At 72.1% G+C, this 112,697-nt stretch carries 110 protein-coding genes (1 of these 110 running past the window's edge); 45 read left to right on the forward strand and 65 right to left on the reverse strand.

Annotated features, from left to right (window positions below):
* Positions 1-146: 146 nt before the first annotated feature.
* Both ACH35V_RS34680 and ACH35V_RS34685 read right to left on the reverse strand, forming a co-directional pair.
* The gene (locus tag ACH35V_RS34680; RefSeq protein ID WP_395979093.1) at positions 147-1,319 is read right to left on the reverse strand and encodes an acyl-CoA dehydrogenase family protein; all 1,173 of its coding nucleotides are present in this window, start codon (positions 1,317-1,319) and stop codon (positions 147-149) included.
* Positions 1,319-2,425 carry an acyl-CoA dehydrogenase family protein gene (locus ACH35V_RS34685; RefSeq protein ID WP_395979094.1) on the reverse strand — a complete coding sequence of 369 codons (1,107 nt, stop codon included), beginning with the start codon at positions 2,423-2,425 and terminating at the stop codon, positions 1,319-1,321. Before ACH35V_RS34685 ends, ACH35V_RS34680 begins: the two co-directional genes overlap by 1 nt.
* A 172-nt stretch (positions 2,426-2,597) precedes the next feature.
* Between ACH35V_RS34685 and ACH35V_RS34690 the strand changes: the two genes are divergently transcribed.
* The 3 genes from ACH35V_RS34690 to ACH35V_RS34700 all read left to right on the forward strand — a co-directional run bounded on the left by ACH35V_RS34690 (position 2,598) and on the right by ACH35V_RS34700 (position 5,235).
* Positions 2,598-3,245 carry a TetR family transcriptional regulator gene (locus tag ACH35V_RS34690; RefSeq protein WP_395979095.1) on the forward strand — a complete coding sequence of 216 codons (648 nt, stop codon included), beginning with the start codon at positions 2,598-2,600 and terminating at the stop codon, positions 3,243-3,245.
* A gap of 139 nt (positions 3,246-3,384) precedes the next feature.
* Positions 3,385-4,824 carry a S1 family peptidase gene (locus ACH35V_RS34695; RefSeq protein WP_395979096.1) on the forward strand — a complete coding sequence of 480 codons (1,440 nt, stop codon included), beginning with the start codon at positions 3,385-3,387 and terminating at the stop codon, positions 4,822-4,824.
* Positions 4,825-5,001: 177 nt separating this feature from the next.
* The gene (locus ACH35V_RS34700) at positions 5,002-5,235 is read left to right on the forward strand and encodes a DUF397 domain-containing protein (protein ID WP_207934073.1); all 234 of its coding nucleotides are present in this window, start codon (positions 5,002-5,004) and stop codon (positions 5,233-5,235) included.
* Positions 5,236-5,289: 54 nt separating this feature from the next.
* Here ACH35V_RS34700 and alc read toward each other — a convergent pair whose 3' ends face one another.
* Genes alc through uraD form a run of 9 tightly spaced genes read right to left on the reverse strand, consistent with a single transcriptional unit; the run spans position 5,290 to position 14,314 of the window.
* Positions 5,290-6,309, reverse strand: coding sequence for an allantoicase (gene alc / locus ACH35V_RS34705; protein WP_395979097.1), 1,020 nt, complete (start codon positions 6,307-6,309; stop codon positions 5,290-5,292).
* Positions 6,306-7,598 (reverse strand): allantoinase AllB, encoded by a 1,293-nt coding sequence (gene allB, locus ACH35V_RS34710; RefSeq protein WP_395979098.1) that lies wholly within the window; start codon positions 7,596-7,598, stop codon positions 6,306-6,308. Before allB ends, alc begins: the two co-directional genes overlap by 4 nt.
* A gap of 1 nt (position 7,599) precedes the next feature.
* Positions 7,600-9,909, reverse strand: a complete 2,310-nt coding sequence (locus ACH35V_RS34715; RefSeq protein ID WP_395979099.1) for a molybdopterin cofactor-binding domain-containing protein — start codon at positions 9,907-9,909, stop codon at positions 7,600-7,602.
* The gene (locus ACH35V_RS34720) at positions 9,909-11,252 is read right to left on the reverse strand and encodes an 8-oxoguanine deaminase (protein WP_395979100.1); all 1,344 of its coding nucleotides are present in this window, start codon (positions 11,250-11,252) and stop codon (positions 9,909-9,911) included. The genes ACH35V_RS34715 and ACH35V_RS34720 overlap by 1 nt, the downstream gene beginning before the upstream one ends.
* A complete protein-coding gene (locus ACH35V_RS34725) occupies positions 11,249-11,734 on the reverse strand; it encodes a (2Fe-2S)-binding protein (RefSeq protein ID WP_395979101.1) in 486 nt (161 codons plus the stop codon). Before ACH35V_RS34725 ends, ACH35V_RS34720 begins: the two co-directional genes overlap by 4 nt.
* Positions 11,734-12,612 carry an FAD binding domain-containing protein gene (locus tag ACH35V_RS34730; RefSeq protein WP_395979102.1) on the reverse strand — a complete coding sequence of 293 codons (879 nt, stop codon included), beginning with the start codon at positions 12,610-12,612 and terminating at the stop codon, positions 11,734-11,736. The genes ACH35V_RS34725 and ACH35V_RS34730 overlap by 1 nt, the downstream gene beginning before the upstream one ends.
* 13 nt (positions 12,613-12,625) lie before the next feature.
* Complete coding sequence (gene pucL, locus ACH35V_RS34735; RefSeq protein ID WP_395979103.1) at positions 12,626-13,513, reverse strand: factor-independent urate hydroxylase; 888 nt, start codon at positions 13,511-13,513, stop codon at positions 12,626-12,628.
* Positions 13,514-13,517: 4 nt separating this feature from the next.
* Positions 13,518-13,865, reverse strand: a complete 348-nt coding sequence (gene uraH / locus ACH35V_RS34740) for a hydroxyisourate hydrolase (RefSeq protein WP_395979240.1) — start codon at positions 13,863-13,865, stop codon at positions 13,518-13,520.
* Complete coding sequence (gene uraD, locus ACH35V_RS34745) at positions 13,859-14,314, reverse strand: 2-oxo-4-hydroxy-4-carboxy-5-ureidoimidazoline decarboxylase (protein ID WP_395979104.1); 456 nt, start codon at positions 14,312-14,314, stop codon at positions 13,859-13,861. The genes uraH and uraD overlap by 7 nt, the downstream gene beginning before the upstream one ends.
* A gap of 111 nt (positions 14,315-14,425) precedes the next feature.
* Here uraD and ACH35V_RS34750 point away from each other — a divergent pair, with 111 nt between their 5' ends.
* Both ACH35V_RS34750 and ACH35V_RS34755 read left to right on the forward strand, forming a co-directional pair.
* Positions 14,426-15,949: a PucR family transcriptional regulator gene (locus tag ACH35V_RS34750; protein ID WP_395979105.1), complete on the forward strand. Its 1,524-nt coding sequence runs from the start codon at positions 14,426-14,428 to the stop codon at positions 15,947-15,949.
* Between the two features lie 15 nt (positions 15,950-15,964).
* Entirely contained in the window at positions 15,965-16,369 is a 405-nt protein-coding gene (locus ACH35V_RS34755; protein WP_395979106.1) for a hypothetical protein, read from the forward strand.
* Positions 16,370-16,381: 12 nt separating this feature from the next.
* Here the strand turns inward: ACH35V_RS34755 and ACH35V_RS34760 are convergent, their stop codons facing one another.
* The 8 genes from ACH35V_RS34760 to ACH35V_RS34795 form a co-directional block, all read right to left on the reverse strand.
* Complete coding sequence (locus tag ACH35V_RS34760) at positions 16,382-17,242, reverse strand: alpha/beta fold hydrolase (protein ID WP_395979107.1); 861 nt, start codon at positions 17,240-17,242, stop codon at positions 16,382-16,384.
* A gap of 30 nt (positions 17,243-17,272) precedes the next feature.
* Positions 17,273-17,998 carry a Clp protease N-terminal domain-containing protein gene (locus tag ACH35V_RS34765; RefSeq protein ID WP_395979108.1) on the reverse strand — a complete coding sequence of 242 codons (726 nt, stop codon included), beginning with the start codon at positions 17,996-17,998 and terminating at the stop codon, positions 17,273-17,275.
* A 50-nt stretch (positions 17,999-18,048) separates the two neighbouring features.
* Positions 18,049-18,966 carry an NAD-dependent epimerase/dehydratase family protein gene (locus ACH35V_RS34770; protein ID WP_395979109.1) on the reverse strand — a complete coding sequence of 306 codons (918 nt, stop codon included), beginning with the start codon at positions 18,964-18,966 and terminating at the stop codon, positions 18,049-18,051.
* Positions 18,963-20,480 (reverse strand): class I adenylate-forming enzyme family protein, encoded by a 1,518-nt coding sequence (locus ACH35V_RS34775; RefSeq protein WP_395979110.1) that lies wholly within the window; start codon positions 20,478-20,480, stop codon positions 18,963-18,965. The genes ACH35V_RS34770 and ACH35V_RS34775 overlap by 4 nt, the downstream gene beginning before the upstream one ends.
* Entirely contained in the window at positions 20,477-21,646 is a 1,170-nt protein-coding gene (locus ACH35V_RS34780; RefSeq protein WP_395979111.1) for a cytochrome P450, read from the reverse strand. Before ACH35V_RS34780 ends, ACH35V_RS34775 begins: the two co-directional genes overlap by 4 nt.
* A complete protein-coding gene (locus ACH35V_RS34785) occupies positions 21,643-22,395 on the reverse strand; it encodes a glycosyltransferase family 2 protein (protein ID WP_395979112.1) in 753 nt (250 codons plus the stop codon). Before ACH35V_RS34785 ends, ACH35V_RS34780 begins: the two co-directional genes overlap by 4 nt.
* A gap of 2 nt (positions 22,396-22,397) precedes the next feature.
* Complete coding sequence (locus ACH35V_RS34790; protein WP_395979113.1) at positions 22,398-23,399, reverse strand: 3-oxoacyl-ACP synthase III family protein; 1,002 nt, start codon at positions 23,397-23,399, stop codon at positions 22,398-22,400.
* A 157-nt stretch (positions 23,400-23,556) separates the two neighbouring features.
* On the reverse strand, positions 23,557-23,940 hold the full coding sequence (locus ACH35V_RS34795) for a hypothetical protein (protein ID WP_395979114.1): 384 nt from the start codon (positions 23,938-23,940) through the stop codon (positions 23,557-23,559).
* A gap of 207 nt (positions 23,941-24,147) precedes the next feature.
* On the opposite strand from ACH35V_RS34795, the gene ACH35V_RS34800 reads away from it, so the two are divergent.
* The 6 genes from ACH35V_RS34800 (at position 24,148) to ACH35V_RS34825 (ending at position 31,168) form a co-directional block, all read left to right on the forward strand.
* A complete protein-coding gene (locus ACH35V_RS34800) occupies positions 24,148-25,308 on the forward strand; it encodes a steroid 3-ketoacyl-CoA thiolase (protein ID WP_395979115.1) in 1,161 nt (386 codons plus the stop codon).
* Positions 25,309-25,338: 30 nt separating this feature from the next.
* Entirely contained in the window at positions 25,339-26,328 is a 990-nt protein-coding gene (locus ACH35V_RS34805) for an MBL fold metallo-hydrolase (protein ID WP_395979116.1), read from the forward strand.
* 181 nt (positions 26,329-26,509) lie between these two features.
* On the forward strand, positions 26,510-27,766 hold the full coding sequence (locus ACH35V_RS34810; protein ID WP_395979117.1) for a cytochrome P450: 1,257 nt from the start codon (positions 26,510-26,512) through the stop codon (positions 27,764-27,766).
* Between the two features lie 203 nt (positions 27,767-27,969).
* The gene (locus ACH35V_RS34815; RefSeq protein WP_395979118.1) at positions 27,970-29,250 is read left to right on the forward strand and encodes a glycosyltransferase family 4 protein; all 1,281 of its coding nucleotides are present in this window, start codon (positions 27,970-27,972) and stop codon (positions 29,248-29,250) included.
* A gap of 57 nt (positions 29,251-29,307) precedes the next feature.
* Positions 29,308-30,066 carry a class I SAM-dependent methyltransferase gene (locus ACH35V_RS34820; RefSeq protein ID WP_395979241.1) on the forward strand — a complete coding sequence of 253 codons (759 nt, stop codon included), beginning with the start codon at positions 29,308-29,310 and terminating at the stop codon, positions 30,064-30,066.
* The gene (locus ACH35V_RS34825; RefSeq protein ID WP_395979119.1) at positions 30,056-31,168 is read left to right on the forward strand and encodes a prenyltransferase; all 1,113 of its coding nucleotides are present in this window, start codon (positions 30,056-30,058) and stop codon (positions 31,166-31,168) included. Before ACH35V_RS34820 ends, ACH35V_RS34825 begins: the two co-directional genes overlap by 11 nt.
* On the opposite strand, the gene ACH35V_RS34830 is transcribed toward ACH35V_RS34825, so the two are convergent.
* Positions 31,149-31,859: a class I SAM-dependent methyltransferase gene (locus ACH35V_RS34830; RefSeq protein WP_395979120.1), complete on the reverse strand. Its 711-nt coding sequence runs from the start codon at positions 31,857-31,859 to the stop codon at positions 31,149-31,151. The two genes, ACH35V_RS34825 and ACH35V_RS34830, sit on opposite strands and share 20 nt — an antisense overlap.
* Before the next feature lie 125 nt (positions 31,860-31,984).
* Between ACH35V_RS34830 and ACH35V_RS34835 the strand changes: the two genes are divergently transcribed.
* The 3 genes from ACH35V_RS34835 to ACH35V_RS34845 all read left to right on the forward strand — a co-directional run bounded on the left by ACH35V_RS34835 (position 31,985) and on the right by ACH35V_RS34845 (position 33,624).
* On the forward strand, positions 31,985-32,176 hold the full coding sequence (locus tag ACH35V_RS34835) for a ferredoxin (RefSeq protein WP_395979121.1): 192 nt from the start codon (positions 31,985-31,987) through the stop codon (positions 32,174-32,176).
* Between the two features lie 64 nt (positions 32,177-32,240).
* Positions 32,241-33,326 carry an alcohol dehydrogenase catalytic domain-containing protein gene (locus tag ACH35V_RS34840; RefSeq protein WP_395979122.1) on the forward strand — a complete coding sequence of 362 codons (1,086 nt, stop codon included), beginning with the start codon at positions 32,241-32,243 and terminating at the stop codon, positions 33,324-33,326.
* Between the two features lie 112 nt (positions 33,327-33,438).
* Entirely contained in the window at positions 33,439-33,624 is a 186-nt protein-coding gene (locus ACH35V_RS34845) for a hypothetical protein (RefSeq protein ID WP_395979123.1), read from the forward strand.
* A gap of 250 nt (positions 33,625-33,874) precedes the next feature.
* Here the strand turns inward: ACH35V_RS34845 and ACH35V_RS34850 are convergent, their stop codons facing one another.
* Together ACH35V_RS34850 and ACH35V_RS34855 are read right to left on the reverse strand one after the other, a co-directional pair.
* Entirely contained in the window at positions 33,875-36,379 is a 2,505-nt protein-coding gene (locus ACH35V_RS34850; RefSeq protein ID WP_395979124.1) for a hypothetical protein, read from the reverse strand.
* Positions 36,380-36,490: 111 nt separating this feature from the next.
* A complete protein-coding gene (locus ACH35V_RS34855; RefSeq protein WP_395979125.1) occupies positions 36,491-37,057 on the reverse strand; it encodes a DUF1707 domain-containing protein in 567 nt (188 codons plus the stop codon).
* 171 nt (positions 37,058-37,228) lie between these two features.
* Here ACH35V_RS34855 and ACH35V_RS34860 point away from each other — a divergent pair, with 171 nt between their 5' ends.
* From ACH35V_RS34860 to ACH35V_RS34870, 3 genes are all read left to right on the forward strand, one after another.
* Positions 37,229-37,813, forward strand: a complete 585-nt coding sequence (locus ACH35V_RS34860) for a Uma2 family endonuclease (RefSeq protein ID WP_395979126.1) — start codon at positions 37,229-37,231, stop codon at positions 37,811-37,813.
* A gap of 67 nt (positions 37,814-37,880) precedes the next feature.
* Positions 37,881-38,828 carry an NADP-dependent oxidoreductase gene (locus ACH35V_RS34865; RefSeq protein WP_395979127.1) on the forward strand — a complete coding sequence of 316 codons (948 nt, stop codon included), beginning with the start codon at positions 37,881-37,883 and terminating at the stop codon, positions 38,826-38,828.
* 10 nt (positions 38,829-38,838) lie between these two features.
* Entirely contained in the window at positions 38,839-39,546 is a 708-nt protein-coding gene (locus tag ACH35V_RS34870; protein ID WP_395979128.1) for a cupin domain-containing protein, read from the forward strand.
* Positions 39,547-39,599: 53 nt separating this feature from the next.
* On the opposite strand, the gene ACH35V_RS34875 is transcribed toward ACH35V_RS34870, so the two are convergent.
* The 11 genes from ACH35V_RS34875 to ACH35V_RS34925 all read right to left on the reverse strand — a co-directional run bounded on the left by ACH35V_RS34875 (position 39,600) and on the right by ACH35V_RS34925 (position 51,474).
* Entirely contained in the window at positions 39,600-40,622 is a 1,023-nt protein-coding gene (locus ACH35V_RS34875) for a sugar phosphate isomerase/epimerase family protein (RefSeq protein ID WP_395979129.1), read from the reverse strand.
* Between the two features lies 1 nt (position 40,623).
* Positions 40,624-41,766, reverse strand: a complete 1,143-nt coding sequence (locus ACH35V_RS34880; protein ID WP_395979130.1) for a Gfo/Idh/MocA family protein — start codon at positions 41,764-41,766, stop codon at positions 40,624-40,626.
* Positions 41,767-41,837: 71 nt separating this feature from the next.
* A complete protein-coding gene (locus ACH35V_RS34885) occupies positions 41,838-42,896 on the reverse strand; it encodes an ABC transporter substrate-binding protein (RefSeq protein ID WP_395979131.1) in 1,059 nt (352 codons plus the stop codon).
* Positions 42,897-42,952: 56 nt separating this feature from the next.
* Positions 42,953-43,969: an ABC transporter permease gene (locus ACH35V_RS34890; RefSeq protein ID WP_395979132.1), complete on the reverse strand. Its 1,017-nt coding sequence runs from the start codon at positions 43,967-43,969 to the stop codon at positions 42,953-42,955.
* Positions 43,966-45,507, reverse strand: a complete 1,542-nt coding sequence (locus ACH35V_RS34895; protein WP_395979133.1) for a sugar ABC transporter ATP-binding protein — start codon at positions 45,505-45,507, stop codon at positions 43,966-43,968. Before ACH35V_RS34895 ends, ACH35V_RS34890 begins: the two co-directional genes overlap by 4 nt.
* A 55-nt stretch (positions 45,508-45,562) precedes the next feature.
* Positions 45,563-46,768: an ROK family protein gene (locus tag ACH35V_RS34900; protein ID WP_395979134.1), complete on the reverse strand. Its 1,206-nt coding sequence runs from the start codon at positions 46,766-46,768 to the stop codon at positions 45,563-45,565.
* A 201-nt stretch (positions 46,769-46,969) separates the two neighbouring features.
* Entirely contained in the window at positions 46,970-47,578 is a 609-nt protein-coding gene (locus ACH35V_RS34905; RefSeq protein ID WP_395979135.1) for a GTP-binding protein, read from the reverse strand.
* Complete coding sequence (locus tag ACH35V_RS34910; protein ID WP_395979136.1) at positions 47,559-47,948, reverse strand: DUF742 domain-containing protein; 390 nt, start codon at positions 47,946-47,948, stop codon at positions 47,559-47,561. The genes ACH35V_RS34905 and ACH35V_RS34910 overlap by 20 nt, the downstream gene beginning before the upstream one ends.
* A 3-nt stretch (positions 47,949-47,951) precedes the next feature.
* On the reverse strand, positions 47,952-48,398 hold the full coding sequence (locus tag ACH35V_RS34915) for a roadblock/LC7 domain-containing protein (protein WP_395979137.1): 447 nt from the start codon (positions 48,396-48,398) through the stop codon (positions 47,952-47,954).
* The gene (locus ACH35V_RS34920) at positions 48,395-50,902 is read right to left on the reverse strand and encodes a nitrate- and nitrite sensing domain-containing protein (RefSeq protein WP_395979242.1); all 2,508 of its coding nucleotides are present in this window, start codon (positions 50,900-50,902) and stop codon (positions 48,395-48,397) included. The genes ACH35V_RS34915 and ACH35V_RS34920 overlap by 4 nt, the downstream gene beginning before the upstream one ends.
* Before the next feature lie 143 nt (positions 50,903-51,045).
* Positions 51,046-51,474, reverse strand: coding sequence for a roadblock/LC7 domain-containing protein (locus tag ACH35V_RS34925; RefSeq protein ID WP_395979138.1), 429 nt, complete (start codon positions 51,472-51,474; stop codon positions 51,046-51,048).
* Between the two features lie 360 nt (positions 51,475-51,834).
* On the opposite strand from ACH35V_RS34925, the gene ACH35V_RS34930 reads away from it, so the two are divergent.
* A complete protein-coding gene (locus tag ACH35V_RS34930) occupies positions 51,835-52,677 on the forward strand; it encodes a sirohydrochlorin chelatase (protein ID WP_395979139.1) in 843 nt (280 codons plus the stop codon).
* Between the two features lie 181 nt (positions 52,678-52,858).
* Here ACH35V_RS34930 and ACH35V_RS34935 read toward each other — a convergent pair whose 3' ends face one another.
* Positions 52,859-53,656: an enoyl-CoA hydratase/isomerase family protein gene (locus ACH35V_RS34935; protein ID WP_395979140.1), complete on the reverse strand. Its 798-nt coding sequence runs from the start codon at positions 53,654-53,656 to the stop codon at positions 52,859-52,861.
* A 4-nt stretch (positions 53,657-53,660) separates the two neighbouring features.
* Positions 53,661-54,563 (reverse strand): SDR family oxidoreductase, encoded by a 903-nt coding sequence (locus tag ACH35V_RS34940; protein WP_395979141.1) that lies wholly within the window; start codon positions 54,561-54,563, stop codon positions 53,661-53,663.
* 241 nt (positions 54,564-54,804) lie between these two features.
* Here ACH35V_RS34940 and ACH35V_RS34945 point away from each other — a divergent pair, with 241 nt between their 5' ends.
* From ACH35V_RS34945 to ACH35V_RS34975, 7 genes are all read left to right on the forward strand, one after another.
* Positions 54,805-55,872 carry a dihydrodipicolinate reductase gene (locus ACH35V_RS34945; protein WP_395979142.1) on the forward strand — a complete coding sequence of 356 codons (1,068 nt, stop codon included), beginning with the start codon at positions 54,805-54,807 and terminating at the stop codon, positions 55,870-55,872.
* 26 nt (positions 55,873-55,898) lie between these two features.
* A complete protein-coding gene (locus tag ACH35V_RS34950) occupies positions 55,899-56,807 on the forward strand; it encodes a glutathione S-transferase family protein (RefSeq protein ID WP_395979143.1) in 909 nt (302 codons plus the stop codon).
* Positions 56,808-56,868: 61 nt separating this feature from the next.
* The gene (locus ACH35V_RS34955; protein WP_131963430.1) at positions 56,869-57,540 is read left to right on the forward strand and encodes an AIM24 family protein; all 672 of its coding nucleotides are present in this window, start codon (positions 56,869-56,871) and stop codon (positions 57,538-57,540) included.
* Between the two features lie 108 nt (positions 57,541-57,648).
* Complete coding sequence (locus ACH35V_RS34960) at positions 57,649-61,359, forward strand: multifunctional oxoglutarate decarboxylase/oxoglutarate dehydrogenase thiamine pyrophosphate-binding subunit/dihydrolipoyllysine-residue succinyltransferase subunit (RefSeq protein WP_395979144.1); 3,711 nt, start codon at positions 57,649-57,651, stop codon at positions 61,357-61,359.
* Positions 61,360-61,456: 97 nt separating this feature from the next.
* Complete coding sequence (locus tag ACH35V_RS34965; protein ID WP_395979145.1) at positions 61,457-61,636, forward strand: DUF6104 family protein; 180 nt, start codon at positions 61,457-61,459, stop codon at positions 61,634-61,636.
* 107 nt (positions 61,637-61,743) lie between these two features.
* Positions 61,744-62,565: a DUF4097 family beta strand repeat-containing protein gene (locus ACH35V_RS34970; RefSeq protein WP_395979146.1), complete on the forward strand. Its 822-nt coding sequence runs from the start codon at positions 61,744-61,746 to the stop codon at positions 62,563-62,565.
* Between the two features lie 7 nt (positions 62,566-62,572).
* On the forward strand, positions 62,573-63,304 hold the full coding sequence (locus ACH35V_RS34975; protein ID WP_395979147.1) for a helix-turn-helix transcriptional regulator: 732 nt from the start codon (positions 62,573-62,575) through the stop codon (positions 63,302-63,304).
* A 3-nt stretch (positions 63,305-63,307) separates the two neighbouring features.
* Here the strand turns inward: ACH35V_RS34975 and ACH35V_RS34980 are convergent, their stop codons facing one another.
* The 4 genes from ACH35V_RS34980 to ACH35V_RS34995 form a co-directional block, all read right to left on the reverse strand.
* The gene (locus tag ACH35V_RS34980; RefSeq protein WP_395979148.1) at positions 63,308-64,276 is read right to left on the reverse strand and encodes a zinc-binding dehydrogenase; all 969 of its coding nucleotides are present in this window, start codon (positions 64,274-64,276) and stop codon (positions 63,308-63,310) included.
* Positions 64,277-64,385: 109 nt separating this feature from the next.
* Positions 64,386-65,168 (reverse strand): amino acid ABC transporter ATP-binding protein, encoded by a 783-nt coding sequence (locus ACH35V_RS34985; protein ID WP_395979149.1) that lies wholly within the window; start codon positions 65,166-65,168, stop codon positions 64,386-64,388.
* Complete coding sequence (locus ACH35V_RS34990) at positions 65,165-66,133, reverse strand: amino acid ABC transporter permease (protein WP_395979150.1); 969 nt, start codon at positions 66,131-66,133, stop codon at positions 65,165-65,167. The genes ACH35V_RS34985 and ACH35V_RS34990 overlap by 4 nt, the downstream gene beginning before the upstream one ends.
* Before the next feature lie 3 nt (positions 66,134-66,136).
* Positions 66,137-67,000 (reverse strand): ABC transporter substrate-binding protein, encoded by an 864-nt coding sequence (locus ACH35V_RS34995; protein WP_395979151.1) that lies wholly within the window; start codon positions 66,998-67,000, stop codon positions 66,137-66,139.
* Between the two features lie 402 nt (positions 67,001-67,402).
* Between ACH35V_RS34995 and ACH35V_RS35000 the strand changes: the two genes are divergently transcribed.
* Positions 67,403-68,593: an NADP-dependent malic enzyme gene (locus ACH35V_RS35000; RefSeq protein WP_395979152.1), complete on the forward strand. Its 1,191-nt coding sequence runs from the start codon at positions 67,403-67,405 to the stop codon at positions 68,591-68,593.
* A gap of 12 nt (positions 68,594-68,605) precedes the next feature.
* Here the strand turns inward: ACH35V_RS35000 and sodX are convergent, their stop codons facing one another.
* Positions 68,606-69,079, reverse strand: a complete 474-nt coding sequence (gene sodX / locus ACH35V_RS35005) for a nickel-type superoxide dismutase maturation protease (protein WP_395979153.1) — start codon at positions 69,077-69,079, stop codon at positions 68,606-68,608.
* Between the two features lie 188 nt (positions 69,080-69,267).
* Here sodX and sodN point away from each other — a divergent pair, with 188 nt between their 5' ends.
* Complete coding sequence (gene sodN / locus ACH35V_RS35010; protein ID WP_395979154.1) at positions 69,268-69,669, forward strand: superoxide dismutase, Ni; 402 nt, start codon at positions 69,268-69,270, stop codon at positions 69,667-69,669.
* A gap of 180 nt (positions 69,670-69,849) precedes the next feature.
* Positions 69,850-70,176 carry a hypothetical protein gene (locus ACH35V_RS35015; RefSeq protein ID WP_395979155.1) on the forward strand — a complete coding sequence of 109 codons (327 nt, stop codon included), beginning with the start codon at positions 69,850-69,852 and terminating at the stop codon, positions 70,174-70,176.
* Here the strand turns inward: ACH35V_RS35015 and ACH35V_RS35020 are convergent.
* Positions 70,131-70,643, reverse strand: a complete 513-nt coding sequence (locus tag ACH35V_RS35020) for a GNAT family N-acetyltransferase (RefSeq protein ID WP_395979156.1) — start codon at positions 70,641-70,643, stop codon at positions 70,131-70,133. The two genes, ACH35V_RS35015 and ACH35V_RS35020, sit on opposite strands and share 46 nt — an antisense overlap.
* 201 nt (positions 70,644-70,844) lie before the next feature.
* On the opposite strand from ACH35V_RS35020, the gene ACH35V_RS35025 reads away from it, so the two are divergent.
* Entirely contained in the window at positions 70,845-71,273 is a 429-nt protein-coding gene (locus ACH35V_RS35025) for an anti-sigma factor (RefSeq protein ID WP_131963416.1), read from the forward strand.
* Positions 71,270-72,082, forward strand: a complete 813-nt coding sequence (locus ACH35V_RS35030; protein ID WP_395979157.1) for an RNA polymerase sigma factor SigF — start codon at positions 71,270-71,272, stop codon at positions 72,080-72,082. The genes ACH35V_RS35025 and ACH35V_RS35030 overlap by 4 nt, the downstream gene beginning before the upstream one ends.
* Positions 72,083-72,104: 22 nt before the next feature.
* Here ACH35V_RS35030 and ACH35V_RS35035 read toward each other — a convergent pair whose 3' ends face one another.
* On the reverse strand, positions 72,105-72,617 hold the full coding sequence (locus ACH35V_RS35035) for a hypothetical protein (protein ID WP_395979158.1): 513 nt from the start codon (positions 72,615-72,617) through the stop codon (positions 72,105-72,107).
* A 130-nt stretch (positions 72,618-72,747) separates the two neighbouring features.
* On the opposite strand from ACH35V_RS35035, the gene ACH35V_RS35040 reads away from it, so the two are divergent.
* Together ACH35V_RS35040 and ACH35V_RS35045 are read left to right on the forward strand one after the other, a co-directional pair.
* On the forward strand, positions 72,748-73,680 hold the full coding sequence (locus ACH35V_RS35040; protein ID WP_395979243.1) for a diacylglycerol/lipid kinase family protein: 933 nt from the start codon (positions 72,748-72,750) through the stop codon (positions 73,678-73,680).
* 292 nt (positions 73,681-73,972) lie between these two features.
* Positions 73,973-74,227: a WhiB family transcriptional regulator gene (locus ACH35V_RS35045; RefSeq protein WP_131963414.1), complete on the forward strand. Its 255-nt coding sequence runs from the start codon at positions 73,973-73,975 to the stop codon at positions 74,225-74,227.
* 44 nt (positions 74,228-74,271) lie between these two features.
* Here the strand turns inward: ACH35V_RS35045 and ACH35V_RS35050 are convergent, their stop codons facing one another.
* Positions 74,272-75,930, reverse strand: coding sequence for a histidine kinase N-terminal domain-containing protein (locus ACH35V_RS35050; RefSeq protein WP_395979159.1), 1,659 nt, complete (start codon positions 75,928-75,930; stop codon positions 74,272-74,274).
* A gap of 76 nt (positions 75,931-76,006) precedes the next feature.
* On the opposite strand from ACH35V_RS35050, the gene ACH35V_RS35055 reads away from it, so the two are divergent.
* The 4 genes from ACH35V_RS35055 (at position 76,007) to ACH35V_RS35070 (ending at position 79,092) form a co-directional block, all read left to right on the forward strand.
* Positions 76,007-77,179, forward strand: a complete 1,173-nt coding sequence (locus ACH35V_RS35055; protein WP_395979160.1) for an 8-amino-7-oxononanoate synthase — start codon at positions 76,007-76,009, stop codon at positions 77,177-77,179.
* Between the two features lie 36 nt (positions 77,180-77,215).
* A complete protein-coding gene (locus ACH35V_RS35060) occupies positions 77,216-78,019 on the forward strand; it encodes a GntR family transcriptional regulator (protein ID WP_230421355.1) in 804 nt (267 codons plus the stop codon).
* A gap of 156 nt (positions 78,020-78,175) precedes the next feature.
* Positions 78,176-78,808 (forward strand): Uma2 family endonuclease, encoded by a 633-nt coding sequence (locus tag ACH35V_RS35065; RefSeq protein WP_395979161.1) that lies wholly within the window; start codon positions 78,176-78,178, stop codon positions 78,806-78,808.
* Positions 78,809-78,834: 26 nt separating this feature from the next.
* Entirely contained in the window at positions 78,835-79,092 is a 258-nt protein-coding gene (locus ACH35V_RS35070) for a hypothetical protein (RefSeq protein WP_395979162.1), read from the forward strand.
* Positions 79,093-79,128: 36 nt separating this feature from the next.
* Here the strand turns inward: ACH35V_RS35070 and bioB are convergent, their stop codons facing one another.
* The 3 genes from bioB to ACH35V_RS35085 all read right to left on the reverse strand — a co-directional run bounded on the left by bioB (position 79,129) and on the right by ACH35V_RS35085 (position 81,182).
* Positions 79,129-80,124 (reverse strand): biotin synthase BioB, encoded by a 996-nt coding sequence (bioB, locus tag ACH35V_RS35075; protein ID WP_395979163.1) that lies wholly within the window; start codon positions 80,122-80,124, stop codon positions 79,129-79,131.
* A gap of 3 nt (positions 80,125-80,127) precedes the next feature.
* Positions 80,128-80,853 (reverse strand): dethiobiotin synthase, encoded by a 726-nt coding sequence (bioD, locus tag ACH35V_RS35080; RefSeq protein ID WP_395979164.1) that lies wholly within the window; start codon positions 80,851-80,853, stop codon positions 80,128-80,130.
* A 125-nt stretch (positions 80,854-80,978) separates the two neighbouring features.
* The gene (locus ACH35V_RS35085; protein WP_395979165.1) at positions 80,979-81,182 is read right to left on the reverse strand and encodes a hypothetical protein; all 204 of its coding nucleotides are present in this window, start codon (positions 81,180-81,182) and stop codon (positions 80,979-80,981) included.
* On the opposite strand from ACH35V_RS35085, the gene ACH35V_RS35090 reads away from it, so the two are divergent.
* On the forward strand, positions 81,157-81,768 hold the full coding sequence (locus ACH35V_RS35090; RefSeq protein ID WP_395979166.1) for a hypothetical protein: 612 nt from the start codon (positions 81,157-81,159) through the stop codon (positions 81,766-81,768). The two genes, ACH35V_RS35085 and ACH35V_RS35090, sit on opposite strands and share 26 nt — an antisense overlap.
* A 57-nt stretch (positions 81,769-81,825) precedes the next feature.
* Positions 81,826-82,320, forward strand: coding sequence for a GNAT family N-acetyltransferase (locus ACH35V_RS35095; protein WP_395979167.1), 495 nt, complete (start codon positions 81,826-81,828; stop codon positions 82,318-82,320).
* Here ACH35V_RS35095 and ACH35V_RS35100 read toward each other — a convergent pair.
* The 7 genes from ACH35V_RS35100 to ACH35V_RS35130 form a co-directional block, all read right to left on the reverse strand.
* On the reverse strand, positions 82,317-82,511 hold the full coding sequence (locus ACH35V_RS35100; protein ID WP_395979168.1) for a hypothetical protein: 195 nt from the start codon (positions 82,509-82,511) through the stop codon (positions 82,317-82,319). The two genes, ACH35V_RS35095 and ACH35V_RS35100, sit on opposite strands and share 4 nt — an antisense overlap.
* An 11-nt stretch (positions 82,512-82,522) precedes the next feature.
* A complete protein-coding gene (locus ACH35V_RS35105) occupies positions 82,523-83,863 on the reverse strand; it encodes an acetyl/propionyl/methylcrotonyl-CoA carboxylase subunit alpha (protein ID WP_395979169.1) in 1,341 nt (446 codons plus the stop codon).
* Between the two features lie 182 nt (positions 83,864-84,045).
* The gene (fusA, locus tag ACH35V_RS35110; protein WP_395979170.1) at positions 84,046-86,070 is read right to left on the reverse strand and encodes an elongation factor G; all 2,025 of its coding nucleotides are present in this window, start codon (positions 86,068-86,070) and stop codon (positions 84,046-84,048) included.
* Between the two features lie 128 nt (positions 86,071-86,198).
* The gene (locus tag ACH35V_RS35115) at positions 86,199-87,152 is read right to left on the reverse strand and encodes a catechol 2,3-dioxygenase (protein WP_395979171.1); all 954 of its coding nucleotides are present in this window, start codon (positions 87,150-87,152) and stop codon (positions 86,199-86,201) included.
* Entirely contained in the window at positions 87,149-88,201 is a 1,053-nt protein-coding gene (locus tag ACH35V_RS35120) for a 4-oxalomesaconate tautomerase (RefSeq protein WP_395979172.1), read from the reverse strand. The genes ACH35V_RS35115 and ACH35V_RS35120 overlap by 4 nt, the downstream gene beginning before the upstream one ends.
* Positions 88,198-88,887, reverse strand: coding sequence for a 4-carboxy-4-hydroxy-2-oxoadipate aldolase/oxaloacetate decarboxylase (locus ACH35V_RS35125; protein ID WP_395979173.1), 690 nt, complete (start codon positions 88,885-88,887; stop codon positions 88,198-88,200). The genes ACH35V_RS35120 and ACH35V_RS35125 overlap by 4 nt, the downstream gene beginning before the upstream one ends.
* A complete protein-coding gene (locus ACH35V_RS35130) occupies positions 88,884-89,624 on the reverse strand; it encodes a PIG-L deacetylase family protein (protein ID WP_395979174.1) in 741 nt (246 codons plus the stop codon). The genes ACH35V_RS35125 and ACH35V_RS35130 overlap by 4 nt, the downstream gene beginning before the upstream one ends.
* Positions 89,625-89,785: 161 nt before the next feature.
* On the opposite strand from ACH35V_RS35130, the gene ACH35V_RS35135 reads away from it, so the two are divergent.
* Positions 89,786-90,676, forward strand: coding sequence for an alpha/beta fold hydrolase (locus ACH35V_RS35135; protein ID WP_395979175.1), 891 nt, complete (start codon positions 89,786-89,788; stop codon positions 90,674-90,676).
* A gap of 25 nt (positions 90,677-90,701) precedes the next feature.
* On the opposite strand, the gene fxsT is transcribed toward ACH35V_RS35135, so the two are convergent.
* The 4 genes from fxsT to ACH35V_RS35155 form a co-directional block, all read right to left on the reverse strand.
* The gene (gene fxsT / locus ACH35V_RS35140) at positions 90,702-94,679 is read right to left on the reverse strand and encodes an FxSxx-COOH system tetratricopeptide repeat protein (protein WP_395979176.1); all 3,978 of its coding nucleotides are present in this window, start codon (positions 94,677-94,679) and stop codon (positions 90,702-90,704) included.
* A gap of 17 nt (positions 94,680-94,696) precedes the next feature.
* The gene (locus ACH35V_RS35145; RefSeq protein ID WP_395979177.1) at positions 94,697-95,893 is read right to left on the reverse strand and encodes a TIR-like protein FxsC; all 1,197 of its coding nucleotides are present in this window, start codon (positions 95,891-95,893) and stop codon (positions 94,697-94,699) included.
* Between the two features lie 74 nt (positions 95,894-95,967).
* Positions 95,968-98,277 (reverse strand): FxsB family cyclophane-forming radical SAM/SPASM peptide maturase, encoded by a 2,310-nt coding sequence (locus ACH35V_RS35150; protein ID WP_395979178.1) that lies wholly within the window; start codon positions 98,275-98,277, stop codon positions 95,968-95,970.
* Between the two features lie 18 nt (positions 98,278-98,295).
* Positions 98,296-98,475 (reverse strand): hypothetical protein, encoded by a 180-nt coding sequence (locus ACH35V_RS35155; RefSeq protein WP_131963395.1) that lies wholly within the window; start codon positions 98,473-98,475, stop codon positions 98,296-98,298.
* Positions 98,476-98,828: 353 nt separating this feature from the next.
* On the opposite strand from ACH35V_RS35155, the gene ACH35V_RS35160 reads away from it, so the two are divergent.
* Positions 98,829-99,707: a DUF4231 domain-containing protein gene (locus tag ACH35V_RS35160; protein WP_395979179.1), complete on the forward strand. Its 879-nt coding sequence runs from the start codon at positions 98,829-98,831 to the stop codon at positions 99,705-99,707.
* A 39-nt stretch (positions 99,708-99,746) separates the two neighbouring features.
* Positions 99,747-100,238, forward strand: coding sequence for a hypothetical protein (locus ACH35V_RS35165; RefSeq protein ID WP_395979180.1), 492 nt, complete (start codon positions 99,747-99,749; stop codon positions 100,236-100,238).
* Here ACH35V_RS35165 and ACH35V_RS35170 read toward each other — a convergent pair whose 3' ends face one another.
* The 6 genes from ACH35V_RS35170 to ACH35V_RS35195 all read right to left on the reverse strand — a co-directional run bounded on the left by ACH35V_RS35170 (position 100,239) and on the right by ACH35V_RS35195 (position 106,761).
* Positions 100,239-101,048: a VOC family protein gene (locus ACH35V_RS35170; protein WP_395979181.1), complete on the reverse strand. Its 810-nt coding sequence runs from the start codon at positions 101,046-101,048 to the stop codon at positions 100,239-100,241.
* A 64-nt stretch (positions 101,049-101,112) separates the two neighbouring features.
* Positions 101,113-101,667, reverse strand: coding sequence for a hypothetical protein (locus ACH35V_RS35175; RefSeq protein WP_395979182.1), 555 nt, complete (start codon positions 101,665-101,667; stop codon positions 101,113-101,115).
* Positions 101,668-101,709: 42 nt separating this feature from the next.
* Positions 101,710-102,693 carry a DUF5954 family protein gene (locus ACH35V_RS35180; protein WP_395979183.1) on the reverse strand — a complete coding sequence of 328 codons (984 nt, stop codon included), beginning with the start codon at positions 102,691-102,693 and terminating at the stop codon, positions 101,710-101,712.
* 58 nt (positions 102,694-102,751) lie between these two features.
* A complete protein-coding gene (locus ACH35V_RS35185; RefSeq protein WP_395979184.1) occupies positions 102,752-103,975 on the reverse strand; it encodes an alpha/beta hydrolase-fold protein in 1,224 nt (407 codons plus the stop codon).
* 112 nt (positions 103,976-104,087) lie between these two features.
* Positions 104,088-105,632 carry an FAD-binding oxidoreductase gene (locus ACH35V_RS35190; RefSeq protein ID WP_395979185.1) on the reverse strand — a complete coding sequence of 515 codons (1,545 nt, stop codon included), beginning with the start codon at positions 105,630-105,632 and terminating at the stop codon, positions 104,088-104,090.
* Positions 105,633-105,792: 160 nt separating this feature from the next.
* On the reverse strand, positions 105,793-106,761 hold the full coding sequence (locus ACH35V_RS35195) for a TIGR03557 family F420-dependent LLM class oxidoreductase (RefSeq protein ID WP_395979186.1): 969 nt from the start codon (positions 106,759-106,761) through the stop codon (positions 105,793-105,795).
* Positions 106,762-107,060: 299 nt separating this feature from the next.
* On the opposite strand from ACH35V_RS35195, the gene ACH35V_RS35200 reads away from it, so the two are divergent.
* From ACH35V_RS35200 to ACH35V_RS35210, 3 genes are all read left to right on the forward strand, one after another.
* A complete protein-coding gene (locus ACH35V_RS35200) occupies positions 107,061-107,363 on the forward strand; it encodes a hypothetical protein (RefSeq protein WP_395979187.1) in 303 nt (100 codons plus the stop codon).
* 99 nt (positions 107,364-107,462) lie between these two features.
* Positions 107,463-107,717, forward strand: a complete 255-nt coding sequence (locus ACH35V_RS35205) for a hypothetical protein (RefSeq protein WP_395979188.1) — start codon at positions 107,463-107,465, stop codon at positions 107,715-107,717.
* Entirely contained in the window at positions 107,717-109,063 is a 1,347-nt protein-coding gene (locus ACH35V_RS35210; RefSeq protein WP_395979189.1) for a hypothetical protein, read from the forward strand. Before ACH35V_RS35205 ends, ACH35V_RS35210 begins: the two co-directional genes overlap by 1 nt.
* Here ACH35V_RS35210 and ACH35V_RS35215 read toward each other — a convergent pair whose 3' ends face one another.
* Positions 109,064-110,260, reverse strand: coding sequence for a PP2C family protein-serine/threonine phosphatase (locus ACH35V_RS35215; protein ID WP_395979190.1), 1,197 nt, complete (start codon positions 110,258-110,260; stop codon positions 109,064-109,066).
* 105 nt (positions 110,261-110,365) lie between these two features.
* Positions 110,366-112,192 carry a serine/threonine-protein kinase gene (locus ACH35V_RS35220; RefSeq protein WP_395979191.1) on the reverse strand — a complete coding sequence of 609 codons (1,827 nt, stop codon included), beginning with the start codon at positions 112,190-112,192 and terminating at the stop codon, positions 110,366-110,368.
* A 305-nt stretch (positions 112,193-112,497) separates the two neighbouring features.
* Between ACH35V_RS35220 and ACH35V_RS35225 the strand changes: the two genes are divergently transcribed.
* A protein-coding gene (locus ACH35V_RS35225; RefSeq protein ID WP_395979192.1) for an arpA protein crosses the window boundary here: on the forward strand, positions 112,498-112,697 show its 5' portion. Its footprint extends 664 nt past the window's final position; the window shows 200 of its 864 coding nt (coding positions 1-200); its start codon is at positions 112,498-112,500; the stop codon falls past the right edge of the window.

The raw sequence follows: 112,697 nt of genomic DNA on the forward strand, positions 1-112,697 counted from the left end.
GTGCACCGAAGAAGGCCGGTGCACCGAAGAAGGCCGGTGCACCGAAGAAGGCCGGTGCACCGAAGAAGGCCGGTGCACCGAAGAAGGCCGGTGCACCGAAGAAGGCCGGTGCACCGAAGAAGGCCGGTGCACCGAAGAAGGCCGGGTCAGCGCGGGGCGCGGGGCAGTCCTAGGCCGATCATCGCGATCAGCTCGCGCTGGATCTCGTTGACGCCGCCGCCGAACGTCAGCACCAGTGCGCCCTTCGCGAGCCGGTCGGTGGCCTCGACGAACTCCGCGGTCTCCGGGTCGCCGGGGTCGCCGTAGCGGGCGAGGACGTCGCCGACGATCCGGCCGACCTCCTGCACCCGCTCGGAGGCGTAGATCTTGGTGGCGGACGCGTCCGGGGCGCCGAGCCAGCCGAGGTCTTGATTCGCGGCGACCTGCCAGTTGAGCAGCTCGTTGACGCGCAGGTACGCGTAGACCCTCGCGACCGCGCGGCGGACGGCGGGCGTCTCGATCAGCGGCCGCCCGTCCGGCCCAGCGGTGGCGCGGGCCCAGCGCTCGAACCGGACGTGGACGTGCCCGATGTTCCCGGCCGGGCCGAGCGTGACCCGCTCGTGGTTGAGCTGGTTGACGATGAGGTCCCAGCCCTTGTTCTCCTCGCCGATCAGCATGTCCGCCGGGACGCGGACGTCCTGGAAGTACGTCGAGTTGGTGTGGTGGCGGCCGTCCATCGTGATGATCGGCGTCCAGGAGAAGCCGGGGTCGGCGCAGTCGACGATGAGCATCGAGATGCCCTTGTGCTTCTTCGCGTCCGGGTCGGTGCGGGCGGCGAGCCACACGTAGTCGGCGGTGTGCGCGGCGGACGTGAAGATCTTCTGGCCGTTGACGACGTAGTGGCCGCCGTCCCGGACGGCGGTGGTGCGCAGCGCGGCGAGGTCGGTGCCCGCGCCCGGCTCGCTGTAGCCGACCGCGAAGTGGCACTCCCCGGCGAGGATGCGCGGGATGAAGAACTCCTTCTGCGCGTCCGTCCCGTACTGCAGGATCGTCGGCGCGACGGAGTTCAGCGTGATGAGCGGGTAGGTGACCTCGGCGCGGGCGATCTCGGTGGCGAAGATCGTCTGCTCGACCGGGCCGTAGCCGCGGCCGCCGTACTCCTTCGGCAGCGCGACGCCGAGCATCCCGTCGCGGCCGAGGCGGCGGCAGTGCTCCAGGAAGGCGGCGCCGAACGGGTCGTCGAGGATGGCGGCGCGCTGCTCCTCGTCCAGGCAGTTCTCGAAGTACTCGCGCAGTTCGGCGCGGAGCTTCTTCTGCTCGTCGGTCAGGTCGATGAACATCACGCCTCCTGCGGGAGAAGCTCGCCGAGCGCGTCGAGGCTGTCGTCCGCGCCGCCGAGCAGGTGCGCGTACTGCTTGCCCCAGGCGAAGTAGCGGTGCAGCGGGTACGTGACGTCCAGGCCGATGCCGCCGTGCAGGTGCTGGCACGTGTAGAGCGCCTCCACGACGGGGCCGCAGGCGTTGTACGCGGCGACGGCGAGGACCTCGTCGGTGTCGGCGGCGCCTTCGGCGAGCCGCCACACGCCCGCCCAGACGGCCACGTCCAGCGCGCGCTTGGCGATGTAGACGTCGCCGATCTGCATGGTGACGGCCTGGAACTGCGCGAGGACGCGGTCGAACTGCTCGCGCGTCTTGACGTACTCCTTGGTCAGCTCCAGCGCACCCTCGATGACACCGGACGCGACCGCCACCGCTCCGGCGACGGCCGTGCGGCGCAGGGTGTCCCAGGCGGCGCCGTCGGCGGTTCCGCCGAGCAGGGCGTCCGGCCCGACCCGGACGCCGTCGAGCGCGACGCGCGACAGCGGCTCGGTGGTCGCCGACGGCTGCCGCGTGATCGTCACGGCGGCCGGCTCCACGAGGAAGACGCCTGTCCCGTCACCCTCGACCTGGGCGGGGATAAGGATGCGTGATGCCTCCCGCGCGTACGGCACGAACGTTTTCACACCGTTGAGGACGAATCCGCCACCGTCCCGCCGCGCCGTCGCCGCGATCGCACCGGGCGGGCCGACCTCGCGGTACGCGCCCGTCAGGACGGTTTCCCCTTCGGCCAGCGGGCCGAGCAGGGCGCGTTGCACGGCGGTGCCGTGCCGTCCGATCGGGACGGCCGCCAGCGCGAGCGACGCGTACACCGGGACGGGCGCGACCCTTGCGCCGACCTCCCGCAGGAGGACGGCGAGCCCGACCGGCCCGAGTCCCGCGCCGCCGGAGTCCTCCGGCAGGACGGCCCCGAGCAGTCCGGCCTGGGCGAGGGCGTTCCAGGTCGCGGCGTCGTACGGGGAGCCGCTCCGCTCGGACGCCTCCAGCCGCTCCCGCGCCGCCTCGCGGGCGAGCAGGCCGGCCGCGAGCCCCTGGAGCTCCCGCCGGGTCTCATCGAGGTTGAAGTCCACCCATCCGCTCCCTTCCGCACAACGCGAAAGTAGAACAGATTCTAGTCTGTGTCCAGGGCGCGGCATCAGGCCACACAACCGCGGTCGGCCGATTTGATAACACGTTCTTGTGCGGGCTGTATCCTTGGGGGACGCGCCGGGCGACCGACCGACCGCAGAGAAGGGATCGACCGTGACCGCAGAGCCGACAGTGACCGGGGACGAGACCCGGGGGCAGGCGGCCGGTTCCGCACGGCAGCCGGGCGTGCGCTCCCGGAGCCAGCACCAGCGGCGCAAGCGTATCGTCCAGGCGGCCGCGGCGCTGGCGTCGCGCGGCGGCATCGAGGCGATGCAGATGCGCACCGTCTCCGAGCGGGCCGGGGTCGCGCTCGGCACCCTCTACCGGTACTTCCCGTCCAAGATGGACCTGGTCGTCGCCGTCGTCGGCGAGGAGCTCGACCTCCTCGAAGGCAGCATCGAGCGGCGCCCGCCGCGCGCCGGGGACCCGCCGCAGCGCGCGGTCGAGGTGCTGATGCGCGCCACCCGCGGGCTGATGCGCGAGCCCGAGCTGGCGGAGGCGCTGATCCGCTCGCTGCTGCTGTCGGACGTCAAGACCGACTTCGGCGAGCGGATGACCGGGCTGCTCCTGCGCGCCGCGTCCGGCTCCCCCGAGACCGCGCCCGGCGACGTCCCCGCCGACGACCCGCGCCGCCTCGTCGCCCGCGCGCTCGCCGGCATCTGGACGATGGAGATGATCGAGATGCTGCGCGGCAACGCCACCGCCGAGGAGATCCAGGCCCGGCTGGAGATCTCCGCCGCGCGCCTGCTCATCGACGCCTGAGGACGCCTTCGACTCTTATCGAATCAACATTGAAATACCACTTGGAAGCGATTTATTGCTGCGGGTTATACGCCGCCTTACAGTCCCGGCATTGGGCGCCCACCTCTCCCAACCCCCACCCCCACACAGGAGAGTTCACATGGCCCGCAAACACCTGCTGCTGGGCATCACGGTCGGGACCTGCCTTGCCGCAGCACTGGCGACCCCAGCGCTCGCGGACACGGCATCCCCGGCCACGCAGGCACAGACCGCGGCAAAGACGCCGCGGCCCATCGGTCCCGTAGGCAAGACCGCCGCCATTCAGAAGAACCTCCGGATGTCCCTCGGATCCGAGTTCGGAGGGGCCTGGGTGAAGAACGGCTCCCAGGTCGTCGTCGCCACCACCGACGCCTCGACCGCCGCCGCGATCACGGCGGCCGGCGCCAAGCCGAAGGTGGTGAAGTACAGCGAGCGGCAGCTCGGCGGCGAGCTGGCGAAGCTGAACGAGCACTCCCGGTCGGCGGCGAAGTCCGTGACGTCGTGGTACGTCGACGCCGAGACCAACACCGTCGTCGTCAACGCGTCCAGCACGTCCGCCGCGAAGCGCTTCGTGAAGGCCAGCGGCGTGAACGCGTCGGCCGTCCGCATCGTCCACTCGACGGCGAAGCCCCGCCTCGCCTACGACATCATCGGCGGCGAGCGGTACTGGACGACCCAGTACGGCTGCTCCGTCGCGTTCGCCGTCACCGGCGGGTTCCTCACCGCCGGGCACTGCGGCGACACCGGGGAGACGACGGAAGGGGCCAACCGGGTCGCGCTGGGCACGTTCGGCGGCTCCTCGTTCCCCAGCGACGACTACGCGTGGGTCGACACCAACAGCCAGTGGACGCCCACTCCCAAGGTCAACAAGTACGACGGCACCTACGAGACGATCCTCGGCGCGACCGAGGCCCCCGTCGGCACCCAGGTGTGCCGGTCGGGCGGCACGACCAACACGCGGATCTGGTGCGGCCCCATCCAGCAGCGGAACGCGACCGTCAACTACCCCGAGGGCACCGTCACGGGCCTGATCCGCGCGAACGTCTGCGCCGACCCGGGCGACTCCGGCGGCGCGCTGTTCACCCAGACGGGCGGGCAGGCGCAGGGCATCACGTCCGGGACCTCGGGCAGCTGCAACAACGGCCAGGACAGCAGCGACCAGACCTGGTTCCAGCCCGTCGCCGAGGTCCTGCAGATCCTCGCGCAGGACGGCCGTGAGCTCGTCACCGAGGACGGCGGTCCCGGCCCCGGCACCTGCGACGGCCACGAGACCCGCGTGACGGACTCGCTGACGTCCGGCGCCAGCGACTACCAGCCGAGCGGCAACTACACCACGACGACGACCGGCGCGCACACCGCGTGCCTCGACGGTCCCGACGGCGTCGACTTCGACGTCTACCTGCAGAAGCTGAACGGGACCACCTGGCAGACCGTCGCGCACTCGATCAGCCCGACGCCCGACGAGAGCATCAACTACAACGGCGCCGCGGGCACCTACCGGTACCGCGTCCACGCCTACAGCGGAAACGGCGACTACACGTTCGCCTTCAGCAAGCCGTAATACGCCATAGCTGGGCACGAGAACTTCCCCGGCCGCCTCTCCCCTTTTGGGCGGCCGGGGATGCTTTTCATGTGCCGTCCACCCCTTCCCCAGTAGCCTGGGCGTCGAAAAGCGCCCGGCCCGAGCCCGGCCGGCGCCGGGACGAACCGGCCGGATCCAGGATGAGAAGGTGTGCCAGTGACCGAGCAGGAACCGATCCTCAGCGACGGGGTCATCATCGAGTTCGTCGATGGCAAGGACGTCCCCGTCCAGCACAAGGACTTCGGTGAGCGGGCCGTCGTCATGCGCGACGCGAAGAACCCGGAGGGCCCGATCCTCTACTTCACCGAGGCCGAGTGGGACGCCTTCATCGCGGGCGTCAAGGACGGCGAGTTCGACGACCTCCTGGAAGACCCCACCGAGGCTTCCTGACCAGGATGAGCATGCCCCCGGCGACGCGTCGCCGGGGGCATGCTCATGCGCGGATCACCGGGGGCGGGTGAGCGCGTCCCAGCGGGCGACGAGGTCCCGCTCGGCATCGGGGGCGATGTCTCCGAGGAGGCGGAGCCGGGCGACGCCGCCGTCCGGGAAGATGTCGAGCCGGACGCTGGTGACCTCGGGCGACGAGAGCCGGAAGCGGTGCCGGGTGTCGGGCCGCAGGGGCGTGCGGGGGACGAGGATCCAGGAGGACGCCTTGTTGTCGGGAGGACGGCGGTCGTCGAAGCCGAACAGCGCGAACTCGGCGGGGGCGTTGAACTTGAGGTTCGTCGTGTCGATCTCGGCGAGCCGGATGACGCCCGGGGCGGCGAGGTGGATCAGGGCCCAGTCGTGGCCGCCGTCGCGCCGCCGGGCCGTCTCCCAGCCCTCCGCCTGATTGCGGGCCAGTCCCGGATGCAGCATGTTGTCCGGCGACGAGTAGAACATGTCGGAGCATTCGACCACGCGGGCGCCGTTCTCCAGGGCGGCGAGGTCGACGGTCAGCCCGGTCAGGAACTCGGGATTCGGGACGACATGGCCGTGGACGCGGAGCCGCGCGATCCCGCCGTCCGGGAACATCGCGAGCCGGACATGGGTGAACACGCGTCCGGTCTCGGCGGCGGCGAACTCGTGGACGGTGTCGCCTTCCAACGGGCTCCTGGGGACGATCTCGACCCAGTCGGCGTCCAGCAGTTCGGCGGGCGACGGGTGGCCGTCCGCGAAGCAGGCCTCGACGGAGGCGTGCGGCGGGAAGTTGCCCTTGAACCAGGCGGTGTCGACGACGACGCCGATGATCCTGCCCGGCAGGCCGAGACGGATCAGCGCCCAGTCGTGGCCGCCGCCGCGCCGCCGGGCCGTCTCCCAGCCGTCGTACTCCTGCCCCTTCGGGCCGAACGTCTCCGGCCGGAAGGCGGGCGCCCACGGGTTGAGGAGGTTCTCCTTCGCCGCGAACGACTCGTCGCTCGCGGCGATCACCGAGCCCCCGAGGGTGCGGACGGCCAGGTCGGGCAGCGAGCTGAAATCGGTCATGGCGCTTCCGGTCGGCTGAGCAGGCGTCCTGTGAACGCGCCACCCGACGTCGGAACGCCGCGGAGCCAGGTGGACTGGACGACCCCGGCCAGCGTACGGCCCTCGTAGGGGGTGACGGGGTGGCGGTGGTGGAGGGCGGCGGGATCGACGGTGAAGGTCTCGTCCGCGGCGAACGCGACGAGGTCGGCGTCGTTCCCCACGACGATCCCGCCCTTGCCAGGGACGCCCGCTAGCGCCGCCGGGCCCTCGGACATCCAGCGGACGACATCGTGCAGGCTGTGGCCGCGTGCGCGTGCCGCCGTCCAGACGGCGGGCAGCCCTAGCTGGAGGGACGAGATCCCGCCCCACGCCGTGGCAAAGTCACCGCGCTTCAACTCCGGCGCGCAGGGTGAATGGTCGGTGACGACGCAGGACATGACGCCCGAGGCCAGGCCCTGCCAGAGCAGTTCGCGGTTGGCGGCGTCCCTGATGGGCGGGCAGCACTTGTGCGCCGGGCTGCGGGCGTCGTCCGCGCAGAAGGCGAGGTAGTGCGGGCAGGTCTCGGCGGTGACGGGCAGCCCGTCCGCCTGGGCCTTCGCGAGGACGTCCAGGCAGTCGGCGGCGGACAGGTGCAGGATGTGCGCGCGGACGCCCGTCTCCTCCGCCAGCCGGACGACCCGCTCCACCGCGAGACGCTCGGCGGACGCCGGACGGGACGCCAGAAACTCCGCGTACCCGCCACCGGACGGCGCCGTCAGCGACGCCGGATCCTCAGCGTGGACGATGACCAGCCCGCCGAACGAGGCGATCTCCCGGAACGCCGCCCGCATCTCCTCGAACCCGAGCGGCGGGAACTCCGGGACGCCGGAATCGGACGTGAAGCACTTGAAGCCGAAGACGCCGAGGTCGTGCAGCGGGCGCAGCGAGGCGAGGTTGCCGGGGACCGCGCCGCCCCAGAACCCGACGTCCACCGCGCACGCGCCCTCCGCCGCCTCGCGTTTCGCCGCCAGCGCGGCCGGGTCGACGGTCGGCGGGAGCGCGTTGAGCGGCATGTCGACCAGCGCGGTGACGCCGCCCGACGCGGCGGCGCGGGTCGCGGTCGCGAAGCCCTCCCATTCGGTGCGGCCCGGCTCGTTGACGTGCACATGGGTGTCGACCAGGCCGGGCAGCAGCGCGACGTCGCCCAGATCGACACCGGTGCCGGGGTAGGGGGTGATCGCGGTGATGCGGCCGTCGCGGACGGACACGGCGGCGGGACGCTCGCCGTCCGGCAGGACCGCCCGGCGGGAACTGATCACGAGGTCGTCCACGTCAGTCCCCCTGGACGATGTGCTCCGGCCGGACGGGCACGCGCGCCAGCGCCCGGCCCGTGGCGGCGCGGATCGCGGCGACGATCGCGGGCGTGGACGACAGCGTCGGCGGCTCGCCCGCCCCGCGCAGCCCGTACGGGGCCTCCGGGTCGGGGTTCTCCAGGATGTCGAGCCGCATCGGCGGCATGTCGAGGATCGTGGGGATCAGGTAGTCGGTGAAGGACGGGTTCCGGACGACGCCGTCCGACACGACGATCTCCTCCATCACCGCCAGCCCGAGGCCCTGCGCGGACCCGCCGTGGATCTGCCCCTCCACGCCCGTCCGGTTGATGATCTTGCCGACGTCCTGGACGGCGGCCAGCTCGACCACCTTGACGAGCCCGAGGTCGACGTCCACGTCCACGACGGCGCGGTGGACGCACAGGGCGAGCTGCGTGTGGCTGCGTCCCTGCCCGGTGACCGGGTCCATCGCGGTGGTGGGCCGGTGCCGGTACTCACGGGTCTCCTCGATGACGGCGTCGCCGAGGACGTCCTCGACCGTGCCGAGCACGCCGTCCGCCCGCGAGACGATCTTCCCGCCGACCACGGCGAGGTCGGCGCGGCCGAACCGCCGGGAGGCGAGGGCGAGGAGTCCGGCGCGGACCGCCTCGCACGCCGCCTTGACCGCGCCGCCCGACATGTACGACTGGCGGGACGCGCTGGACGAGCCCGCGTCGCCCACCCGGTTGTCGGCGGGCGCGATCGTGACCCTCTGGACGCCCAGCTCCGTCCGCGCGATCTGCGCCTGGATCGTGACGAGGCCCTGCCCGACCTCCGCCGCCGCGGTGTGCACGAGCGCGGTCGCCTCGCCGCCGATGACCTCCAGCCGGACGCGGGCCGTGGAGTAGTCGTCGAAGCCCTCCGAGAAGCAGATGTTCTTGATGCCGACGCCGTACCCGACGCCCCGCACGACGCCCTCGCCGTGCGTCGTCTGCGACACCCCGCCCGGCAGGTTCCGCAGGTCGGACGGGTCGAGCGGCGGTGGCGGCGGCATCGCGTCCAGCCGGGTCAGCATGTCCGCGAGCGGCGCCGGGGACTCGATGACCTGCCCGGTCGCGAGCTTCGAGCCCCGCGAGACGGCGTTGCGGCGGCGGATCTCGACCGGGCCGAGCCCGCAGGCCGCGCCGAGCCTGTCCATCATCGACTCGTAGGCGAAGCACGCCTGGACGGCCCCGAACCCCCGCATCGCGCCGCACGGCGGGTTGTTCGTGTAGACGCCGTACGCGTCGATCCTGATGTTGGGGACCTCGTACGGGCCGACGCCGAGGGACGCCGCGTTCCCGACGACGTTCTTCGTGGACGAGGTGTACGCGCCGCCGTCCAGGACGATCTCGACGTCGGCGTAGAGGAGGCGTCCGTCCGCCGTGGCGCCGTACTCGTACCGCATCAGCGCGGGATGCCGGTGGACGTGCCCGAAGAACGACTCGTACCGGTTGTACGACATCTTCACCGGCTTGCCGGTGTGCAGCGCCAGCATCGCGGCGTGGATCTGCATCGACAGGTCCTCGCGTCCGCCGAACGCGCCGCCCACTCCCGCGAGCGTCATGTGGACCTGCTCGTCGGCGAGGCCGAGGCACGGCGCGATCTGCTTGAGGTCGTTGTGGATCCACTGCGTCGACACGTAAAGGTCGACGCCGCCGTCATCGGACGGGATCGCCAGCCCGGACTCCGGCCCGAGGAACGCCTGGTCCTGGATCCCGACCTCGTACTCGCCCGCGACGACGATTTCGGCCCGGGTCTTGGCCGCGTCCACGTCGCCCACGCGGACGGGCTGGTGCCGGGTGATGCCGCCGAGATCCTGGACCTTCAGGCCCTCCGGGTCGGCGACCACGGCGCGCGGATCGGTGATCGGCTCCAGGACCTCGTAGCCGACGACGATCTTCTCCAGCGCGCGCCGGGCCGTCTCGGGATGGTCGGCGGCCACCAGCGCGACCGGCTCGCCCTGATGCCTGACCTGGTCGATCGCCAGGACGGGCTGGTCCTCGGTGTGGTCGATGCCGAACATCTTCCGGCCGGGAACGTCCTCGTGGGTGAGGACGGCGCGGACGCCGGCCAGCGCCAGCGCCGGGCCGACGTCGATCGACCTGATCAGCGCCCGGGGATGCGGGCTGCGGAGCGTCGCGCCCCACAGCATCCCGTCCATCCACAGGTCGGACGCGTACGCGAACTCGCCGGCGACCTTGAGCGTCCCGTCCGGGCGGAGCGGGCTCTCCCCCACGCCGCCCAGTCCGGGGGCCGCCACCTGCCCCGGGCTCTTCACTGGAGAAGCCATCAGAGCACCTCCTCCGCGAGGTTCATCAGGCGGCGGTGGGCGGCGGCGCCGCGGCGTGCGGCCTCGTCCTGCGGGACGGTGACGAGCGTGTCGTCGTCCACGACCGTCCGGCCGCCGACGAGGAGTCGCCGAAGTGGCGGCGTCGGCCCGAAGGCGAACGCGACGACCGGGTCGTCGACGGCGGCGTGGAAGCCGTCCATCCGCCACAGCGCGATGTCGGCGAGCTTGCCCGGTTCGAGGGAGCCGAGCTCGTCGTCGCGGCCGAGGCAGCGGGCCCCGCCGAGCGTCGCCATCTCCAGCGCCTGCCGGGCGGACAGCGCGGTCGGCCCGTAGCGGGCGCGCTGCAGGTAGATCGCCTGGCGCAGCTCCCCGGCGAGCGGGACGAGTTCCGCCGACGCCGGCCCGTCCACGCCCAGGCCGACCGCCGCGCCCTCCGCGAGGAGGTGCGACACGCGGGCGATCCCGGCGCCGAGGCGGGCGTTGGAGCTGGGGCAGTGCGCCGTGCCGGTGCGGGTCTCGGCGAGCCGCTTGACGTCGGCGTCGTGCAGGTGGACGCAGTGCGCGAGCCACACGTCCGGCCCGAGCCAGCCGATGGATTCCATGTATTCGGCCGGGGTCATGCCGAACTGCTCCGTCGTGTGCTCCTCTTCGTCCAGCGTCTCCGCCAGGTGGGTGTGGAGCCTCACGCCCTTGGCGCGCGCCAGTTCCGCCGATCTCAGCATCAGCTCTTTGGTGACGCTGAACGGCGAGCACGGCGCGACGGCCACGCGCAGCATGGAGCCGGGCGACGGATCGTGGTACCGGTCGATCGCGGCCTCGGTCTCGGCGAGGATCGTGTCGATGTCCTCGACCACCTCGTCCGGCGGCAGGCCGCCCTGCGACTCGCCCCGGTCCATCGAGCCCCGGCACGGGTGGAACCGGACCCCGATCTCCCGCGCCGCCTCGACCTCCGCGGCGAACAGGTCGCCGCGTCCCTTCGGGAACAGGTAGTGGTGGTCGGTGGACGTGGTGCAGCCCGACTTGGCGAGCCAGCCGAGGCCGGCGCTCGCCGCACCGGCCACGACCTCGGCGTCCATCTTCGACCACGGGCGGTAGAGCGTCGTCAGCCACTCGAACAGGGTGCTGTCGACGGCCAGGCCCTGGCTCGCCCACTGGTAGAGGTGGTGGTGCGTGTTGATCAGCCCGGGGGTGGCGAGGCATCCGGCGCCGTCGATGCGTTCACCGTCACGCTGGGGTGCTCTGCCGGGGCCGACGGACGTGATGCGGTCGCCGTCGATGACGATGTGGCCGTTCGCGTACTCGTCGCCGGAGACGGCGACGACGTGGGCGTTCTCGATGATCATCGCGCGGCCGCCTTCCGCTCCGCCGCCAGGCGCACCGCGTCCAGGATCTTCTCGTAGCCGGTGCAGCGGCACAGGTTGCCCGCGAGGGCCTCGCGGATCTCCGCGTCGGCCGGCGCGGGGTTCCGCTCGATCAGGTCGTGCGCCTGGACGATCAGCCCCGGCGTGCAGAACCCGCACTGGACGGCCCCCGTCTCCAGGAACGCCTCCTGGACGGGGTCGAGCCGCTCGTCGCCCGGCGGCCCCTCCGCCAGGCCCTCGACCGTGCGGACGTCCCGTCCTTCCGCCTGACCGGCCGCGACCAGGCACGCGCAGGCCGGAACGCCGTCGAGATAGACGGTACAGGAGCCGCATTCGCCCTGTTCACAGGCATTCTTGGAGCCCGGCAGGCCCATCCGCTCGCGCAGCATGTAGAGCAGGCTCTCGCCCTCCCACACGTCGTCCACGACCTCGTCCGAGGCGTTGACCGTGAGGTTCACGCGCATCAGGAGGCCTCCTTCCCCGTGATCGCGGCCGTGTGGTCGTTCCAGGCCCAGGCCAGGGTGCGGCGGGCCAGCACCGACAGGGCGTGCCTGCGGTAGTCGCCCGTCCCGCGGACGTCGTCGATCGGCGACGCCGCTTCGGCGACCAGCTCCCCGAACCGCCGCGCCGCCGATTCCCGGAGCGGGCCACGGCCGTCCCAGTCCAGTTCGTGCGAGATGAATTCTTCGGCGGCCGGGGCGCGGCGCGGTGTCGGCGCGGCGGAGCCGAGGCCGGTGCCGACGCGGCGCTCCGCCGGATGCAGCGCGATCGCGAACGAGCACACGGCGATCACCATCGCGTTGCGAGTGCCGATCTTGGCGAAGTACTGCGGGCCGGACGCGGGCGCCGTCCAGAACGCGCGGATCAGCTCGTCCGGTTCGAGGGCGTTGCGCTTCACGCCGGTGAAGAACTCCGCGACCGGGATCATCCGGACGCCGCGCGCCGCCGACTCCGCCTCGATCACCGCGCCGGCGGCCAGCAGCGGCGGATGGCCGTCCCCGGCGGGCGACGCCGCGCCGAGGTTGCCGCCGACCGTGCCGCGGTTGCGGATCTGCGGCGAGCCCACCGTCCGGGACGCCTGCGCCAGGCCCGGCAGACTCGCGCCCAGTTCTTCGATCAGGCGGGTATATGGGACGGCTGCGCCCACGCGGAGGCGTCCGTCCGCCATGTCCCACTCGGTGAGCTCGCGGATCGTCGTCAGGTCGAGCAGCGCCTCCGGCCTCCGCTCATCGAAGTTGATCTCGACCATGACGTCGGTGCCGCCCTGGAGGGGCAGCGCGCCCGGCAGTTCGGCCTTCGTGTCGAGCGCTTCTCTCCACGTCGCCGGTCGCAGGAATTCCATTGCTCTCAGTTCCCTATTCCCAGGCGGACGCCGCGGGCGGCGCGTCGTCGGTGAGGACGGTGCCCTCGATCAGCCCGTACGGACGATCCGCCGCGAAGTACACCTCGTTGTCGTTGTCCATTCCGAACGGCTCCAGATCGACCAGGAAATGATGCTTGTTGGGCATCGACAGCCGTATCTCGCAAAGCTCGTCTCGTTCGTCCAATACCCGGCGGCCCATCTGGAACAGCGTCTGCTGGAGCGAGAGGCTGTGCGTTTCGGCGAACGCGTGCAGCAGGTGGTGGCGGGCCGTGCGGTAGGAGTCGTCCCAGTCGCCGGTTCCGGTGTTGCGGTGGCGCCATCGGGCGGTGACGGCGGTCGCGAGGACGCGGTCGCCGGTCGGGGCGAGCGTCGTGTACTCGTCCTGGATGAACCCGTGGAATTCGCTGCCGGTCGAGTTCAGGACGACCAGGTCTTGAAGCCCGGAGACGACCGACTCGGCGGCGCCGTCGCCGTCGCTGTGGACCAGCGCCGTCCGGATCTCACCGCCGTTCCGGACGAACGAATGCCCGCCCGTGATGCGATCCCAGGAATACTCGTCGATCTCCACGCGGGCGTGGGTGATCGTCGGCTGGGAGTCCACGAAATGGCGGGCGAGCAGGAGCCCGAAGTCCTCGATCGTCTCGATGCCGTGCTTCTTGGCGAACGCGAACACGGTGTTCTTCTGGCTGTCCGTCGGCAGCACGGCCGCGTTGTCGCCGGTCAGGTGCGCGTCGGCCATCGCACCGGAGAGGGAGACGCTGACGTTCACGTCCTTGATCCGGTGCCGCCCGCCAGATCCGCCCGGCGCGCCGGAGCGCGTGACGCGGACGACGCGCGTTTCCGCCTTCCCGTAGCGGTTGGGGCCCAGCACGATGCCCATGTCGCTAGCTCCCTCGGTAGGTCGAGTACGCGAACGGGCTGATCAGTAGCGGGACGTGCAGATGCCGCCCGGGGTCGGTGATCGTGAACGCCACGGCGACCTCGGGATAGAAGTCCGACAGGCCGGACGTGTCGAACACCAGGCGGTACGTCCCGGCGCTGAGTTCCGTGCCCCACTCCTTGATCCGGCCGTCGCCGTCGGTGCGGGCCGCGGCGAGCGTCGTCCAGCCGCCGCCCGTGCCGCTGCCGCCCGCGTCGCCGCTGTCCGCGTCGCGCCGCTCCAGCCGGACGGTCATCCCCGCCGCCGGCAGCCCCTTCGCCGCGTCCAGCACGTGCGTCGAAAGACTCACGATCTCCGCTCCCCCGCCAGCCTGGTCAGACGAAGATCCACGATCTTCGCGAGTTCCCTCCGGACGACGGCCCGCTCGGCCTCGACGCCGTTGCCCAGGCGATCCCGGAGGTCGCCGAGCATGCCCGCGGCGGTGCGTCCCGTCGCGCAGATCAGGAACACGTGGCCGAAGCGGTCCTCATAGGCTCGGTTCCCCTCGATGAGGGCGGCACGCACGTCCGACGCCGCGTCGTCCATGCCCGACTGCTCGGCCCGCGACCAGCCGTCCACGCGGTCCCCGATGCGGGGGTGTGCGGCGAGGGCCTCCTCCACGTCGGGCCATTCGAGATCGTCCAGCGCGGCGGCCCCGGCCTCGCGCAGTTCGGTCAGGTCGCGGCAGCGCCGTCCGGCGACCGCCTTCACCCAGCGGTGGGACGCGCAGCACGCGAACAGGTCCGCTTCCGTGAACAGCACCCGCGCCTCCCTCGTTGCATGCAGTACACACACCCGCCCGCGCGCCGGTCGAGAGACAGGACGTCCTAACTGTGCTGCTCTCCGGCCCCGACCCTTTGTAGGTTGCTACATGTGAAGCTGCGCACCCTGCTCGCCATGCCCGAACTGCGGCTTGAAGTCGTCATCGGGGATGACGCCGGGCTGGACCGGCCGATCCGCTGGGTCGTCACCACCGACCTCCTCTACCCCGGCCGCTACCTGCGCGGACGGGAACTGGTCCTCACCGGCCTCGTCTGGCGGTCGGGTCCCGCGGACTCCGAGACCTTCGTGCGCGCCCTCGCCGACGCCGGGGTGTCGGGCATCGCGGCGGGGGAATTCGCCCTCGGCACCATTCCGGACGATCTCGTCGACGCCTGCCGCAGGCACCGGCTCCCGCTGTTCAAGGTCCCGGAGGACGTGGCGTTCGCGACGGTCACCGAGGAGGTCGTCCGGCACCTGTCCGGGGCCCGCGCCGCCGATCTGACCGCCGTCCTGGACCGGCACCGCCGCCTCGTCGAGGGCACCGGGCTCGGCGCCGTCCTCGACCTGGTCGGCCGTGACCTCGGCATGCGCTGCCACGTTCTCACCGCCACCGGGCGGCTCGTCGCCGGTCCGCGGCTGTCCGAGGCCGACGCCGCCGCGCTGGCCGGGGCCTTTCTCCGCGCACCGCGCCTCCCGGAGTACGCGGCCGGTCTCGACGCGTCGATCTTCCCGGTGGGCGAAGGCGCCATGTGCCGCGCGGCCGACTGGTTCATCGCGTGCGAGGGCGACTTCGCCGACTGGCCCGCGGAGCGCCGCGCCCTCACGGGCGAACTGGCCGCCATCGTCGCCCTTGAGCGGGCTCGGCTGGACGACCGGCTCAGCGCCGAGGGCCGCCGCGCCCAGGAGATCGTGACCGCCCTCGCCACGGGCGGCGACCTCGGAAATGCGGGTGAACAGGAGCGATCAGGCTTGGCCGCCGGTGTCCCGGTGGTCGCGGTCGCCGCCTCGGGACGGGACGGACGGGACGGACGGGACGGGCCGGACGCGGGCGAGCTGCGCACCGTCCTCGCCGAGATCCTTCCGGGTGTGCGGCCGGTGGTCGGCCTGGTGGACGACGAGGTCATCGGCCTGATCCCGTCGCCGACCCGTGACGATGTCGCCGGTGCCGTCGAAGACGCGCTCATCGCGCTGGCTCCGGGCTTTGCGGGCGGCGGTGTCGCGGTGGGAGTCAGCGACACGGCCGAGGCGCCGGATCTGCGCGGCATCGTCGAGGAGGCCCGCCAAGCGCGGCGGCTCGCGACCACTCGTTCTTCTCCTGTGTGCGTCGTCCGGCATGACGAACTCGCCACTCATGTTCTGCTGCTGGCCAGCGTTCCCGATGACGTCCGGGAGATGTTCAGAGTGCGTCTCCTGGATCCGCTGCACGCCTATGACGAGGCGCATGGCGCTGATCTCGTCCGGACGTTGGAGGCATTCCTGCGATACTCCGGGTCTTGGACGCGCGCCGCCGAGGAGCTCCATTTGCATGTCAATTCGGTGCGCTACCGCATTCAGCGCGTCCAGGATCTGACCGGTCGCGACCTGACACGCCTTGAGGATCAGGTCGACTTCTTCCTCGCCCTTCGACTCGGATAGCTGCGGACGGCATCAATGACTCACGAAGACGGCCGTCCGTCCGGACGGTGGAGCGCGGCGATCGACGCCCTCGCCGCAAGCCTCGCCGCCCACCTCGGCCAGCGGGTGACCGTGGTGAACGCGTCCGAGATCGAAGACGGCTTCGCCTGCCTCATCCGAGGCCCAGCGCCGTCTGGGCCGACCTTCCAAATGGCGTGGGAGGGGGTGCTCGGCATGCAGGTCGTCGAAGGAAAGCCGGACGTCGGCGTGTCCCTGTTCCTCTACAGCCGGGGTCGCCGCCTGCGGCTGGACGACCAGCCCGGCAGCTACTTGGAAATCGTCTACGAGGGCCCCTTCGACGGCTCGGGAACCTGGCGCGACCTGGGCTGGCTCCAGGACGACTTCGGCGAGTTCGACGCCCACGACCACTACGGCGGCTGACCGCCCACGGGCTCAGGACGTGTGGCGAAGAATGGCCGGGACGACTTTGTCCCACGTTCGCCGTGGCAGTTCATTGCCCATCCCGGGGACGGCCAGCAGTTCAGCGCCGGGAATTTCGGCCGCCAGCGCCTCGCCATTGCCGAGCGGGAAGAACGCGTCGTCCTCGCCGTGGATCACGAGGGTCGGCGCGGAGATGTCGCCCAGTCGTTCCCGCCAGCGGGGCTTGCTGTCGAGGGCGGCGAAGACGGTCGCCATCTGGTTGGCGCGGTGTGCTTTGCCCGGGTCGGGTGCGGCGGGCGTCCGGTCGTAGATGCGTTCGATGCCCTCGCGCGCCTCGTCCTCATCGAAGGACGCCCCGGACAGATGGCGGGCGCTCTCGACCATGAAGGCGACCACGGAGGCGCGGTCCGTCCAGTCGACCTCGGGCGGGTTCATGAAGTGGGCCATCAGCTCGGGCGCGTGCTCGGGCAGGTCGGCGTCGTTCGGGCCGGGCGCGGTGGATCTGGTGGCGATGAGCGTGAGCGTGGTGACGCGGGCGGGGTCGTCCAAGGCGAGGAGCTGCGCGATCCAGCCGCCGACGCCGAAGCCCACGACGTGCGCGGACGGCAGGTCGTGGGCGTCGAGCACTCCGGCGGCGTCCGCGACCAGGTCGCGCAGCGTGTAGCCGGGGGCCTCGGGGTCGGCGGTCGTGGACCGGCCCGTGTCGCGCAGGTCGTAGCGCACGACGAACCTCCGCAGCGCGGCGACGCGTCCGCAGAGGTCGTCGGGCCAGGTGAGCATCGTGTTGCCGATCAGCAGGACGGGCGCGTCACCCTGATCGCCGAACGTCTCGGCGCACAGTTCCACCCCGTTGGCCTTGATGAGCTTCTCCATAACGGGTTGGACTGCCCGGGCGTCCGAAACTCATCCCTGCTGGGCCATGGCATTCAGGGCCTCGGTGATGTTCGCCTCGGCGGCGGCCTTGTCGATGCCGAGATCGGAGAGGACGCCTGATCCGTCCTCGAACTCCAGGAGGGCGAGGAGCATGTGCTCGGTGCCGATGTAGTTGTGGCCGAGGCGGAGGGCCTCGCGGAACGTCAGCTCCAGGGCCTTCTTCGCGTCCGCGTCGTACGGGATGAGGTCGGGGACGTCGTCGGCTTCGGGCGGGAGCGCGGCGGTGGCGGCCTGCCGGACGTCGTCGAGCAGGACGCCCTGCGCGAGGATCGCCTTGGCGGCGAGCGCGTTCGGCTCGGACAGCAGCCCGAGCACGATGTGCACGGGCCGGATCTGGTCGTTGCCCGCCGCCTTGGCCTCGTTCATCGACGCCATGACGACGTCGCGGGCCCGCGCGGTGAACCGGGAGAAGCCCTGGGACGGGTCGAGGTCGGCGGCCTGCCCCTTCGGCACGAAGCGCTTCTGCGCCGCCTGCTTGCTGACGCCCATGCTCGTGCCGATGTCCGTCCAGGACGCGCCGGAGCGCCTGGCCTGGTCGACGAAGTGGCCGATGAGATGGTCGGCGACCTCGCCGAGGTGCTCGGCGGCGACGACGGCGCTGGAGAGCTGTTCGAGGGCGTCGGTGTGGACCTTCTTGATGGCGTTGATCAGGTCGTCGAGACGGACCTGACCGGCCGGCTGCGCGGGTTCGGTCATGCGTCAACCATAGGTTGACGACCCGGCGATCGTCAACCTGTGGTTGACGGTCACCAGGAGGCGGCGCCGGTGAAGGCCGTCTCGTGCGGGTCGTAGCCGAGGGCCTCGCGCGCGGCGGTGATGTCGAGGGTCCGCTCGACGGCCAGATGGCTGATCGCGTAGCGGGTGACGCGCGGCGGCCGCGTGCTCCGGGCCAGCAGGAACGCGCCTTCGGCGACGGCGGCGAGCGGCCGTGCGGCGGCGGCCGGGACGTACACGGGCCTCGCCCGGACGCCCCGCTCGCGGAGGATCCCGCGCAGCGCGTCGTCGATCGTGACCGGGGCCGCGTCCGCGATGTTGAACACGCCCGAGGCGACGGGCCCGGTCGCGGCGAGCACGCAGGCCCGGACGAGGTTGGCGATCGAGGTCAGGCTGACGCGCTGCCGTCCCGTCCCGGCGGCCGGGAGGACCGGGCCGCGCACGGCGGCCAGCACGCGCGGCAGCAGCGTCGTGTCGCCCGGCCCGTAGACCGCGTGGGGACGCAGGATGATCGCGTCGCGGGGCACGGCCCGTTCGGCGGCGGCCTTGGACGCGCCATAGGCGTTCAGGTAGCGGCGGACCGGCGCCTCGTCCTCGGTGACCATCACGCTCGGGCGGAACGGGTCGTACACGCTGGCCGTGCTGACGTGCACGAACCTGGCGCCGGGAAAGCTCGCGAGGGCGTTGCGGGTTCCGGTGAGGTTGGCGGCGAACAGGCCGGCGGCCGGTCCCCAGTCGGCGGCGCTCCCCGCGCAGTGGATCACCGCGTCGACGCCGGGGGCGTCCGGAAGCGGGCCGCGGGCGAGATCCCATGACCGGTAGGCCGCGCCACCCAGGTCGCCGGGAACAGGACGGCGGCCGTACCCGAACGTCGTGACGCCCTCCGCCGCGAGGGCCCGGCAGACCGCGCCGCCGACGAACCCGGACGCGCCCGTCACCGCGATCTTCACTCGGTCACCAGGTCGCGGAGGCGATCGCGGAGGCGGTCGCGGTCGAGCTTGCGCGTCCGGCCGGAGCGCGGCAGCTCGTCCAGGACGACGATGCGGTCCGGGAGCGCGTCGTGATCGATGACGTCGGGGAGGCTGCGGCGGAGCCGTCCCGGCAGATCATCTGGGCCGACGACCGCCAGGACCACCTCCTCGTCCCCGGTGCCGGGGTCGGGCACGCCCACGATCGCGGCCTCCGCCACGCCGGGCAGCGCGGCGATCGACGGTTCGTACAGGCCCGGGTAGAGGTTGAACTTGCCCCGGATCAGCATGTCCTTCTTGCGTCCCATGAGGACGAGGCGGCTGTCGTCGAAGCGTGCGAGGTCGCCGGTCGGCAGTTCGGAGACGGGCTCGGCGCCGAGGTAGCCGCGGCACAGGTTCGGGCCGGACAGCAGCAGTTCGCCGTCGTCGGCCAGCCGCGCGGCGACGCCGGGCAGCGGCGCTCCGAGAAGGTCGCCGGGCTCGGTGTGGGCGAGCTTCTCCTCCGCCGACGCGATCGCCACCGGCAGGATCTCCGTCATCGCGTAGACGGACAGGACCTCGGCGGACGGCACCGCCGCGACCGCTCGCCGGAGGAGCGCGGCCGGTGCGGGCGCGGCGCCGAGCAGCACGTACCGGAGCGTCGGCGGCAGGTCCGGCGACGCGTCCAAGATCTCGGCCAGGTGGACGGGAACGCAGAACGCGTGGGTCGCCTCCCGCTCCCGCATCAGCCGGGCGGCGTCGGCGGGGGCGCAGGACAGCGGCGGCATCGACCAGCGCGCCCCGGCCGCCAGCGCCGGCAGCCCGATCATGAGCTGGTCGGTGTGGACGACGTCGCCGGGTCCGAGCGGCAACCGCGTCCGGAACAGGTCGAGCGCCGCCGCCAGCGACGCCTGGGTGTGGACGACGGCGCGCGGGTCCGACGTCGTCCCGGACGTGAAGATCACCGCGGCGGGTGCGTCCGGATCGGTGTCGGTGGCGAAGTCTGGCGCGTCTCCGTCCACCAGGCGCTGGAACGACAGCGCGCCTCGCGGCACGCCGGGCAACCGGCGGCCGACGTGGATGTGCCGCATCGGGCCCTCGCCCGGAACCTGCAAGTCCGCGAGGTTCGGCAGCAGCAGCCCGCGCCGCCGCGCATACGCCCGGACGGGACGCAGGCGGCTCCCCGCGTACAGCAGGGATTCCGCCGCTGACCAGCGCGGACGCGCCACCCTCAGCCGCGCGGTGAACATCTCGGGACCGGCGCCAGGATCGGCGAACACGACCACTCCACCGGCGGCGACCACGCCCAGCGCCAGCACGAGCGACTCCGGCGACGGCCGGACGGAGAACAGCACTCCGTCACCGGACGCCAGCCCGGCGGCGAGCAGCCCGTGGCGGACGGCCAGCACCTGCCGCCGCAGCTCCCCGTAGCCGAGTTCCGTGCCGTCCCCGGAGACGAGCGCGACGCTGCCGGGCGTCCGGGCCGCCTGGTCCAGCAGGCATCGGACGAGAGTCACCCCGTTCCCCTTCCCACGCGGACGGCGAGATGCCGATACGTCGGGATCAGGACGCCACGGGCTGCGGCGCGGCGCGTGATCGTGAGCGGCCCGGCGGCGAGGAGCGTCCGGGCGACCAGCCGGATCTGCGCCGTGGCCAGCGGATATCCGAGGCAGAAGTGCGGCCCCGCGCCGAACCACAGCCGCCGCAGCTCGGGCGGGTGCGGACGGTCGAGGTCGAACGGCCCGAGGGCGCGGCAGCAATTGTGCGTCGCGATCAGAATCCGATCCCCCGGCCGCACCGCGACACCCCCGACCGCCACCGCACGGTGGACGCTCCGCAGCATGACCGGCGTCGGAGTCGTCACCCGCATGGCCTCGTCGATGGCCCGGTCGAGCGTCGCCGGGCCGCCGGCGGCGACGCGTGCGAGCTGCCCGTGGTCGGCGAGGAGGGCGATCAGGCGCGGCAGGAGCGTCGCGACCGTCTCGGTGCCGGTCAGGAAGAACGCCCCGGCGGCTCCGCGGGCTTCGTCCTCCGACAGGCCGAGCGTCCGCATCCGTCCCATGACCGTGGACTCGTCGCCCGCCGCGTACGCCTTCGCGGCGATGTCGCCCAGCGGATCGAGCACGGCTCGGGCCCGCCGCACCTGGGACGGGGACAGTCGCCGCGTCCGCAGCGACACCATCGAGACGACGCGTTCACCCTGCTCGAACAGGTCGCGGTAATCCGTTTCGGTCCTGGTTTCCAGACCGATGACTTCGCCGATCACTGCTCCGGCAAGCACGCGGGCCGCGTCCACAAGGTCGACGGTCGCGCCGTCCTGGAGGCGGCCGGTGAGCCGCGCCAGGGGCTCCTCCAGCACCCGCGCGCACAACGCCTCGGTATAGGACGGCACGAACAGATCGGCGAGCCGCCGCCGCAGCACCCGATGCGCGTCCCCCTCCATGTTGAGCAGCACGGAAGGCCCCAGCACGGGCGTCCACAGCTCGCCCGGAGATCCGGGGCCGTCCTTCCGGAACGTCTCGCCGTCCATCAGGATCCCGCGCGCCAGCGACGCGTCGTTCACCACCACGCCGACCCCCGGCACGCGCACGATCGGCCCGCGCCGCGCCGCGGCGCGCAGCAGCGGATACGCGAACGGATGCGCCGTCACGTAGAGGCGCCGCTCCCAGTCGCGGGCCTTCACCGGACGTCCACCACGGGCGGCCGGTACCGGTGGTCGGCGTACCAGCCCAACGTTCTGACCAGGCCGTATGCCCGCAGGCGGCGCACAGACCCGTAGACGACGACGTCCTTGCGCAGCCCGTACGCGCCGCTGATGCGGCGGACGCGGTTGACGAGCGCGCGGTCCTCGTGGACGTCCTCGATGCGGGTGCGCGGGAAGCCGCCCGCCCGTTCGTACAGGTCGGCGGTGATGGCGACGTTGCAGCCCGGCATCATCACGTACGGGCCGAGGTAGAGCGGGTCCTGGTTGCCTGGTCTGAAGCGTCCGAACAGCGCGGCGAGGTCGATCACGGCGGGCAGCAGGCGGCGCTCCCAGAACTTCAGCGGGAACTCGTCGGTGCGGGGCAGCAGCGGCCCGGACACCAGCTCCAGCCCGTCGCCGAACGCGCGCTTCACCGCCGCGACCCAGCCGTGGTGCGGGAGGCAGTCGGCGTCGGTGCGGGCGACGTGCGTGGCCCCGGCGGCGATCGCGTGCCGGACGCCGGTGTCGGCGGCGGCGCCCGTGCCCTTCTCCGGTTCGTGAACGATCCGGACGTCGAACGCGCCGTTCCCGGCCGCGAACTCCTTGACGACCTGCGCCGTCCCGTCCGTGCTGCCGTTGTCGACGACGACGAGCGCGAACCCGGTGTCGGTCTGCTCGGCGAGGCGGCGCAGCGTCGCGCCGATCGAGCGTTCCTCGTCGTAGGCGGGGATGACGACCCAGAGCCTCATGGTCACAGCTCCGCGAACATGACGCCGAGGCTGACGCCGCCCGCCAGGCCGATCAGCGCGACGCGGTCGCCGGGCGCGCAGCGTCCTTCGGCGATCGCGGTGGCGAGCTGCAGCGGCAGGCTCGCGGACGCGACGTTCCCGTGCTCGGGCAGCGTCACGACAAGACGATCAACCGGAATGTCGAGGGTCGAGCGCAGCACCTCCAGGTACGGCACCGTCACCTGATGGACGGCGACGATCGCGAAGTCGTCCCAGGCCAGACCCGTCTTCTGCAGCGCGGTGGTGAAGAGTTCCGCGCCGCCCGCGACGAACGCGTCCTTGAGCCGCCGGCCGTCCCCGCTGAAATAGGTGAACTCGGGGTCGCGGGGATGCATCGAGCCGCCCGCCGGGAGCGTCCCGATCCGCCACGCCCCGGAAATGGCGGCGAAGTCGCGGTAGAAGATCCCGCCATCCGGGGCCGCCTCGACGAGCATCGCGGCGCCGCCGTCGGACAGGGTGTAACCGGCGAAAGCGTCCGCGAACTGGGCGCGGTCGCGCACCTTCCAGCGGATCGCGCGGGACGGGCTCTCGCCCGTGCAGACCAGCACCCGCTCGTGCTGCCCGGTACGGATCAGCGCGTCGGCCGTCTGCAGCGCGTTCAGGAAGCTGTTGCAGGCGTTCTTGACGTCGAAGACCGGGCAGGACGCGCCGAGCTTCGCGGCGACGATGTGCGCGGTGGCGGGCTCGATCAGGTCCTGCGACGCCGACCCGAAGATCAGCAGGTCGATCCCGGCGGGGTGCGTCCCGCGCTCGGCGAGTACGCGGCGGGCGGCGGCGACGGCAAGGTCGGACGCCTGCTCCTCGTCCGCCATGACGTGCCGGTTCCGGATGCCGGTCAGCCGCTGGACGATCGTCGGAGGCGGCCGGTACCCGCCGCTCTCGGCCGCGACGCGCGCCTCCACCTCGGCGCTGGTGACCGTCCGGCCGGGCAGGCGGGCCGCGACGGCGGTGATGCGGGCTCTCATGACCTCGGGTCCCCCGGGTGCCTCGTCTTCCGTGGAACCGCCAGCGTCGCCGGTCCCGGACGCTCCCGGACAGGGCAGCCCTACGCAACCAAGGATGAGCGTTGTACCCAGGGTCGGGATGAGTACCGCCGCTCATCCCGGTAAGCGATGCCGCCCGCTAGACCTCGGGGATCTCGGTCGGGGCGGCGGTCGTCGGCGCGGGCGCCGGGGAGTTCGGCACGGTCGGGACGACCGGCCGCACCGGCTCCTCGGTGTTCCTGGACCCGGAGTTCCACCACCAGAGCGCGAACGAGATCGCGAACAGCACGAGGATGCCCGCGAGGACCTGGAACACCGCCAGGCGATGGCTCGGCTCGCGGCGCCGCCGCCGGCGGCCGGACCGGAGGCCGCCGGAACGCCCGGCGCGGCGCGCGGCCCGCCGGTCGCGCCGCCGCTCGCGCTTGCCCGGCGAGCGGGCCCGCTCGCTCGCGGACGGCTCGGTGAACGTTGCGCTCCTGACGAAGTTCTCGTCGAACACGGGCTCGTCGAAGTCTGCGGCCATGAGGATCTCCGGCGCGGGGGGCGGCGGTCGGCTCCCAGGCTAGTCGACGCCCGCGCGGACCCGTCCCGCCGCCCGAGGCCGCCCGGAGCCGCCCGGGACCGTCCGCGACCGTCCCGGCCGGGATCCTGATAGCCGGGACCCGGACACACGGCCGAAATCTAGAACCCGTTACAGTCATAGCTGAATAGCGTTCGATAAGGAGACCGCATGGGTACCCCGGTGATCGTCGAGGCGGTGCGCACACCGCTCGGGAAGCGCAACGGACGGCTGGCGGGCCTCAAACCGATGGCCGTCCTCGCGCACGCGCTGACCGCCGCGATCGACCGCTCGGGCATCGACGCCGCCGAGGTGGAACAGGTCTTCGCGGGCTGCGTGACGCAGGCGGGCGAGCAGGGCTCGCACGTCGGCCGCTACTCCTGGCTGTACGCGGGCCTGCCCTGGCAGACCGGGGTCACCACGATCGACGCGCAGTGCGGTTCGGCGCAGCAGGCCGTCCACCTCGCCGCGTCGCAGATCGCCGCCGGGGTCGTGGACGTCGCGATGGGCTGCGGCGTCGAGGTGATGAGCCGCGCGCCGCTCGGCTCCAACGTGACGCCCGCCAACCCGCGTCCGGACGACTGGTCGATCGACATGCCGAACCAGTTCGAGGCGGCCGAGCGCATCGCCGCCCGCCGCGGCGTCACCCGCGCCGACCTGGACGCGTTCGGCGCCCGCTCGCAGCAGCTCGCCGCGAAGGCGTGGGCGGACGGCCGCTTCGACCGCGAGGTCGCGCCCGTCACCGCGCCCGTCCTGGACGGCGACGGCGATCCCACCGGCGAGACCCAAGAAGTGACCCGCGACGAGGGGCTCCGCGAGACCACCGCGGACACGCTGGCGCGGCTCAAGCCCGTCCTCGGCCCCGAGGCCCTGCACACCGCGGGCACGTCGTCGCAGATCTCGGACGGCGCCGCCGCCGTCCTGCTGATGTCGGAGGAGAAGGCGAAAGCGCTCGGCCTGCGCCCCCGCGCCCGGATCAGGACGCAGGCCCTGGTCGGCGCGGAGCCGTACTACCACCTGGACGGCCCCGTCCAGGCGACCGAGCGGGTCCTGCAGCGGTCCGGCATGGCGATGGGCGACGTCGACATCACCGAGATCAACGAGGCGTTCGCGTCGATCGTGCTGTCGTGGGCGTCCGTCCACGAGCCCGACATGGACACGGTCAACGTCAACGGCGGCGCGATCGCGCTCGGCCACCCGGTCGGCGCGACCGGCTCCCGGCTGATCACGACGGCGCTGCACGAGCTGGAGCGCCGCGACGCCGCGACGGCGCTGATCACGATGTGCGCGGGCGGCGCGCTGTCGACCGCCACCATCCTCGAACGGATCTGAGCGATCCCCCTGGCGCGAAAGGCGGTCCCGTTGCAGCCGGAACCCGAAGACCTCGGCGGAGGACTGTGGAGCGTTCCAGTCCCCATCCCGGACAACCCGCTGGCCTACACGCTCGTGTACGCGGCGGAGAGCCCCCGGGGGCTCGTCCTGATCGACGCCGGCTGGCAGCACGAGGACGCCTGGACGGCCCTGCGCGACGGGCTCGGCACGTTCGGGATCGACGTCCGCGACGTCCACGGCGTGGTCGTGACGCACTTCCACCCCGACCACTCCGGCCTCGCCGGACGCGTCCGCGACGAGTCGGACGCCTGGATCGCCATGCACCACGCGGACGCGGAGATCGTCCGCAGGTTCCACACGGTCGGCCAGCGCGGCCGCCGCGCCTTCGAACTGACCGCGCTGCGCCGCGCCGGGGCGGAGGAGTCGGACCTGACCGGGTCGAGCCGGCAGACCCCGGTCGCGCCGCCCGCGATCCCGGACCGCGAGCTGTCCGACGGCGACCTGGTCGACCTGCCGGGACGCAGGCTGCGGGCCATCTGGACGCCGGGCCACTCCCCCGGCCACATCTGCCTGCACCTGGAGGACGGCGACCGCATCTTCACCGGCGACCACGTCCTGCCGCGCATCACCCCGCACATCGGCCTCTACCCGTACGACACCCCGGACGTGGACCCGCTCAGCGACTTCCTCGGCTCCCTCGACAAGGTCTCCGCGATGACCGTGGGCGAGGTCCTGCCCGCCCACCAGTACCGCTTCAACGAGCTGTCCGGCCGCGCGCAGGAGATCATCCGCCATCACGAGGAGCGCCTCGGCGAGGTGACGGCGCTGCTGTCGTCCACCCCCATCACGCTGTGGGACCTCACGGCCGCCCTCACGTGGCGCCACCCGTGGGCCGAGATGCACCAGGGCGCCCGCCGCATGGCCGCCGCCGAGGCCGCCGCGCACATCCGCACGCTGGAGACCAGGGGCGCCGCCCGCCGCGACGGGACGGACGACCCCATCCGCTACGTGCTGCGCTGACCCCTCGCGAGGCCCTCCCGCCTCCGGGTGTGGGTTGCGTGCGGCGTGGGTCACTCCGGACACTGGACCCTTGATGAGACTGGAGTCTCATGTTAGAACGTGTTCTAGGTCCACGGGCCCGAGCAAGCGCTCAGTTCGGTGCTGGCGCGCCCGGTCCCACCCCCGGCACGAAGGGTCCCCCATGGCACTCGCGACCTCGACCGGCTCCGCCGCGCGGACGTTCCGGGCTCCCGAAATCGACATCATCGACCCGGGCGTGTACGAGCGCGGGGGCATCCCGCACCGGCAGTTCGCCTGGCTGCGCGACAACGACCCCGTCCACTGGCACCAGGACCCGAACGAGGGGGTGCCCGGCTTCTGGGCCATCACCCGGCACGAGGACGTCGTGCAGGTGTCCCGGCGCGCCGACCCGTACTCGTCCCACGAGCGGACGGCGATGTTCGAGGAGTTCACCGACGAGGACATCGCCCTCTACGGGCAGATGATGCTGTTCCAGGACCCGCCGGACCACACCCGCCTGCGGGCCATGGTGAACAAGGGCTTCACCCCGCGCATGATCGGGAAGCTCCAGGACCACATCCGGGAGATCTGCCACCGGCTGATCGACGAGGCCGCGCCGCTCGGCGAGTGCGACTTCGTGGAGTACTTCGCCGCGCCGCTGCCCCTCTACACGATCTGCGAGCTGCTCGGCGCGCCGCTGGAGGACCGGCAGAAGATCTTCCACTGGTCGAACAAGCTGGTCGCGTTCAACGACCCCGACTTCATCGGGGACCGGGACGAGTCGGCGATGTGCGCCGCCGAGTTCGCGGGCTGGGGCGCGGAGCTGGCGCGCAGCCGGGAGTCGACGCCGCGCGACGACATCGTCACCAAGCTGCTCACGCCGGACGCGGACGGCGGCCGGATCAGCGAGGAGGAGTTCTCGCTCTTCGTGATCATGCTCTCGATCGCCGGGAACGAGACCACCAGGACCGCGACGGCGGGCGGCATGCAGGCGTTCTTCGAGCGTCCCGAGCAGTGGGAGCGGCTGCGGGCGGACCGGAGCCTGCTGCCGGCGGCGGTCGAGGAGATCGTCCGCTGGGTGAGCCCGATCAACCAGTTCCGCCGGACGGCCCTCGACGACGTCGAACTGGGCGGCAAGGAGATCAAGGCGGGCGACAAGGTCGTGCTGTTCTACGGGTCCGCGAACCGGGACGAGCGGGTGTTCGACGACCCGTTCGCGTTCGACGTGGGCCGCGACCCCAACCCGCACCTCGGGTTCGGCGGCGGCGGCCCGCACTTCTGCCTGGGCACCCACCTCGCCCGGATGAACCTCCAGATCATCTTCGAGACGATCCTGGACCGGACGCCCGACATCCGCCCGGCCGGCCCGCCGCGCCGGCTGCGGTCGAACTTCGTCAACGGGCTCAAGGAGCTGCCCGTGCGCTTCACGCCGTCCTGACCCGCCCGATCTTGTCCGTCTCGTCCGACTCGGGGTCAGTGTGCTTTTCAAAACACTTTTGGACGCCATGCCCAATATTGAACTCGGCGGTAACCTGCGGAGGCTAAGGTCTAGTTCCATCAACGGCATCACGGAGCGGCCGGTGCGCGTGCGCCCGGCGTCCCTCGGCTGACGGGAGAGGTGCGTGGGCAGCAGGTGCTGGCGTGGGTGAGGCGGGTGAGCCGGGCGGACCGCTGCGCGTGGCCCTGCTCTCGTACCGGAGCAAGCCGCACTGCGGCGGTCAGGGCGTCTACCTCCGGCATCTGAGCCGGGAGCTCGCCGACCTCGGGCACGCGGTGGAGGTCGTGTCCGGGCAGCCGTATCCGGAGCTGGACCGCGAGGAGATCGTCCTCACCAAGATCCCGAGCCTGGACCTGTACAACGACGACGACCCGTTCCGCACCCCGGCGCTCCGCGAGTTCCGCGACTGGGTGGACGTCCTGGAGTTCGCGCACATGCGGACGGGCGGCTTCCCCGAGCCGCTGACGTTCAGCCTGCGCGCGCTGCGGCTGCTGCGGCGGCGGCGCAGCGACTTCGACGTCGTCCACGACAACCAGGTCCTCGGCCTCGGCAACCTCGGCATCGCCCGGCTCGGGCCGCCGCTGGTGACGAGCATCCACCATCCGATCAGCGTCGACCGCCGCATCGAGCTGGAGGCGGCGCGCGGGATCAAGCAGAAGCTCGGCAAGCGCCGCTGGTACGGGTTCGTCGCGATGCAGTCGCAGGTGTCGCGGCGGATCGGGCCCGTGCTGACGGTGTCGGAGTCGTCCAAGGTCGACATCGTCAAGGACTTCAAGGTCGACCCGCGCGACATCGACATCCTCCCGCTCGGCGTCGACACCCGGATCTTCCACCCGCGCGGGGAGCGGGTGCCCGGCCGGATCGTCGCGATGGCCAGCGCGGACGCGCCGATCAAGGGCGTGGACGTGCTGCTGCGCGCGGTCGCCAAGCTCGCCACCGAGCGGGACGTGCACGTGATCGTCGTGAGCCGCCCGCAGAAGGACGGCCCGACCGAGAAGCTCGTGCGGGAGCTGGCGCTCGGCGAGCGGGTCCGGTTCGTCCATGGGATCGGCGACGAGGAGCTGGGCGAGCTGATGGCGTCCGCGGAGATCGCCGTCGTCCCGTCCAGGTACGAGGGGTTCTCGCTGCCCGCGGTGGAGCACATGGCGTCCGGGACGCCGCTCGTCGCGAGCCGCGCCGGGGCGCTGCCCGAGGTCGTCGGCGACGCGGCCGTGCTGGTCGCGCCCGGGGACGTGGAGGAGCTCGCCGCGACGCTGCGCCGGCTGCACGACTCCGCCGCAGAGCGCGAGCGCGCCGGCGCGGCCGGGTTCGCGCGGGTCCAGGAGCGGTTCGCGTGGCCGGCGGTGGCGAAGGCCACGGTCGAGCACTACCGGGCCGCCATCGCCCAGCAGCACTACCGGCAGCTCGCGCGCAAGACCAGGTGAGGCACGGGCCACATTGGGAAAGCATTCCCGCGTCCCCCGTACGGAAGGAGCACGACCCTGCTGACCGTGGATTTCCAGCGGTTCCGCGTCTCGCCCGGAGACCGCGTCCTCGACATGGGATGCGGCGCCGGACGGCACGCGTTCGAGCTGTACCGCAGGGGTGCGCACGTCGTGGCCTTCGACCAGGACGCCGGCGAGCTGGCCGAGGTCGAGAAGATGTTCGGCGCGATGCGCGTCGAGGGTGAGGCGCCCGCGGACGCGAAGGCCGAGACCGTCCAGGGCGACGCCCTCGACCTGCCCTTCCCGGACGACCACTTCGACGGGATCGTCGCGTCGGAGGTGCTGGAGCACATCCCGGACGACATGCGGGCCATGCGCGAGCTGCTGCGCGTCCTCAAGCCGGGCGGGAAGCTCGCCGTGACGGTGCCGAGCTGGCTGCCGGAGCGGGTGTGCTGGGCGCTGTCGGAGGACTACCACACCGCGCCCGGCGGGCACGTGCGGATCTACACGCGCGCCGAGCTGGAGGCGAAGCTGAAGTCGATCGGGTTCCGGGTCGGCGGCCACCACCACGCGCACGGCCTGCACGCCCCGTACTGGTGGATCAAGTGCGCGGTCGGGGTGGACAACGACGCCAACCCGCTCGCGAAGGCCTACCACCGGGTCCTCGTCTGGGACATCATGAAGCGGCCGCTCGCCACCCGCGTCGCCGAGCGCGCGCTGAACCCGCTGATCGGCAAGAGCGTCGTCGTCTACTTCGCCAAGCCCGCGGTCCCGCGCAGGGCGGCCACGGCCGAGGAGACGGCGGATGCGGGCTGAGACCGGCCCGCCCGCGCTGCCGGGTGTCCTGTCGCCGGACGACGTCGTCGCGACGGCGCGGAGCATCACGGCGCAGCAGGAGGAGTCCGGCGCGATCCCCTGGTTCGCCCCGACCGCGGGCGTCCCGGGGCACGTGGACGCCTGGAACCACGTCGAGGCGGCGATGGCGCTGACCGTCGCCGGGTTCGGCGACGAGGCCCGCCGCGCGTACGAGTGGCTGCGCGGCGTCCAGCGCCCGGACGGGTCGTGGCCCGCGAAGTGGGTGCTGGGCGAGGTCACCGAGCCGGGAGGCGAGTCCAACCACGCCGCCTACGTCGCGGTCGGCGTCTGGCACGAGCTGCTGATGACCGGCGACGAGGAGTTCGCGCTGCGGATGTGGCCGGCGGTGCGGCGCGCGATCGACTTCACGCTCGGGCTGCAGACCCGGCGCGGCGAGATCATCTGGATGCGGGACGAGCACGGCCGCCCGTCCGACCACGCGCTGCTGACCGGCTGCTCGTCGATCTACCAGTCGCTGCGCTGCGCGGTCGCGCTCGGCGAGCACCTCGGCGAGCCGCAGCCGGAGTGGGAGCTGGCCGCCGACCAGCTCGGGCACGTGGTGGGCGCGCATCCGGAGGCGTTCGCCGACAAGAGCCGCTGGTCGATGGACTGGTACTACCCGGTGCTCGGCGGGCCCGTCCGCGGCGCGGCGGCGGCGCGGCGGTTCGCGGCCCGCTGGGACGCGTTCGTCGTGCCGGGCCTCGGCTGCCGCTGCGTGTCCGACCAGCCGTGGGTGACGGCGGCGGAGAGCTGCGAGCTGGTGATGGCGCTGGACGCGGCGGGCGACCGCGACCGGGCGCTGGAGCTGTTCGCCACCATCCAGCACCTGCGGCACGAGGACGGCTCGTACTGGACGGGCTGGCAGTTCGAGAACCGGCGGCACTTCCCCGGCGACCGCTCGACCTACACGGCGGCGGCGGTGGTCCTCGCGGCGGACGCGCTGGCGGACGCCTCGCCCGGCGCCCGGCTCTTCAAGGAGATCGCGGGACGGCCGCTCGGGCCGTGCGCGGCGTCCGACCCGATCGCCTGCGGCTGCGCGCTGGTCACGGTCGGCCGGGTGTGAGGGGGGCGGGTGTGAGCGGGTCGGAGTCGCCGACGCGCTCCAGCACGCGGAGCGAACCTGCCGCGCGGCGCTCCTCGAACGCGCCGCTCGCCAGTGCGCGGAGGTAAATGTGGTACGGCGGCTGACCGCCGTCGCTGGGGTCGGGGAAGACGTCGTGGATGACGAGCGCTCCGCCGGCGGCGACGTGCGGGGCCCAGCCCTCGTAGTCGGCCTGCGCGTGCTCTTCCGCGTGGCCGCCGTCGATGAACAGCAGGGCGAGCGGCGTCCGCCAGAGGGACGAGACCGTGCGGGACTGGCCGACGACGGCGACGACCTCGTCCTCAAGCCCGGCGGCCGCGATCGTCTTGCGGAACGTGGGGAGCGTGTCCATCCGGCCGGTGCGCGGGTCGACGAGGGACGGGTCGTGGTGCTCCCAGCCCCTCTGGTTCTCCTCCGAGCCGTGGTGGTGGTCGACGGTGACCACGATCGTCCCTGCCGTCCTTGCGGCGGCGCCCAGGTAGACGGCGGATTTGCCGCAGTAGGTGCCGACCTCCAGGAGCGGGCCGGCGCCGGCGAGGCGCGTCCCGTACTGCAGGGCCGTCTCGTACAGGGCGAGGCCCTCGTCGTCCGGCATGAAGCCCTTGGCGTGGCGCGCCGCGCGCAGCAGTTCCACGGGCATCGCGGGGCCTGCGGACGCCTCGGTGTCGGTCATCGGTCTCCCTCCGTCCGGGCACCATATACGACATCCTTGAACACGAGACGTGAGCCTTGCCCATCCAGACTGGAACGTGTTCTACTTTCGTGATGGCGGGCGAGGACGGTGAAGGGGAGAAGGCGATGAGAGTACGAGTCGACCCGCTGGTGTGCGAGGCCAACGCCGTGTGCGCCGGGCTCGCGCCCGAGGTCTTCGACCTCGATGACGAGGACGTCTTGCAGATCCTGGCGCCGGACGTCCCGCCGGAGGAGCAGGACCGCGTCCGGCACGCGGTGCGGTCGTGCCCGAAGGCCGCACTGACGCTGGACGAGTAGAACCGGTACCCGGCCCGCGCCCGCCGCCCTTCCGGAAACCCCCCGTCCCCCAAGTGGAGGCAGCATGGCACGCGCCGCGGTAATGCATGCGGTCGGCGACAGGGAACTCGACCTGCGCGACGACGTCCGGGCGGTCGGGCCGGGTCCCGACCAGGTGAAGGTCGAGATCAGGGCGACCGGGGTGTGCCACTCCGACCTGTCCACGATGAGCGGGGTGCTGCCGTCCGTCCAGCCGGCGGTCGTGGGGCACGAGGGCGCGGGGGTCGTGGCGGAGGTCGGCGAGCGCGTGACCGGCGTCCGGCCCGGCGACCACGTCGTCGTCAACTGGACGCCCGACTGCGGCGAGTGCGCCGACTGCCTGCGCGGCGAGCCGTACCTGTGCATTACCCACATCGCGCAGTCGTTCTCCGAGGCCCGCTTCGCGCTCGGCGACGGCACCCCGGCGTTCGGCATGGCGGGCACCGGGACGTGGGCGGAGGAGGTCGTGCTCCCCCGCCGCGGCGTGATCAAGATCGCGGACGACGTCCCGTTCGAGTACGCGGCGCTGCTCGGCTGCGGCATCCCGACCGGCGTCGGCGCGGTGATCAACACGGCGCGGGTGACGCCGGGCTCGACGGTCGCGGTGGTCGGCGCGGGCGGCGTCGGGCTCGCCGTCGTCCAGGGCGCGCGGATCGCGGGCGCGGCCACGATCCTGGCGATCGACCCGAACGAGGCCAAGCACCCGGTCGCCGAGCGGTTCGGCGCCACCCACACCACGACGCCGGACGGCCTGGACGAGGCCAAGGGCCTGCTCACGGGCGGCGCCGGGTTCGACTACGCGTTCGAGGTCGTCGGCAGGTCCGCCGCGATCACCACGGCGTGGGACGCGGCCCGGCGCGGCGGCGACGTCATCGTGGTCGGCGCGGGCGCCGCCGACGACGACTGGAGCCAGTCCGCGTTCGGGCTGCTGTTCGACGGCAAGACCCTCAAGGCGTCGCTGTACGGGGGCTGCGACCTCAAGCGCGACATCCCGCTGTTCGTCGACCTGTGGCGCGCCGGGCGGCTCGACATCGAGGGCCTGATCACCCGCCGGATCGGCTTCGCGGACATCAACGACGCCGTCCGCGCCCTGACCGACGGCGAGGCCATCCGCCAGGTCGTCCTGTTTTAGGGCGGCCCCAAGCGCGCCTTATGTATTGACCCTGAATGAAGTGAGCGTTTTCTCCCGAATCCGAGGGGCACCGATCCGGTCGCCATACCCCCACGGGAGGAGACCGTCCACCATGGCGACCCGATACCGGCCGCACATCAGCCTGGTCGGCCTCATCTACCTCGTCATCGGCCTGTTCATCGCCTGGGACCGGGGTTACATCGACGGCAGCCTGATCCGCCGCCTCGGCAGCGCGCTGCTGGCCGTGTTCCTCTGGTTCCTGATCCTGCTGGGCGTGGACCTCCACATCACCGCCTAGCGCCCGCCTCGACGGCAGGGCCGCGAGCAGGGCACGGGCCGTCCGTCAACCCCGCCCACGGAACGGCCCGTGTCCATCGCGACAGCCCCTCATCGCGCCACGGTCATAGACCGCAAAGTGGGACAGAGGTTACTTTCCGCCCATGACGAAAAAAGACTGTAGTTGCGGACATGGCGGCGGCTGCTCGTGCCCGAAGGGGTGCTCCTGCGGCTGCAACGGCTGAGCACGCGGGCACGTACTCCGTCCCCGCCTACTTCGGGACGGGCGCGTGCCAGAGAAGCGGGCCCTCCGTGCGCGCTCCGGCCGTGGCGCCGACGGCCAGCACGGCGGAGCCCGTGGTCGCCAGCGCGGTGAGCCGCTGGTCGCCGGGCCCCGACAGGCCGGGCACCTGGTGACGGCTCCATGAGACGCCGTCCGCCGACGTGAGGACGGCGCCGTCCCCCTTCGAGGTGCTCGCCGCCACGACGAAACCGTTCGGCGTGGCCGTGACGGCGGTGGCGGTGACGTCCGCGCCGAGGCCCTGCGGGGTCCAGGTCGTCCCGCCGTCCACGGAGACCAGCGGCGCGGCGCCGGCGCCGATCGCGACCAGGGTCCTGCCGTTGGCGGCGATCTCGATGAGCGGGCCGATGGCGAGGCCGGACGGGAGTTTGGCGGCCGTCCATCGGATGCCGTCCGGGGACGTCCACACGGCGGGCGCCCTGTCTCGGTGTCCGACCGCGACGTACTTGCCCGCCGCCGCGGTGATGTCGGCGGCGGAGCCGTCCAGGACGGTGCGCCGCCACCCCCGGAGATCGGCCGAGCGCCATGCCGCGCCCGCGCCGACCGCGACATAACCGGACGGGCCGGACGTGACCGCCACGGGCGGCGGGCCGCCGGGGAACGCCGACTTCCGCCAGGCCAGCCCGTCCTGCGAGGTCAGCGCGAGGGGGCCGGGCGCCGCGCCGGCGCTGCGCCCCACGGCGAGCCAGCCCTTGCTCCCGTGGACGACGTCCGACAGCCATCCGCCGGTGCCGGGGAACCGGGCCCGCGTCCAGGCGCGTCCGTCGGGGGCGCTCCAGATCGCCGCGCCGCCGTTCGTGCTGCCCACGGCGACGGAAGGCCGCCCGGGGCCCGCGGCGAGCGACCTGATCGACCGCTCCGGACGGACGGCGCCCGGCACGCTCCGCAGATCCACGCCGGACAGGTAGGCGTCGTTGCCCTGCCGCCCCGAGATCACGAGCGTGCGGGCGGCGGCGAGCGTCAGGGCGCTGCTCTCCACCGCCGCCGGGACGGTCCCGCCCGGCCGCCAGGTCCGCCCGTCGTCGCTCCGCAGCACGTTGCGCGCGCCCTTCGCGCCCCGCACCAGGACGGCCAGTCCGCCGTTCCCGCCGAACCGCTCGATGCCGTACCCGCCGAACCGGCTCGCCGCCTGCCATCTCTGGCCGTCCACCGAGGTGAACAGGACTCCGAAGCGCTGCGTCTTCCGGCTCTTCTTCCGGCCGGTCGTCAGCCTTCCCTCGCGGACGGTCGCGAACCAGCCCGGCCCGACCGTCAGCCCCTTCGTCGGGCCGTACGAGCCCTGGGCCTGCGGGACGGGCGCCACCGTCCAGGTGCGTCCTCCGTCCGCGGACCGCCAGAGGCCGTCGGCGCGGACCGTGCGGGTGACCTTCTTCCCGCCCTTCCTCGCGGTGACCTTCCTGGCATACGTCCCGTGCACGACCAGGACGTTCCCGTGCGAGGCCACGCGGTCGAGGCTCGTGACCCCCTTGGGGCCGGCGGCGCGCAGCCACGTCCGGCGGTCAGCCGACGTCCATACGGCGGCGCGGCCTGCGGACATGCCCACCGCGACGAAGCCGGAGTCGGTGCGGGTCAGGGCGTTCACCGTGTCGGACGGGGTGAACGGCGCGCCGAGCGGAAGCCGCGTCCAGGTCTTCGCGGTGGCGCTCGTCCACGCCACCGGGGCGCCGCCGGACGACCGGCCGAGCGCCAGCCAGTTCCCGGCCGATCCGGTGACGTGGCGCGGGCTGTCGCCGCGCGGGAGCGCCGAGCCGTCCGCCGCGCCCACGTCGGCGACCGACCAGGTCCGCCCGCCGTCGGTGGAGACGAGGAACTGGGCGCGCTCCCGTCCGGGGACGCCGTCGCCCTCGGTTCCCGCGGCGACGATCGTCCCGCCGGCGGCGGAGACGGCGGTGAGCTCCTGGACGAGCCCGTCGGTCGCGGCGGCCGGGTCGGGGGCGAACAGCGCGTCCGCCGCCACCGGTCCCGGGACGCCCGCCGGCCGCACCGGCTCCTCGCCCCAGGACGCGCCGACGATCACGCCGCCGGCGACCGCGACGAGCCCCACCGCGACCGCCAGCCGCGTCCACAGCGCAGGCTCGGCGGCCGGCCTCGGGGGCCCCGCCACCAGCACGTCATGAGGATCGGGCAACGCCCCGCTCGCCGCCTTGCGGGCCGGAGGCTTCCGCGCGGCAGGCTTCGGAGCGGAGGGCTTGGGGGGCGCGGTCGGGCGGGGAGCGGGCTTCGGGACTTCCGGGGGGACGGCGGGCGGGTCGGCGGGTGGGTCGGTGCGCTCCCTGGGCCCGGCTCCGTGGCCCCAGCGCAGGCCGGCGGCGCGCCATGCCTCGTACGCGCGCTGCCAGGGCGAGAGGGTCGCGGGCATGTCCGCGAGGTCGCCGGCGACGCCGAACGTCAGCCGCCGCCGGACCTGGCGGGAGCCGGCGGGCTCCTCCTCGGCCGTCCGCCGGGCCTCGTCCTGCTCCGGGGTCCTCGCCGTCACACGCGCTCCTTCACGGTCCTGTCGGACCACCATCAAATCGCGCCACGCCGGTCCATGTACGGACATCCGCGTGAACGGCGGCCGATGGGGCCGCGGGAGCGTTCTATCACTTCACGCCCGGCGTATACGATCTTTTGCCTCGATCGTCCCCTTGTAGGCATAACCACGGATATGGACGACCGGCGCGCCGGCGGGCGGGACGCCGTGGACCTCGGCGGAGACGCCCACGCCGTCCGTCTCCACGCGGATGCCCGGCGGGACGACGATCTCGACCGCGGACTTGTACGCGAGCACCCGCAGCACCGTGACCTGCCCGTCCAGTTCGGCGGCGCGCAGGTCGAGCAGCCCGGTGCCCTTGTACACGGCGACCGTGAACCGCTCCGGCAGCCGCCAGCGCCCGGCCCGCTTGACCGAGCCCTTGTAGGCGAGCTGGAAGCGTCCGACCGGCGATCGTTCGGAGCCCTCCGGGGCGACCCGCGCCCCTCCGGCCGCCGGCAGGTCGGCGGCGACGGCGCTGAGCTGCCCCTGCGTGCGCGCCGCGAGCACGATGTCGATGCGCTCGTCGAGCTCCGCCTCGCTCAGCCGTCCCTCCGCGAAGGCCGTGTGCAGCCGGACGAGCACCTCGTCGCGGTCTCGGTCCGAGGCCCGGACGGCCTGGGACTGCTGCTCGACGCTCATCGCATCTCTCCCCTCGGGTGCCTCTGCGAGGCCAAGTCGAGATGTATCTTAACCCTTCGCCCCTCGGTTTTCGAGACATTGACCGCATCCCGACGCGCGATCTTGCCTGCGGACCCGCCGGACGTCCGTCCGCTAGATTCGGAAGCGGCCAGCACCAAGGGGGGACGATCGATGGGCGGGACGCTCGGCCGCACGCACGGTCCGTACACGCTGTACGACCTGGACGCGCTCCCCGAGGACGGCCGCCGCTACGAGCTCGCCGACGGCTGGCTGAACGAGCTGCCAGGCGACCTTTGGCACGACCACGCCGCCGGCCAGCTCAAGGCGATCCTCAAGGAGGCGGCCCGGCACGCGGACGCCGACGTCCACGTCGCCGGGGCCCCGCAGGACGTGACCACCCCGGCCGGCGTCCGAAAACCGGACGTCTTCGCCGTCACCCGCGACACCGCCCGCGCCGCCCTGGAGCGCCAGACCCGCACCTACTACGGCCCCGACCTCCTCCTGGTCGCCGAGGTCGTCACGCCCCGCACCGTGAACGAGCAGATCGACCGCGTCCGCAAGGTGGACGAGTACGCCGCGACCGGCATCCCCCACTACTGGCTCGTCGACCTGGAGCCCCGTCCCGCCATCACCTTCCTGGAGCTCGTGGACGGCCGCTACGAGCTGGCCGGCAAGGCCCGCTCCGGCGAGACGGTCACCCTGGACCGCCCCTACCCGATGGCCTTCGATCCCGCCCGCCTCTCCGAGATGGACTGACCGCCGCACGACCCGCGGACCGGGTGCGCAAGACTGGCCCGGCGTAGACGATCAAGGAGTGAACGCGATGGCGGAAGTCATGCGGGCGGTCCGGCAGGACGTCGCCGGCGGTCCCGAGGTGCTCAAGGTGGTCGAGGTCGAGCGCCCGGAGCCGGGGCCCACCGAGGTCCTCGTCCGGGTGCGGGCGGCGGGCGTGAACCCGACCGACTGGAAGCACCGGGCGGGCGGCGGGTTCCTGGGCGAGCCGCCGTTCGTCCTGGGCTGGGACGTGTCCGGCGTGGTGGAGAAGGCCGGGCTCGGCGTCACGATCCACAGGCCGGGCGACGAGGTCTTCGGCATGCTCCGGTACCCCTTCGGGGCGGGGTCGCACGCCGAGTACGTCGTCGCTCCGGCGCGGACGTTCGTGTTCAAGCCGCCCGAGATCGACCACGTCCAGGCCGCCGCGCTGCCGCTGGCCGGGCTGACCGCCTGGCAGGCGCTGGTCGACACGGCGCAGGTGAAGCACGGGCAGCGGGTGCTTATCCACGCGGCGGCGGGCGGCGTCGGGCATCTGGCCGTGCAGATCGCCAAGCACATGGGCGCCCACGTGATCGGGACGGCGAGCGCCGCCAAGCACGAGTTCCTGCGCGGGCTCGGCGCGGACGAGGCGATCGACTACCGCGAGGTCGACTTCGCCGAAGTCGTCAAGGACGTCGACATCGTCGTCGACACGATCGGCGGCGACTACGGGCCGCGTTCGCTGCGCACCCTGCGGCCCGGCGGCGTGCTGGTGTCGCTGGTGCTCAGCAGGCTCGACGCGATCGACGCCGGGGCGGCCGGGGTGCGCGCGGAGACGCTGCTGGTCGAGCCCGACTTCCACGCGATGACGTGGCTCGCCGCGCTCGCCGAGGCCGGGTCGCTGCGCGCCGAGATCGACTCGGTGTTCCCGCTGGAGGACGCCGCGAAGGCGCACGAGCGGGGCGAGACCGGCCGCGTCACCGGCAAGATCGTCCTCACCGTGGGCGGGACCGCCTAGGCTTGATCATGTGCTGCTGCTGACGACGCTCGACGGCTGGCGGGCCCAGCCCGGTCCCCGGTTCGTGCTGTCCGAGGCGGGGGCGGTGTGGGCGCCGGACGACGAGGCAGGGGCGCTGGCCGTCGCCGACGACGTGTTCGCGGACGGGCAGGTCGTCGCGGTCGCGCTCGACCCGGAGCCCGGCGCCGCGCCGCCGCGCGGGGTGGTCGACCGGACGGCGGCGGCCCGCGTCCGGTACGCGCGGCGCGGCCCGGACGGGCGGCACGCGGCGCTCCTCGACCGCCCCGCGACCGCCGAGGCGCTGGACCTGCTGCCGCATCCCGAGGGCGGCTGGTACCGCGAGACGTGGCGATCGGACGCGGCCTTCACCCCGGACGGCTACCCGGACGAGCGGGCCTCCGCCACCGGCATCTACTTCCTGCTGCCGCCGGGCGAGGAGTCGGTCTGGCATGCCGTCCGGTCCGCCGAGCTGTGGCTGTGGCATCGCGGCGGCCCGCTGTCGCTGCTCCTCGGCGGCGGCGGGGAACGTCCGTCCGGGGCGCCGGAGCGGGTCACGCTGGGCCCGGACGTGACGGACGGGCAGGTGCCGCAGGCCGTCGTCCCGCCCGGCGTCTGGCAGGCGGCGCGCCCGGCCGGGCCGGAGGAGGTGCTGGTGAGCTGCGTGGTCTCGCCGGGCTTCGACTTCGCCGACATGAAGTTCGATCACCAGCCCGGATGAGGGAGCGGCGCACCGCTCCCGTGCGTGGCCTCACGGGAGCGGCACGCCGCAGGTCAATCGGAGGACGCGGGCGCGTCGGACGAGAACGCCGCGTCGAACGCGGCGGCAGGCGGCTCCATCGCGTTGAGCGCCCGGACGAACTCCAGGGCCTCGGGGGCGCCCTGCAGCCGGTCCATCCCGGCGTCCTCCCACTCGATCGAGATCGGGCCGCCGTAGCCGATGGAGTTGAGGGCGCGGAACACGTCCTCCCAGGGGACGTCGCCGCGGCCGGTGGAGATGAAGTCCCAGCCGCGCCGCAGGTCCGCCCACGGCAGGTGGGACGACAGGCGCCCGCGGCGGCCGTCGCCCGTGCGGACCTTCGTGTCCTTGCAGTCGACGTGGTAGATCCGGTCGCGGAAGTCGAACAGGAAGCCGACCGGGTCGAGGTCCTGCCAGACGAAGTGGGACGGGTCGAAGTTCAGCCCGAACGCGGGACGGTGCCCGATCGCGTCGAGCGTCCGGACGGTCGTCCAGTAGTCGTAGGCGATCTCGCTCGGGTGGACCTCGTGCGCGAACCGGACGCCGGCCTGGTCGAACACGTCCAGGATCGGGTTCCAGCGGTCGGCGAAGTCGGCGTAGCCGCGCTCGACCATCGCGTCGGGGACGGGCGGGAACATCGCGACCGTGTGCCAGATCGAGGAGCCGGTGAACCCGACGACCGTGTCGACGCCCAGCGCGGCGGCGGCCAGGGCCGTATCCTTCATCTCGGCGGCGGCGCGCCGCCGGACGCCTCCGGGCTCGCCGTCGCCCCAGATGCGCGGCGGCAGGATCGCCTGGTGGCGCTCGTCCGGGATGTCGCAGACGGCCTGCCCGACGAGATGGTTGGAGATCGCCCACACCTTCAGGTCGTGCTTGGCGAGGATCTCCAGCCGGCGCGGGATGTAGGCGTCGTCGGCGAGGGCCTTGTCGACCTCGAAGTGGTCGCCCCAGCAGGCGATCTCCAGGCCCTCGTAGCCCCAGCCGGACGCGAGCCGGCAGACGTCCTCGAACGGCAGGTCCGCCCACTGGCCGGTGAACAGCGTGATCGGTCGTGCCACTTCACTGACTCCCTTCGATGTCGACCCACTGCCGCGAGGCGGCGCTGCCGGCGACCGCGGCGAGGACGCGCTGCACCTGGAGGCCGTCGGCGAACGAGGGGCTCGGGTCAGCGCCGTCCGCGATGGCGGTGAGCAGGTCGGCGATCTGGTGGGTGAACGTGTGCTCGTACCCCAGGATGTGACCGGGCGGCCACCACCGTCCGGCGTACGGGTGAACGGGCTCGGTCACGACGATCCGCCGGAAACCGGACACCGCCGGATCGTCGGCCGCGTCGTGGAACCACAGCTCGTTCAGCGACTCCAGGTCGAACGCCAGCGCGCCGGACGAGCCGCTGACCTCGATGCGCAGCGCGTTCTTGCGTCCGGTGGCGAACCGGGTGGCCTCGAACGTCGCCAGCGCGCCGCCGCCGGTGCGGCCGATGAACAGGGCGGCGTCGTCCACGGTGACGCGGGCCGTGCCGCCGCCGGGCAGCGGACGTTCCGGGACGAACGTGTCCAGCAGCGCCGACACCCCGACGAGCGACTGCCCGGTGATGAACTGCGCCGTGTCGACGATGTGCGACGCGATGTCGCCGAGCGCGCCCGACCCGGCCCTGTCGCGGTCCAGCCGCCAGGTGAACGGGGCCCGCGGGTCGGCGAGCCAGTCCTGGAGGTACTGCGCGCGGATGTGCCGGACGGTCCCGATGCGGCCCTCGGCCACCAGCCGGCGGGCGAGCGTGACCGCCGGGACGCGCCGGTAGTTGAACCCGATCATCGACCGGACGCCGCGCGCCCGCGCCCGCTCCGCCGCCGCGGCCATCGCCTCGGCCTCCGCGACCGTGTTGCCGAGGGGCTTCTCGCACAGCACGTGCTTGCCCGCGTCGAGCGCGGCGACGGCGATCTCGGCGTGGGTGTCGCCGGGCGTGCAGATGTCGACGATCTGGACGTCGTCGCGGCGGAGCAGCTCCTTCCAGTCGGTCTCCACCGACGCCCAGCCGAGCGATGCGGCGGCCGCGGCGGCGCGCTCGGCGGAGCGTCCGGCCAGGGCGGTCATGACGGGCGTCAGCGGCGGCGCGAAGAACGGCCCGACGCTGCGCCACGCCTGCGAGTGGGCGCGTCCCATGAACGCGTGCCCGACCATCCCGACCCCGACGGTCGTCGTCATATCTGCTCCCCTAAAGTTTCCGACCGGCGCGCCCGCCCCCCACCCGGCGGACGCGCCGGCGCCCCCGCGGCTCAGGACTCGAAACCGAGCGGCATGTAGCGGTCCACGTTGGCCTTCGTGATCGTCTCGGACGCGAGCGTGAGCGACTGCGGCGCCTGCTGCTCGACCAGGTCGGCCATGCCCTTGCCCTGCGCGACCAGCCGGCCCAGCTTGATCGCGGACGCGGCCATCGTCGGCGAGTAGGTGACGGTCGCCTCCAGCACCCCGCCGGCCTTGATCTCGCGCATCGCGTTGGCCGAGCCCGCGCCGCCGACCATGAAGAACTCCTTGCGGCCCGACTGCTTGATCGCGGCGAGCACGCCGACGCCCTGGTCGTCGTCGTGGTTCCACAGCGCGTCGATCTTCTTGTGCGCGCGCAGCAGGTTGGAGGCGACCTGGTTGCCGGACTCGACGGTGAACTTCGCGTCCTGCTTCGCGGTGACGGAGAAGCCGTAGGACTTCAGCGCGTCCGCGAAGCCCTTGCTGCGGTCCTGCGTCAGCGGCAGCGTCGCGATGCCCTGGATCTCCACGATCACCGGGTCCGAGACGCCCTTGTCCTTCAGCTTCTTGCCGACGTAGTGCCCGGCGGAGACGCCCATGCCGTAGTTGTCGCCGCCGATCCACGTCCGGTAGGACAGCTTGTCGGGGAAGACGCGGTCGAGGTTGACGACCGGGATGCCGGCGTCCATCGCCTTGCGCGCGACCTGGTTGAGCTGCTCGCCGTCGTTCGGCAGGATCACCAGCGCGCCGACCTTCGCGCGGATCAGCGACTCGACGGCGGAGATCTGCTGGTTGATGTCGTTGGTCGGCTCCACCGGCTTGAACGTGACGTCCGGGTACTTCTTGGCCTGCGCCTCGGCGTTCTTGGCGATCGCCGCGATCCAGCCGTGGTCGGCGGCGGGCGCGGAGAACCCGAGCGTCACCTGCTTGCCCGGCTTGTCGTTGTCGCCGCCGAGCGTGCCGGCCTGCGCGGCGGGCGCCGGGTCGTCCTCGCTGTTGCTCGTGCAGGCCGCGGCGAGGGTGCCGGCCGCGACGACGGCGCCGCCGAACAGCACGCCTCTGCGGGACGGACGAGATGTGTGATCGCTCATGACGTGCTCCTGGTCATGGGGTGGACGTCGAGGGGTGGACGGGGTGGTCGGGCTGGTCAGGCGGGCGCGCGGAGCCCGCGGCGTTGCAGCAGCACGGCGATCACGATGATCACGCCTTTGGCGATGAGCTGGTCGCTGGTCTGCAGGCCGTTGAGGATGAACAGGTTGGTGATGAGGGTGAAGATCAGCACGCCGAGGATGGACCCGGCGATGGTGCCGCGCCCGCCGGTCAGCAGCGTCCCGCCGATGATGACGGCGGCGATCGCGTCCAGCTCGTACAGCTCGCCGTGGGTGCTGGAGCCGGTGGTGGTCAGCGCCATGATGATGATCGCGGCGATGCCGCAGCAGAACCCGGACAGCGCGTACAGCAGCAGCGTGTGCCGGCGGACGTCGATGCCCGCGAGCCGCGCCGCCTCCCGGTTCCCGCCGACCGCGAACGTCCGGCGGCCGAACGTGGTGCGGTTGAGCAGCAGCCACCCGGCGACGGCGACGGCCGCGAAGATGTACACCAGCAGCGGCAGCCCGATGAGCTTCGTCGTGGACAGCGCCTCGATCGCGTCGTTCTCCGGGCGGATCAGCTGGGTCTTGCGGTCCGACATCCGCTGCGCGAGGCCCCGCGCGGCGACGAGCATCGCGAGCGTGGCGATGAACGGGACCATCCGCCCGTAGGAGATCAGCAGCCCGGTCACGACGCCCGACCCGGTGCCGACGAGGATCGCGCACATCGCCATGACCGCCGGGCCGTACGACTGCGTCGCGAGGGTCGTGGCCCACACCGACGCCAGCGCCATGACCGACCCGACCGACAGGTCGATCCCGCCGCCGATGATCACGAAGGTCTGGCCGACGCTGATCACGCCGATGGTGGCGGCGAGCACGAGGACGCCGACCGCGTTCCCGGTCGTCGCGAAGTTCTCCGGCTCGGTGATCAGCCCGGCCGCGCAGAGCAGCACCAGCGCCGCGACCAGCCCGAGGTGCCGGATCTCGCCGACGCCGGCCGGCCCGCCGTTCCCGACCTTCTTCGTCAGGGAGACCAGGGTGCCGTCGCGCTCGTTCAGACCCGCCTTGGTCACAGGGCGCTCCCTTCCATGATCATGTTGAGCACGGCGGCCTCGTCGAGGTCGCGGGCGTCGCCGGTGTGCACGACCCGCCCGTCGCGGACGACGAGGACCCGGTCGGCGAGCCCGAGCACCTCGGGGACCTCGCTGGACACCAGCAGCACCCCGATGCCCCGTCCGGCCAGGTCGTGGATCAGCGCGTACAGCTCGGCGCGGGCGCCGACGTCGACGCCGCGGGTCGGCTCGTCCAGGATCAGCAGCCGCAGCCCGGTCCCGTCCTTTTCGGCGGCGCCCAGCAGCCAGCGGGCGAGGACGACCTTCTGCTGGTTGCCGCCCGACAGCGTCACGACGGGACGTCCCGGGTCGGGCGGGCGGATGTCGAGCGCCTCGATCTGGCGGCGCACGTCGGCGAGCTCGCGGCGGCGGCTGAGCCAGCCGAACGACGCGTACCGGGACAGCGCGGCGACGCTGACGTTCCCCGCGACGCTGTCGTCCGGCATCAGCGCCTGGCTCTTGCGCTCCTCCGGCGCCATGCCCATGCCGCGCCGCACCGCCGCGCCCGTGTCGCCGGGACGCACCGGACGCCCGTCGACGAGCACCCGCCCCCGGGCCGGTCGCCGCGCCCCGTAGACGGTCTCCAGGATCTCCGAGCGCCCGGACCCGACGAGCCCCGCGAGCCCGACGATCTCGCCCGCGCGGACGGTGAACGACACGTCCTCGAACGATCCCGGCAGCGTCAGGTCCTCGACGCGGAGGATCTCCGGACGGTCGCCGCGCGGCTTTTCGGAACGTTCCGGGAAGACGTACTCGACGTCGCGTCCCGTCATCAGCGACACGATCTCGCCGGTGGACGTGGTGCGCGCGGGCAGCCCGACCGCGACGGCCCGGCCGTCCTTGAGGACGGTCACCCGGTCGCCGATCTGGCGGATCTCCTCCAGCCGGTGCGAGATGTAGACGACCGCGACGCCCGCGCCGGTCAGCTCCCGGATGATGCGGAACAGGTTGTCGACCTCGTCGTGCGCGAGCGCGGCGGACGGCTCGTCCATCACGATGAGGCGCGCGTCGTGCGACAGCGCGCGGGCCATGCTGACGACCTGCTTGCCCGCCGCGGGCAGCCGCCCGACCTCGCGGCGCGGCGGGATCTCGGCGTGCCCGAGCCGGCCGAGCAGCTCGCGCGCCGCCCGCTCGGCGTCGCCGCGCCGGGTGAACCCGAACCTCGCCTTCTCGTGGCCGAGGAAGACGTTCTCCGCGACCGACAGGCCGTCCACCAGGTCCAGCTCCTGGTAGATGGTCGCGATGCCCGCCCGCATCGCGGCGGTCGGCCCGGCGAGCCGCACCGGCGCGCCCGCGAAGACGATCTCGCCCGCGTCCGGCTGGTGCGCGCCGGCGAGCACCTTGATGAGCGTCGACTTGCCGGCGCCGTTCTGGCCGAGCAGGCAGTGCACCTCGCCGGGGCGCACGTCGAGGTCGACGCCGTCCAGCGCGCGGACGCCGGGGAACTGCTTGACGATGCCGCGCATCACCAGCAGCGGTTCGGGTTCGGACGAGCCCATCGGGCCTCCTCGGGGGCGGGAGCCGATAAGGGAACGGGGTCGGGGTTGGGTTGTGTCAGGCGGCGGAGAAGGAGAAGACGTGGTCGCTGATGAGCCGGGCGCCGCCGACGACGCCGGCGGTCCCGGCGAGCTCGGACAGCACGATCGGGAGGTTGCCGGTCGCGAGCGGCGCGGACCGGCGGTAGACGACGCTGCGGATCTCGGCGAGCAGCGCGTGGCCGAGCCCGGCGACGCCGCCCGCGATGATGACGAGGCCCGGGTTGAAGAAGCTGACGAGCCCGGCGAGGACCTGCCCGACGTGCCGGCCGCCCTCCCGGATGAGCCGCACGGCGACCGGGTCGCCCGCCGCGGCGGCCTCGCCGACGTGCCCGGCGGTCAGCTCCCCGTGGGTCTGCAGCAGCGCGGCGAGCTGCGGCGACTCCCCCGAGGCCGCGGCCGCGGCGGCGTCCCGCGCGAGCGCCGCGCCGCCGAAGAACGCCTCCAGGCAGCCCGCGTTGCCGCAGGCGCAGGTCGGGCTCTTGTCAGACTGGGCGCCGTCCACGCGGATGTGGCCGATGTCGCCGGCGCTGCCGGACACGCCGCGGTAGATGGCGCCGTCCACGACGATGCCGCAGCCGATCCCGGTGCCGATCTTGACGAGCAGGAAGTCGTCCACCGCGCGGGCGACCCCGGCGTGCAGCTCGCCGAGCGCCATCAGGTTCACGTCGTTGTCGACCAGCACCGGGCAGCCGAGCTCCTGGCCGATCGCGTCCCGGATCGGGAAGCGGTCCCAGCCGGGCATGATCGGCGGCACGACCGGCATGCCGTCCCGGAAGCTGACCGGCCCGGGGACGCCGATGCCGGTGCCGTGCACCTGCGGGATGAGGCCCTCGTCGCGCAGCTTGCCGAGCAGGTCCAGGGCCCGGTCGAGGACGACGGTCGCGCCCTGCCGCACGTCGCACTGCTCGGCGACGTGCCCGAGAACCTCCAGCTGGCCGTCGGTGACGGCGACGTCGATCGAGGTGGCGCCGATGTCGAACGCGACGAACCGCAGCCGCGGCGACAGCCGGACGATCCCGGACCGCCGCCCGCCCCGGGACGCCGCCAGCCCCGCGCCCTCCACCAGCCCGAGCTCGACGAGCCGGTCCAGCTCCACGGCCAGCTTCGACCGCGACAGCCTGACGACGTCGCCCAGCTCGGCGCGCGAGCGCGGGCCCTCGTCGCGCAGCAGCCGCAGCAGCCGTGCCTGATGCACGTTCTGCGGACGAGCCGACATGCGCATCACGCCGTCCTCTCCTGGCCGGGCCCCGAGTCGCAGGGCTTGGCGAGAAGGTAACCGGCTTTCGCCGCCCTGAGAAGACCTTTCTTCTAGATCATCTCAACTTTTTCCAGCCAGAGGACAAAGATCAGCGTGCAACGGCCCCCGCGGCACTGCCGCGGGGGCCGTCGGGCCGTTCGGTCGTTCGGTCGCCGTTCGGCGGCGCTAGTAGCTGATCGTCGCCTGGCGGCTGCTCATCGTGCGCATGATGTGCTCGACGAGCGTGATGAGCACCTGCTTGGCGTCCTCGCGGTCGCGCGCGTCGCAGGAGATCACCGGGATGTCGGGCGACAGGTCCAGGGCGTCGCGGACCTGGTCGGCGGTGTGCCGCCCCGGCCCGTCGAACCGGTTCACGCCGATGATGAACGGCAGCCCGCGCCGCTCGAAGTAGTCCACGGAGGCGAAGCAGTCGGCCAGGCGCCGGGTGTCCACCAGGACGACGGCGCCGAGCGCACCCTTGGCCAACTCGTCCCACATGAACCAGAACCGGTCCTGGCCGGGCGTCCCGAACACGAACAGCACGAGGCCGTTCGGCAGGGTGATCCGCCCGAAGTCCATCGCCACGGTCGTCGTCGTCTTGGCGGCGACGGCGGTGGTGTCGTCGATCCCGATGCTCTTCTCGGTCATCGCCTCCTCGGTGCGCAGCGGGCGGATCTCGCTGACCGCGCTGACCAGGGTGGTCTTGCCGACGCCGAAACCACCGGCCACGAGGATCTTCACCGTCAGCGCGGAGTCGCCCTGTGAGGCGTCCGCGTCAGAGCGCACGGATTCCATCGATCACTTCCTTGAGTACGCGCTCGCTGGGGAACTGCGCCACCGGCGCGGGTCGCCGGACCTGAATCAGCGAGCGGTCGAGCAGATCGCCGAGCAGGACACGGACGACCCCGAGGGGGAGTTCCAGATCCGACGCTATCTCGGCGACCGACAGCGGTGTGCGGCAAAGCTCCAAGATCATGTGATGTTCCGGCGCCCACGGCGCCGCCGAAGGGGGGTCGTCCGCGGGTTCCGGCCCGGCCACGGCGGCGATCAGGGCGACGAGGTCGAACTCGTCGCCCTGGTAGTGCGTGCGGCCTCCGGTGAGCGCGTAGGGCCTGACCACCGGGCCCGCCGCGTCCTCGTCCTCGTACCAGGCGGCGTCCCCCATGCCTCACCCCCCGCCCGGCTCGGCGGCGGCCCGCGGGTCCGCCGACAGGTGCTGCCCGACGCGGGCGACGAGCATCGCCATCTCGTAGGCGATGATCCCGAGGTCGGCGTCGGCGGCGGCGAGCACGGCGAGGCACGCGCCGTGCCCGGCGGCGGTGACGAACAGGAACGACGACTCCATCTCCACGATCGTCTGCCGGACGGGCCCGCCGCCGAACGACTCCCCGGCCCCGCGCGCGAGGCTCTGGAAGCTGGCGGCCACGGCGGCCAGGTGGTCGGACGACTCGCGGGCCAGCCCGCTCGACGCCGCCATCCGCAGCCCGTCGCTGGACAGCACCACCGCGTTCTGCACCGCGTCCACCCGCTGGACGAGGCTGTCCAGCAGCCAGTCCAGCTCGCCGCCGGCCCTGCCGTTCGGGACGTCCGCGCCGGAGTACTGGGCCTCTGTCATGGGGTGTCGTCCTCCTGGTCGCCTGGTCTCCGCTCCTGCTCGCCCGGTTTCCCTGCCGGCTCGGCGCCGGCCGCGTCCTGCCTGCCGCGCTGCCAGCCGCGCTGCATGGCGGACATCATCGATCGCATCGCCTCGGGCGAGCGCTCCGTGGACTCGTCCCCGCTCCCGTCCGGCGCCTTGCCCGGCGCGGGGGGCGCGTCCATCGGCACGGGCGCGGACAGCGGCATGGCGGGCTCGGCGGGCACCGGCTCGGCGGGCGCCGCCGGCTCGGGCTTCGCCGGGGCGGGCGGCGGGACGGGCGGAGCGGCGGGCGAGGCCTGGCCCTTGGCCGCCAGGCGCTCGTCGACCCGCCGTTTGAGCTGCGGCGCGAGATGCTGCTGCCGCCGCCGCTTGGGCAGCTCGCCCTTCTTCGGCGGAGCCGCCGGCTCCGCTTCCGGTTCAGATTCGTCTTGGGGTTGAGCCTCGGTGTCCGCCTCGGGCTCGGCGGCCAGCCGGACGGCGCCGCCGGTCACCGACAGGTCGGCCTCCCGGTTCGGCAGCTCCGGCATCGGCCCGGTCAGCCGGCGCGCCACCGGTTCCTGCTCGGCGTCCTCCACGATCAGCGTCCCGGGGATCAGCGCGACCGCGGTCGTCCCCCCGTACGGGGACGGGCGCAGCGTGACCGTGATCTCGTGCCGCTCCGCCAGCCGCGCCACGACGAACAGCCCGAGCTGGGCGCTGTCGGCCGGGTCGAACTCCGGCGGGCTGGCGAGCCGCTCGTTGGCGGCGCGCATCGCCTCCTCGGTCATGCCGAGGCCGCGGTCCTCGACCTCGATCGCGAACCCGTTGGCGACGGCCTGGCCGCTGACCCGCACCGGCGACTGCGGCGGCGAGAACGTCGTGGCGTTCTCGACCACCTCGGCGAGCAGGTGGATGACGTCGGAGACGGCGGAGCCGCGCAGCGCGATCCGCGGCAGCGGCTGCACCCGGACGCGCGGGTAGTCCTCGACCTCGGCGACGGCGCCGCGGACCACGTCCACCAGCGGGACGGGGCGCCGCCAGCCGCGCCCGGCCGTCTTCCCGGCGAGGATGACCAGGCCCTCCGCGTGCCGCCGCATGCGGGTCGCGAGATGGTCGAGGCGGAACAGGTCCGACAGCTCGGACGGGTCCTCGGTGCGGCGCTCCATCGTGTCGAGCAGCCCGAGCTGGCGGTGCAGCAGCGCCTGGTTGCGGCGGGCGAGGTTGACGAACACCTCGCTGATCCCGCGCCGGGCCGCGACCTCGCCCTCGGTGGCCAGCACGACGGCGTCGCGGGCGCGGTCGAACGACTCGGCGATCTGCCGGATCTCGTCGATGCGGTAGCCGTCCTCCGGCGCCGGCTCGGGCTCCGGATGCCGCCCTGCGGCGATCTCCTTGCCGAGCCCGGGGAGCCGTTCGCGGGTGAAGGACACGACGCCGGCGGTGAGCGTCCGGCATTCGCGCAGCAGCCGCCGCGAGACGCGGGTCGCGATGAGGGACGACAACACGATCGCGAGCAGCCCGAGGCCGCCCGCCAGCCCGAGCCGCAGGAACGTGCCGACGGCGATGCCCCGGGCGTCCTCGACGGCGTCGGCGAGCATCCGCTCCGCGAAGTCCTCCATGCGGTCGATGACGGCGCCGGCGGCGTTCCGCCAGGCGTCCGCGTCGACGGCCTGGGCACGCTCGCCGAGCGCGGCGGACCGCCCCGTCCTTGCCCGCGCCTCGGCGCCGCCGATGACCTGGTCCTCGAGCCGCTGGAGCCGGACGTACTCCGGCGACGCGGTGAGCTGCCCGAACAGGTCGCGGTGCGCGGTCGACAGGCTCGACACGTTGTCGCCGTGCAGGTACCGCTGGGCCCCGACGAGCTGCGCGAACCGGCCGCGCTCGGCGGCGGTGATGTGCCCGGCGGCGAGCGCGCCGGTCAGCAGCGCGTCCTCGCGGGCCAGGAACTCGCGGGCGCGGCCGAACGCGGCGAAGGTGCGGGCCTTGGCGGTGATGGACCCCTCGCCCGGCGTGATCGCCTGGTGCACGGCGAAGCACGCGTCGATGACCTCGTCGTACCCGCGCAGCATCTGGGTGCGGTCGGCGGAGCCCGCGTCCACGCCGCGGCGGACGGCGTGGAGGGTGTCGAGCTTGGTCACCAGGCCGTCGATCCGCGTGACGAGTCCGGGCCGGAGCGTTCCGCGCAGGTCCCCGTCCCGGCTGCCGGCGCGGACCTCCCCGGCCGCCTTGTCGGCGTCCTGCCTGCTCGCCGCCTTCGCGCCCGCGTCCACCGGACGGCCCCCGCCGAGCTCGGCGGCCGACAGCCGCCGCTCCTCCTGAAGCGCCTCGATGAGCCGGAGCGTGGGCAGCATCGTCTTCTGCTGGAACTGGCGGCTCTGCAGGAGCACGTTCGCGTCGCCGTACGTGACGCCCGTGATGAACGCCCACAGCGAGACCAGCGCGAGCAGCGGGACGAGGACCAGAAGCGTGATCCTCGACCGGATGGAGGAGAGGCGAGGAACCATCACGGCCTCGGCGTCCGGGACGGCATACGGGGAAACCTCCCGATGCGTGGGGGTACGGGGGTGTGCGGGAGCCTACTACGTCGGGGCTTCCCGGCGGTCGGGCAACGGTGCGGCGGCCGTCCGCTCGTGCGCGTACGGCCAGGTCAGGACATTCCGAGGCGCTCGCCGCCGACCTGCGTCCCGAACCTCGGGCTCGCCTGCATGTGCCGTCCGGCGCGCTTGATCAGGACGGCCATCTCGTAGGCGACGAGTCCCGCGTCGGCCTCCGCGTCGGCCAGGACAGCGAGGCACGTGCCGTCGCCGGCGGCGGACACGAACAGCAGCAGGGCGTCCATCTCGATGATGCTCTGCCGGACGTTCCCGCCCGCGAAGTGCCGGCCCGCGCCGCGCGCGAGGCTCTGCAGGCCGGACGCCAGCGCGGACAGGTGCTCCGCGTCCTCGCGGCCGAGCTCGCCGGACGCGGCGACCGCCAGCCCGTCCCGGGACAGGATCACCGCCTGCCGCACGGCCGGCACCCGCCGCGCGAAGTCGTTGAGCAGCCAGTTCAGCTCACCGGTCACGGTGTCGTGCATCTTCGGGCTCCCTCGTCCCCCCGCGTCCGGCGCGAAGGGTCCCTGGATCATAAAGGTGACCTGCGACGGGACCGCAACCGCTTTGGCCCCATTCATGCGCATTGCCGCCATTCCCGCGACCGGCCGCGATGACCGCGCCGTACCGGGATGCCCGAACCGGACGCAAGAAGATAGCGGCATATTAGGACAATTTGCTTCATTTCCCCCTGTTGTCCGAGGCCATTGCGCCATACTCTGCTTCTTCACCCACCACTTCGCCTCGCGGCCGGCACCGGAAGGAGAAGCACGATTCACTCAGGCAACGACGGCGGCCGGGACGGGAGGCCGACCTCCTGGCCGGAGGGCGTTACGATGCCCGCCGTGAGTCCCGAAAGCCAGGCATCCGAGGCACTGCCGTCGCGACGGCGCCGCGCCCCGCGCGGCGGCCGGCACCGCGGCGACGAATCGTTCCTGCTTCCCCCCGGATCCCCCACGCTGGTCCTGGCCGTCCCCGGCCCCGCGCGGCGGGCCGGCGCCGAGCCCGCCCTCGAGCTGGCCCGGCTCGTCGAGATCGAGCACACCGGCCAGCCCGCCCGCGTCGCCTACCTGGAAGGCGACGAGGCGAACCTGCACACCGTCCTCGCCGGCCTGCACCGCGACCCGGACGAGCTCGCGGCGGTCGTCGTGCCGATGTCCACCGGCCCCGACCCGGCCATGGACGCGGCCCTGCGGCACGCCGTCGCGGCCGCCCCGGCGAACGCCGTCGCCGCCGAGCCGCTCGGCCCGCACCCCCTCATCGCCGAGGCCCTGCACGACCGGCTCGCCGACGGCGGCCTCGCCCGCGCCGACCGGATCAGGCTGATGACGATGGTGACCGCCGCGTCCGGCGTCATCGTCGCCACGCCGGGCGACGCCACGGCCGTCCGGCAGGCCGAGGTCACCGGCGTGCTGCTCGCCTCCCGCCTCGCCGCGCCCGTCTTCACCGCCTCGCTGAACGACGACGCGTCCGTCAAGGCCGCCGCCGAGCAGCTGCGCGCGGCGGGCGCCACGTCCATCGCGCTGGCCCCGCACCTGATCGGCCCGGAGCCGGACGCCGCCCGGGTGGCGGCCGCCGCCGCCACCGTCGGCTGCCCCCACTCCGCCCCCCTCGGCCCCCATCCGGCCCTGGCCCGCCTCGCCGCCCTCCGCTACGTCGAGGCCCTCTCCTTGGCCTTGGCTGACTAGCCCAGGGGGGCGACCCCCTGGAACCCCCGTCACGAGCCGGTCGATCCTCACGCCACGGTGCAGGTCCTCCGTGACCGTGCGGGTCTGTGACCGTGGCGCTGCGGTCGCCCGGCTCGGCGGGCCGTGCGACCTCCGGCGCTGGGGCGCCTCCGGCCGCACGACCCGTGACCCGGCTGGGCTTCTAGCGGTTCTTGAAGTCTGGGGGGCGTTTCTGGAGGGTGGCGGTCATGCCTTCGGTCAGGTCCTCGGTGAAGAAGGCGAGGGTCTGGACGGCGGTCTCCGCCATCAGCTGGCGGCGCAGGCCCGGTGCGTCCAGGGACGCGTTGAGCAGCTCTTTCGTGCGGCGCAGGCCGTAGGGGGACTTGGTGAGGAGCTCGTCGGCCAGGGCGTGCGCGGCGTCCAGGTCCGCGCCCTCGGGGGTGATCTCCGTGATGAGGCCGAGGGCGTCGGCGCGAGTCACGTCCAGGCGCTGGGCGCGGTAGGAGATCTCCGCGGCTCTGGCCGGGCCGACGAGGCGGGGCAGCAGCCAGGACAGGCCGCAGTCGCCCGCGGACAGGCCGAGGTCGACGAACGGCAGCACGAAGCGGGTGGTCGGGTCGGCGACCCGCAGGTCGCAGGCGAGCGCCCACGCGGCGCCGAGGCCCGCGACCGGGCCGTGCAGCGCCGCGATCACCGGCTGCGGGATCTCCCGCAGCCGCGCGGTGACCTCGCCGCCGGCGGCGATGCCGCGGTGGAGCCGCTGGACGCGGCCCTCGGCGCTCTCACCGGACGGGTCGCCGCCCTGGATGTCCATGCCCGAGCAGAAGGCGCGGCCCTCGCCGGTGAGGACGACGACCTGGGTGTCCGGGTCGCGCATCAGCGCGTTGAGGACGTCCAGCAGTTCCTCCGCCAGGGCGGCGTCGACGGCGTTCAGTCGCTCCGGACGGGACAGGGCGATCGCGAGCACCCCGTCCCGCCGGTCCAGCGTGATCCCGCTCAACGGCTCAGGAGCCGAGCTGCTGGATCAGCGGGCCCATCTGCTCCATCGCGTTCTTGTGCACGGTCATCGGCGCGTCGGCGCTGATCGCCGCCCAGTTGTCGCGGACGTCCTCGACCGACAGCGTCTCGTTCTGCCCGTAGCCGGGGCCCTCGGTGACGAAGATCTTCGCGATGCGGCCGCCGCCGACCGTGTAGACCTCGCCGGAGTCCTGGTTGGACTCGTGGACGAGGTAGGCGACGAGCGGCGTGACCTGCTCGACGCCCAGCCTGTCGGCGAAGTCGGCGGGCAGCAGGTCCTCGGTCATCCGGGTCCAGGCGACCGGCGCGATCGCGTTGGCCTTGATGTCGTACTTGGCGCCCTCGTGGGCGAGCGTCTTGGTGAACCCGACCAGGCCCATCTTGGCGGTGGCGTAGTTGGCCTGGCCGAAGTTGCCGAACAGGCCCGCCGGGGACGAGGTGTTCACGATCCGCCCGTAGCCGTTCTCGCGCAGGTGCGGCCACGCGGCGCTGGAGACGAGGAACGAGCCGCGCAGGTGGACGGCGATGACCGCGTCCCACTCGTCCGGGGTCATGTTCTTGAACGACCGGTCGCGCAGGATGCCCGCGTTATTGATCAGGATGTCGATCTTGCCGAAGGCGTCCAGCGCGGTCCGCACGATCGACTCCGCGCCCTCGGGGGTCGCGACGTTTCCGGGGTTCGCGACGGCCTCGCCGCCGTTCTTCGCGATCTCGTCCGCGACCTCCTGGGCGGGGCCGGCGGACGCGCCGGTGCCGGACCGGTCGCCGCCGAGGTCGTTGACGACGACCTTGGCGCCGCGCGCGGCGAGCTCCAGCGCGTGCCGCCGGCCGAGGCCGTGGCCCGCCCCGGTCACGACCGCCACCCGGCCGTCGTAGCGCAGTTCCGACATCTCAGTCTCCTCACATGCACCGAACGGGCACCGACTCTCCCCAGGTAACCATCCTGGGGTTACCCAGTGGTACCACTGAACCGAATCCCGCTCGGCCGCAGCCCCCAGTTTCGTCCGCCATCTGGACGTCACTTCACTACTGCGTACGATGGACCTTGGTAGGAAAGTTGCACGGAATGCCGCTTTTCGCCCGTTGCTGGGCGTAGTCTCCTCGCGAGGAGCAACGGAGGTCCCCGTACCGATGAGCCCCGCCGGCGCGTTCTCACCGAACCCCCGCCCGTACCGCGTCGTGCAATGGGCGACGGGCACGCTCGGACGCTGCGTGATCAGGGGCGTCCTCGACCGGCCCGACATGGAGCTGGCCGGCGCCTGGGCGCACGCCCCGGCCAAGGCGGGCGTCGACGTCGGGACGCTCGCCGGCCGCGACCCCGCCGGCGTCGCCGCCACCGGCGACGTGCAGGACGTCCTCGACCTGGACGCCGACTGCGTCGTCTACGCCCCGACCCCCGCGCTCGACCGGTACGCCGAGCTGGACCTGATCTGCTCGCTGCTGTCGTCCGGCAAGAACGTGATCTGCACCAACGGCTACGTCTACCCGCAGGCGCACGGCCCGCAGCTCGCGAACGAGCTGGAGCAGGCGTGCAAGCGGGGCGGCGTGTCCGTGCACGGCAGCGGGATCAGCAACGGGTTCATGGCGGACGTGATGCCGCTGGTGCTGTCGCGGCTGTCCCGGCAGATCACGCACGTCTACGCCCGCGAGTGCTCCGACTTCTCCCGGCATCCGTCCTGGCAGATGGTCCACCACACGGTCGGCTTCGGGAAGGACGAGGACGCCTACCTGCGCGCCCTGCGGCCCAACCGGACCGCGATGCGGGCGCTGTTCGCCGAGAGCCTGCACCTGGTCGCCGCCGGGCTCGGCGCCGACCTGGACGAGATCGACGTGGACGTCGAGCACCGCCTCGCCCGCACCGACCTCGCCACCGCCGCCGGGCCGGTCCCGCGCGGCACGGTCGCCGCGGCCCGCTGGACGTTCAGCGGCATCGCCGCCGGACGGCCCGTGATCACGGTCGAGATCGTGCACAAGGCGGACGCCGCCCGGATGCCCGACGAGTGGGGCCGCCCGGGTTACTCGCTGCGCGTGAACGGCCGCCCGCCGCTGACGCTGACGGCCGACGAGAACTGGGTGTCCGACCCGATCTCCGCCGCGGCCGCGCACGTGCTCAACTCCGTCCCGGCGGTCTGCGCGGCCCCGCCCGGCATCCGCACCCACCTGGACCTGCCGATGATCTGCGGCCGCATGCGCATCTGAGAGAGCACACGGAAGGGAGCGGAGCGATGACCGCACAGGAGGTCGAGAGCGGACGGTTCGTCCGGCAGGCGAACCGGTTCACGGAACGGATCACCGCGGCCGGGGCCGGCGGTCTCAGGGCCGAGCCCGGCCGGTACCGGCTGTTCGTGTCGTACGCGTGCCCGTGGGCGCAGCGCAGCATGATCGTCCGGCGGCTGCTGGGCCTGGAGGACGTGATCGGCCTCGCCGTCGTGGACCCGATCCGGGACGAGCGCGGCTGGCGGATCCCCGGCCGCGACCCCGTCACCGGCGCGGAGTTCCTCTCCGAGCTGTACCTGCACAGCGACCCGTCGTTCAAGGGCCGCTACACCGTCCCCTGCATCTGGGACACCGCGACGAAGCGGCTGGTCACCAACGACTTCCCGGACATCACCACGATGATGGAGACGGAATTCACGGCGTACCACAAGCCCGGCGCCCCGGACCTGTACCCGGAGGCTCTCCGTCCCGAGATCGACGAGCTGAACGGCGTCGTCTACACGAACGTCAACAACGGCGTCTACAAGGCCGGGTTCGCCACCGCCCAGGCCGCCTACGACGAAGCCGTCGACGCCCTCTTCAAGACCCTCGACGACCTAGAGGCAGGCCTCGCCGGCCGGCGCTACCTGTTCGGCGACCAGATCACCGAGGCCGACGTCCGCCTCTACACCACGCTCGCCCGCTTCGACGCCGTCTACTACTCGCACTTCAAGTGCAACCTGCGGCGGCTGGTCGACTACCCGAACCTGTGGGCCTACGCCCGCGACCTGTACTCGGTTCCCGCCTTCGGCGACACCACGGACTTCGACCACATCAAGCGCCATTACTACGTGACGCAGCGCAACATCAACCCGTCCGGCGTCGTCCCCAAGGGACCCCTCCTGGACTGGACGGCCCCCCACAACCGGGAACGTTGACCTCATCCCCTCGTTATGCTGGCGGTTCTCCAGTAATCCGCACGAGAGGCACGACCCGACCATGCGCAGCCAATTCTTCGGAAACCTCGACCAGGGCCAGCAGCTTCCCGGCCACTTCGCGCTCCAGAACTCCAAGATGCTCCGGATCCACCTCAACGGGGACGTCCTGGCCCGGCAGGGGTCCATGGTCGCCTTCCAGGGGCAGATGGAGTTCGACTACGAGGGCTCCGGCGGCATCGGCAAGTTCATGAAGAAGGCGCTGACCGGCGAGGGCGTGCCGCTGATGCGCGTCAAGGGCCAGGGCCTGCTGTTCTGTGCGAACGACGCCGACGACATCCACCTGTTCTACCTGGAGAACGAGGGGATGACCGTCAACGGCAAGAACATCCTCGCCTACGACTCGCATCTGCAGTCGGACATCCAGCGCGTCCAGGGCGCGGGGATCGCGGCGGGCGGGCTGTTCAACACCACCCTCACCGGCACCGGCTGGGTCGCCCTCACCACCCACGGCACGCCCGTCATGCTCGACTGCGGCCGCGCCCCCACCTTCGCCGACGGCCAGTCGGCCGTGGCGTGGAGCACCAGCCTCCAGGTCGGCGTCAACCGCACCTTCAAGGCGGGCGCCCTCATCGGACGCGGCAGCGGCGAGGCCATGCAGCTGGCGTACCAGGGCCAGGGCTTCGTGCTCATCCAGGCCAGCGAGGGCCCGACCGTCGCGCCCCACACGCACTGACCCGGCGGCCAGGTCGGCCCAGGGGCACGCCCCCCTGGGCTGACACTGCAGTAGCCTTGATTCGTCTCAGAACTTACCTGCGAGCTGCGGAAGAGGGCGATCTCCGCCGTGTCGACAGAGTCGTCGCAATCTAGTGCCGACCCAAAGATGACCGACTTCGGTGCCAACGAGTGGCTGGTCGACGAGCTGTACCAGAAGTACCTCGAAGATCCGAACTCGGTTGACGAGGCCTGGTGGAACTTCTTCGCGGACTACCAGCCGGACAGCCGGCCGACGTCCGCGACCCCCGCGTCCCCCCAGGCGCCTGCCGACGGCGCGGCCGTGAAGGCCGCGAACGGCACGGCGGCCGCTCCGCCGACACCGCAGCAGCCCGTGCAGCCCCCGAAGGCCCCCGCCGGGCAGGCGCCGAAGCCGGCGCCGCAGCAGAAGCCCGCTCCCCCGCCGGCGCCCGAGGGCGCCGAGGAGGTCCGGCTGCGCGGGGTCGCGGCGCGGACGGCGTCCAACATGGAGGCCAGCCTGGGCGTGCCGACGGCGACGAGCGTGCGCGCCGTCCCGGCGAAGCTGCTGATCGACAACCGCATCGTGATCAACAACCATCTGAAGCGCGGGCGCGGCGGCAAGGTCTCGTTCACGCATCTGATCGGCTACGCGATCGTCAAGGCGCTCGCGGCGATGCCGGCGATGAACGCGGCGTTCACCGAGGTCGACGGCAAGCCGGTGCTGGTCAGGCCCGAGCACGTGAACTTCGGGCTGGCGATCGACCTGCAGAAGAGCGACGGGTCGCGGCAGCTGGTGGTGCCGAGCATCAAGGCCGCCGAGACGCTCGACTTCCGCCAGTACTGGGCCGCCTATGAGGAGATCGTCCGCAAGGCCCGCGGCGGGAAGCTGACGCTTGAGGACTTCCAGGGCACGACGATCAGCCTGACGAACCCGGGCACGATCGGGACCGTCCACTCGGTGCCGCGGCTGATGCCCGGCCAGGGGACGATCATCGGCGTCGGCGCGATGGAGTTCCCGGCGGAGTTCGCGGGCGCGTCCAGCGACACCCTGGCCCGCATGGGGATCAGCAAGGTGATGACGCTGACCTCCACCTACGACCACCGGATCATCCAGGGCGCGCAGTCGGGCGACTTCCTGCGCCGCATCCACGAGCTGCTGCTCGGCTCCGACGGCTTCTACGACGAGATCTTCGAGGCGCTGCGGATCCCGTACGAGCCGGTGCGCTGGGTGAAGGACATCTCCGCCACCCACGAGGACGACGTCGCCAAGGTCGCGCGCGTCCACGAGCTGATCCACGCCTACCGGGTCCGCGGCCACCTGATGGCCGACACCGACCCCCTCGAGTACAAGCAGCGCCGGCACCCCGACCTGGACATCCTCAAGCACGGCCTCACCCTGTGGGACCTGGAGCGCGAGTTCGCGACCGGCGGGTTCGGCGGCAAGCCGACGATGCAGCTGCGGGACATCCTCGGCGTGCTGCGGATGGCGTACTGCCGGACGGTCGGCATCGAGTACATGCACATGCAGGACCCGGAGGAGCGCGCCTGGATCCAGGAGCGCGTGGAGGTCCCGCACGACAAGCCGTCCCGCGAGGAGCAGCTGCACGTGCTGCGCCGGCTGAACAGCGCGGAGGCGTTCGAGACGTTCCTGCAGACGAAGTTCGTCGGGCAGAAGCGGTTCTCGCTGGAGGGCGGCGAGTCGGTCATCCCGCTGCTCGACTCGGTGATCTCGGCGGCGGCCAAGGACAGCCTGGACGAGGTCGTCATCGGCATGGCGCACCGCGGCCGGCTGAACGTGCTGGCCAACATCGTCGGCAAGTCCTACGGGCAGATCTTCGGCGAGTTCGAGGGCAACCTGGACCCGCGCTCCGCGCAGGGCTCGGGCGATGTGAAGTACCACCTGGGCGCGGCGGGCGACTTCGTCGCCGACGACGGCTCCAAGATCCACTGTGAGCTGGTCGCGAACCCCTCGCACCTGGAGACGGTCGACCCGGTGCTGGAGGGCGTCGTCCGCGCCAAGCAGGACCTGCTGGACGTCGGCGAGGCCGGGTTCAGCGTGCTGCCGATCCTGGTGCACGGCGACGCCGCGTTCGCCGGGCAGGGCGTGGTCGCCGAGACGCTGAACCTGTCGCAGCTGCGCGGCTACCGCACCGGCGGCACCGTGCACGTGATCATCAACAACCAGGTGGGGTTCACCACCGCGCCGGAGTACTCGCGGTCCAGCGTCTACTCCACCGACGTGGCCCGGATGATCCAGGCGCCGATCTTCCACGTGAACGGCGACGACCCGGAGGCGTGCGCGCGGGTGGCGCGGCTGGCGTTCGAGTACCGGCAGACGTTCAAGAAGGACGTCGTCATCGACATGGTCTGCTACCGGCGGCGCGGCCACAACGAGGGCGAGAACCCCTCGTTCACGCAGCCGCTGATGTACGACCTGATCGACGCGAAGCGGTCGGTGCGCAAGCTGTACACCGAGGCGCTGATCGGCCGCGGCGACATCACCGTCGAGGAGGCCGAGCAGGCGCTGCGCGACTACCAGGAGCAGCTGGAGCGCGCCTTCACCGAGACCCGCGAGGCGGTGAAGCGGCCGCAGGAGCCGGGCTCGGTGGTCAAGCCGGACGTCGAGGAGCGCATCCCGATCGACCACGGCAGCGCGGGGTCGGCGATCCCGGCCGAGACCGTCAAGCGGATCATCGAGTCGCAGGTCAGCCTGCCGGAGGGCTTCACCCCGCACCCGCGGCTCCAGCCGATCCTGCAGCGCCGCGCGCAGATGATCGAGGACGACGCGATCGACTGGGCGACCGGCGAGCTGCTGGCGTTCGGCTCGCTGCTGATCGACGGCCACCCGGTGCGGCTCGTCGGCCAGGACACCCGGCGCGGGACGTTCGGCCAGCGGCACGCCGTCCTGGTCGACCGCAAGACCGGTGAGGAGTACACGCCGCTCAAGCAGTTCGGGCAGGGCGTGTCGAAGTTCTACGTCCACGACTCGCTGCTCAGCGAGTACGCGGCGATGGGCTTCGAGTACGGCTACTCGATGACGCGTCCGGACGCGCTGGTGTGCTGGGAGGCCCAGTTCGGCGACTTCGCCAACGGCGCCCAGTCGATCGTGGACGAGTACATCTCCTCCGGCGAGCAGAAGTGGGGCCAGCATTCGGGGGTCGTGCTGCTGCTGCCGCACGGCTACGAGGGGCAGGGGCCCGACCACTCGTCCGCGCGGATCGAGCGCTACCTGCAGCTGTGCGCGCAGGACAACATGACCGTCGTCTACCCGACGACCCCGGCGAACTACTTCCACCTGCTGCGCTGGCAGGTGCTGTCGGGGCGGCACAAGCCGCTGGTGGTGTTCACGCCGAAGGTGCTGCTGCGGCTGAAGGCGGCCGCGTCCCCGGTCGAGAAGATCACCGGCGGCGCGTTCCAGCCGGTCATCCCCGAGGTGAACCCGGCGATCGACCCGGCGGGCGTGCGGCGCGTGCTGCTCACCACCGGCAAGATCTACTACGAGGTGGTGAAGGCCCGCGACGCCGCGGACGCGACCGACACGGCGGTCGTCCGGGTCGAGCGGCTCTACCCGCCGCCGGTGGACGAGATCAAGGCGGAGCTGGCGAAGTACCCGTCCGGCGTCGAGGTCGTGTTCGTGCAGGACGAGCCCGCGAACATGGGCGCCTGGCCGTTCATGGCGCTGAAGCTGCCGCACCACGTCGACGGGCTGAAGCTGTCGCGGGTGTCGCGTCCGGCGTCCTCGTCCCCGGCGGTGGGCTCGGCGAAGCTGCACCAGGCCGAGCAGGAGGCCCTGCTGGCCAGGCTCTTCGAGCCCAAGTAAACGGGTCGGACTCTGGGGCTCCGGTGCGCGGCGCCGGAGCCCTCGGCGTCCCGGCCGAACCAGTACGGCCGAATCGGCACGAGAGAGAAACCAGGCAATGTACTTCACCGATCGGGGCATCGAGGAGCTGGCGGACCGGCGCGGCGCGGAGGAGGTCAGCCTGGCGTGGCTGGCGGAGCGGCTGCGCGAGTTCGTCGACCTGAACCCCGAGTTCGAGACGTCCGTCGAACGGCTCGCCACCTGGCTGGCCCGGCTGGACGAGGAAGAGGACGGGTAGCGGCCGGGCCGGAAGGCCGGGACTCGAACGCGATACATCTTGACTTTCCAGAGACGCGACATATCGTGTTTACTGGATGGAGGCCGTTCGGACGAAGGGCGAACGCGATGTCGCGCTGGACGATCGACGAACCGACCACCCTCGACTTCGACGGCGTGGTCGCGCTGCGGGCCACGCTGATCGCCGGGACCGTCTCGGTGCTCGCCTCCGCCGAGCGCCCGTCCATCATGATCGGCGACGTCGAGGGCCCGCCGCTGGTGGTCACCCACGAGGCGGGCATGCTGACCGTCACCCACGAGAACCTGTGGGAGGGCGTGCTGAGCTGGCTGCGCACCCAGCGGTGCCGCGCCGCCGTCACGGTGACCGTCCCGCGCGACTGCCCGGTCTCCCTCAACCTCGTCTCGGCGGACGCCGTCGTCACCGGCACGACGTCCCGCACGTCCATCAAGAGCGCCTCCGGCGACGTGACCCTCGACGGGGTCGTGGGCGCGGTCGACGCCAACACCGTCTCCGGCGCGATCGAGGCGCAGGGCCTGGACGGGACGGTCTCGTTCACCTCCGTCTCCGGCGACCTGTCCGTGGCGGGCGGCTCCGTCGCCCGGCTGGCGGCGCGGACCGTCAGCGGCCGCGTCGCCGCCGACGTGAGCCTGGACGGCGACGCCCGGGTGGACGTCAACACCGTCTCCGGCGAGGTGGCGCTGCGCATCCCGTACTCGGCCGGCGCGCACGTCACGCTGAGCTCGGCCGCCGGGCCGCTGAACACGACGTTCCCCGAGCTCACCGAGCAGGACGGGCTCCTCGGGCGCACCCGGTCCGGCAAGATCGGGAACGGCTCGGGACGGCTGAAGGTCAACACCGTGTCCGGCGCCGTCACCCTCGTCGGACGCGACGACGAGCCCGAGATCACCACCCCGCGAATGGAGAAGTGAGGACCCTGTGAGCCCCGTTTTCGGCCACGGTCGCCTGCGGCTGTATCTGCTGAAGCTCCTTGAGGAGAGCCCGCGGCACGGCTACGAGGTGATCCGGCTCCTGCAGGACCGGTTCCTCGGGGTCTACTCGCCCTCACCCGGCACGATCTACCCGCGGCTCGCCCGGCTGGAGTCGGAGGGCCTCGTCACCCATGAGGTGGTCAAGGGCAAGAAGGTGTACTCGCTGACCGACAAGGGCCGCGAGGAGCTGGAGCGCCGCATGGACGAGCTGGCCGAGCTGGAGGAGGAGATCTCCGCGTCGGCGCAGGAGTTCGCCCGCGGCGTGCAGGAGGACGTCCGGCAGACCGTCCGGACGCTGCGCGAGGAGCTCACCCAGGCCGCCCGGACGATGCGCGACCAGGGCAAGACCACGTCCAAGGACGCCTGGAAGGAGTCCACCGGGCGCCAGAAGGACGAGTGGAAGCGCCAGAAGGAGTATTGGCGCGAGCAGAAGCAGGCGTGGAAGGAGGAGTGGCGGAAGAACTGGGAGGACGCCTGGAAGACGGCGACCGGCACCCGCGACGACGTCGCCCGCCTCAAGCTGGAGCGCCTGCTCCGCGGCTTCGTCGAGGACGTCCGCAAGGCCGCCAAGACGGCGCGGCTGGACGACGACGACCTCGCCGCCGCCCAGACCCTCCTCGACGAGGCCCGCGACCGCCTGAAGCAGGAGATCTTCCGCACGGACGAGCCGAAGTCCTGACCGTCAGGGCGTGAAGACGATCTTCCCGAAGAGGTCGCCCCCGGCCATCGCGGCGAACCCCTCGTGCGCCCGGCTCAGCGGCAGCGTCCGGTCGATCACCGGCCGGGTGCCCGTCTTGACCAGGAACCGCGCCAGCCGCTCCAGCTGGTCGCGCGTCCCCATCGTGGACCCGACCACCGACAGCTGCAGGAAGAACACCCGGTTCAGGTCCGCCGGCGGCACCGCCCCGCTGGTCGCGCCGGACACCACGATCCGGCCGCCGGGCCGCAGCGACTTCAGCGAATGCGACCACGTCGCCTGCCCGACGGTCTCGATGACGGCGTCGACCCGCTCCGGCAGCCGCGCGCCCGTCTCGACCGCCTCGTCCGCGCCGAGCTCCCGCGCCCGCTCGCGCTTCGCCTCGGTGCGGCTCGTCGCGTAGACGCGGTACCCGGCCGCCGACGCCAGCGCGATCGCCGCGGACGCGACGCCGCCGCCCGCCCCCTGCACCAGCACGGACGCGCCCGGCTGCAGGCCCGCCTTGTCGAACAGCATCCGGTACGCGGTGAGCCACGCCGTCGGCAGGCACGCCGCCTCCTCGAACGACAGCCCGGCCGGCTTCGGGACGAGGTTGCGGCGCGGCACCGCGACCTTCTCCGCCAGCGTCCCCGGGTGCGCCTCCGACAGCAGCGACCGCTTCGGGTCGAGGGTCTCGTCGCCGCCGCCCCGGCCCGGGTCGCCGATCACCGAGTGGACGATGACCTCGTTGCCGTCCTCGTCCAGCCCGGCCGCGTCGCAGCCGAGGATCATCGGGAGCCGGTCGGCGGGCAGCCCGACGCCCTTGAGCGACCACAGGTCGTGGTGGTTGAGCGCGGCGGCCTTCACCGTGACGGTCGTCCAGCCGTCCGGCACGTCGGGATCGGGCCGCTCCCCCGCGGTCAGCCCGTTCAGCGGATTGTCTGCGTCGATCTTCGTAGCCGTGACAGCGAACATGAACCGCACACTAACCGTCCGTCCCGGAACGAAACGGCCCGCCCCCCAGGGGACGGGCCGTTCGATGCGTACGACCGGGATCTCGATGCTTACAACCGGGACCGCCGCGTCAGAGGACTTTGGACAGGAAGTCCCTCGTGCGCTGGTGCTGCGGATTGGCCAGCACCTCCCGCGGCGTGCCCTTCTCGACGACGGCGCCCTCGTCCATGAAGACCAGCGAGTCGCCGACCTCCCGGGCGAACCCCATCTCGTGCGTCACCACGATCATGGTCATGCCGTCCAGCGCGAGCTGCTTCATGACCTCCAGCACGTCGCCGACCAGCTCGGGGTCCAGCGCGGAGGTGGGCTCGTCGAACAGCATCAGCGCCGGCTCCATGGCCAGCGCCCGCGCGATCGCGACCCGCTGCTGCTGACCGCCGGACAGCTGCGACGGGTAGCTCTGCGCCTTGTCGCCCAGCCCGACCCGGTCCAGCAGCGCGAGCGCCCGGTCGCGGACGTCCGCCTTCGGCAGCCGCTTCACCCGGTGCGGCGCCTCCATGATGTTCTCCAGCGCCGTCATGTGCGGGAACAGGTTGAACCGCTGGAACACCATGCCGATCTCGCGGCGCTGCGCGGCGACCTCGCGGTCGCGGAGCTCGTAGAGCTTGCCGCCCGACTCCCGGTAGCCGACCAGGTGGCCGTTCACCCACAGCCGCCCGGAGTCGATCTTCTCCAGGTGGTTGATGCAGCGCAGGAACGTCGACTTACCGGACCCGGACGGCCCGACGACGCACATCACCTCGCCGGACGTGACCTCCAGGTCGATGCCCTTCAGCACCTCCAGGCGGCCGAACGACTTGCGCACGGCCTCCGACTTCACCATCAGGTCCCCGGCGGCGTCCGGCACGCTCATGCTCCTCCTCCCCCGCTGCCGAAGCCGAGGGCGCGCAGCGCGGCCCCCTTCTCCCTGGAGACTCCCGCCCCGCGGGCGAAATGGCGCTCGATGAAGTACTGCCCCACCAGCAGGAAGCTGGTCAGGATCAGGTACCAGATGCAGGCCGCGACCAGCATCGGGAAGACGTTGAACGTCCGGCTGCCGACGGCCTGGAGCTGGAAGAACAGCTCGTTGGTGACCGGTACGTACGCCACCAGCGAGGTGTCCTTGAGCATCGCGATGGTCTCGTTGCCGGTCGGCGGGACGATGACGCGCATCGCCTGCGGCAGGATGATCCGGCGCAGGGTCAGCAGCCGGGACATGCCGAGTGCGCTCGCGGCCTCCTCCTGGCCGGGCTCGACCGACAGGATGCCGGCGCGCACGATCTCCGCCATGTAGGCGGCCTCCGACAGCGCCAGCGCCAGCAGGCCCGCCATGAAGCCGGTCAGCAGCGTGCGCGCGTCGAGGGTGAAGAGGGTGGCGTCGATGTCGACGCCCATCAGGTCGCCGAGCTGCCCCGCGAACGGCACGCCGCCGACGTGGTACTTGGCGTACAGGATGCCCATGTTGCCGAACAGGATCGCGAGGACGAGGCGGGGGACGGCCCGGAAGAACCAGGTGTAGAGCCAGGCGACGCCGCTGAGGACGGGGTTGTCCGACAGCCGCATCACGGCGAGGACGACCCCGGACAGGACGCCGATCAGCATGGCCAGCACGGTCAGCGCGATGGTCGTCCAGACGCCCCGGATGATGTTGGGGCGGAAGGCGTTGTCGACGAGGAACGACCACTGGAACTTGTCGTTCGTCACGAGCATGTGGGCGAACATCGCGGCGAGCACCGCGATGACCGCCACCGCCGCCCAGCGGCCGGGGTGCCGGACCGGCACGGCCTTGATCGCTTCAGGCCGCGCCGGGTCCGGCGTCTGTTTTGTGAGATCCGCCATCGGTTACGGGTTAACGGCCGAGTCGGTGATCGCCCCCGCCTGCACGTTCCACTTCTCCAGGATCTTCTTGTAGGTGCCGTCCGCCTGGAGGGCCTTGGTGGCGCCGGCGACGGCCTCGGCGAGCTGCGTCTGCTCCTTCTGCACGACGAAGCCGTACGGGGCCGCCTCGTAGATTTCGCCGAGCAGCTCGAGCTGGCCGTTGGTCTTCTTCACCGCGTAGGCGATGATCGGCGAGTCGGCGAGGCCGGCGTCGTCCTTGCCGGACACGATCGCCGCGGTCGCCTGGTCCTGGCCCTGGTACTGGTCGATGGTGATCGCGGGCTTCCCGGCGGCCGTGCACTCCTTCGACCGCTTCTGGACGTCCTCGACCTGGACGGTGGCCTTCTGCACGGCGATCTTCTTGCCGCAGGCGTTGTCGGGCTGGACGCCGGCGGGGTTGCCCTTCTTGGTCGCCCACTGGGTGCCGGCGTTGAAGTAGCTCACCATGCTGACGACCTTCTTGCGCTCGTCGTTGATGGTGAAGGAGGAGACGCCCGCCTCGTACTTGCCGGACTGGACGCCTGGGACGATGTCGTCGAACTTGCTGGAGACCCATTCGGTCTTCAGGCCGAGCTTGACCGCCACCGCGTCGAACAGCTCGCGGTCCCAGCCGATGACGGTCTTGCCGTCGGAGTCCAGGAACTCGTTCGGCGCGTACGTGGCGTCGGTGCCGATGAGGATCTTGCCGTCCGACTTGATCGCGTCGGGGACCATCCCCGCCAGCTTGGCGTCCGCGCCGCCCGAAGCTGTGATCTTGGGGCCCCCACCCGCGTCGTCTTCCTTCTCGCCGCATGCCGAAAGGGCGAGCGCGCCCGTCAGCACAAGCACGCCCGTCACGATCCCGTGACGGCGCAGAGAACCGGTGATCACTGGTCCCCCTTCAGATGGTTGCGTCGGATCCGCGTAGATCCGTAGGTCAGGTGCACATCTTGGCGTACAACCTCTCTGATCTGGATAAAGGGTGCGAAACAATCACGCAACGAGCGGGCCCCGGGACGGTACGTCAACGCCGACCTTCCCCACGGAACGCAACCGTACGGCTACATTTCGGCAACGCCCGCGTGACCGTCGCCACCATCCCCGCTCAATCAGGATTTGAGAGGGGGTATGGCACAATCGGACAACGGGTGACCCCCGTACGTCACACGATGGCCACCGCGTGACCGGCCACCACACCATCACCAACGCGGCGGCGTCCAAGAAAGCCAACTTTCACCGACAGGGGTCGCTGTGGCTGCTCAGCCCATTCCCACCGAACCTTCCTCGCTGGACGACGATCCGGCCTTCCCGCTGCACCGCGGCGGGAAACTGGAGATGCGCTCGACCATCCCGGTCCGCAACAAGGACGACCTTTCGCTGGCCTACACGCCCGGCGTCGCCCGCGTCTGCACCGCGATCGCCGACCACCCCGAACTCGCCTACGACTACACGTGGACGTCCAAGGTCGTCGCCGTGGTCACCGACGGCACCGCCGTGCTCGGGCTCGGCGACATCGGCCCGGCCGCGTCCATGCCGGTCATGGAGGGCAAGTCCCTGCTGTTCAAGGAGTTCGCCGGCGTCGACTCGGTGCCGATCGCGCTGAGCTGCACCGGCGTCGACGAGATCGTCGACACGGTGGTCCGGATGGCGCCGAGCTTCGGCGGCATCAACCTGGAGGACATCAGCGCGCCCCGCTGCTTCGAGATCGAGGACCGGCTCCGCGCCGCGCTCGACATCCCCGTCTTCCACGACGACCAGCACGGCACCGCGATCGTGGTGCTCGCCGCCCTGACCAACGCGGCCCGCCTGGTCGGCAGGCCCCTGTCGGACCTGCGCGCGGTGGTGGCCGGGGCGGGCGCGTCCGGCATCGCGGTCTCGCAGATCCTCATCGAGGCCGGCATCGGCGACATCGCCCTGTCCGACAGCAAGGGCCTCATCTACGAGGGACGGGACGGCCTGAACCCCGTCAAGGAGCGCATCGCCGCGATCACCAACCGGTCGCACCTCAAGGGCTCCACGGAGGAGGCGCTGCGCGGCGCCGACGTGTTCATCGGCCTGTCGGGCGGCACCGTCCACGAGTCGTGCGTCGCCACGATGTCGCCGGACGCGATCGTCTTCGCGCTCTCCAACCCGACCCCCGAGGTCCAGCCGGAGGTCGCCCGCCGGCACGCGAAGGTCGTCGCGACGGGCCGCAGCGACTTCCCGAACCAGATCAACAACGTCCTGGCGTTCCCCGGCATCTTCCGCGGCGCCCTGGACGTGCGGTCGCACTCCATCACCGAGGGCATGAAACTCGCCGCCGCGACCGCGCTGGCCGACATCGTCGGCGACGACCTCACGGCCGACTACGTCATCCCGGGCCCCTTCGACGACCGCGTCGCCCCGGCCGTCGCCGCCGCCGTCGCCGCCCAGGCCCGCCGCGAGGGCGTGGCGCGCATCTGACGCGGCCGGCGCTCACCTCCGACGGCCCGTGTTCCCCTTGCGGAACGCGGGCCGCAGGGACGCCGAGCCGCGCCGCAAGGACGCCAGACCACCGGGCCGCAGGGGTGCCGGGCGCGGCCAGTAGCGTGCGACGACGCGTCCGACGATGAGGGCGTCGGGGACGGGGCCGAAGTCCCAGCTGTCGCTGCGGCCGCGGGCGCGCTGGTTGTCGCTCTCCAGCCACCATCCGTCCGCCGCCCGGTGCCCGGCGCGCTTGACGATCAGCAGGTCCCGCCGGTCCGGGTGGCGGGCCACGACGACGTCCCCGGCCTCGGGACGGGCGCCCGCCCGGACGAGCAGCCAGTCCCCCGGCCGCAGCCCCGGCAGCATCGAGTCGCCCGTGACCTCGACGGCCCGCAGCCGCCGGCGGGCGGCGGCCAGCGCGAGCGCCGCCGCCCCCGCCGCCGCCGCCCCGGTCAGGCCCCACGACAGCGCGCGGATCCGCATGGTCCTCCTCGTCCGCCCGCATAGTTCGCGGGGCGGCGGTCAAGAACAGTCCAGGAAGGGGTTCCGGGCCGCGCCGCGATCCGGGTCCTAGGCCGAAATACCGAGCGCCCTGGCCGGACGGGCCCACGGGCACAAGAGTAATGTCAGGTGACCTGAGCATGATCCACAACGAGGGAAGGGAATCGCAGGTGTTGCTCAAGCTTCTGCGCCCGAAGACCACGGTGTCCGCCCACTGCGACCTGCCGTGCGGCGTCTACGACCCGGCGCAGGCCCGGATCGAGGCCGAGTCGGTCAAGGCGATCGCCGAGAAGTACGCGGCCAACGAGGACCCGGAGTTCCGCGCCCGGGCGATCCTGATCAAGGAGCAGCGTTCCCAGCTGGTCAAGGAGCACCTGTGGGTGCTGTGGACCGACTACTTCAAGCCTCCGCACTTCGAGAAGTACCCGCACCTGCACCAGCTGTTCAACGAGGCCACCAAGCTCGCCGGCGCCACGGGGACCAAGGGCAGCATGGACGCCAAGGCCGCGGACGAACTGCTCGCCAAGATCGACGAGATCGCCGAGATCTTCAAGGAGACCAAGCAGGGCTGACCGGCGTGAACGCTGAGGCCCGGTCCCGGTGGGGCCGGGCTTCAGTCGCGTCCGGGGGCGTCCCGGCGCGGTCCGCGCGGAGGTAAGGCGTTGCCCGGCGGGCGCGGGCAGGTCATCCTTCTCTCAAGGAAGAAGCCCGGCATGGCGGGCCGGCGGCGGACTGCGAACGCGGCGGTGCGTGTGAGCGACGAGATCGAATGCCCGGAGTGCGGCGGGACAGGCGAGCAGCGCCTGGGCCCGCTGCAGTTGATGTGCATGTTCTGCCACGGCCGCAAGGTCGTCGGCGGCGAGCGCGAGCCCGCGGACGACGGGCCGCGTCACCGGCTGTTCCCAGGGGAGGGCGGGGAGTACGACGCCCAGGCGCACGGCCCTCTTCCGCCCGTCTGGGACCACCCGGCGGTGCGGGGATCGGGCCTCTGCACGCATTGCCTAGGCGCCGGTGTGGTCGTGGCCGAGGGCAGCTACGCGGAGGCGCCGTGCCCGGTGTGCTCGGGGGGCGGGCGGTAGGACGCGGCGGCCTCGGTGAGGGCGTCGCCGGTGAGGCGGTAGACCGTCCACTCGTCCTGCGGGCGGGCGCCCATCGACTCGTAGAAGTCGATGGCCGGCTTGTTCCAGTCGAGGACGGACCATTCGACCCGGCCGTAGCCGCGCTCGTCCGCGATCCGGGCCAGCTCGGTGAGGAGCGCCTTGCCGTAGCCGTGGCCGCGGACGCCCGGGTCGACGAACAGGTCCTCCAGGTAGATCCCGTGCGTGCCGTTCCACGTCGAGTACGTCAGGAACCAGACGGCGAACCCGGCGACGCGGCCCTCGTGCTCGGCCACGTGCGCGAAGACCTTCGGGTCCGGGCCGAAGAGGCTCTCGCGGACCTGCTCCTCCGTGGCCTTCACCTCGTGCAGGGCGCGCTCGTACTCGGCGAGCTCGCGGATCAGCCGCAGGATGTCGGGGACGTCGTCGGGCGTGGCGAATCGGATCACCCGTGCAGGCTATTCGAGCGGGCGGGGCGGGCGGCCCGGCGGGCTCCGGACGTGACGCACGCCTCCCTCGGACGAGGTTTGGATCGCGTCCTTTCACGTCCCCGCGGACATTGGTGAGAAAGCCACGCGCGGCGAAGTCTCGCACAGGGGCTCGCAGGCGGTAGTTTCGGAAGCAGCGGGACCATCCTGCGAGGGAGTGACGTGACCGAGGAAACCGCTGCAATGCCGACCAGTACGAAGTTGTCCGTCCGCGACGTGGTGACGGTCAAGCTGCCCGCCGCGAGCGCCTACCTGTCCGTCCTGCGGACGGCGACCGCCGGGCTCGCGGCCAGGCTGGACTTCACGCTGGACGAGATAGAAGACCTGCGCATCGCCGTCGACGAGGCGTGCGCGATGCTGCTCGCCCAGGCCCTCCCGGGGACGGACCTGGTCTGCGAGTTCGAGCTGACCGGCGAGGCCATGCGCATCTCCGTGTCCGTGCTGACCGTGGACGGCGAGGTGCCGAGCCGCGACACCTTCGCCTGGACCGTCCTGTCGTCGCTGGCGGGCGAGGTCGACGCGCAGGTCGGGGCCGACGACCGGGTCACCGTGACGCTGCAGAAGCGCCGCGGTTCGGCGGGGGCCCCGTGACAGAGAAGACGACGATCGCCGGCGCGAGCAGCGAGCGGTCCGAGAGCGCGGTACCGGACCGCGCCCGCGCCCGCGGCCTGTTCGAGCGCCTCGCCGAGCTTCCCGACGGCGACCCCGAGCGCCAGCGCATCCGCGACCAGCTCGTGGAGCTGCACCTGCCGCTGGTGGAGTACCTCGCCCGCCGCTTCCGCAACCGCGGCGAGTGGCTGGACGACCTGATCCAGGTCGCCACGATCGGGCTGATCAAGTCGATCGACCGGTTCGACCTCGAGCGCGGCGTGGAGTTCTCCACCTACGCCACGCCCACCATCGTCGGCGAGATCAAACGGCACTTCCGCGACAAGGGCTGGGCGGTGCGCGTCCCGCGCCGGCTGCAGGAGCTGAAGCTGTCGCTGACCAAGGCGATCAGCGACCTCGCCCAGCGGGAGGGCCGCGCCCCGACCGTCAGCGAGCTGGCCGCGCACCTGCAGATGAGCGAGGAGGAGGTGCTGGAGGGCCTGGAGTCCGCCAACGCCTACTCCACCGTCTCCCTGGACGCGCCCGACTCCGGCGACGAGGACGCTCCCGCCGTGGCCGACTCCCTCGGCATGGTGGACGAGTCGCTGGAAGGCGTCGAGTACCGCGAGTCCCTGAAGCCGCTGCTGGAGAAGCTCCCCGCCCGCGAGAAGAAGATCCTGCTGCTGCGGTTCTTCGGCAACATGACCCAGTCGCAGATCGCCGCCGAGCTCGGCATCTCCCAGATGCACGTGTCCCGGCTGCTCGCCCGCACCCTCGCCCAACTCCGCGAGGGCCTCACCGCCGACGAGTAGCCGGTGTGGGGCTGGAGGACGGTCAATCCTTGGTGGGTTGTTCCTTCAGGCGGTCCTTGAGGCGCTGCCCCAGGGACCGCGGCTCGCTCGGGCCTTGCGGCGCGGGCTCGGCATCGTCGCCCGCGGCGCCATCGTCCTCCTGGACGTCGTCCTCGTCATGATCGGTGATCAGCCAGGCGGTGCTCGGCGGGCTGAGCACGGCGATCAGCGCGAGGACGCCCACCACCGCCATCGGGATCGCGATCTCCGGACGCTCGCTCTGCCACAGCGACCACGCGACCGGCAGCGCGAACAGCTGCGTCAGCACCGCGGGGGCGCGGCTCCACTGGTCGGCGCGCCACAGCCCGCGGGCGCACGCGAGCATGCCGAGCCCGCCGGCGAGCGCGAGGACGGTGACCCCGATCGCGCTGGCCGGGTCGACGGCGGCGCCGGCGGCCGTCTCCACGCCGGTGTACACGCCGAACCCGACGGCTGCGGCGCCCTCCACGGCCTCGAGGGCGGCGGCGGCCTGCACGGTGATGGGACGCTTGGACACAACCAGAGACCCTACTCGGCCCCGCCCGTGGATCATGCCCCCAGCCCGGTTCTCGGCGGCCTGGCGAAATGGTGGGGCAACACCGGGCGAACGCATCCGGAACGATCGATACCCTGACGCCGTGCGCGCCATGCTCATCGCCAACCCCAAGGCGACCTCCACCTCCCGGCGCGCCCGCGACATCCTGATGCGGGCGTTCACCGGCGATCTCGACCTGGTCCTCGCCGAGACCGGTCATCGCGGCCACGCCACCGAGCTGTCCCGGCAGGCGGCCGTGGACGGCTACGACGTCGTGATCACGCTCGGCGGCGACGGGACGGTGAACGAGGCCGTCAACGGGCTGCTCGCCCACGGCCCGTCCCCCGATCTCCCGGCGCTGGCGGTCCTCCCGACCGGCAGCACCAACGTCTTCGCCCGCACGCTCGGCCTGCCGGGCGACCCGATCGGCGCGACGAAGGCGGTCCTGGAAGCGCTGCGCGCGGGACGGCACCGCACGATCGGGCTCGGCACGGCGTCCCATCCGGGCGGCACGGAGCGCTACTTCACGTTCTGCGCGGGGGTCGGGCTGGACGCCGAGGTCGTCCGGGAGGTCGAGCGCAGGCGCGCTGCCGGGGCCACCGCCTACAACTCGCTGTACGTCCAGACGGCGCTCCGGCATTTCTTCTCCGGCACCGACAGGCGGCGTCCGGCCCTCACTTTGGAACAGCCGGGGCGTCCGCCGAAAACTGGACTGTTCCTTGCGTTCATCTCCAATACATCGCCTTGGACTTTCATGGGACGCCTCCCGGTGAATCCGAGTCCGAAGGCCAACTTCTCGCGCGGCCTGGACGTGTTCGGCATCCGTTCCCTGGACGTCGGCCCGACGCTCGGCGCGGTGGCGCAGATGCTCACCGCCCGTGCCCGTCCAGTGCAGGGACGGCACGTGGTGAACGTGCACGATGCGGCGGAGGTCACATTGCGCGCGGAGCGCCCGATGGCCTTTCAGCTGGACGGCGACTACCTTGGCGAACAGCGCAGCGTGACGTTCCGGTCGGTCCCGAAGGCAATCCGCATCGTCATTTGAGACCGTTCGGGGTGCCAGGTGAGAGCCAAGTAACACGCCCGACCCACGGATGTGACACATGCGACATCCATACTTTGAGAATCCTTTCTCAAAGGTCTTGCGTCTGCCCGCGCCCCCCTGACACGCTCAAAGTGCGCCAGCCGACAAGGGACCCCGACGACGCCGGTCTCCGTCTCGCAGCGCCGCCGAACATTCACCCCTGGACCTGGCCACCGCCACCTGGGTGTTTTCGACATGTGAAACCGTTCACAAGAGTGGAGTCTCTCCACCACCTGACGAAGGAGTGGACCGCATGGACTGGCGCCACCGCGCAGCCTGCCGTGACGTGGACCCCGAGCTGTTCTTCCCGATCGGCAACACCGGACCCGCGATCCTGCAGATCGAAGAGGCCAAGCAGGTGTGCCGCCGCTGCGACGTCACCGACGCCTGCCTGCGCTGGGCGCTGGAGTCCGGCCAGGACTCGGGCGTCTGGGGCGGCATGGGCGAAGACGAGCGCCGCGCCCTCAAACGCCGCGCCTCCCGCGCCCGCGCCCGCGCCGGTCTTTAGCCGGTCCCGTCCTCTCCTTCTCCGCCCATAGGCCTTAGACCGCGTCAGGTGCCCTGGGACGGTTGGCGGCGGGAGGACTGGGCGTCGCCTAGGGGGATGTCGACGACGACCTCGGTGCCGCCGCCCTCGCGGGGGCGGAAGTCGAGGTGGCCGCCCAGCTCTCCGACGATCAGCGTCCGGACGATCTGGAGACCCAGGCTGTTGCTGCTCTCCACGTCGAAGTCCCCGGGGAGGCCCACGCCGTCGTCGGCGACCACCGTGACGAGGCGGCGGCCCGTGCCCGGGCCCTCCTCCGGGACGACGCGCGCGTGCTCGTCCGCCCCCGGCCAGTCGCCCCAGACGGAGACGCCGCCCGGGTCGCGGGGCTCCTCGCCCTCGCCGTAGCGGTGCGCGACGACCTCCAGCGTCCCGAAGCGGTTGGTCAGGCCGTGCTCCAGGGCGTTCTGGAGCAGCTCGGTGAGCGCCATCGCCAGCGGCGTGGCGACCTCGGCGGGCAGGACGCCGAAACTGCCGCTCCGCTTCGGCGTGACCTTGGTCTCCGGCGTCGACACCTCCCCCGCCATCGTGATCACCCGGTCCGCGATGTCGTCGAAGTCGATCAGCTCGTCGGGGGTGTGCGACAGCGTCTCGTGCACGATCGCGATGGACCCGACGCGGCGGACGGCCTCGTCCAGCGCCGCCCGGCCCTCCGGGATCTGCAGCCGCCGCGCCTGGAGCCGCAGCAGAGCCGCGACCGTCTGCAGGTTGTTCTTCACCCGGTGGTGGATCTCCCGGATGGTGGCGTCCTTGGTCAGCAGCTCCCGGTCGCGCCAGCGCAGCTCGGTGACGTCCCGGCACAGGACGATCGCGGCGATCCGCGTCCCGGTGACGACCAGCGGGATCGTCCGCAGCTGCATGATCGACCCGTGCGACTCCACCTCCACCTCGCGGGGCGCCCGGCCGGACAGGACGACGCTCAGCGCCTCCTCCATCGGCTCCCCCGTGTCGCACAGGTCGGCGGTGATCTGCCCGAGCGACTCCCCGACCAGGTCGGCCGGGTAGCCGAGCCGCCGGTACGCCGACTGCGCGTTCGGGCTGGCGTAGGTGACCCGGCCGGTGCGGTCCAGCCGCATCAGCCCGTCGCCGACGCGGGGCGAGCGGACCATGTTCGGCTCCTCGCCCGGCGCCGGGAACGTCCCCTCGCAGATCATCGTCGCGAGGTCGCTGGCGCTCTGCAGGTAGGTCAGCTCAAGGCGGCTCGGCGTGCGGGCCGAGCTGAGGTTCGTGCTCCGCTGGATCACGCCGAGGACCTTCGCGCCGCGCCGCACCGGGATCGACTCCTCCCGGACGGGAATGCCGCTGCCCCACTCCGGGTCGCCCTCCCGGACGATCCGCTGCTCCCGCCACGCCACGTCGATCAGCCCGCGCCGTCCCGTCCGGACGACCTTGCCGACCAGGTCCTCCGGGTAGGCGGTCGGCCCGGTCGTCGGCCGCATCTGCGCGATCGCCACCCAGCCCGGGACGGCGGCGCCCGTGTCCGGCAGGGGCCGCCGGACGCGGTCGGCGGGCAGCGCGTCCGCCGACCTGAGCGGCACCCAGAGCAGCAGGTCCGCGAACGACAGGTCGGCGAGGAGCTGCCAGTCGGACACCAGCGCGTGCAGCCACTCCAGATCGTCCTCGGTCAGATCGCTGTGATCGCGGACGAGATCGGTCAAGGTAGGCACGCCACCATCATCGCCGATGGGCTTTGGTGCCCGGGCCCTTCCCCCGCCCGGCGCGCAACCTGGCAGGATGCACCGCATGACCGCGCCACGTGACCCCCTGGCCAGGCTCAGGGACGCGGCGGCCCGGCGCGCCGACGCCGGGCTGCGCCGGACGCTCCGTCCCCGCCCCGCCGGGACCGGCGGGCTCGCCGACCTGGCGTCCAACGACTATCTCGGGCTGGCGGGCGACCCCCGCCTGGTCGAGGGCGCGGTCGCCGCCGCCCGCGAGTGGGGCACCGGCTCCACCGGCTCCCGCCTCGTCACCGGCACGACGGAGCTGCACGCCGAGCTGGACCGGCGGCTCGCCGCGTTCACCGGCAGCGCCGCCGGGCTCGCCTTCTCCTCCGGCTTCCTCGCCAACCTCGGCGCCGTCACCGCCCTCGCCGGACCCGGCACGCTCGTCGTGTCCGACCAGGTCAACCATGCCTCGCTGGTGGACGCGTGCCGCCTGTCGCGCTCCCGCGTCGTGATCGTCCCGCACCGCGACACCGCCGCCGTCGAGCAGGCCCTCGCCGACCGCGACGAGGACCACGCGATCGTCGTCACCGACGCCGTGTTCTCCGTGGACGGCGACCTCGCCCCGCTGCGGGCCCTGCACGCCGCCGTCCGGACGCACGGCGCCCTGCTGGTGATCGACGAGGCGCACGCGCTCGGCGTCGTCGGCGACCACGGCCGCGGCGCCGCCCACGCCGCCGGTCTCGCGGGCGAACCGGACGTGATCCTCACCGTCACGCTGTCGAAGTCCCTGGCGTCCCAGGGCGGCGCCGTCCTCGGCGCCCCCGAGGTGATCGACACCTTGATCGACACCGGCCGGTCGTTCATCTTCGACACCGGCCTGAACCCGCCCGCCGCCGGCTCCGCGCTCGCCGCGCTCGACGTCCTCGAAACCGACCCCGCCCTGCCCGGACGCGCCCGCGCACGCGCCCGCCGCATCTCCGACCTCGCGGCCGGATCCGGCCTGGAGACCGCCGTCCCGGCCGCCGCCGTCGTCCCGGTGTTCCTCGGCGAACCGCACGCCGCCCTCCGGGCCGCGGAGGTCTGCGCGGAGAACGGGTTCCGGGTGGGGTGCTTCCGGCCGCCGTCCGTCCCCAAGGGACGGGCCTGCCTCCGCCTCACCGCGCGTGCCACGCTGGCGGAGCCGGAGCTCACGCGCCTGGAAGAGGCCCTGGCGAAGATCGCATGCTCTACCGGTCGTAGTCTTCACACATAACATCGGGGAAACCGATGATGAACGTGAGGAGATGCCGTGACGGAGGTCAGGGGCGGGCCCCGGCACGGGGGCGGATTCGAGCACGGCTACGACCGGGCCTCACTCGGCGACGTCGGTAAGCGCCACCCGAACCAGGCACCGCGCATCCCCAAGTACTACAAGCTCAAGGAACTCCTCGTCGAGCTGATCCAGTCCCTGCCGCCCGGCAGCCCGCTGCCGCCCGAGCGGACCCTCGCGGAGAAGTACGAGACGTCCCGCACGACCGTCCGGCAGGCCCTCGCCGAACTCGTCGTCGAGGGACGCCTGCAGCGCATCCAGGGCAAGGGCACGTTCGTCGCCAAGCCGAAGGTGTCCCAGGAGCTCCAGCTCGTCAGCTACACCGAGGACATGCGGCACCACGGCCTGCGCCCCGAGACCCGCATCCTGGAGGCCGGCTACGTCAGCGCCGACGAGCGCCTCGCCACCCTCCTCTGCATCCGCCCGGGCGGGCGCGTCCTGCGCGTCCACCGGCTCCGCCTCGCGGACGGCGAGCCCATGTCCATCGACACCTCGCACCTCCCCGCCCGCCGCTTCCCCGGCCTGCGCCGCGAACTCCCCCGCCACCGCTCCCTGTACGAGACGCTGGCCACGGCATACGACGTCCACCTGACCGAGGCCGAGGAGACGATCGAGACCGTCCTCGCCACCCCGCACGACGCGCAACTCCTCGGCGTGGACGTCGGCCTCCCCATGCTCCTCCTCTCCCGGCACGCCTTCGACACCACCGGCCAGCCCGTCGAATGGGCCCAGTCCCTCTACCGAGGCGACCGCTACAAATTCATCACCCGCCTCCGCCGCTGACCCTCGGTACCACTGCGGCCGCGCCCGGATCCTTCGACCACAAGTTCGAAGGATCCGGCTACGCTGGGTACAACCCTTCTCTACGATGACCGGGAGCAGATCGTGAGGGAAAGGTCGCAAAACGTGACGAAGACCGTAATTTCCAGCCTCGATGACGTGTCCGACGACACGCTGTACGGCATGTGGGTGCGCGGCGAAGTGGACGACCTTCTCGATCTTCCGTTCGAGGGCCTGCGGGTCGAGATCATCGGGGGTCAGATCGTCGTGTCGCCGGCGCCGGGCGTGCCGCACGCGTTCATCCTTGGACGCATCAGTCAGGCCTTCACCTTCGCATCGTTGAAGGATCCCGAATTCACCTGGGAGGCCATACAAGTCGTCAACCTCTGCCAAGAGAGCGCGCACCAGGCATATATCCCCGACCTTCTCGTACTGCAGAAGGATCTCCTCGAGGCGGCCAACGAGGCCCTGGCTTTCGGTCTCGTGCCGGACGAGATCGAGCTCGCGATCGAAGTCACCTCTCCCAGCAATTCGGAGCAGGATCGCCCGCCGACCGGGGGGCGACGACTGGCGAAGAACAAGTGGTCCGGCTACGCCGGCGTCGAGATTCCCTACTACCTGGTCGTCGACCGGTCGCCGAAGGAGGCCAGGACGACCCTCCACTCCATCCCCGACCGGTCGACGGGCGCCTACCTGCACCGGGAGTCCTGGGCGTTCGGGGAGACGATCGAGCTGCCGGAGCCCTTCAACGTCGAGATCGACACCAGCCGGTGGCAGCCGTGGAAGCGATAGGGCGGGAACCGGCCAGGATCCCCCCCATGGCGACGACGGTCGACCAGCGGACCAAGATCGTTATGAACGGCGTGGTCTACCCCGTGGATCCCCGCGACATGACCGTGGAGGAAATTCGGGAGCACCTCTTTCTGCCGGAGGAGGCCCGCATCGAGGTCCTCGATCACCAGGACGAGGAGGATCTCACCGAGGTCGGCATCTCGTGGGCAGACGGTGTGGACGGGAAGGTCGTGCTCGACCACGTTCGGCGCATTATCCAGGAGCACATGATTCACATCGTGTGAACGCGCGGCCGATGAGGCCGCGCGTCCGTCCTGGAATCACAGGGTCTGGCTCAGGGCCTTGATGGGCATTTGGAGGTTGGTGAGGAGTTCCAGGTCTTTTTCGGCGGGGCGGCCCAGGGTTGTCAGGTAGTTGCCGACGATGATGGCGTTGATGCCGCCGAGCATGCCGTCGCGGGTGCCGAGGTCGCCGAGGGTGAGTTCGCGGCCGCCGGCGTAGCGGAGGATGGTGCGGGGCAGGGCCAGGCGGAACGCGGCGATTGTTTTCAGCGCTTCCGTGCCTTCGACCAGGGGGAAGTCGGCGAACGGGGTGCCGGGACGGGGCGCCAGGAAGTTCAGGGGAACCTCGTCGGGGTCCAGGTCGGCCAGCTGGGCGGCGAATTCGGCGCGTTGCTCGATCGTTTCGCCCATGCCGACGATGCCGCCGCAGCACACCTCCATTCCGGCGTCCTTCACCATGCGGAGGGATTCCCAGCGCTCCTCCCACGAGTGGGTGGTGACCACGTTCGGGAAATGGGAGCGGGCCGTCTCCAGGTTGTGGTTGTAGCGATGGACGCCCATCGCGGCCAGCTCGTCCACCTGTTCCTGGGTGAGCATGCCGAGCGAGCACGCGATGTTGATCTCGACGGCGTCGTTGATCGCCTTGATGCCGTCGCGGACCTGCGACATCAGGCGCTCGTCCGGGCCGCGGACGGCGGCGACGATGCAGAACTCCGTCGCGCCGGTCTTCGCGGTCTCCTTCGCCGCCTCGACCAGTTCCGGGATGTTCAGCCACACGGAGCGGACCGGCGACTCGAACTTGCCGGACTGGGAGCAGAAGTGGCAGTCCTCGGGGCAGCCGCCCGTCTTCAGCGACACGATGCCCTCGACCTCGACCTCCGGGCCGCACCAGCGCACCCGCACCTCGTGGGCCAGCGCGAGCAGGTCGTCCAGCCGGTCGTCGGGGAGGGTCAGGCAGCGCAGGACCTGCTCGGCCGAGAGCCCCTTGCCCTCGTCCAGGACCTGGCGGCGGGCGACTTCGAGGATGTCGGTCACGTGTTACTCCTTGTCGAGGCCGTGGCTGTCGCGGAACGCGGCTGCGTCGAACGAGCCGCCGAACGAGGGGGCCAGGCCGCGGTGCGCGGCCAGGAGGAACTCCGCCGGGTCCAGCGCACCGGCCCCCGCGGGCATTACACCCGACAGCGGTCGAGCCGCGATCGTTTCCAGGTCGCGGACGTTGCTGCGCATCGCGAGGTCCGGGTCGTCCGGCCACGCGCCGACGACGACGCCGGCGAGCTGCACGCCGCGGTGCGCCATCGCCTCCAGCGTCAGCGCGGTGTGGTTGAGGGTGCCGAGGTCCGGACGGGTCACCACGACCGCGGCGGCGCCGAGCCAGCGGGCCAGGTCGGCGATCGTGGCGCCCTCGTCGTCGTAGCGGACGAGGAGGCCGCCCGCCCCCTCGATCAGCACCAGCCGGCGGTCGGCGGACAGGTCCCGGACGCGCTTGGCCACGTCCGCCAGCCGCAGGGGCGGGACGCCCGCGCGCCGGGCCGCCGCGGCGGGCGACAGCGGGTCGGGGAACCGGGCGAACTCGTGCACGTCGTCGAGGCCGGCGAGCCGCCGCACCTCGTCCAGGTCGCCGGGCTCGCCGTCGCGGACGCCGGTCTGGCCCGGCTTGACGACGGCGACGGACGCGCCGCGCACGGCGGCGACCGCGGCCAGCGCCGCGGTGACGACGGTCTTCCCCACTCCCGTGCACGTCCCGGTGACCACGACAACACTCACAAAGCGGCACCCTAGCGCGGGCCCGGGGCGGGGACGCCCGCCGGACCCCACAGTCTTCGGCGCCGGAATTTGTCGGCGGCGGAACCGGATCGGGCGCGGGGGCGTCCAAGCGTCATGGCCGGTCCCTACACACGTTCCCGCTGGGTGTCGGTGTCCGTCGTCGCGGTCTGCGCGGCGCTGACCTCCTCCTGCGGCGGCGGATCGGAGACGGCCGGGCCGTCGCCGTCGTCCCCCGCGCCCTCCACGTCCGCGTCCCCCGCCACCTCCCCCGCCGGCGACTCCCCCGCCGGTGAGAAGCTCGTCTTGCGCTGGCGCAAGACGGGCGGCATCGCGGGCTTCGGCGGCCCTGGCAGCGTCCCCGACTTCTCCCTCTACTCCACCGGGCGCGCGATCGTCGCGGCCGACGGCCCGCAGGCCGCGCTGACGGAGTACCGCCTCAAGCCGGAGGCGCTCCAGCGGCTCCAGGACGAGGCGCGCAAGGCGGGCCTCGGCCGCACCCACATGGTCGGCTCCGACCAGCAGATCATGGACGCGATCACCATCGTGTTCACCATGGGCGACGCGACGACCCGGATCGTCCAGCCCGAGTCCCAGGGCGGGCCGGAGGCGGCGTTCCTGAAGCGCCTCGACCCGAACGGGTGGGCGCCGTCCGACCAGGCCGCTCCGCCCAGGCCGTACGAACCGTCGAAGACGGCCGTCCTGGCGGGCGAGACGAGCGGCGGCACCGTCAAGAAGTGGCCGCTCGGGCCGCTGGGCGAGGGCGAGCAGGCGGCGGGCGCCATCTGCACGCTGGCGCCGGCCGAGAAGGTGCCCGCCACCAAGCCGGACGTCACCTGGCGCAGCGAAGGCAAGACGTACTCCGTGCGGTTGCGCCCCCTCCTCCCCGCCGAGTCCACCTGCAAGGACATCACCTGACCGCTCCGGCCGCGGGCTGCCGGACTTGTCATTGATAGTTGCGGATAGCCTGGTTCGGTGTCTGAGGCGGTGATCGTCCGCGAAGCGCGGGCGGACGAGTATGAGCTGATCGGGGAACTGACCGTTGAGGTGTACGTCGCGGGCGGGCTGGTGTCGGCCGCGTCCCCGTATGTGAGCACGCTCCGGGACGCCGCCGGACGCGCCGAGAAGTCCGAGCTGCTCGTCGCCGAGATCGGCGGCGAGGTCGGCGGGGCCGTGGCGTACTGCCCGCCGGGCAGCCCCTACGCCGAGCTGGCCGGGCCTGACGAGGCGGAGTTCCGGATGCTCGCCGTCCGGGAGAAGGCGCGCGGCAGAGGGGCCGGGCGCGCCATGGTGCTGGAGTGCGTGTCGCGGGCTCGCGCCGCGAGGCTCGGCGGGCTGCGACTGTCCACGCAGCGGAACATGGACGACGCGCATCGCCTGTACGAGCGGATGGGGTTCGTCCGCACGCCGGACCGCGACTGGGCGCCCGCGCCCGGCGTGGACCTGCTGACCTACGCGCTCGCCCTCTAGGACGCGGGCTTGCCGTCCAGGGCGCCGTGCTGGGAGCAGCGGGCCGTCCAGCCCAGGGGCGTGACCTGGACGATCATGCGGCGGCGGCAGCGCGGGCAGTAGCGGGGCGGCTCCATCTCGCGGGCGGCGCGGCAGGCGGCGTGGTCGCCGCCCGCGGCGGGGTCGCCGCAGCGGTCGCAGTAGGTCTCCACGGCCGGTCCTTTCAGCGGGGGGCGCGCATGCGGCTGACGAGCCCGGTGTCGTAGGTTCCGTCCGCGAACTCGGGACGGTCGAGCAGCTCGCGCAGGAACGCGAGGTTGGTGCGCGGCCCCTCGATGCGGAACGCGTCGACGGCGGCGCGGGCGCGGCGCAGCGCGTGGTCCCGGTCGTCGCCGTGGACGCTCAGCGTGGCGAGCAGCGGGTCGTAGTGGGGTGTGACGGTGGTGCCCTCGGCGTATCCGGCGTCGATGCGGATGCCGTCGCCGACCGGCTCCTCCCACACCGTGATCTCGCCGGTCGCGGGACGGAAATGCTGCGGATCTTCGGCGAGGACGCGGAATTCGACGGCGTGGCCGTGCGAGGACGCGTCCGTGAACGAGACGGGCTCGCCGACGGCGATGCGGAACTGCTGTTCGACCAGGTCGATGCCGGTGACCAGCTCGGTGATCGGGTGCCCGGCCGGGAGGCGGGTGCTCATCTCCAGGAAGTAGAACTCCTGCGCGGCGGGGTCGACGAGGCATTCGACGGCGCCGGCGCCGCGGTAGCCGACCGCCTCGCCCGCGCGGACGGCGGCGGCGAGCATCCGGTCGCGCAGCTCCGGGGCGACGCCGGGCGACGGGGTCTCGCCCGCGACCTTCTGGTGGCGGCGCTGGACGGAGCAGTCCCGCTCGCCGAGCGCGAGGACGGTCCCGTCCGCGAGGCCGAGGATCTGCACGTCGACGTGCCGGGCGCCCTCCACGTACCGTTCGAGGAGGACGTCGCCGTGCCCGAAGAGGCGTTCGGCGTGGGCGCGGGCCGTCGCGTACGCCGCGCGCAGGCCCGCCTCGTCGCGGGCGGCGGCCAGGCCGATGCCGCCACCGCCGGCGGCGGGCTTCACCATCACCGGGTAGCCGATGCGCTCCGCCTCCTCGACGGCGGTCTCGGCGTCCGGGACGGGCTCCCACACACCGGGCGCGACGGGGACGCCCGCCTCCTTCATCAGGTTGCGGGCGTTGATCTTGTCGCCCATCCGGGCGGCGGCGAGCGGCGGCGGGCCGACCCAGACGAGGCCGCGCTCGGCGACGGCGCGGGCGAACTCGGCGTCCTCGGCGAGGAACCCGTGCCCGGGGTGGACGGCCCGCGCGTTCGTCCGGTGCGCGGCCTCCAGGATCGCCGGGACGTTCAGGTAGCTGCGGACGGGGTCGGCGGGGCCGATGAGGACGGCCTCGTCCGCCTCCGCGACGAACGGGAGGTCGGCGTCGGCGTCCGAGTGCACGGCGATGGCCTTCACGCCCATGGCGCGGGCGGTGTGGACGATCCGGCCGGCGATCTCCCCGCGGTTCGCCACGAGCACGGACTCGAACACCTGCGGACTCCCCCTCGCGGATCGGCGGGATCGGACGTCCCGACCCGGCCGAGACTAGCGCCGGGGGCGCCGCCGCGTCCGGCCGTGCGCCGCACAAATAACGGCGCGCGGGTTTGTGCGGGGGCGGCGGATCGGGCGCGCCTGCCGGGGGCCGCACGCGGTGTGCGGCCCCCGGCCCGGGCTCATCCGGTGGCGATGATCTTCTGGGCGACCGAGGGCGGGACCTCGGCGTACGAGTCGAACCGCATCGTGAACACGCCGCGGCCCGACGTCATGCTGCGAAGATCGCCGACATAGCCGAACATCTCCGCCAGCGGCACCAGGGCGTTGACGACCCGTGCGCCGCCGCGTTCACCGCCGCCCTCCACCCGGCCGCGCCGGGCGTTCAGGTCGCCGATGACCGCGCCGAGATGCTCCCCCGGGGTGGTGGCCTCGACGGCCATCACCGGTTCGAGCAGCACCGGGGACGCACGGCGGACGGCCTCCTTGAACGCCATCGAACCGGCGATCCGGAACGCGAGCTCGGACGAGTCGACGGGGTGGAAGTCGCCGTCCAGCAGCGTGACCCGCACGCCCGTCAGCTCGTGGCCCGCGAGGACGCCGGTCTGCATCGCGTCCTGGCAGCCCGCGTCCACGGACGGGACGAACTCCTTCGGGATCCGCCCGCCGGTGACCCGGTTGACGAACTCGTACCCGTCCGCGATCGGCTCGACGGTGATCTGCACCTTCGCGTACTGGCCCTTTCCTCCCGACTGCTTGCGGTGCAGGTGGCCGACCTTGTCCACCCGGCGCCGGACGGTCTCGCGGTAGGCGACGCGCGGCCGTCCGACGTTGGCCTCGACGTCGAACTCCTCCTTCATCCGGTCGACGAGGATCTCCAGATGGAGTTCGCCCATGCCGCCGATGACGGTCTGGCCGCCGTCCTCGCGCACCCGGAAGGACGGGTCCTCCTCCGCCAGGCGCCGGATCGCGGCGCCCAGCTTGTCGGCGTCGCCCTTCGACCTCGGCTCGACCGCGACCTCGATCACCGGGTCCGGGAAGTCCATCGACTCCAGGATCACGGGATGCGCCTCGTCGCACAGCGTCTCGCCGGTCGTGGTCCGCTTGAGGCCCATGACCGCGACGATGTCGCCCGCGCCCGCCGACTCGATCTCCTCCCGGTCGCCCGCGTGGACGCGGTAGATCTTGCCGATCCGCTCCCTGGCGGCCTTGACGCTGTTCAGCACCGGGGCGCCGGAGACGAGCCGTCCCGCGTAGATCCGGACGAACGTGAGCCGCCCCAGATACCGGTCGCTCATGATCTTGAAGGCGAGCGCGGCGAGCGGGGCGCCGTCGTCCGGAGCGGTCGCGACGTCGAGCGGGGACGGCAGGTAGCGGACGACCGCGTCCAAGAGGGGCTGGACGCCCTTGTTCTTGAACGCGCTGCCGCAGAACACCGGCGTCACCGCGGACGCGACCGTGAGCCTCCGGATCGCCGCATGCAGCTGCTCCTGAGACGGCTCGGCGCCGCCCAGGTACAGCTCCATGAACGCCTCGTCGTGCTCGGCGACCGTCTCGACGAGCGCGGCGCGCCATCGCCGGACGTCCGCGGCCATGCCGGACGGGACGTCCACGACGATGTGGTCGTCGTCCGGCCAGACGTGCGCCCGCCCGGACACGAGGTCGGCGACGCCCTCGAACCCGTCCTCGGACCCGATCGGCAGCTGCATGACCAGCGGGACGGCCCCGAGCCGCTCGCGGATCATGTCCACGCAGCGGTGGAAGTCGGCGCCGGCCCGGTCGAGCTTGTTGACGAAGCAGATCCGCGGCACGCCGTACCGGTCGGCCTGCCGCCACACCGTCTCCGACTGCGGCTCGACGCCCGCGACGCCGTCGAACACCGCCACGGCGCCGTCGAGGACGCGCAGGCACCGCTCGACCTCGATGCCGAAGTCGACGTGACCCGGCGTGTCGATCAGGTTGATCGTGTGCTCGGCGCCGTCGACCGTCCAGTGGCAGGTGGTGGCGGCGGACGTGATCGTGATGCCGCGGTCGCGCTCCTGTTTCAGGAAGTCGAGCGCGGCGGCGCCGTCGTGCACCTCGCCGATGCGGCGGGACACGCCGGTGAAGAACAGGATGCGCTCGGCGGTCGTCGTCTTCCCGGCGTCGATGTGCGCCATGATCCCGATGTTGCGAACCTTGGGAAGTGCAAGAAATGTGGTTGTCATCGGGAGTCCTCCTTCGCTCTCGGACGACGACCGCCGCCGGACAAGATCGTCCCTTTTGCGGCAAGCGCACCGTAGCCGCGGAGAACCGGCCGGCGCCAAGGGTTTTCCGCGGAGGAGGAAAGAGGTCCCTATCGGGAATCGACGGGCGGGGTTCCGTGGGTGTGGAAGGACTCGATCGTCTTCAGGCCCCACGCCTGGCCCTTGGCGCGTTCGGCCTCGGTCCAGGTGATGGTCTTCCAGTCGGGGGCCAGGATGAGGCGGGCGCACGGGTTGCAGAGTTCGACGCGGTTTCCGCCCGGCTCGTAGACGTAGAGGAAGAACGTCTGCTGAATGGCGTGCTTGTGCGGGCCCGTCTCGATGAAGACGCCGTTGTCGAGGAAGATGTCGGCGGCGCGGAGGATGTCCTCGCGGGTGTCGGTGGCGAACGCGATGTGGTGCAGGCGGCCGTGGCTGCGCGTCCAGTCGCGGGTGTAGACGAGGTCGTACGACTTGTTGGTGAAGGTGACCCAGCGTCCGGCGATGGCGCCGTCGTCCAGGCGGATCTGCTCGGTGGGGTGGCCGCCGAGGACGTCGCGCAGGAAGTCGGTCGACGGCTCGACGTCGGCGGCGAGGAAGTTGACGTGGTCGAGGCGGCGGACGCACACGCCGAGCGCCGGGTACGCCTGCGCCTGGTTCTTCAGCGACGGCGCCAGCTCCGGCGGCGCCCGGTACCACTCCGACTCCCAGTAGATCTCCAGCTCGTGGCCGTCGGGGTCGCGGAACACGTAGGTCGGGCCGAGGCCGGGGTCGCCGTCGCGCCAGCCGAGGCCGAGGCCCGCGTCGTCGATGGCCCTGACGCGCCGGTCGAGCGCCTCCTGGGAGGACGCGCGCAGGCCCGTCCGCCGGATGCCGGACGTGCTGTGCGCGGTGAGCTTCAGCGTGTGGTGCTCGTAGTCGTCCCAGGTCCGGAGGTATACCGAGTCGCCTTCGGACCCGTTCTCGGTGAGGCCCATGACGCGGGTGAAGAACCACAGGCTCTTCTCCGGCTCGGGCGTCAGCAGCTCGACGTGCGCGACGTGCGCGATCTCATGCTTGATGCTCATGTGCGGCTCCGGGGGAAGACTGTGCCGTCGAAGAGTTTCCGGGCCGTGCGGACGACGCCCGCGCGCCGGACGGACGCGCCGTCGAGGTCGACCGCCACGTCCAGGCGGCCCGTGGGGTGCTCGATGCTCATCGGCTCGCCCGGCGGCGGGAACTCGGCGAGGTCGCGGCCGACCGCGCCGTCGATGAGGAGCGCGGTGGCGACGGTGACGGCGCCGAGCACGCCGATCGAGGCGTGGACGCGCAGCGGGATGAACGTGCGCGTGCAGATCATGCCGCCGTCGCGGGGCGGCGCGACGAGGGTCGTCTTCGGCACTGAGGCGTCCGAGACGTCGCCGAGGCCCATCAGCTCCCCGGCCCGGAGCCGCAGGGACTGGACGCGGTCGCGCAGGCGGGCCAGGTCGTCCGGGGGCTCGTAGCCGGTGACGCCGAAGGAGGACGCGGCCGCCACGACCACCGGCATCCCGTTGTCGACGCAGGTCACCTCGATGCCGTCGATCACGTCGCGGGGACGGCCCGTGGGCAGCAGCGCCCCGCAGGACGATCCTGCCGTCCCGGCGAAATCCAGGAGGATCGGGGCGGCGGTGCCGGGGACGCCGGAGATCGCGGTGTCGCCGTCGTAGTCGACGGCCCCGCCGGGCGTCGGGAAGGTCGCGGTGGCGAGGCCGTCCGAGTTGACCATGCGGACGCGGACGCTCGTGCGCTCGCCGTCCGCCTCGACCAGCCCGCGCTCGACGGCGAACGGGCCGATGCCCGCGAGGATGTTCCCGCAGTTCTGCCGGTCGGTGACGGTCGGCTCCTCCACGCCGAGCTGGAGGAACAGGTAGTCGACGTCGGCGTCCGGCGCGTCCGAGCGGGACACGACGGCGACCTTGCTGGTCAGCGGGTGCGCGCCGCCGATCCCGTCGATCTGGCGGGGGTCGGGCGTGCCCATGGCGCGCAGCAGCAGGTCGTCGCGGTCGGGGGCGGCGGGCGGCAGGTCGTCCGCCAGGAAGTAGGCGCCCTTGGACGTCCCGCCGCGCATGATCATGCAGCGCACGCCGTCGCTCATGAGCCCTCGTATTCCACGTATTCGATGCCCAGCTCGGGGAGCCGGGCGCGGAGCCCGTAGCGGTCGAGGCCCAGCTCGCCGCGCCGGAACGCCTCCCGCGTGGCCTCCTCCTTCGCGGCACGGGCCCGGGCGGCGGCGACCGCGCTCGCCGCGTCCTCGCGCGGCACGCACAGCACCCCGTCGTCGTCGGCGAGGATCGTGTCGCCCGGCCTGATCACCTGCCCGCCGATCGTCACCGGGACGTTCACGGAGCCGGGCGTCGCCTTCACCGTCCCCTGCGCGCTGACGGCGGCCGACCACACCGGGAAGCCCATCGCGTGCAGTTCGGCGACGTCCCGCACCCCGGCGTCGATGACGAGCCCGCGCACGCCCCGGTGCTGGAGCGCGGTGGCGAACAGCTCGCCGAACATCCCGTCCGTGGACGGCGACGTGGTCGCCACGACCAGCACGTCACCGGGACGGCACTGCTCCACCGCGACATGGATCATCAGGTTGTCGCCCGGCCAGGACAGCACCGTCACCGCCGAGCCACCGATCCGGGACCCCAGGTGCACCGGACGGATCGACGGCCCGAGATAGCCCGACCGGCCCATGGCCTCGTGGACGGTCGCGACCCCGTGCCCGGCGAGCGCGTCCACAAGGGTGGCGTCGGCGCGGGGCGGGTTCGTGACGACGACCGTCCTCACGCCAGCACCGCCGTCGTCTGCGGGTACAGCCGGACGTACGCCTCGGCCATCGTGTCGTGCGGGAGCCCGAGGTTCGGGCCCGCGTTGCGCTTGAGCTGCACGCCCCGCCGCTTCGCCAGCTCGGTGTAGTACTCCCACATGTGGACCTGCGCGGGCAGGCACTCCATCGCCTTCCGCTTCCGCTCGAACACCGGCGTGATGTCGAGCAGCACGTCCGGTTTGAAGTCGCACTGCTCCGGCTGGTGCGGCTCGAAGAAGAACACCGGCGGCGCGCCGAGCGGGTCGCCGGGCGCGTCGTACCCGATCGCCTGCGCCAGCACCCGCGCCTGCAACGCCATCCGCGCCGCCGCCGGATGGTCGCCGTTGTACGGGTCGGCCAGCGTGTGCGTGAGGACGACCGCCGGCTCGAACTCCCGGTACGCCCGGACGAGCCGGTCCACCAGCTCCGGCGTCTCCCGCAGCGGGTAGTCGCCGGCGTCCAGGAACTCGATCTCCGCGCCGAGCTCCGCCGCCGCGGCCTCCGCCTCGCCGCGCCGCAGCGCCTTGATCTCGTCCAGGCCCCGGCCCTCGCGCCATGCCCGCGCGGACTCGCCGCGCTCGCCGTAGCTGAGGCAGACGACCTTCGCGCGGTCGCCGCGCGAGGCGGCCAGGGCGATCGCGCCGGCGGCGCGCCAGACGAAGTCACCCGCATGGGCGCTGATCACGAGCAGGGGGCTGGACGGGGTGTCGTCGCTCATGGCCCCACACCCTCACCCTTGTCGCCCAAATTGTCAACAATTCTGCGCACAGTGGGTGTGACCCGCCGGGTTGACGCGTGTGGAGCTGATCAGTTAGAAGCGGGGACAGGGGACGGTTACGCGCCGGTGCGCTCCGGGGATCCGGAGAACGGAGGACTGTCTTGACGAGGGTCGTTTCCACGGCGGACGGACGAGAACTCGCCGTGGACGAATGGGGGGTCCCGACCGGTTTTCCCGTCTTCCTCCTGCACGGCACGCCCGGCAGCAGGCTCGGCCCCATCCCGCGCCCCATGGTCCTGTACCAGCGCGGGATCCGGCTCATCAGCTTCGACCGTCCCGGCTACGGGCTCTCCGGCCGCCGGCGCGGACGCGTCGTCGCCGACATCGCCGACGACGTGCGGCTGCTCGCCGACGTCCTCGACCTGGAGCGGTTCGCCGTCCTCGGCCGGTCCGGCGGCGGCCCGCACGCGCTCGCCTGCGCGGCGCTGCTGCCCGGCCGCGCCACCCGCGCCGCCGCCCTGGTCGGCCTCGCGCCCGCCGAGGCGGAGGGCCTGGACTGGTTCGAGGGGATGGCGGCGTCCAACACCAGGGAGTACATGGCCGTCCGGGGGCAGGGGCCGCTCATCGCCGACCGGCTGCGGTCCATCGCCGACCGGATCCGGGCGGACCCGGCGCGGCACGTCGCGAACCTCTTCGCCGAGCTGACCCAGTCGGACCGGCGCGTCGTCCTGGAGTCCGGGATGCGCAGGCTGCTGCTGGAGACGTTCCAGGAGGCGTTCCGGACGTCCGCCGACGGCTGGATCGACGACCTGCTCGCGTTCTGCGCGCCGTGGGGGTTCGAGCTCGGCGACATCGTCGTCCCGACCATGCTGTGGCACGGCGCGAACGACACCTTCTCCCCCGCCGGGCACTCCCGCTGGCTGGCCGACCGGATCCCGTCCTCGACCGTCGTCGTCCAGCCGGGGTCGGCGCACTTCGCGGCGTTCAACGTGCTGCCGGACGTCCTGTCGTGGCTGGCCCGCCCCGCCACGCCGCACTCGGAACGGAACTAGCCGGGGCAGACCGGGTCAGACCAGGTCAGACCGGGTGCAGCTCGAAGTCGCGGTCGACGCGCAGGCCGTCGCGGACGGCCGCGATCAGCGGATGCGGGCGCTGCTCGCCGAGCCTCAGCAGCCCGGCGACGGCCCGCTCCCGTAGCTCCCGCGACTCCGACACCCGGCCCATGTCCTCCAGCGTGACCGACAGGTTGCCGCGGCAGAAGCACGTGTCCGGATGGTCCTCGCCGAACACCCTGATCAGGCCCGCGAGCGCGTCCCGCTCGCGCGCCTCGGCGTCCTCGAAGCGCCGCGCGTCGCCGAGGCAGTTCGCGTGGTTGACGGCCGCGAGCAGCACCAGCGGATGGCCGGGGCCGAGCAGCCGCACGAGCAGCGAGGACGTCTTGGCGGTCAGCGCGACGGCCGTGTCGAGGTCGCCGGTGTAGCGCAGGTAGCAGCCGAGGTTGTTCTCGATCATCACGGTGTACGGGTGCTCGTCGCCCATCTGCGCCCGGTGCCGGGCGAGCACGGCGCGCGTCCGGTCGCGGGCGCCGACGAGGTCGCCGAGCTCGCCCATGCACGCCGCGACCTCCAGGTCGGCGGGCAGCGTGTCCGGCGACTCCGGGAAATGCCGCTGGTAGCGGGCGTAGGTGTCCTCCGCCAGCGCCAGCGCCTCCTCCCGCAGCCCGGCCCGGCGCAGCGACACCGCGAGGCTCTTGCCCGTCCGCAGCGTGTCCAGGATCTGGTCGCCGAGGACGTCCACGTACCGCCGGTACACGTCGCGGAGCTGGACGACGGACTCGTCGTACCGGCCCGCCTCGCGCAGGTCGCGGGCCACGTTCGCCTCGGTGAACAGCGTGTAGGGGTGGTCGTCGCCGAGCTGGGCGCGGCGCAGCCGCAGCGTGTCGGTGTCGTAGCGGTAGGCGCTCTCCCAGTCGCCGGTCAGCCGGTAGTCGACCGCCAGGTTGTGCGCGATCATCAGCGTGCGCGGGTGCTCCTCCCCCCACGGCGTCCCCGCCTGCTCATAGGTCTGCAGGTCCAGCGCCAGCGCGCCGCGGTAGTCGCCCATCGCCCGCATGTCGGCCGCCAGGTTGCCCGCGGTGATCAGCGTGTGCGGGTGCGTCGGGCCGAGCGTCGGGGAGTTGCGCTGCCGGTCCAGGACGTCCTGGTCGAGGTCGTAGGCCTCCTGGAAGTTGCCCTGCGAGCGCAGCACGTTCGCGATCTGCGACCGCAGGAACAGCCACTGCCAGTGGTCCTCGCCGAGCTTGCCGCTCCACTCGGCGACCAGCTCCTGCCCGGCCGCCATCGCGCTGTCGAACACGCCGCGCTTCCACTGGTACCGGACGAGGTCGGTGAGCATCTGCCGGACGTCCTCGTCCTCGCAGCTCGCCGCCCTGGACGGCTTCACATGCGGCAGGATCTCCTCCAGGTTCGGCCAGTTGCCCGGGTCGTCGGTGTCGCCGTGGCTCGGCCGCGCGCCCAGCAGGATCTTGTGCACGTCGTGGCAGGTCGTGTCCGTCAGCTCCGGGTCGAGCCCGTGCCGGACGACGGCCTGGACGAGCGGGTGCACCCGGATCGCCTTGTTGCCCTGGTCGACCTTCGCCAGCGCGAACCGGCTGATCTCCCGGACGTGCTTGCCGATCACCAGCGTGTCGCGGACGGTCTCGTCGTAGGCGGCGAGGATGCCGGCGGTCACGTCGCTGTAGACCAGGTCGAGCGAGATCGGCTCGGACGAGAAGAACGCGAGCAGCTCCAGCAGCCGCGCCGCCGCCGGGGACGCCTCCCGCAGCTGCCGGAACGTGACGCTCCACGTCATCGCCACCGACTGCGGGAAGCTCTCCGCGCTGCGCTCCAGCGTGGACGCCGTCTCGTTCTCCAGCGCCTCCAGGTACTCGCCCGCCGGCATGAACGTGGACGCGAGCCACGCCGCGGCCTGCTCGATCGCGAGCGGCAGGTAGCCGAGCGCCGTGCCGATCTTGCGGGCGCTCTCCTCGGAGATGTCCTGGACGCGGCGGACCAGGTGATCGGCGGCCTCCTCCTCGGTGAACACGTCCACGGCGATGGGGTTGGCGAGCTCCGTCCACGCCGGGTCGCGGGACGTGATGAGGACGTGCCCGTCCCCGCCCGGCAGGTACGGCTTCAGCTCCTCCGGGTTCTCCGCGTTGTCGAAGACCAGCAGCCAGCGGGAGGTGGGCTCGCCGCGCCGCAGCGCCTCCAGCGCGGCGCCGGCCGCGTCCGCGATGTTCTCCCCGACCCGCAGCCTGAGCTGCGGCTGCTCGGCCAGGTTCGCCAGCGCCAGCCGGATCGAGTCGGCCGACTGCGCGCTGATCCACCAGACGAGGTCGTAGTCGGCCTTGAACCGGTGCGCGTACTCCAGCGCCACCTGCGTCTTGCCGACGCCGCCGAGCCCGTGCAGCGCCTGCGGCATGACGACCCGCTGCGTCGTCCCGAGCAGCTGGTCGCGGATCACCTCGAGCAGCCGCCCGCGCCCGGTGAACACGGCGTTGCGCCGGTCGGCGTTCCAGATCTCCGGCGCGGTCCGGGCCGAGCCGGGGAACCGCGGGCCCACCCGCGAGTGCTCGGCCGGATGGTCGAAGGTGTAGCCCGGCCTGCCGAGCGCCCGGACGAGCGCCTCGGCGCCGTCGCGTTCCCCGAGCCCGGTGAGGTCGAGGGGCAGCTGGTCGGTGAACGCCGTCCGCAGCGCGGCGTCCTGCACCCGGACGGTCGTCAGCCTGCGCTGCGGCGCCGCGGTGCGGCTCGACAGCGACTCCCACACCCGCAGCGCGTTCGGCGAGCTGACCGAGTCGGGCGAGAGCAGCACGATCGTGTGCTCGCCCGGCTCGTCGCCGGGGACGTCGCCCGTCGCCGCGTCCACGCTGCGCCTGTCGACGCGGAACCCGGCGCGGCCGAGGACCAGCGCCATCCAGTCGACCCACGGGCGGTCGGCGGAGACGTAGCTGATGAGGACGTCGGAGACCTCGGTCGGGCCGCGCCGGGTGAACCGGTCGAGGGTGGCGAGGCGCAGCTCCTCCTCGACGGGCCGGTACTCGCCCACCCGCCCATCGGTGATCACCTTGGTGAGCCGCTCGAACGCCGCGAGCATCGAGTTCGGCGAGCCGGGCGCGTCGCCGAACGTCGCGAGCGTCTCCTCGAACGCGTAGTACGGCCGGTACGGGATCTCGATCGACAGCCAGTACCCGTTGGCCTCCTGCCGGGTCATGCCGCGCGGGAAGCGGTCGAAGCGCCCCCGCGCGTACGCCCGCCCGGCCTCGACCTTCGCGTTCTCGCCGAAGTCGATCCGCATCGGGACCGGCAGGATGCGGATCGGCCGCACATGGTCGCGCTTGTCGATGTTGTGGGCGATGTCGGCGGCGCCGTCGATGCTCTGGTAGCTGAGCGTGAAGCAGTCGACGAGGACGTCCGGGAAGTGCAGCGTGCAGATGTCGGCGATGTCGCTGTACCCGGTGCGGCTGTCGATCAGGACGTAGTCGTAGTGCCGCCGCATGTCCTCGCGGAGCGCGTCGAAGAACTGCCCGCCGCCGAGCCGGCCGTAGAAGTGGTCGAAGTCCAGGGCCCGGGTGAGGGACGAGTAGTTCCTGTTCTGCCGCCCGGCGGAGATGAAGTCGAGCGTCCCCTCGTCCTCGAACTCCCACTCCAGCGTCACCGCGTGCCGCAGCACCTTCGCGTAGTCGCGGTGCCAGTCGCGCTGGTCGTCCTCGTGCTTGTTCGTCGTCGCCCAGGAGTACTCGTCCAGCATGTCGATGACCCCGGGCGTCGAGGTCAGGATGTTCTGGTCGAGGAACGGATGGAAGAACTTGTGCAGCCCGGGGGACTCGAGGTCCCAGTCGATGACGAGCACCTTCAGCCCGGCGGCGGCCATGATCCAGGCGACGTTGGCGAGCGCGGTCGTCCGGCCGGTGCCGCCCTTGTAGGAGTAGAAGGTGACGATGGTCCCGCCGTTCGGCCTGCCGGCTCCGTCCGGGGTGTTCGCTGCGTGGGTCATGTTCGCTGGGTTCGTCATGAAGGGTTCTCCTCGCCTCAGGACTCCGGGTCCCTGAGGGTGGGCCGGGACATGGACGGCGGAGTCTGCGGCGGATGCACGCTGGTGGTCTTCAGGAACCGGGTGAGCGCCTCGTTGACGGCCTTGGGCAGCGCGTCGCGGAACGCGGCGGGCGACGTGACGCGCATGGCCGAGCCCTTCAGCGCGGACCCGTTCGGCAGCGCCTCGGCGAGGTCCTCGCCGAGGTCGTCGGCGGCCTCGGCCGTCTGCCGGTCGTCGGAGTTGAACGGGGCCAGGACGTGGACGGGGTCCTGGTCGATCTGCCGGAGCCGCTTGCCGAGGTCCCGGTCGCGGGCCGCCCACGGGTCGACGACCAGCACTCCGGGCGCGTCCGCCGGCTCCTGCGGCGGCTCGTCGGCCGTCTCCACGATCGACTGGTGGCCGAGTTCGCTGAGCACCTGCTCGGCGAACGAGCCGATCGGCAGCGTGTGCCCCTCGCCGCGGAACGGCGTCCACTCGCGGGGCGTCCGGCCGTAGTAGTAGGCGTCCCGCTCGGGCGGCAGGTCGTCGATCGGCTGCGCGGCCAGGGTGAGCCGCACGGCGGGACGCTTGGACCCCGGCGCCGCGTCCGCGAACGGGCTCTGCACCGAGGCCAGGGACGGGACGGCGCCGGACGGCAGCGCGCATTCGGCCGCCCGCTCCTTCACGACCGTGGCGAGCCGCAGCACCGTCTCCTTGTACTGCTCGCGGAAACGGCCCAGCTTCATGATCCCGTAGAGGCCCTCCTGCGCGTACGCGGACGGGAATTCCGGTGGAACGTTCTGCATGCTGTGCAGCGGTTCGGGGATCTCGCTGATGTCCATCTTCGTCCACCACACCGGAATGATCGCGGGCGGACGGTCGAGCCCGGCGGTCTGCGCGTGGTACCGGTTCAGGAACGCCGCCCATTCCTTGCCGCAGTATTCGCTGGTGAAGTAGGGCGGGGAGAACAGCGAGACGAGGACGCGGCAGTTCGCGAGCGCGTCGGCGAGCTGATCGGGCCACTCGCTGCCGACCGGAATCTGCCTGTCCATAAACCCGGGATTCAGCGCGCCCGTAGCCTGCCCGATGTCATGGCAGAGATCGTTGAAGAACTTCGCCACCCAGCGGTCGGAGTCCTCGGGACGGTAGCGCGACCTGGCATAACTCAGGAAGAAGTACGGGCGTCTCTCCTCCGCCTGAATTCTCCCCGCCATGCCGCTCCCCTCCGGGGTCCCATCAATGTATAGCGGCAGGGCCGGGGAGATTACAGCCCGTCAAATGTGGAGTTTTACCGATTCGCCGGGGTGGGCGGGAGGTCCCAGGACTCCAGCGTCCGGCGCATGGTCGCGACGAATTGCTCGCCGAGGCCGGTGAGGGCGCCCGAGTCCTGGAGCGTGCGCGCGGCGGTGACCGTCTTCGGGTACCAGTCGGCGAAGTGGCGGGCGGCCTCCGCCGCCTCTGCCGCGTCGTCCGATCGCGTCCGGCGGAGCCAGAAGTCGGCGACCGCGACGTGCGCGTACGTGCCCTGCAGCAGCCCCTCCAGCGGACGCGGGTCGCTGCGCCACGGCGCGTGGTACAGCCGGTCGTCGGACTTGTCGTACAGGTCGGCGAAGTCGAGGACGGCGCCCAGCTTCACATGCTGGAACTCGTGCAGGATCAGCAGGCACAGCTTCGCGGGGCTCTCGGGCAGCGCGATCCCGACCGAGCCGTAGGCGTCCCGCGCGGCGGAGCTGACGCTGGCGCCGGACGCGGGCGGGTCGAGCGGGACGATCGTCGTCAGCGCCTCCGCGATCGCGGGCGCGTACTCCGCGTACTCCTTCTCCAGGAGCGTCCACGCGTCCTGGAAGAAGGACTGCCACCGCGCGAACGTGCCGGCGTCGAGCCGCGGCGCGGCGGGATGGTCGTGGCAGTCGCGGAACGGGTCGAGGTCGTCGAGCACGACGGTGAAGCAGCCCGCGGTGAGGCGGCGGACGGGCTCGACCGGTCCGGCGCCGTCCACCTCGAGGATCCCGGCTTCGACGCGGACGGTGGTCTCCCGGCGGCCCGGCACCGGGTAGCGGCCGATGCCCGGGAAGTAGACGGCGCCGTCCCGCACCGGGACGGTCAGCGTGACGCTCTCGAAGGCCCGCATGGCGGCCAGGCACGCGACGGTCGCGAGGAGCCCGCCGTCGCCTTCCGGTTCCGCTGCGCCGGGCCGGCCCAGGGCGCGGAGGCGTTGCACCGCCCAGGCGCGCACGTAGGGATGCGACAGCGCCCAGTCGTAGGCGTCGGGGTTCGCGGCCCCGATGCGCTTCACCGCCTCCCAGCCCGGCGACGACGACCCGTCCTCCGGCCCCCGCCCACCGACCGCGGCGATCACGGCGCGGCGGCCGATCGCCTGCGCGGCGCCGAGCCGCGCGATCGAGGCGCGGTCGCCGTGCCCGGTCGCCACGGCGCGCACCACGGCGGGCGGCAGGACGTGCTGATGGCGGGCGATGCGCTCGTGGACGTGCTTGATCAGCGCGAACAGGTCGGCGCAGTAGACGCTGGGGTTGGCGAACCCGGACCCGTCGCCGTTGTACCGGTGGGCGAACAGGCCCCCGCCGCAGGTGGCGACGACCGGGCAGTCCCGGCAGGTGCCGCACAGGGCCGCGAGCCCGCCCTGCCGCGCCTCGATGCCCGCGTTCTTCGCGACGTCGTCGACGGAGTGCCGGAACACGTCCATGCCGGTGTCCGGGGCGCCGTCGAACGCCGTCTTCAGGGAGTCGGCCTGCTCGTAGCCGCCGTCGGTCTCGATGACCAGCACGTCGCTGGCCTCCAGGCCCAGCGACTCGGTGAAGCTCGGCCCGCCCTGGGACGCGCTGATGATCGAGTCGAAGATCCGCACCGGGACGGGACGGCCGTCGTCCAGCCACCGGTCGGCGATGACCTTCAGCCAGTCGGCGTACGCGGTCGGAGACCATCCGGACGATGACGTCAGGGACGTCCGGGGCGGCGGGCGGTCCCAGGTGTGGTGCGGCCAGAGGAAGTCGATCGCGGGCGGCTCGTGCGCGGCGAGCGCCTCATAGACGGCGATCGGGTCGTTGGCGATGTCGATGGTGCACAGCAGGCCGGAGTACAGGTCGGGATAGTCGGCGCGGAGCAGGTCGATGGCCCGGACGACCTTGTCGTAGCTGCTGCGCCCGTCGCGGTATAAGCGGTGCCGGTCGTTCGCGGCGCGGTCGCCGTCCAGCGAGATGCCGATCTTGACGTTCTCCGCGCGGAACAGGTCGCAGTACCGCTTGTCGAGCAGGACGCCGTTGGTGTGGACGCGCAGGTCGACGTCGCAGGCGCCGCGGAGCGGGGCCCGCAGCGCGGCGATGAGGGCGGCGAGGTGGCGCGGCCCGGCGAGCAGCGGTTCGCCGCCGTGCAGGATGAGGCCCACCCGCGTGAGGCCGTGGCCGCGCGCGTGGTCGGCGATGCGCTCCGCCGCGCGCTCCATGGCGGCCACGGTCATCTCGGCCGGACGCCTCCGCCAACCCTGGTCGGCGTGCTCGAACACATAGCAGTGGTCGCAGGCCAGGTCACATCTGCCGTGGACCTTGAGCACGAATTGGCGGAACAGTGTTGACGGAGGCATGACTGCTGTAATGAGATGTCAGATGAAGGAGTTGAACGCCGCGACCCGGACTGCCTCCGAACCGTCGCCGGACTTCTCATCGGTTCTGGTCAACCGTGCGACGATGCGGGCGGCGTCCGCCTCGAAAGCCAGCTCCTCGGGAGTCATCTCCCGCAGGTCGGCGAGTTCCGGCGCGCCCGCTTCCTCAACAATATTCATGATCGTCCATCCGGCCTTGGCTACAGTGCGTGGCGACATTATGCCCGTCCGCGAGAACAACTATCGTGCGGGCCGACGTCACGGCGGGCCTTGGATACCGCACCATCGAACTTTTGTGCAGACCATAAACTCGCCGCATCCGCCAGCGTCCCACAACCCACTCATCGTGTCTTCATTTCGGCCATGCCGAATCAGGTCCGGCTCGCGCACATCGTCGAAAGTTCCTGATCCGATGCGAACTGCCCGCGCGCGGTTCAGGGATTCGATGGCCGGAGCCGGACAAGCCCGAGTGGGCTGTGTGGATTTGTGCACACAGCCTTGACGCGGACAACGGCCCCCATTCCACTCAAAGTGTGGAGGCACTCGCCGAATCACACTATCCAGCCCTTTTTCGGGCAGCTGACACGAGCGCGTCCGCGGGCCAGCACCGGCTGCTCGCCGCGACCGCGCTCCGGCTCGCCGCGCTGCTGACCGCCGCCGTCCTCGGCACGCTCACCGTCCAGGTGGGCCGGATCGACGCGGCGGCGGTGGTGGCGGCCGCCGGGCTCTGCGTGGGCCTGGTCGTCGAGGTGTACCTGCTGACCGAGCGTCCCGACCGGCAGTGGTACGAGTCGAGGGCCGCGGCCGAGTCCGCCAAGACGCTCGCGTGGCGGTTCGCCGTGGCCGGGCAGCCGTTCGGCGCGGAGGACGTGGACGAGCGCGCAGCCGAGTCGCTGCTGCTGCACCGGTTCGCGGTGATCCGCGGCAACCTGCACAGCCTGGTCGTCGACCCCGACGGCGGCGGCCTCCAGGTCACCGACGAGATGCGGGAACTCCGCGGCCGCCCACTGGACGTGCGCCGCCGCGCCTACCGGGCCGGCCGCATCGACGACCAGTACCGCTGGTACTCCCGCCGCTCCAGGCAGCACGGCCGCAGCGTCGCGCGCTGGTCGGTGTTCCTGGCGTCGCTGGAGGCGTGCGGGCTGGTCGCGGCCGTCCTCGAGGCGGTGGGCGTGCTCTCGCTCGACCTGCCGGGCATCGCCGGCGCCGTCGCGGCGGGCGGCCTCGCCTGGGTGCAGACCCGGCAGCACCAGCAGCTCGCCACCGCCTACGGCATCGCGGCGCAGGAACTCGCCGAGATCGCCTCGCGGATCGAGTGGCCGGACTCGGAACCCGCCTGGGCGCATTTCGTGGACGAGGTCGAGGAGGCCATCTCCCGGGAACACACCCTCTGGTGGGCGTCCCATGTGTGACCGGCGCGGACGGCGCCCGGCGGAAAGGCAGGAGAGCCGATGCGGATCGCCATCACGGGACACCGCGACCTCGACGAGACGACCACCGCCCGTGTGGACGCGGCGATCCGCGCGCTGCTGCGGGACCACTCCGCGCGGGACATCGTGGGCGTGTCCTGCCTCGCCGACGGCGCCGACCAGATCTTCGCCCGCGCCGTCCTGGAGCTCGGCGGGCGGCTGGAGGTCATCGTGCCCGCCACCGGCTACGCCGCCGCGCTCGGCGCCCGCGCGCGGCGCGGCTTCGAGGAGCTGAAGGCCCGCGCCGCGGTGGTGCTGCCGCTGCGGCATCCCAGGCCCGGCCCCGGCCCCTACCAGGAGGCCGGGCTGGCGATGCTGGCGCGCGTCGACCGCCTCATCGCCGTCTGGGACGGCACGCCCGCGCGCGGACGCGGCGGGACCGCGGAGGTCGTCGAGTACGCCCGCAGGCAGAAGATGGACGTGCACGTCATCTGGCCCACGGGGGCGACGCGCACCGGAGCCCCCGCCGGGTGATCAGGGACGGGCGGGATCGGCGGGCCGTCCGGAGACGTCCGGGGTGATGACGGCCAGCCGCGCGCCGGCGGGGTCGGTCATGACGGAGAGCCGGCCGGGCCGGATATCGGTCGGCGGGACGTGGACGGTGGCGCCCAGCTCGGCGGCGCGGGCGGCGGTGGCGTCGCAGTCCTCGACCCAGAAGTACGGGATCCAGTGCGGCGGGAAACCGGCCGGCCACCATGCCTCGATGGGCAGCATCCCGGCCACGGACCAGTCACCGATCTTCCAGTTGGTGTAGGACGGCGCGTAGTAGGAGCGGTCGACGGCCGTCCAGCCGAACACCTTGCCGTAAAAGCGGCGCGCGTCCTGGACGTCGGTGCTGGCCAGCTCGACCCAGCAGGTGGCGCCCGGTTCGTCGACGACGCCGGCGCCCTTGATGTTGTGCGGCAGCCAGAGGGCGAACTCGGCGCCCTGCGGGTCGGAGCACAGCGCCATGCGCCCGAGGTCGGCGATGTCGGTTGGCTCGACGTTCACCGCGCCGCCCGCGTCGCCGACGGCGGCGATCGCGGCATCGAGGTCCTCGACGCGGAAGTAGCACGTCCAGGACGCGGGCTCCGTGTCGTCCACGAGCGAGTTCAGCCCGGCGACCTCCGGGCCCTGCGCGCCGCCGAGCGTGAAGATCTCGTTGTCACCCCACGCGCCCAGGGTCAGCGTGTAGGAGTCCCATCCGAAGACGCCGCGGTAGAACTCCTTGGACGCCCCGACGTCCGGGCTGGTCAGCTGGGTCCAGGCGGCGGTCCCGGGGGCGTGCTCGGTGACCTCGGGCATTCCTCCACGGTAGGAACGGCCGCGCAATCTCCTTTGCCGCGAACCGCCAAAACGTGCCCAATGTTCAGACGCCGTCGACGGTTTGGAGCAGGCCCCAGACGAAATGCGCCGCGAACGTGCCGTCGGGGGTGGCGAGCGTGGCGTGCCAGCGGCTGGGGGCGTCGCCGTCCTGGTGGGCGACGGTTCCGAAGCGCGCGGCGACGTCGCCGACGACGCAGGACCACGGGACGAGGTCGTCGACGGTGTCGAGGCGCGGCACGGGGACGCCGTCGTCGCGGACGAGCCATTCGTGCGCGACGGAGCCGTCCGGGGCCATCATGATCTCGAAGCGCAGGCCCGGCCAGAGCGACAGCCCCGTCCACCAGGCGATCTCGCAGGTCACGTCGCCGATGCTCCGCTGCTCGACGGCGCCGGGCGGGCCGAGGACGGCCTCGTAGCGGCGCTGCCCGCGCGGGAACGTCCGCGACCGGAGGATGCGCTGCCAGCGGGCGTTGACCTCCCGCATCTCGGTGCGGGACGCGTCCAGCGCGCGCATCGCGTCCTCGACGAGGCCGGGCTGGTAGTCGGCCATCCGGCGGAGCAGCACGAGCTGGAACTCCCGCCGCGCGAATCCCTTCACCGCCGCCACGCTACCGGCGAGCGCCGCGCCCCGGAGCCGCGCCTACTCGTCGTCGGCGATCCCCAGGCCGTGCGCTTCCTCGGGGTCGGGGGTGAAGGGCTCTTCGGGGTCGTGGTCGGACGGGCGGGGGCGCTCGGGCCCGTCCGGCCCGACGCGGACGACGTACTCGAAGCGGATGACGCGGAACCGGCGTCCGAGGACGGTGACCTCGGCGCGGCGCGTCCCGTCGCGGAGCAGACCGGCGGCGGCCCGGTACTCGGCGAGGACGTCCGGCGACGACGGCAGCATCATCGGCACGATCGTGTCGAAGTAGGCGGCCAGATGGTCGCGGACGCAGGCGGGGCTGTGCAGGAACGGGCCGTGCGGCGGCCACGTCCCGTTCTCCTTCTCGGCGGCGGCGAAGCGGGCGGCGAGCCGGGAGACGCGGGGATGGGTGGCGAGCGCGCGGCGGGCGTCGCGGGTCACCTCGGGCGGGACGACCGGCCCCTCGGGGACGTTCTCCCACCGCTCCCCGAGCAGGTCCGGCGAACCGGGCGTCCGCGCGGGCGGGAGCAGCCCGTGGTCGAACCGGTGGGCGTCGCGGCGGGTGCGGGGCTCGGGCAGGTCGTCGGGATCGGCGGGGCGTGGCGGCTCGGGGCCGTCCACCCCGAAGCGGCAGAACCGGTCGGCGCGGACGACGCGGAACACGCGCCCGGCGACGGTCAGCTCGTCCGGGCGGCCGCGTTCGAGGAGCGCCGCCCCGTCCCGGTACTCGTCGCGGTCGGCGGCGGAGGACGCGGCGCTCCGGGCCATGTTCCGGAACCACCAGGCGAGGGAGTCGCGGGCGTCCTGCGGCGTCATCCGCTCCATTCCGGACATCATCCAGCCGCCGTCGACCCGTTCCATCACCCCGTACGTGGGCCCGTACCAGAGCACGAGCGGGTGGGTCCGCTGCGCCCGCACCTCGCCGAGCCACGCCGACGACCACGCGGCCGACAACGAAGGGGGCAGGTCACCGGCGAGAGCCGCACCATCACTACCCGTCATGCCGTCCATCGTCACAGGGCGCGGGGGGTCGGCGCTCGCGATTCGGCCATTCGGCGGGTCAGGACTTGCGGGCGCCGATGGCGGCGGCGATCGCGGGCCAGCTCCGGTCCAGCTCGCGCTGCCAGTACTTCCAGTTGTGCATGCCGGGCCCGTAGAGGCTCGCGGTGACGGGGACTCCCGCCTCCCTGGCGGCCCGGACGAAGTCGGCCGTCATCACCCCGGCGAGCTGCTCGCCGATGCGTCCCGCGTGCCAAGGCACGGTGCCGGGGTCGTCGTAGGGGCCGGGCTGCCCGTTGCCGGACGAGACGTACACGCCGGTGCCCTTCAGCTTCGCCACCATCACGGTCGCGTCGTGCGCGCGCCAGTTCGCCCGCGCGGTGATCGGGTCGCCCCAGATCGCGGTGCCCGCCTCCCGGTTCATGGACGTCAGGATGACCGGCATGCCGGGCGCGGTGATGTTGAGCGGCCCGCTGTAGGACGCGGCGTACCGGAACACCCCGGGACGGCGTTCGGCGTAGGTGATCGCGCCCTGACCGCCGGACGACAGCCCGATCGCGGCGCGCATCGACCCGGCGCGGAAATTGCGTTCCATCAGCGGGATGACCTCGTCGATGTGGAAGGTCTCCCATTCCGGGATGCCGCCCTTGCCGCCGTTCCACCAGTTCGTGTACGAGCCTTTGAAGCCGCCTTCGGGCATGACGACCATCACGTCGTGCGAGCCGGCGGTCTTCTCGATGTCGGAGTCGTGCGTCCAGGACCCGTAGGTGTCGTTGCCGCCGTGATAGGCGTATACGACGGGCCATGACCTGCTGCTCCTGGCCGTCCATCCCTTCGGGACCATGACGCGCGTCTTCACCTTGGCGCCGAGGGCGGGGGACGCGATCGTGACGTCGAACTGCCGCGCGCTGAGTCGCTTGACGCTGCTGACGGCGGCGCCGTCGGGCGCCTTGAGGTACCCGCCGGGCCCGGCTCCGCCCGGGAGGCGCGGCCTCGTGGCGCGACCTGCGGCGTTGGTGTCGGGGTCGTCGGGGCTGGGCGAGCCGTTGCCCGTCCTGAACGGGTTCGTGCCCGGCGGGACGCGGGGCAGCTTCGGCGAAGGGGTCGACCCGGGCTTCGTCGGAGGCCCGAAGGACGGGACCGGCTCGGCGTCTCCCCGGGCCTCCGACCGCTCCTTCGGCACGCCGACGCCCGCCTGCGCGAGGCCGACCATGACGGCGGGCAGCAGCACGACCGCCGCAGCCGTCCCCGCGATGGCGATCTTCCTGTCCGTACGCTTCTTCATGCGCTCCCCAGCCGCCCGCCGAAGAAACTACTGTTCCCGCCGCCGGAGCCGCAAGCATTGACATTCAATGCAATAAAGGCGAGACGATCGGTGACGCGGCGTCACCGCTCCGTCATGGGGCGCCGTCCAGGCGGATGGACTGCTCGTGCGAGAACACGTTCAGCGGATCCCAGTGCCGCTTCACTTCCTGGAGCCGCTCGTAGGCGTCCTTGTAGTAGAGCGTCTCCCATGACTGGCCCGACTCGTTCCAGCGCTCGTCGTTCAGGTCGACGTCGGGGTATCCGATGTAGCAGCCGTCCGTGACGTCGCCGTCCGCGACGGGCACTCCCCCGGTCTCCGCGAACGTCGCCTTGTAGATGTCGCGGATCCAGGCGATGTGCGTGTCCTCCTCGACGTCCTGCCTCGTCCAGTAGACCTGGTATTGCATTTTGAGAATGGAGTCGCGCTGCCGCGCCGCCGTGTCGTGCAGAGGACTGTTGACGGCGCTCCCGTACGAGTCGACCTGGATGAGCGCCTGCTTGTTCACGTAATCGACGTACTCCTCATTGCCGAGATACGCCCACATCGCGTCGATCTGCTGCTCGGTGAACGGTTTCCGCAGGTAGGCCGACTTGTACTTGCCGCAGCGGTTCTCCCCACTCGCGTTCAGCGCCTGCGTGGCCGTCAGCCACGGCATCACCCGCGGAATGTCCAGGTGGACGAAATGCTCGCCCATCGCCGTCCTCATCTGCGTCGCGTCCGGACCGATCCGCCCGTCGACGGCCGCGATGAAGTCGCTCATCGCCCGCGGGCCGTCCGGGTCGTCGACGTCCACCTGCGCCAGCAGCCCGAGCTGGCCGTTGCTGACGTGGTTGAGCTTGAGCATCGCGAACAGTTTCCCGGCCGCCGTGGAAGCGTCCTGATTGTCGCGGAAGTACTCCGCGTACGCGTTCACCAATGTGGCGAACTCGTCCTTGGTGAAGTCTTCCCAATCCCACGCCATCGCGGTCAGCAGCACCCGCGTCGGCGGCTCCGGCAGCCCGCGGAACCAGAACCGGGTGACGATCCCGAAATTCCCCCCGCCGCCTCCGGTGTGCGCCCACAACAACTCGCTCAACGGCTCTTCGTCGTCCCGCTTGGCGACGACCAGCCGCGCCGTCTTGTCGGCGTCCACCACCGCCACCTCGACCGCGTACAGGTAGTCGACGGTGAGCCCGTGCTGCCGCGACAGCAGCCCGAACCCGCCCGCCGGGATGTGCCCGCCGAGCCCGACCGAGTAGCACGACCCGCCGGGCAGCGCCTTCCGGCTCGCCGGATACAGGTGGCTGTAGACGTGCCAGTTCGTCGCCCCGGCCTCCACGCAGTACGCCTTCATCGCGCTGTCGTAGTACATCCCGTACATCGGGCTCAGGTCGAGGATCACCCGCACGTCGTCACCGCAGACGAAGTCCTCGTAGCAGTGCCCGCCGGACTTCACCGTGATCCGCGTCCGCTCCGGGTCCTGCGGCTCCTCGTTCACCGCGTCGGCGAGCGCCGCCACCACCTCGTCGGGCGTCCGCACGAGCCGCACGTACTCCGGCTCGGCGATCCACCGCTGATTGAACCCCCGGCTCAGAGCCGGATACCGCTTGTCGCCGGGTCGGACAGTCGTGCTGGGCAGTGCCGGGACCTCGCTCATGCCATCGCCTCCGCGCCTCGAACCAGAACCGCAGAGAACCCTTCCCCGCCACCCCGCCCGGTAGCCGATCAGCAACGCACAGTTAGCCCCCCGGCCACCCCCGGCGGCGAGGGCGGTCCGCAGACTTGACGGCGCTCGGCGTGCCTAGGGATTGGCGTGTCTAGGGGAAGTGTTGGCGGAGGGTGGGGAGGAGGTCGGCCTCCGCCCAGGTGCGGAAGTCCTTCTGGTGGTCGGGGCCGGACTGGCAGAAGGAGATGTGGGTGAAGCCCGCGTCGGCCCACTGCTGGACGGCCTGGACGTAGTCGTCCACCTTGTTGCCGCACGGGACCGACTTGGCGACGTCTTCAGGGCGGACGGTCCCGGCGGCGGCCTCGAAGTTGACCGGGCCTGGCAGCTCGGCCATGACCTTCCAGGCGGGAACCGAGAACCTCCAGATGCGGTGGGCGCGCTGGACGCACTCGTTGTAGTCGTCGCCGTAGGCGACGGGGATCTGGCCGTAGACGGGTTTGCCCGCGCCGCCCTCCTTGTGGAAGAGGTCGACGACGTTGCCTACGGGCTGGTCGGAGACGAGGACGTCGGCGTGGCGGGCGGCGAGGCGGCCGGCGCGGGGGCCGTAGGCGGCCATTCCGATCGGGACGGGGCGGTCGGGCAGGTCGTACAGCTTCGCCGAGTCGACGGTGAAGTGCCGGCCCCGGTAGTTGACGTAGTCGCCGCCGAACAGCGCCCTGATGATCTCGACGGCCTCCTCGAACATCTCGTGCCGGACGTCCACCGAGGGCCAGCCGCGGCCGACGACGTGCTCGTTCAGGTTCTCGCCCGAGCCGAGGCCGAGCGTGAACCGTCCGTCCGAGAGGACGCCCATCGTAGCGGCCTTCTGCGCCACCACCGCCGGGTGGTAGCGCATGATCGGGCACGTCACGAACGTCATCAGCGGGATGCGGTGGGTGGCCTGCGCGAGCGCGCCGAGCACCGACCAGGCGTAGGCCGAGTGGCCCTGGTCCTCAAGCCACGGGAAATAGTGGTCGGAGATGACCGAGTAGCCGAAGCCGGCCTCTTCCGCCTCCACCAGGTCGGCGACGAGTTGCTTGGGCGGCGTCTGCTCGCAGAGCAGTGTGTATCCGAATTCCATGCCGGCTCGCCTACCCGTCCGGACGGGCCGAATCGTCAAGACATGGTCAGGCTCAGTATTTGAGGCGGTCGACCATTTCCTGTCCTTCCTGGTCAGCGTGCCCCTACGGCTCCCTGCCCGCAGTGCCTCCGCGCCGCCCCCGACCGCAGCACGCCACGGCGAGCCTGGTAGGGCCTTACTTGGCCACTGTGAGTGACATCTGCTATACGTAGAGCTACCTCGCCTCGACCTGAGGCGTGGAAAGGGACATCCGGTATCCACCTTGAGAACCGGGCGTGACAAGGGAGAAAAGGAACCACATGAAGTCCTTCAGCTACAGCGAGCTGGACAAGCTGGCCGGCGAGGTCCTGCCGGAGCGCGCCGTTCTGTCCACCCTCCTCGTCGGTGGCGGCGACGACAACGAGAACGAGAACTTCAACCTCAACCACGGCGGTGGCCACGGCGGCCACGACGGCGGCGGCACCACCGCGGTCGTGCCGAACTGCCAGGCGGTCAACAACAACCCGCAGGGTGGACTCATCGGCGGTCTGGGCCTCAGCTCCAACAACCCGACCTCCTCGTTCACCTGCGCCAGCAGCTCGGTGGTCGCGTCGGGCCACTGATCCGGCACGGCATGACAGCGGGCCTCGGCCCGCTTGGGAAGGGCTGGCGTTCTCCCGCCAGCCCTTCCCCCTCTTTCCGCACAAGGCGAAAGCGAACCGATGAGCGACACGCACCCTCATACCTTCAGTTACGCGGACCTCGACCGGCTCGTCCCCGAGGTCCTCCCCGGGCGGCTCCTGCTGTCCACCGCCGCGCCGCTCGGCGGAGGCGACGACGGCAGCACCACGATCGTGTACTCCTGCCAGGCGACCCACTCCCCCGGCAACGCCGGCCTCCTCGGCACCGGCCTGTTCGCGCAGGCGCCGTACTCCTCCCTGACCTGCGTTCCCGGCACCGTCGTCCAGCAGCACTGATGGGGACCCCCACCACAGCGTCCGTGGACGGCGCCGGCGCGCCCGCGGCCCTCACCCTGCCCAGGCTCGTCGACGGCGCGGAACTCCTCGGCGAGTTCAAGAACTCCGGCTACCGGGAGGCGCCCCAGCTCGTCCGGCTGCCGAACGGCCAGCTCGTCCGGCTGCCGCCGCTGCTGTACATCGTCGTCAAGGCGCTCCAGGAGCACCGCGGGCTCGCGGACGGCGACGTCGCGCACGCCCTCGACCGGGTCGCCGGGACGGTCAGCGAGGAGGCGGGCGCGCGGCTCACCGCCGAGCAGATCGTCTACCTGGCCGACCGCAAGCTCGCCCCGCTCGGCGTCACCACCTACAGCGACGGGACGGAGCCCACGTCCGTCAAGGCCGACCCGTTCCTCGCGCTGAAGTGGCGGGTCGCGGTGTTCCCCGAGTCGTTCACCTGGTTCGTCGGCGGCGTGTTCGGCTGGCTGTTCCGGCCCGTGGTGCTGGCGCTGATGCTCGCCGCGTTCGTGGCCGGCGAGGCTTGGATGCTCACCACCGGGTCGGTGGCGGACGCGCTCGCGGCCACGATCCTCAACCCGGTCAGCATCCTGCTGGTCATGGGCCTCGGGGTCGCGTCGGTCGCGTTCCACGAGTTCGGGCACGCCAGCGCCTGCCGGTACGGCGGCGTCCGGCCCGGCGTCATGGGCTGCGGCATCTACCTCGTCTGGCCGGCGTTCTACACCGACATCACCGAGTCGTACCGGCTCGGCCGCGGCGGGCGGCTCCGCGCCGACCTCGCCGGCGTCTACTTCAACGCGATCTTCATCGTCGGGCTGGCGCTGGCGTACCACCAGACGGGGTTCGAGCCGCTGCTCGTCACCGTCCTGTACGTCAACATGCAGATGTTCCAGCAGCTCCTGCCGACGCTGCGGTTCGACGGGTACTACATCATGTCCGACCTGATCGGCATCCCCGACCTGTTCAAGTACATCGGGCCGATCCTGCGCCGGACGCTGCTGCGCCGCCCCCGCGACGCGCAGCTGGACGACCTCAAGCGCTGGCCGCAGATCTTCGTCACGCTCTGGGTGCTGACCGTGGTGCCGGTGCTCATCTTCCAGATCGGCCTCATCCTCAGCCAGGTCCCCGACCTGGTCGCCAAGGACTGGTGGATGATGCGGCGGCTCGCGTCCGAGGCCGCGCACGGCGCCGGGGTGCTCGAACTCGTCACCTCCGGGCTGCAGATCGTCCTGCTCGTGCTGCCGCTGGCCGGTGTCGCGCTGATCCTGTACGGGGTGGGCCGCGGGCTGGTGCGGTGGGCCGTCCGGTACGTGCAGGGCCCCGCGCCGGAGTCGACGCCCGGCGTCTGATCACGCCCGGACGGACGCGGACGGGCCGTGCCATTCCAGGATCAGGACGGTGGCGTCGTCGTCCAGGCGTCCCTCATGGTGTTCGAGGATGCTGCGGACGAGCCGCCGCAGCGTCTCGGGGACGGGCAGCCCGTCGGCCTCGCGCTTGATGACGAAGTCGGTGAACCGGTCCAGGCCGAACTCCCGCTTGTCCGGGTCGCGTGCCTCCACGATGCCGTCGGTGTAGAGCAGGATGCGGTCGCCGGGCTGGAGCTGCTCGCCGCACAGCTCCGGGACGACGCCGAGCCCCGTGCCGAGCGGCGTGCCGGGACGGCCTTCCAGCGTGGTCACCCAGCGCCCCGCGCGGATGACCACCGGCCCGGGGTGGCCGTGCGAGATCCACGACACGACGCCGGACCGGAGGTCGAGCTCCATCAGCACGGCGGTGACGAACCGTCCGTCGCCGTCCTGGTCGATCAGCACCCGCTCGATCGCCCGCCCCGTCTCGATGAGGTTCGCGCCGTGCAGCCGGCTGTTGCGGCAGGCGGCGATCGCGAGGCTGGACGTCAGCCCGGCGGTGGTGTCGTGCCCCATCGCGTCGAAGATCGCGAGGTGCACGGTGTCGCCGGCCAGCGCGTAGTCGAAGGTGTCGCCGCCGAGGTTGTACGCCGGTTCGAGCGCGGCGCCGATGACGACCTGGTCGTTGGCGAAGGTCATCGGGGGGAGCAGCCGCCACTGCATCTCCGCCGACACCGTCATGTCCCTGGTGCGCACCAGCCGGGACAGCGAGTCGCTGTACGGGCCCTTGCTGACGATCATCAGCGCGACCAGGCCGGCCAGGTACTCGGCGTCGTCCTTGGCGCGGTCGTCGTCCTGGCGGATCGTGGCCCTGAGCACCCCGATCCGCTCGGAGCCGTCGAGGATCGGCAGCCAGTACTGGCAGGTCCCGTCGTCGAACACCTGGCCGGTCACCGGCTCCACGGTCTGGAACGCCCGGCCCGCGATGGTGCCCTCGATCTTCAGCTCGGCGGCTTCCCGCCCCGGGTCCCGCGCGGCGTCCTCGCCCTTGCCGGTGAGCAGGCGCAGCACGGTCTGCTGCAGGTCCGCCATGTAGATCACCGCGTCGTGCAGGCCCGCGTCGGCGGCGTGCCGGGCCACCGCGCCCGGCAGCTGCTCCATCGACATCAGGTGGCTGGCCGCCACGAGCTCTCTCAGCATCGGTCGCCGTCCCGCGTCATCCGCTCCCTGCCTGCCCGGTCCATTCGGGGCGGCGTACCCGCTGAGGCCGCGCCCATGTCGCGGCCCCAGGTCGAGCACGGCAGGTCAGCTGCGGGACGGGGAGGGCGCGGCGGGCAGCATCGCCGCGATCTCGGGCTTCAGCAGCTCGCGGACGGTCGCGTACGCGGCCCCGAAGTTCAGGTTGCCGCAGCCGTCGCTGCCGCCGGCGAGATAGGAGAGCTGGAACTCGGCGGGCGTGAAGAACGCGCTCAGGGTCGGCGGAGTCGCCTTCGCCCCCGGAAGGCGCGCCTCGCTGGGCAGGAAGTCGGAGCGCTTGAACCGCCCGTCGGAGCTGCAGTCGTCCCATTCGCGTTCGTGGGCGACCGGGTGCTGCGCGACGAGCGAGCGGATCCGGGTCACGCCCGCGTCCGTCAGCGCGGTCGGACGGAACACGTCGGTGTTGGTGAGCCTGCGGCCGGTGCGCAGGTCGACGGTGACGACCTCGCCGCCGGGCGACCCGTCCGCCTGCTGGCACCAGTCGTTGAGCTGGAAGTAGCGGACGGACACCAGGCGCGGGCCGCGGAGCCCGAGCCTGGTCTCCACGCCCAGCTTCACCGGCTTCCCCCGGCAGTCGACCTTGGCCGAGGTTTCCCGCGCCATCGCGATGAGGCGGTCGATCGGCCCGCGCAGCTCGGCGTTGATCCGGCGCTCCAGGGCCGGGTCGCGCAGGCCGCCGACGGTCGGGTAGCGCGCGTTCTGGATCTGGATCGGCGTCGTGCCGCCGGTGATCGTCCGGGTGTCGGCGGCCATGGTCACGACCGCGACGGGGGCGGGGGCCGGCTCGGTGCTGTCCTGCGCGACGTAGACGCCGCCCGCCGTCGTGGCGACGACCGCGGCTCCGGCGGCGGCCATCGCGCCCTTGCCCGCGGTCGTGGCGAGGAAGCCCTTGCTCACGGACGCTCCCACGGTGCCGCTCGTTCCGGCGGCGCCGCTCGCGCCCGCCGTCCCGGCCGCGCCGGCCGTCCCGGCCGCGCCGGCCGTGCCCGCCGTCGCGGACGCCGCCCCCGGGAACGTGAGCGCCGCGAGCGGGAACAGCGCGGCCAGCGCCGCCGCGGCGGCCGCCAGCGCGCGGACGCCCCGCTGCTCCCAGTCGCCCCCGTACGCGGCGGCGGCCGCGGACTCCAGCATGGTCACGAACGACGCCGCGCCGAGCGGCCGCTCCCCCGGGTCCTTCGCCATGCCCTGCAGGACGAGCGGGCGCAGCGGCTCCGGCACGTCCGCCACGTCGACGGGCCCGGTGAGGTGCTGGTTCATCAGCACCGCCCGCTCGGCCGCGGCGAACGGCCGCCGTCCCGTCACGCACTCGAAGAAGACGCAGGTCGCCGCGTACACGTCGGTGGAGGGCGAGGACGCCTCACCGCGCCACTGCTCCGGCGCCATGTACACGGGCGTCCCGGCGGACGAGCCCTGCCCGGCCAGCACGGCCACGCCGAAGTCCACCAGCTTGCTGAGCCCGTCGGGCTGGACGACGACGTTCGCCGGCTTGTAGTCGCGGTGGACGACGCCGACCGCGTGCGCGGCGGCGAGCCCGAGCAGCGAGCCCTTCAGGACGAGCAGCGCCGCCTCCGGGGCGAGCCTCCCGTGCTCGCGCAGCACCTCCTTCAGCGACGCGCCGTTGATCGCCTCCATCACGATCGCGGCGCCGTGCTCGCTCTCGGTGAACCGGTAGAGGCGCGCCACGTACGGGCTCGTCAGCCGGCCGAGCATCTGCGCCTCCGACCGCAGCGCCGCGACCGCCCCCGGATCGCCCTGCACGAGGTACTTGATCGCGACGGGCGTGCCCGACTGGGTGTGGTGGGCGAGGACGACCCGTCCCTGCGCTCCGCGTCCGAGTTCGCGGTCCTCGGTGAATTCCGCCAGCCGCCAGTCCATCCCGCGCTCCCTGAACTTCCTCGCTCATGTTCCACAGGACGCTGACGCCGCTGCGTGAGGAAAGGTTCGCGGATCGTCCCGCCGGCCGCCACCCCCGATCCGCCGGGGTTCCGTGCGGGCGGGTGAGATGGGCCACAGGGACGGCGGCGGGCGGGCAGGTCAGGGGGCGTCAGGGCGCGTCCGAAGGCACAGGTCACGGACCCGCCTTATCGCTTTCTGCCGAACATTCCGGAAGGCGCTGCCAGGAATTGTCGGAGGGATTGTGCTAAAACCCGTCTGAGGTTCGCCGACGCGGAAGGATCCCCATGGGCGCAGCGGAGGCTCTCGGCCGGGTGATCGACACGGAGCGCTATCCGCTGACGGAACCCGGCGGCGGCGGATGGCGCGCCGTCGTTTCACGGACCCGGGACGAGCTGGCGAAATCGGGATGCCGCGTCCTGCCCGACTTCATTCGCACGCCATTGCGGGACGCGCTGCGCACGGAATGCGCCGCGATCGCTCCGCA

Origin of the sequence: Actinomadura sp. 1N219 (genome assembly GCF_044326405.1) — a bacterium.
In the GTDB taxonomy this organism is placed as follows: domain Bacteria; phylum Actinomycetota; class Actinomycetes; order Streptosporangiales; family Streptosporangiaceae; genus Spirillospora.

Coding starts and splice junctions, on each gene's coding strand:
- ACH35V_RS34680 (WP_395979093.1), bottom strand. CDS start 1,319: ATGTTCATCGACCTGACCGACGAGCAGAAGAAGCTCCGCGCCGAACTG.
- ACH35V_RS34695 (WP_395979096.1), top strand. CDS start 3,385: ATGGCCCGCAAACACCTGCTGCTGGGCATCACGGTCGGGACCTGCCTT.
- alc (WP_395979097.1), bottom strand. CDS start 6,309: ATGACCGATTTCAGCTCGCTGCCCGACCTGGCCGTCCGCACCCTCGGG.
- ACH35V_RS34715 (WP_395979099.1), bottom strand. CDS start 9,909: ATGGCTTCTCCAGTGAAGAGCCCGGGGCAGGTGGCGGCCCCCGGACTG.
- ACH35V_RS34720 (WP_395979100.1), bottom strand. CDS start 11,252: ATGATCATCGAGAACGCCCACGTCGTCGCCGTCTCCGGCGACGAGTAC.
- ACH35V_RS34725 (WP_395979101.1), bottom strand. CDS start 11,734: ATGCGCGTGAACCTCACGGTCAACGCCTCGGACGAGGTCGTGGACGAC.
- ACH35V_RS34730 (WP_395979102.1), bottom strand. CDS start 12,612: ATGGAATTCCTGCGACCGGCGACGTGGAGAGAAGCGCTCGACACGAAG.
- pucL (WP_395979103.1), bottom strand. CDS start 13,513: ATGGGCATCGTGCTGGGCCCCAACCGCTACGGGAAGGCGGAAACGCGC.
- ACH35V_RS34755 (WP_395979106.1), top strand. CDS start 15,965: ATGACTCACGAAGACGGCCGTCCGTCCGGACGGTGGAGCGCGGCGATC.
- ACH35V_RS34760 (WP_395979107.1), bottom strand. CDS start 17,242: ATGGAGAAGCTCATCAAGGCCAACGGGGTGGAACTGTGCGCCGAGACG.
- ACH35V_RS34765 (WP_395979108.1), bottom strand. CDS start 17,998: ATGACCGAACCCGCGCAGCCGGCCGGTCAGGTCCGTCTCGACGACCTG.
- ACH35V_RS34785 (WP_395979112.1), bottom strand. CDS start 22,395: ATGAGGCTCTGGGTCGTCATCCCCGCCTACGACGAGGAACGCTCGATC.
- ACH35V_RS34790 (WP_395979113.1), bottom strand. CDS start 23,399: ATGAGAGCCCGCATCACCGCCGTCGCGGCCCGCCTGCCCGGCCGGACG.
- ACH35V_RS34795 (WP_395979114.1), bottom strand. CDS start 23,940: ATGGCCGCAGACTTCGACGAGCCCGTGTTCGACGAGAACTTCGTCAGG.
- ACH35V_RS34800 (WP_395979115.1), top strand. CDS start 24,148: ATGGGTACCCCGGTGATCGTCGAGGCGGTGCGCACACCGCTCGGGAAG.
- ACH35V_RS34810 (WP_395979117.1), top strand. CDS start 26,510: ATGGCACTCGCGACCTCGACCGGCTCCGCCGCGCGGACGTTCCGGGCT.
- ACH35V_RS34825 (WP_395979119.1), top strand. CDS start 30,056: ATGCGGGCTGAGACCGGCCCGCCCGCGCTGCCGGGTGTCCTGTCGCCG.
- ACH35V_RS34830 (WP_395979120.1), bottom strand. CDS start 31,859: ATGACCGACACCGAGGCGTCCGCAGGCCCCGCGATGCCCGTGGAACTG.
- ACH35V_RS34835 (WP_395979121.1), top strand. CDS start 31,985: ATGAGAGTACGAGTCGACCCGCTGGTGTGCGAGGCCAACGCCGTGTGC.
- ACH35V_RS34840 (WP_395979122.1), top strand. CDS start 32,241: ATGGCACGCGCCGCGGTAATGCATGCGGTCGGCGACAGGGAACTCGAC.
- ACH35V_RS34845 (WP_395979123.1), top strand. CDS start 33,439: ATGGCGACCCGATACCGGCCGCACATCAGCCTGGTCGGCCTCATCTAC.
- ACH35V_RS34855 (WP_395979125.1), bottom strand. CDS start 37,057: ATGAGCGTCGAGCAGCAGTCCCAGGCCGTCCGGGCCTCGGACCGAGAC.
- ACH35V_RS34860 (WP_395979126.1), top strand. CDS start 37,229: ATGGGCGGGACGCTCGGCCGCACGCACGGTCCGTACACGCTGTACGAC.
- ACH35V_RS34865 (WP_395979127.1), top strand. CDS start 37,881: ATGGCGGAAGTCATGCGGGCGGTCCGGCAGGACGTCGCCGGCGGTCCC.
- ACH35V_RS34880 (WP_395979130.1), bottom strand. CDS start 41,766: ATGACGACGACCGTCGGGGTCGGGATGGTCGGGCACGCGTTCATGGGA.
- ACH35V_RS34885 (WP_395979131.1), bottom strand. CDS start 42,896: ATGAGCGATCACACATCTCGTCCGTCCCGCAGAGGCGTGCTGTTCGGC.
- ACH35V_RS34895 (WP_395979133.1), bottom strand. CDS start 45,507: ATGGGCTCGTCCGAACCCGAACCGCTGCTGGTGATGCGCGGCATCGTC.
- ACH35V_RS34900 (WP_395979134.1), bottom strand. CDS start 46,768: ATGCGCATGTCGGCTCGTCCGCAGAACGTGCATCAGGCACGGCTGCTG.
- ACH35V_RS34905 (WP_395979135.1), bottom strand. CDS start 47,578: ATGGAATCCGTGCGCTCTGACGCGGACGCCTCACAGGGCGACTCCGCG.
- ACH35V_RS34910 (WP_395979136.1), bottom strand. CDS start 47,948: ATGGGGGACGCCGCCTGGTACGAGGACGAGGACGCGGCGGGCCCGGTG.
- ACH35V_RS34915 (WP_395979137.1), bottom strand. CDS start 48,398: ATGACAGAGGCCCAGTACTCCGGCGCGGACGTCCCGAACGGCAGGGCC.
- ACH35V_RS34920 (WP_395979242.1), bottom strand. CDS start 50,902: ATGGTTCCTCGCCTCTCCTCCATCCGGTCGAGGATCACGCTTCTGGTC.
- ACH35V_RS34925 (WP_395979138.1), bottom strand. CDS start 51,474: ATGCACGACACCGTGACCGGTGAGCTGAACTGGCTGCTCAACGACTTC.
- ACH35V_RS34940 (WP_395979141.1), bottom strand. CDS start 54,563: ATGTCGGAACTGCGCTACGACGGCCGGGTGGCGGTCGTGACCGGGGCG.
- ACH35V_RS34945 (WP_395979142.1), top strand. CDS start 54,805: ATGAGCCCCGCCGGCGCGTTCTCACCGAACCCCCGCCCGTACCGCGTC.
- ACH35V_RS34950 (WP_395979143.1), top strand. CDS start 55,899: ATGACCGCACAGGAGGTCGAGAGCGGACGGTTCGTCCGGCAGGCGAAC.
- ACH35V_RS34955 (WP_131963430.1), top strand. CDS start 56,869: ATGCGCAGCCAATTCTTCGGAAACCTCGACCAGGGCCAGCAGCTTCCC.
- ACH35V_RS34965 (WP_395979145.1), top strand. CDS start 61,457: ATGTACTTCACCGATCGGGGCATCGAGGAGCTGGCGGACCGGCGCGGC.
- ACH35V_RS34970 (WP_395979146.1), top strand. CDS start 61,744: ATGTCGCGCTGGACGATCGACGAACCGACCACCCTCGACTTCGACGGC.
- ACH35V_RS34980 (WP_395979148.1), bottom strand. CDS start 64,276: ATGTTCGCTGTCACGGCTACGAAGATCGACGCAGACAATCCGCTGAAC.
- ACH35V_RS34985 (WP_395979149.1), bottom strand. CDS start 65,168: ATGAGCGTGCCGGACGCCGCCGGGGACCTGATGGTGAAGTCGGAGGCC.
- ACH35V_RS34990 (WP_395979150.1), bottom strand. CDS start 66,133: ATGGCGGATCTCACAAAACAGACGCCGGACCCGGCGCGGCCTGAAGCG.
- sodX (WP_395979153.1), bottom strand. CDS start 69,079: ATGCGGATCCGCGCGCTGTCGTGGGGCCTGACCGGGGCGGCGGCGGCG.
- ACH35V_RS35040 (WP_395979243.1), top strand. CDS start 72,748: ATGCTCATCGCCAACCCCAAGGCGACCTCCACCTCCCGGCGCGCCCGC.
- ACH35V_RS35045 (WP_131963414.1), top strand. CDS start 73,973: ATGGACTGGCGCCACCGCGCAGCCTGCCGTGACGTGGACCCCGAGCTG.
- ACH35V_RS35055 (WP_395979160.1), top strand. CDS start 76,007: ATGACCGCGCCACGTGACCCCCTGGCCAGGCTCAGGGACGCGGCGGCC.
- ACH35V_RS35070 (WP_395979162.1), top strand. CDS start 78,835: ATGGCGACGACGGTCGACCAGCGGACCAAGATCGTTATGAACGGCGTG.
- ACH35V_RS35085 (WP_395979165.1), bottom strand. CDS start 81,182: ATGCCGCCCGTCTTGCGCCAGCGCAAGACGAGCTTCTCACCGGCGGGG.
- fusA (WP_395979170.1), bottom strand. CDS start 86,070: ATGACAACCACATTTCTTGCACTTCCCAAGGTTCGCAACATCGGGATC.
- ACH35V_RS35115 (WP_395979171.1), bottom strand. CDS start 87,152: ATGAGCATCAAGCATGAGATCGCGCACGTCGCGCACGTCGAGCTGCTG.
- ACH35V_RS35120 (WP_395979172.1), bottom strand. CDS start 88,201: ATGAGCGACGGCGTGCGCTGCATGATCATGCGCGGCGGGACGTCCAAG.
- ACH35V_RS35130 (WP_395979174.1), bottom strand. CDS start 89,624: ATGAGCGACGACACCCCGTCCAGCCCCCTGCTCGTGATCAGCGCCCAT.
- fxsT (WP_395979176.1), bottom strand. CDS start 94,679: ATGACGAACCCAGCGAACATGACCCACGCAGCGAACACCCCGGACGGA.
- ACH35V_RS35145 (WP_395979177.1), bottom strand. CDS start 95,893: ATGGCGGGGAGAATTCAGGCGGAGGAGAGACGCCCGTACTTCTTCCTG.
- ACH35V_RS35150 (WP_395979178.1), bottom strand. CDS start 98,277: ATGCCTCCGTCAACACTGTTCCGCCAATTCGTGCTCAAGGTCCACGGC.
- ACH35V_RS35155 (WP_131963395.1), bottom strand. CDS start 98,475: ATGAATATTGTTGAGGAAGCGGGCGCGCCGGAACTCGCCGACCTGCGG.
- ACH35V_RS35165 (WP_395979180.1), top strand. CDS start 99,747: ATGCGGATCGCCATCACGGGACACCGCGACCTCGACGAGACGACCACC.
- ACH35V_RS35170 (WP_395979181.1), bottom strand. CDS start 101,048: ATGCCCGAGGTCACCGAGCACGCCCCCGGGACCGCCGCCTGGACCCAG.
- ACH35V_RS35180 (WP_395979183.1), bottom strand. CDS start 102,693: ATGACGGGTAGTGATGGTGCGGCTCTCGCCGGTGACCTGCCCCCTTCG.
- ACH35V_RS35185 (WP_395979184.1), bottom strand. CDS start 103,975: ATGAAGAAGCGTACGGACAGGAAGATCGCCATCGCGGGGACGGCTGCG.
- ACH35V_RS35190 (WP_395979185.1), bottom strand. CDS start 105,632: ATGAGCGAGGTCCCGGCACTGCCCAGCACGACTGTCCGACCCGGCGAC.
- ACH35V_RS35195 (WP_395979186.1), bottom strand. CDS start 106,761: ATGGAATTCGGATACACACTGCTCTGCGAGCAGACGCCGCCCAAGCAA.
- ACH35V_RS35200 (WP_395979187.1), top strand. CDS start 107,061: ATGAAGTCCTTCAGCTACAGCGAGCTGGACAAGCTGGCCGGCGAGGTC.
- ACH35V_RS35205 (WP_395979188.1), top strand. CDS start 107,463: ATGAGCGACACGCACCCTCATACCTTCAGTTACGCGGACCTCGACCGG.
- ACH35V_RS35210 (WP_395979189.1), top strand. CDS start 107,717: ATGGGGACCCCCACCACAGCGTCCGTGGACGGCGCCGGCGCGCCCGCG.
- ACH35V_RS35215 (WP_395979190.1), bottom strand. CDS start 110,260: ATGCTGAGAGAGCTCGTGGCGGCCAGCCACCTGATGTCGATGGAGCAG.
- ACH35V_RS35220 (WP_395979191.1), bottom strand. CDS start 112,192: ATGGACTGGCGGCTGGCGGAATTCACCGAGGACCGCGAACTCGGACGC.